Consider the following 115,343-nt stretch of genomic DNA (forward strand, 5'->3'; position numbering starts at 1 on the left):
TATAAATTCTTTATATACTATTGCTATAAAGAGGATTTATTGCATAAATAAAACCCATCACTGCTACGCATTTTCCCACTTTCTTAAAAGCAGACAAGAGAACATACTTTTGCCATAATGATTCAAATGCAACAGCCTTTTTATAATTGCCCACTTACTTTTATATAATCATCATTTTAGTAGTTGTATATCACAAACGTCATGCTACAATTCTTTTATTATTACTTTTTCTAATAAATTTTTTACATTTTTCCGTCTAACAAATCCACTTTCGGATTCCATTGCATTAGCCGCACCACAAGCACATGCCAATCTCATTACAGTTTTTATGTCATGTTTTCTGGCCAATCCCACAGCCAATCCAGCCATAAATGCATCACCGGAACCTACAGCATTAGATAGCACAATTTTAGGAGGAATAACATAATATATTCTTTCATTGTACCTTATTACTGCTCCGTCTTTACCCAGCGAAATAATTGGCATCTCAACTTGATCTGACGACAATGATAGTGCTGAAACAGCATCTTTTACATTTTTAATTTCACAGTGTACAGCATTTTCCATTTCTGCCGCATTGGGTTTTATTATATATGGATTAGCCACAATACTGCTTTGCAGTGCCCTTCCACTGGTGTCCAATAGAAATTTTTTCCCCTTATCATTAGCTAAATATATCAATTTAGCATAAAATGTTTTATCTATATTCATAGGTAAACTGCCTGAAGCTACAATAATTTCTGCTTTTTCTAGAAGAGTACAATACCTTTCCAAAAAAATTTGTTGTTCATCAATGGTTATAAACGGACCTAGTTCCAGTATTTCGGTTTGTTTTCCATCCGGTGTGATTATATTAATACAGCTACGCGTTTCAGCTTTTATAGTGACAAATCTATGCATTATCTTCCGTTCGTCAAGCTTGTCTTTTATAAATTTACCTGTTTCACCACCAAGGAAACCTGTCAAAATACATTTTTCTCCTAATGTTGTGATTACATCAGCTACATGAATACCTTTACCTCCAGCCGTATTATTTACGGTATTAGCTCTTATCACTCCACCATATATCAATTTGTCAGCTGTATAAATTTTGTCCAGGGATGAATTCAAACTTATTACCAAGATCAATATTATTCACCCTTTTTAATATCTGTCATTACTGCCACAGACTTTTATTTTATGCATTACTATTTCCCGCATTGCTTCTTTCCCCGGCGTCATATACTTACGGGGATCATTAGCTGTAGGATTTTTCTTAAAAAAGTTTTTAACGGCATTCGAAAAAGGAATCTTTAAATCTGTTGCAATATTAACCTTACAAATACCCAGTTTTATTGCATTTTTAACCATTTCGTCAGGAACATCCGAAGCACCATGCAGTACTAAAGGTACATCCACTACCTGATGAATCTTTTTCAAACGATCAAAATCCAATTTAGGTTTACCTTTATATAATCCGTGAGCTGTTCCTATAGCCACTGCTAAAGAATCTATATGTGTAGCATCTACAAATCTTACTGCATCATCAGGTTCAGTGTAAACAGCCTCTCCAGAATCTACAATCACGTTATCCTCTATTCCGATAAGTTTGCCCAGTTCAGCTTCCACAACTGTATCATATCTATGGGCATACGCTACTACTTCTCTAGTTTTAGTTATATTTTCCTCAAATGGTAATTTGGATGCATCTATCATACAAGATTTAAACCCAGTATCAATTGCCTTTTTTATTTGTGTCACATCTTCAAAATGATCAAGATGTATTGCAATAGGAACATCCGTTTCTTTAGCCGCCGCTTCAGCCATTGCAACTATATATCGAGCTCCTGCATAACTGACTGTAGATGGAGTTGCTGCAATAATCAAAGGAGATCTCATCTGCGCTGCTGTTTGTGCAACAACTTGCAGTGTTTCCATATTGTGAATATTAAACGCCGGCACCGCATAATATTTTTTCTGCGCTTCAATGAGCATTTGCTTAGTTGATAAAATCATAATTTCCTCCTGTTTAGTCAATCATATGTCATTTTATTTATTATCATTTTATAAATTTATTTATTACTAAGCGCCTTATATTGTTTTTTTGACCATATAACTGTACAAATTACACATAAAAGATAAAATCCACCTATTACTGCAAAACCTGTAACATTCGTCATATTTAGTATTTGCGTTATTATATATGTGACAGGACTCCCCCCCTGGTCCAAAGATGCCACTTTATCAGCTGCATTAGTTAATTGCCCGGCATTCGCAGCCAAAACAGTTTGAAAATTAATCATTTGATTTGATATCCATATTGTCATAAACATAACTATTGAACCCGTAATCAACGTTCTGAATAAATTGCCTTTATGAACACCGACTGCCATTGCTATAAAAAATCCTATAGTCGGCAAATCACCAAATGGAAGTATTTGATTTCCTGGAACAATTGCAGCAATAAGTATTGTTATGGGAATAAATAATAGTGATGCCGTAACAACCACAGGATCACCTAATAATAATGCACAATCAAGCCCAATATAAAATTTCGAATCTTTAAACTTCTTTTGCAATTTTGTTCTCGCCACTTCCGAAACCGGTATCAAACCTCCCATAATGTACTTTACAACTACTGGCATCAGCACTATTACTGCAGCCATTTGTATTCCTAATGATAAAATTTTTTGTACATCATATCCTGCTAAAATACCAATAATGACACCCATTATCCCTCCCATGATTGCTGGATCAAATAACAGTCCAAATCTATTTTTCAAATGTTTGGGATTTATATCAATATCTCTTATAAAAGGTATCTTGTCCAATATTCCGTCAACAAAAACTGAGATAGGCGCAAACCAGCCAGTTGTCCCATGCGGCATAGCAATGCCTTCCAGCCCAAAATATTCTTCAGTGACGGGTGCAAACCAATCCCCAATTTTATATGCAAAGGCTGCATGTACGGCTACCGCTGCAATTCCCAATGTATAACTGCCAGTTGCAATATCAACAATAGCCCCGGTAAAAGCAAAATGCCAAATATTCCAGATATCAATATTTACAACGCGTGTCAACTTTAACAACAACATTATAATATTAACCACAATTGCTACGGGAATCGCCACTAATGCTATTCGACTGGCCCATGTCATCGGTGAAGAACCCGGCCAGCCTATATCTATTAAACTCATACTTATACCAAAATTTTGCGACATTGCTTTTGCTGCCGGAGCCAGATTGTTAAGCATCAACCCAATTACAAGTCCGATACCGACAAAACCTATACCAATAGAAATACCACTTTTTACTGACTTACCAAATGACTGTCCTAAACATAATGCCACGATAAAAATAACAATTGGTAACATAACTGCCGGTCCCAAATTAACAAAATATTGTACTATCTCTAAAACAAAATCCATACTATTTCCCCCTTTAATCTTTAATATATGATAATATTTTTTTCTCTGTTGCTTCTTTATTTATCCCTGTCAAGAACGGCATGCCATTAACGTATGGTACGTCAAAATCAGGTGTTATCTTCATTGTTGTAACAACTAAATCTACTCCATCAAGGCTATTTTCAATCTCAATGATTCGCGTCTGCACAACTTCAGCTGCTATACCCTCTCTTGCACACAATTCTCTAATTGCATCTGCGGCTACTGTAGAAGTAGCCACCGCACCACCACAGGCTACAATAATTTTTTTCATTTTACCCTCTCCTTATATTTCACCTTTAATGTTCAGATTTTTTGACAATAACTGTAAAAAATCATTTTTATCTTTACTATCTTGTAATAATTCCACCAATTCTCTATTTCGAAATATAGAAAAAAGTTTTTTCAATATCCCAAGATGTTTATTATTACCACATAATGACAACATAAAAATCATACTGACATCTATTTTTTTCTCCGGATCCTCCATACAATAAAATCCAACAGGTTTTTTTAACCTGGTAACTGCAATCCCATCTTTCAAGACATCATCTGATGGTGTAGCATGTGGTATAGCTATCCCCATCGTGTCCAAAATCAGTCCTGTAGGAAAAATTTTTTCCCGTAAAATAACATTATTTACATACGAAGGTTTTATATAGCTATTTTCTACAAGCATCTGTCCTAATTTCTTTATGGCATCTTCACTGCTTTCGGCTTCAATGTCAAGGCAAATGATATTCACACTCAGAAGATCATCTCTTTCCATACTCAGACCATTCCCTTTTAAGTTATTAATCAAATTTCTTTTGGATTTTCTTTATAAAACCAGTATAATCACGTTCGTTTATCATCTCTTTTACGCCATTTTCTTTAACAAGATATTCAAAAAGTTTTAAAAATATCGGTTCCCATAAATAAAATTCAGGCTTAGCAATACTTATTAAAAACACAACTTGCACATTTTGTTCCACCCAAACAATGGGTTTATCCAATATTAATACGGCAATTGATGACGTATCCGTGTCATTTACCATAGGATGCGGAATTGCTACTAAATTTCCGATTTCTGTTGGTGATGCCTCTTCTCGCTCAAATACAGATTTACAGGTCTTACTATTAATTAACCCTTTTTCTTTTAATTGTGCAGTCAAATATTTTAACACTTCATCTTTTCCAACAAAATGACCGTTTGTATTATAACAATCTCTCCTGAAAAACTTATCAATATTATGAGCTTTTATAATATCTGCTGTACCAAAAAATTTTTGTTGTATATTCCCTATTTCTTTATCACTTAGTAAATTTTTCACGGATATAATTTTCGTTTTTTGTGAAATAGTCAAATTTTTTAAATAAGTCAATGAAATTGTACTAAAGACCATGTCTACAGTATCAAAATCATCTAACCGCAATTTATAACCTGGTACGGTCTTAACAACATCAATGAGGCCTTTAAAATAATCTTCTAATCTTGCTTTAAGCAGTACTGCTGTTCCTATTCCTCCACCACAAACGATAAGTGCCGATTTTTTAACTCGATTATTTCTTAGATCCATTCTTGTCAATGCCGCTCCAAAATGTATTGCAATATAGCCTATTTCATTTTCACTGACTGTTATTTTTTCATTTTCTTCAATAACTTTACTGGCGATAATAGCTATTTGAAAAGCCAAGGGATATTCGTTTTTAATAACATCCAATATTTCATTTCTGATATTCATATTAAATCTCATGCGCGGAATAACTGATTCCAAATGTATTTTAAGCCATTTCATTAGGTTATCATCCTGCAAAAAATTAATTCCCGCCACAGTGTTTACTCTGTTCAACATTGCATATACCAATTTTTCAATAAACTTTCCCGACTGTCCTTCAGTATCGTTATACTTCTGACTTGCTATAAGATGCTGAGTCAAATAATATAATTCATTAGCTGTAATATCTATTTTTAGTTTCCTGTATATTTCTTTAAAAATAGATTTTGCTATGATGAATTCCTTGCATTTCTCTATTTTTGAGCTTTCTTGCAATGTAAAAAAAACATTATGTTGAAATAATGAACGTTTCATCGTAATTAATACATGAATAAGTAAATTTTCCAATGAATTATCAGTTAGTGTCATCTCATAGGAAGTCGTTACTTTTATGAGTATGTTTTTAACAGTTTTTACATCTATACCAACAAATAAATTTTGATAAAAATTACCTTTTTTACCCGATTCATTTTCCAAATTTAAATTTCTAAAGATATATTCCGATATGCAATAACGCAGCTGGTTTTCCTTACCGGCTACTTGTATTCCTTTATTCTTATAAGTTATTATTTCCAGATTGTATTTTTTAAATTTTTTTATTGCATCTTTTAAATTTATTTTTAAGGTAGATATTCCTACATAAAGTTCATCTGCCAATTCCTGCTGAGTTATTATTCTATTGTTCAGTGCATTTTCCAACAATCTGCGCATAATATACTCAACTCGACTCCCTGTGTCTAATATGTTTTTTCTCTCTGCTGCAAACAACTCCCAAAACAAAACCTTATTGACTATTTCTAAGTTATATCCCACACGATTAGATATTGTTATTTTTGCCACATCTTTTTTTAAAAAAGGTTCTATTTTTTTTATATCCATACGAATCGTTTTAGATGAAACACCTATCAATTTAGCTAACTCATCACTGGTCACACTAGATTCATATTTTGCTAACAATTGTAAAATTTTTTGTTGTCTTTGTGTAAACATCATAAATCCTCCGACTTCCAGTTGATGATTATATAACATTTAGCCGCATAATATATGCTGATCAATTATACAATTAGTTTTAAAATTAAATATTATTTATTTATAAGATACATTACTTTAAGTGTTTTTTGATTTTTGTCCAACATTGTTTCAAAAGCTTTGTGACCTGCTTTAAGGGAAAACTTATGAGTAATTATATCATCAACAACTATTTTCCCTGACTCTAAATATTCAATAGCAGCCAACCATTCTTTCCCTGGAAATGGTGAAGAATAGCTCATCCATGACCCTGTTATCTTTAACTCACCTCGCAGTATTAATTCAAAAACCTTTGCCGGAATCAGTACATCTTTCTGTGCTGTTCCAACATAAACTACACTGCCATTTTTTTTAACTAAACTTAATATCTGCGCTTGTAATATATTGACACCCGCTGTTTCAAAAACATAGTCGGCCTTTCCCTGTTCGCAAAAATATTTTACTACATCCACTTGTGAAGAATTAATGACTTTATAAGCACCCATTTTTTGAGCTAAATTTAATTTATTTTCATCAATATCAATTACATATACTTTCTCAATCCCTTTAATTTTCAAACATTGCAAAACAAACATTCCTATTGTTCCACATCCATATACGACTGCAGTGCTTCCACTATGCAACAATCCAGCTCTTTCAATCCCATGAATAGCAACAGTTAAAGGTTCAATACAAGCTGCCTTAGCAAAATCCATGTTTTCTGGAATCTTAAGAATGTTTTCTGCCGGTACAGATACATATTCTGCCATAGCACCATTTTCTCTTGAGCCAATAAAGGAATAGTCATTACACATTGCCGGATGTCCGTTTAAACAATTTTCACATTTATTACAAGGTATTAACGGCGCAGCTGTGACATGATCTCCCAATGAAATATTTTTGACAAGACTTCCTGTTCCAACTACTATGCCAGAAAATTCATGTCCTATTATTATCGGTAAAAAATGTACCCCGCCATTTTCAACCCGATCTATATCTGAACCACAAATCCCACAAGCTTTTACTTTTACTAAAACTTCATTATCTCCTATCTTAGGAATAATCACATCTTTATAAACAAGCTTTTTAGATTCTGTCAAAACCAATGCTTTCATTTTTTTAGGAATTGCTTCTTGTCCCAAAATATATTTCTCTCCTTTACTAAAACTTTTGTAATTACAGTTTTACTATACCAAAAATATCCACATCAACATAGTTCGTATATTTCTTTGCAGTTAGGAAAATTTTTACTTAACAGTTCTAAAATTACCGTAAGATTATTCCATTATAATTTCTAACAATTCGTATTCACTTTTTAATATTATTAAATATATTTCTATTTTTAAATTAAACATATTCATAAAAAATGGCTGCCGCATATAAACATTTTCATTCATAAATATGCAATATTTCCTTATCCATACTTAAAATAATAAGGAACCACATAGCAATAGCGGTTTGCATGTTTATGAGGCCAATGCCATTCATGTGACAGCCTCTTTTATGATCTTTATGCTTTTTATCAAATTACTAACAAGATATATATTATATATTATTTAAATAACTTAAAATAATTTGTTTATTATTGCAATTAATTATTTTCTCTCGAAATTTTAAATCCATAAGTTTCGCTGATAATTTCGCTAGTATTTTTAAATGTAAATTATCAGCATTATTAGGTACAGCTATCATAAAAATAATCTTACTTAACGAACCATCTACACTCTCAAAATCAAACCCCGTACGGCAAATCCCCACAGCAACATGTGCTGTATTTACAGCATCTGTTTTTGCATGAGGAATTGCAATCCCAAATCCAATTCCTGTGGTCGCACTTTCTTCACGTTCTAAAATAGCCTTTTTATACTTATATTTATCGTTTAATATACTATTTTCAAATAAAATATCTATCATTTCATCAATGGCAGACATTTTATTTTTAGCCACCATATTAAGTTTAATTGTTTCACTACTAAATAAACTCATTTCATGCTCCTATTCAGTTTTTTTTGTTATTCCATATATTAATGCCCCTATTACGGAACCGATAAGGATACATGCTACCCATGTGAAAGGTTTATTTACTAATGCTAATATTAAAAAACCTCCATGCGGTGCAGGAACTTGAACTTTCATTATATATGTTAAAACTGCCGATATAGAAGAAGCAATCATCAAAATAGGAATAACCGTAAAGGGGGATCTTGCTGCGAATGGAATCGCACCTTCTGTAATATGTGTGCAGCCAAGTATATAATTTACCAAACCAGCAGCCTTTTCATTTTTAGTGAATTTTTTTGGGAAAATACTAACAGCAATGGCTATTACTAATGGAGGAGTAATACATGCAGCAGAAACTCCTGCCATAAAATAAAAATTCCCTTGTCCTAATAATAAAGTACCCGTGACATATGCTGCCTTATTAACCGGTCCCCCCATATCAAACGCACTCATGCATCCAATTACAATGCCAAGAAGTATTGGATTGGAGTTTTGTAGGTTTGAAAGGAAATCCATCATGTACTTATTCACCAATGAAACCGGACCACCAAGCAAAGTCATTATTATTCCAATAACAGCAACTGTAACCAAAGGAATAAGAAAAATAGATTTAAATCCCTCAAGTTCCCGTGGCAGGCCAGAGAGCATTTTCACCATCCACTTTGCAAAATACCCTGCGGGGCTATGAATAAAAGTCTGTAAATAAGGTCTTCACCGTGTACATGAGCCGTGTCACAAAGCTCTTTAATTGGTTGGATGGTGCCAATTTCATTATTGGCAAACATTATTGATACAAGTCTTGTTTGATTAGTTACTATCTGTGAAAATAAAACAATTTTAGTTGTCGGCAGTGGTAATGCCGCTTNTATAAATTCTTTATATACTATTATCAAAAACAAATGGACTGTCACACAGAAAAAGTGCACACAGTCCATTTGTTTATATTCCGCTATTTAATAACAATATACTTGCAATGATTATGATTAACTCATTAGACTTCCACCAGTAAGATTTATTGCTTGTCCCGTGATATATGATGATTTTTCTCCCGCCAGATAAAATGCCAAATCAGCGACTTCTTGATATTCACAAACCCGTCCCATAGGAATAGTCCCACAAAAATAAGGCATAACCTCTTCTGGTTTCAACTTCCGTTTTTGGGCATAATCACCTATTTGTCTATCCCACATAGGTGTCTTAACAACACCTGGGCAAATAGCATTTACTCTAATGTTTTGCTTGGCAAACTCCACCGCCACTGATTGTGTTAAACCAATAACACCTGCCTTACTTGCACAATATGCCTGATATCTTGCACCACCTTTTTTGCCCGATTGCGACGAAAAATTAATAATACTACCTCCCCCATTTTTAAGCATTTTGGACACAGCACATTGACATCCTAAATACATTCCCTTTAAATTTACCGCCAGTGTCTTATCCCATATCTCTTCGGTACACTCCAAAAAAGGAATAATAATTGAAATTCCCGCGCAATTTATCCAAACATCGATTTTACCAAATTTATTAATAATTGTATTTCCTGCACCAAATACATCATTTTTAGATGTTATATCTATTTTTTGTTTTAAACATATCCTTCCCATTTTATTTATTTCATCATAACTGTTATTGAGCCCTTCTTCGTTTATGTCTAGTAATGATACATTAGCCCCTTTTTGTGAAAATGCTTTTGCTATAAAAGCTCCTATACCACTACCAGCACCTGTTATTACCACTGATTTATTTTTTATTGGCATATATATTCCATCATCCTTTAGGAAATAAATTTTATTTCAATTCACGAAAAATTTACTACTACTCTGAATTTATCCGCTTTAGCTGCTGATTCAAATGCTTTCTCTATCTTTTCTATCGGATATATTTCACTTATGAATGGTTTTAAATCAATTACATGTTCTGATACCATTTGCGCTGCCCGCATAAAATCGCGATCATTGGAATTAGCTGTTCCCAATATTTGTATTGATTTTCCATGCACCCAATTAGGATCGAACAAAACCGGTTCTGCTGGATGAATAGAACTGTACAAGACAATCTTTCCCGCATTGCTGACACATCCAAAAGTATCCTGCACCACTGTAGGAATAGGTGTTGTGTCAAAAACCACCTGTGCTTTTATTCCTCCCGTGATATCTTTTACCGCTTCACTCAAATCGATTTTTGCCGGATTAACTGTACATATTGCACCCAATTTCTTAGCCAATTCTAATCTTGCTTCATTCACATCTGAAACTATTACCGCGGCTCCTCGTTTTTGACACAATATCGTGTGAATCAATCCCATAATTCCGCAACCAATGATCAATACAAAATCACCCATTTGCACATTTGCTGTTTCTACACTATGAATTACGCATGACAGCGGTTCTATGATACAAGCCTCATTTGGAGTTACATTTTTATATTTAAATATACAATCAGGTGATACCAATAAATACTCACTTAATCCGCCCATTCCTTTATATGGTAATCCTTCCAAATGAGCACTATGGTCAAAATGCTCACAACTTTGCGAATTCCCCGTTTTACAATAATAACAATTACGACACTGCAATGTAGCACCTACAACTACTTTATCACCAACACCCCACTCAATTTTATTGACATTTTCACCAAGTGCCGCAATTTCACCAGCGATTTCATGCCCCCCAATAAAAGGAAATTCAACCTTATTTACCCCTGTATAAACTCTTTGCTCCCATGTACATATTGCACAGGAATTGACCTTAACTAAAACTTTATTACCACTTACATGCGGAGTTTCGCATTCTTGTAACTCCACTTTTCTAATTCCCGTAAATACCGCTGTTTTCATTACCATCTTACTCCTTTAACCAACAATTCCCGTTACACCCAATATAATTCCTATTATAACTAATATTCCCATAACTGTAGTTGATTTTAACTGTTTATCCTTTAACAGATATAATGTCAGCAAAGTAATTCCCAAAGGAATCATGCCTTTAAATAATTTATCCAATATATCTGTTTGCAAAGACAATTGAGCTTGCCCCAAAGGTATATTCATCGTTGACTGTGCTTTTACATAACTAGCGGTCAATGATCCCAACACAGTCGCCCCCATTATAGAAGCTGCTGCTATAAGTTGTTTCATTTTCCCTCCGCTTAAAATTGCCTGTACACCTTCTTTACCAGTTTTATAACCACGCATGTACATAATATAGGCAATCGTAAGCATTATTATAGCTTCTGTCACTCCAAATACTGCTGCACCAAGCATATTTCCTGCTGAAGCAATACCTATACCAACTGCAAGTAATATTGGTTGTAATGTTCCCTGCCACAAAGTATCACCAATTCCAGCAAATGGTCCCATCAGTCCTGTCTTCACACTATTGATAGCGTCATCTGGAATATCAGCTCCGTTAGCTCTAGCTTCTTCCATAGATAAAACCATGCCGTTTATTATACCGCCAAAATGTGGTTCTGTATTATAAAATTGCATATGACGTTGCATAAAAGCTTTCTGGGCTTTTTCATCACCAGGATACAATTTCTTAGGCAAATGTGACATAGAAAACAAAACACCACTTGCCTGCAAACGTTCATAGTTATAATTGGCATGAGAAAAAAACGTCCATTTCCAAAAAGCACTGAGAACATCCTTTTTACTAAGACTGACTTTATTTTCCATATTAATATTTTCTCCCTTATTATTAAAAGTCATCATCAGCTGCAGATACTGTGGCAGCATTTGCTGTTAATCCTGTGTATAAATAAGCAACTATCCCAGCAATAATGGCAACAGGCATAGTTGTAAGTCCTAAATATACTGTAACCACAAATCCTAAAATAAACCATAAAAGAATACCTGGTTTACTTATAGCCCGTAAATTCATCGCAATACCAATAGCAGGAAGAATTCCACCTATTACTTCAAGTACTTTGAGAGGTGTTCCATCTAGTGTTGCAATAATATTCGACACTACACCAGCACCATAATAACAACCAAGTGCAACAGGAATTACCCCTATTATAAAAGCTATTATCTGTGGAGGTACGACGTGCAAAAAACAAGCTTTTTTCATATCTCCATTCAGTGCGCATTTATCAATCATATGAACAAAAAATACATCTACAGTCATATGCACCACCCAAATTATCGTGCCCAATAAACCTAATGGAACAGCTATAGTTATTGCAACAGCAGGACTTACTCCTGCTGCCAATGCCAATGCAGTTCCTAAAGTTCCGGCCAACCCAGGATCAGTTGGTGGAGCACCACCTGCTGAAATATAAGCAATAAATGGTAAATTTATTGCTGCACCAATTATTGCTCCTGCCAATGGATCACCTAAAATTATTCCAACAATAAGCCCTGAAACAAGTGGTTTTTGTATAATAGTGCTTCCCATGCACGTCAACCAAGGTGTCCCATTAATACCCAAATAATAAACTATACCAATCAAAAATGCCTGTAATACAGAAATTTCCATATTAACTTCTCTCCTTTTAATAAAAATTTGAAATTTACAAATATTTTGCGACATTAATTTTTTTATCTTCAGCAATAATCTGTATTTCTAATTTGCAGCCACTATCCAGTATTTTTTTAAATATCTCACGCTCCTCATCTGATGCTGATATATTTTTATAAAATTGATGCCTATTTATATTAGCTCCCATACCACCTATATTTATACAATCAAATTTAATTCCTTTTTCAATCAACTTCGATACTGTCTTTGGAAATTTAACCAGAATAATAACGTTATCCCCATCCTTGAATCCTTTTATTAATCGTTCAGCCGCCCTATCAACTGAAAAAACACCCAATCCAATATTCCCTGGCACTGCATTTTTTAAAATATTTTTCATAAATGGATCTGCTGCCACTTCATCATCAATTACCATTATTTTGGTTGCTTGGGTAAAATTGAGCCACGATGTCATAACTTGTCCATGAATAAGTCGATCATCTATTCTGATCAATACCACATTTTTCACTATAAACTCCCCCTAAAAATCATTTTTAATATCTTCCTGCATATCAGAAAATACATTATTTAATGAAATCAATGCATCTTTCCCAACTAAAAGACAATCTTTAAAAAGTTCCTCCAGCCTTATATCTGATTTTCTCGATAATACAGCATGACATACCATAGGCATATTAACACCGGCAATAGCTTTAAAATTATTATCTTTCAACAGTTTCAAAATTACATTAGATGGTGAACCTCCTAAGATATCCACAAACACTAAAACACCCTTATCACAATTAAGATTATTTATCGTTTCCAAAATCTTATCAGTAAATTTCTCCATGCTGTCTCCGTAATAAAGCCCTACCGTTTGAAATTGTTCTTGCTTGCCGGCAATCAATTCAACAGCACTTTTTAATCCGTCGGCAAAACCACCATGCGTTACCAATAAAATACCAATCAATTATATGACCTCCCTTTCAAATTATTTACAATTTTATCACATTTATATTATTTATATATTTTTCCACATTAGAAAAATCTCCTAAAGCATTACTTTCAGCAACATTAGCACCTGTCGCCGCAGATTTCTTCAATGCCAGTTCGACTTCACCCCCCTGCAAAAATTCACTCAAGAATGCTGCCAAAGCCGAATCACCCGCACAGGCAGAACTGAGTAATTTTATTTTTTGTGCTGTTGAATAATATATTTGGCTTCCATCTGTAAAATAGGCTCCTTTGTCTCCCATCGTAAGCAAAATATTCTGCGCCCCTTGGGCAATAAGATTCTGCAATGCGACAATGATTTTTTTATTCGTGTCAAGTTCATAACCAAAGATTTCCTTGACTTCATCATCATTCGGTTTTATTAGAAAAGGTCTGTATTTCAGCAAATCTTTCATCTTAGGAGAGCTTATATCTAATATCAGTCTTATTTCTTTTTCTCGACATATTTGAGCTATTTGTTCATAATATACATCTTTTATCCCAGGTGGCAGGCTGCCGCTTATCAACAGGTATTCACAATCACAAAGATTTTTTATCTCATTTAACATCTCCATCTGCTTCGTCGGTTTAATAAACGGCCCTTTATTGACAAATTTATACTCATCAGTTCCGTCATTTAAAAAAACATTTATTCTTGTAATATCATCAATCCATACCGGATTTACTGCAATACCGATATTTTCTAATGCATCCACAATATATCTGCCGCTGAATCCACCGAAAAATCCCATGACAATTGATTTATAATTAAAATGTTTTAATACAATCGATACATTCACCCCTTTGCCATTTGGAGTATATACTGGGTTCCATGTTCTATTTACATAATTCTTCTTAATATTTTCTCCTGTCATGTTGAAGTCAATAGCAGGGTTCATCGTCAAGGTATAAATCATTCATCATTCTCCTTAAATCAATATCTACCTGCACTTTTACAAACATTAATTTTATGTTCTACCACTTTTTCCATTGCCTTTTTCCCCGGAGTCATGTATTTGCGTGGATCATTTGCTTCCGGATTATTGATAAAATATTCTTTTACCGCCTGTGAAAAAGGTATTTTCAAATCAGTTGCTATATTTACTTTGCATATTCCCAGCCCAATAGCTTTTTCCACTAATTCATCAGGTACATCTGATGCTCCATGTAATACCAAGGGAATGGCAATCTTACTCTTAATAGCTTTAAGCCGGATAAAATCAAGTTTAGGTTTTCCCTTATATAATCCATGAGCCGTACCTATCGCTACAGCCAGTGAATCTACTTTAGTGGCTTTTACAAATTCAACTGCGTTATCCGGATCGGTATAAACAGCATTTTTTTCATCTACCACCACATCATCTTCGATTCCTACAAGTTTACCTAATTCTGCTTCAACAGTAGTATCATAACGATGTGCATATTTTACTACTTCTTTAGTTTTAATTATATTTTCCTCAAATGGTAATTTTGAAGCATCTATCATACAAGATCTAACCCCCGCATCAATTGATTGCTTTATTTTTCCTATATCTTCAAAATGATCCAAATGAACAGCAACAGGTATGGTTGTTTCCGCAGCAGCTACTTGAGCCATTGCTACCAAATACGCAGCACCTGCATATTCTACAGTTGATGGTGTAGCAGCAATAATCAACGGTGACTTCATTCTAGCCGCCACGTTTACAACAACCTGCAATGTTTCCATATTATGAATGTTAAAGGCAGGAACAGCATAATTTTTTTCCTGTGCATCAATGAGCATCTGTTTTGTTGATAATATCACTATTACCACTCCTCTTCATTTCATCTTATGGTGTCATTATAAAATAATTAATTATGAAAATCTTTTCGCAATTTGAAAAACGAAAAAAACGTTATATTAATTACAGCATAAGTAATTAATATAACGCCTATAACACTTTTCTTTTTTTATACTTTATCATTATTTTTTTCTACTAAATAATCAATTATTATACGTGAAATCATCGACAATGGAATACGCGAGGTAACATCAAATTCTTTAATGGCAATTTTCTTATGATAATATCCCAGCAGGTAATGTGATGCATATTTTAGCAGTGGACTACTGGAGGCACAAGTTATAACCACCAGATTTACCTTGTTCAAATAACAATTTTCTGCCACTTTTATAAGTTCCCGGGTTTCTCCCTTTAACGAAAATAATATAACCAGCTGATTATTGGAACGTTGGCTTAATTTAACCATAATCGTAGGATCCTCTGTAGCCAAAACATTATATCCCAGCAATTGCAGCCGCAAAGCAAATTCACGCACTACCTGTTCTGTAGGTCCTCTGCCAAAAACATAAATTTGTTTATCAACAGCTCCTGTTATTTCATTTACCACATCCAATACGTCTTTTAATGATATCCTTTGTAAAACTTCATTTGCCTCTACTAATGTTTTTTTCATTATTTCATTTATACTTATTAAATCTTTGTTGTCTTTTGGCAAATTCAGTTTATATCGCAATTCGTTGAATCCATTTATACCACATTTTCTGATAGCCCTGGAAACAGTTGCCGGTGAAGTAAAAGTCTCAAATGCAATGTCCACAATCGACATATTGGACAATTCTTTTTCATTGTCATTTATGTATTGAATAATAGAGACTTCAGTTTTTGACAGTGTTTCCATTATATGCCTGTCAATATTTATCAACATATAAAGCTCTCCCATATTTATTTAATTAATTTTACTATATTATAAATGGTTAACTTATTCAATGCATATTTTCCTTTGATATAAACCTCGCTGCTATTTTCTGATTTTTCTATCCTAAAATTTATCAACTGTATATCCTCATTATGTTGTTTTTTGATTTTTTATTGCTTATTATGTTATAATATACAATATATTCACAATATTTAGAGGAGGAAGGAAATGAAAAATTTGAGAAAACTGTGTTCTTTTATCATTGCACTTACAATGACAATTGGTATCACAGTTTACACACAAGCAGCATCCAGAGAAGAACTGTCTAGTATTCATGTCTCCCAAGCAGGTGATTTCAAATATTGGACGGATAATTCCCCTGCCAAGCAGATACTAGTCAATTATATCAAAGACATTACCAACAAGAAAAGTCCTGATTTCGTCCCTGTGCAAGATCGTATCGCAGTTTTTGACCTGGACGGTACATTAATTTGTGAAACGACCCCATCTTATTTTGAATGGATGATGTATCTGCATCGTGTTCTGGATGATCCCACATATACACCACCAGCAGATGTTCGTACTGAAGCTCTCGCAGTTAAAAACGCTATCAAAGACGGTCATATGCCGCCGGAAATGGAACGGGATGAAGCTATTTCTCAAGCGAAAGCGTTTTCCAATATGACTTTCCCTGAATATACCAAATACGTCCGTGATTTTATGCAGACTCCTGCAGAAGGAATGATTAATCTTAAACGCGGTGAATCATTCTATATGCCAATGGTTGAAGTAGTCTCCTACTTACAATCAAACGACTTTACTGTCTATATCGTATCTGGTACTGACAGACCTGCTTTGCGTGTACTTGTTGACGGAGTTTTAAAAATTACTCCCAACAACATCATCGGTACCGATACCGCTATCCTAGCTTCTCATCAAAATGGCAAAGACGGTCTCGATTATGTCTATTCTAAGGATGATCAATTAGTTCGCGGTGATTTCATACTTAAAAATGTTAAAATGAACAAGGTTTCTAATATTGCCAGAGAAATAGGCAAACAGCCAATATTAGCCTTCGGCAACAGCAGCGGTGATTTTAGTATGTACCAGTACACTATCACAAATAACAAATACAAGAGCGCTGCTTTTACTTTACTTTGTGATGATACCAGCCGCGAATTTGGCAATCAACAGAAAGCTGATGCTATGGCTAAAAGTGCTAAGGATAATGGCTGGACAGTAATTTCAATGAAGAATGATTTTAAAACTATTTATGGCCCGGGTGTAAAAAAGGCTGTCATAACAAATAAATAATTTCTTACTGACTGCGATTTAACGAAAACTATTAATAAAAATCGACCTTCTATAATTATTTAGAAAGTCGATTTTTATTTTAGTCATTATTTATACTTTTCTTCTGCCTTGCGTACATTTTTAACTTGTTTTCCACTTGTGATAATTGTCCATTCATCTTGACAATTTTTTCAAGAATTTTTTGTTTATGTTCCCGCAGTAAACATTCCCGTTTATCAATTGTTGTTTCCCCAGCCATACTCCATTCAATAAAATGCCGAATATCTTTTATCGGCATCCCTGTATCCTTTAGACAGCAAATCATCCCCAGATAAAGTAATCCATCTTCATCGAAAATTCTTTGTCCATTTTTATCACGTTTTAAAAAACTAAGTAATTTTTCTTTATCATAATAGCGGATTGTATATATTGATAATCCCGTACGTCTTGCTGCTTCGCCTATTTTAAAATACATACTTTTTCACTTGACCTCCAGTCAACTCCAGGTAGTAGTATTGAATCAGGAAGTTTATAATATTTCCAAAATAATTATTACACCAACAGGAGATGATGTAAATGGCTAAGTTTCTCTCATTCAAAAACAAAGTCGTTGTAATAACAGGTGGTATCAAAAATTTAGGCGGGCTTTCGGCCCAGGCATTTATCAAACAAGGTGCCAAAGTTGTAATCCATTATCATAGTATTACTGATCAGCCCCTGGCTGATCAGCTTTTGGCTAAAACACAGTCACTGAACGGAAAAGCAGTCCTTTACCAAGCAGATTTAAAAAGTGCTGACGATCTTAAAAATTTATTTGATTTTGCTGAAAAAACTTATGGGAAAATTGATATTGCCATAAATACCATTGGCAAAGTACTGCGAAAACCAATTGCTGATACAACAGAAAAAGAATTTGACCAAATGGATAATGTAAATAACAAAATAGCTTATTTTTTCATCAAAGAAGCCGAAAAACATATGAATGATAATGGGAAAATCATCAGTATAACCACCTCGTTATTAGCTGCTTATACAGATGGATACTCCACTTACGCCGGCAATAAAGCTCCACTCGAACATTATACCCGAGCCGCTTCGAAAGAATTTCTGGCACGTGGAATATCCGTAAACACCATAGCCCCTGGGCCAATGGATACGCCATTCTTCTATGGTCAGGAAACTCCTGAACGAGTTGCTTTTCATAAATCGCAGGCACTAGGAAACAATCTGACTAAAGTCGAAGACATTGTTCCAATTATATTATTTTTAACTGGTGATGGCTGGTGGATAAATGGCCAGACTATATTTGCCAATGGTGGTTATACTACCCGCTGATTGACTCAGATTATGCAAAAGGGGTATCGCATGGACTTGTCTGTCATAAAGATGCAGTTCACTGCCGTGATGCGGTTTTCTGTCCTTTTTAAGGGCAGACAAGGGAAGTGAGTTATTGCATATTTATGAATGGGCTCAGTTACATACGACGCCCCTTTTGGTTTAAGCATCTGCAAAATCACTAGCAGAAAAAGAAAATGGCAGCAGTTCCTCCAAAGTTACTATCTTAATATTCCCTTTTAAATTTGCCATGATTATCTGCCCAATATTAAACTCAGCTATCACCTGACGACATGCACCGCATGGTGCTACCGGCCCATCTGCATCAGCAATCACCGCCAACGCTGTGAATTCTCTTTCGCCTGCCGAAACAGCCTTAAATATTGCCGTCCGTTCCGCACAATTAGTAATGCCATATGATGCATTTTCAATATTACAGCCACTATAAATCTTTCCGCTTTTAGCCAGCACCGCTGCGCCGACTTTAAATTTAGAATACGGACTATAAGAAAATTCCCGCGCCTTTTTTGCAGCCTCAATTAAATCATCCGTCTGCATATATATCCCTTCCTATTTACAATTTTTCAACCTTATCCTTTTCAATACGTGCAAATATCAATGGTATTGCCGGTGGTTTTTCATTACCTATTTGTATTGCTTCCTCATACATATTTTCTGCTTGTTCCAATGTATTTTTTTGAGATGTGTAAAGTGTCGCCAGACTTTCTTCTTTCCGCACGTATTGTCCATATTTCTTTTTGATTATTATACCTGCTGAAAAGTCAATAGGAGCATCCTTAATTTCACGTCCAGCTCCCAGTACAACTGAAGCTACGCCACATTTTTCAGCATCCATTTTGGTAATATATCCTGTTTTATCAGCCAACACTTCTTTACTATACGGCGCCTTGGCAAACTTATCCGTATTTTTCAGCACACTGGTATCACCGCCTTGGGCCGCGACCATTTCAATAAATTTTTCCAATGCGCTGCCATCAGCAATAGATTTTTCTGCCATTATCCGGCATTCAGCCAAACTGCCTTTATCCACAAGATAAAGCATATTGGCTGCCAACTGTAAACATATTTCAGTCAAATCTTCCGGACCATTACCACGCAGTGTATCAATCACTTCTATTATTTCTAATGAATTACCAACTGCATGTCCTAATGGAACATCCATATCAGTGATAACAGCCGCCATCTTCCGTCCGGCATGTTCACCAATTGCAACCATCTTTTGTGCCAGTTCAATAGAATCGTCCAAAGTTTTCATGAAAGCACCGCTGCCTGTTTTTACATCAAGCAATATACAATCACTGCCTGCAGCCAATTTTTTGCTCATAATCGATGATGCAATCAACGGAATGCTATCCACAGTTGCTGTCACGTCACGTAGTGCATATATTTTCTTATCAGCCGGAGCCAGATTACCCGTTTGTCCAATTACTGCTGCACCGATTTTGTTGACAACAGCAAAAAATTCCTTTTGAGTAAGTGCCGTCCTCATACCGGGAATTGCTTCCATTTTATCTATTGTCCCACCAGTATGTCCCAAGCCGCGGCCGGACATTTTAGCGACTTTACCTCCACAGGCAGCAACAATCGGTACAATTACCAAAGTAGTTTTATCACCTACACCACCTGTACTGTGTTTATCTACCTTCTTTCCTTGTATCGCTGATAGATCTATCGTATCTCCTGATTTTGCCATCACTTGTGTCAAAACCGATAACTCATGATCATTCATGCCCTCGAACCAGATAGCCATCAACATTGCTGCCATCTGATAATCAGCAATTTCTCCGCCAACAAATTTATTGATCATATATTCAATTTCCGCATCAGTTAAAACATTGCCATGCTTTTTCTTGGTAATAATATCAAATATTCGCATAATTACTCACCTCATAAAGATAAATTATCTATCCCATATTTTATCAGTCAGACTTTTACCCTGTGTCATAAGTTCAACGTCAAAAAAATCTGTCACTGTCGCTGCAATATCAGCAAATGTTGGCCGTGTCCCCAAATTAATTCCTGCTTTTATCGGTCTGCCATAAATGAGCAGCGGTACATATTCTCTCGTGTGATCAGTTCCAGGAGCCTTAGGATCACAGCCATGATCAGCTGTTATCATCAAAACATCGTCACTATGCATCTTATCTATAAAACTGCCCAATTGTCTATCAAACACTGTTGCCGCCCTGGCATAGCCGTCAACATCGCGCCGATGTCCATATTTCATATCAAAATCCACTAAATTAACAAAACAAAGTCCCTGAAAATCATCATCCAGCAATGCTATCGTCTTATTCATGCCATCCTCATTACCCTCAATGGGGATATGACGACCTACACCCCGGGCGGCGAATATGTCAGATATCTTCCCCACACAGACAGTCGCCAGATTATTTTTCTGCAGGACATCCAGCATAGTATCAGCCGGCGGAAGCAAAGAAAAATCATGACGGTGCGGTGTTCGTTCATAATTGGGGAACCTGCCGACAAAAGGTCTGGCTATAATGCGTCCGACACAATGATCTCCCTGCATTATCTTCCTTGCGATTCGGCAATATTCATACAATTTTTCCAAGGGCACTATCGATTCATGAGCCGCAATCTGCAATACACTATCAGCTGATGTATAGACGATTAAAGAACCAGTCTGCTCATGTTCTTTCCCATAATCATGAATTACCTGCGTTCCTGAATAAGGCTTATTACACAGAATTTTCCTGCCAAAAGCATTTTCTAATTCATCTATAACTTCATTTGGAAATCCATTGGGATACGTTGGCAATGGCTCCGATGAAACTATTCCGGCGATTTCCCAATGTCCAATAGTTGTATCCTTGCCCATTGATCTTTCTCTCAATCGGGCAAATGAACCACTCGGACTTTCTTCTTTATCCATATAATCGATACCATCGATATTAAATAAACCTATTTTTTTCATATTTGGTGTTGCGTAATATGAAGATGTCGTAATAGAGTGCAGCGTATTACAATCATCACTGTCACCAAACTGTGCGGCATCAGGTTCTGCTCCTATACCGCAGCTGTCCAAAACAATCAAAAATACACGTTTTACCTTCATCATTTACTGCCTCCTACACAAAATACTGCCATCATTGATTATTGAAAATCAGAAAATAAATCAACAAGAAATAAGAAACCTAATGCGTATACCAAAGGATGAACCTGCCTTGCCTTACCTGCAAAAGCCTTCATCAGCGGATACATAATAAAGCCGAAGGCCATACCTGTAGAAATACTGCCGGAAAAAGTAATCATCATCACTAACAAAAGCACCGGAAACCATTCAGTAAAATCATTAAACTTCACATACTGCAGCTGACACATCATCATCGTGCCGGTTATTATAATAACCGGTGCTATAGCACTTGGTGGTATGTAACCTAAAAACGGTGTAAAAAACAATGCTGCAATAAATAGCATCCCTGCTGTAACCGCCATCTTGCCGTTACGTCCTCCACTGGCAATTCCTGCTGCACTTTCAGCTGCCACCACCGTAGGACAGCTGCCCAACATGCTTGAAAATACAACTGCTATCGACGATACTGAAAAAGCCCTGCCAAAATTTTTTTTATCTGGCAATATCCCTTCTAATATTCCAATTGTGTCGAAAATCAATATCATTGTCATTGAAAAAACAGCCAACCAAAAACGAAGACTAAAAATATTTGTAAAATCCATCTGCCATACAATATCCTTATATGACCATAAATCGTTTAAACTGACTGATATTGGTGCAGCAGCTCCAATTCCCATAACAGTACCAACAATGCTGACTACTGCAATGGCAATGAAAAAATTACCTCTTACCTTACGCAAATATAATATTATGCTCAATACCAATCCTAAAAGCGTCAGTATTGCTGCCGGATTTTGCAGTGATGCCAATTGAATAATCGAATTTTTTCCGGTTTCTATTAATTCACCTTTTTCCAGTCCTATCTCAACTAAAAACATCCCTATACCAGCGGTAATAGCGTGTTTTAATGACTGTGGTACAGCTTCAGCAATAATTTCAGCCAAAGGTGTGCAGGCTATAATGGTAAAAATCACTCCGGAAGTCAATGATATTCCCAAAGCCGCCCGCCAGCTGAATCCCATATTCAATACTACTGTATAAGAAAAAAACGCATTGACTCCCATACCTGGTGCTAATACAATCGGTGCATTCGCCCATGTTCCTGCCATTAAACAACCTATGATGGAAACAAAGATAGTGGCAAATACACCAAGCTGTATCGGGACACCTGCATCAGCCATAATGAGCGGATTCACCATAATAATATACGATATAGCAAAAAACGCTGTAGTTCCCGCTATAATTTCTGTCTTTAAATCTGTTCTATTTTTATTTCCAATAGTTGTCAACACATATCTTCCTTTTATTTTTGCACCGTTTCCAAAGCAATTTTTATCATATCATTGAAGGATCTTTCTCGTTCTTCAGCAGTGGTTTCTTCCCCCGTAATCAAATGATTACTGACTGTCAGAACAGCTAATGCCTGCACATGATATTTTGCTGCCAGCATATACAAGGCTGCTGCTTCCATCTCCACAGCCAATATCCCATAAGATGTCAATTTGGGAATATCTATCTCGTCATTATAAAATCTATCTTCAGAAAGAACATTACCGACTTTTACTGACATTTTATTATTTTCAGCCACTTCGTAGGCTTTATATAAAAGTGAAAAATCGGCTAATGGCGCGTAATTTATTCCTGCGCCAAATGTATTTAACACTATTCCTGAATCAGTGGTAGTTCCTTGGGCAATTACTACATCACGTACCCGTATAGAATTGTTTACCGCACCGCAAGTACCCACACGAATAAGTTTTTTTACACCATAATCATTAATAAGCTCATTTGTATATATTGAAATTGAGGGCATTCCCATGCCTGTCCCCTGTACTGAAACCGGCGTCCCTTTATACAGCCCCGTATAACCAAATGCATTGCGTATTTTATTGTAGCACTTTACATCATCTAAAAATGTTTCGGCAATATACTTAGCCCGCAATGGATCTCCTGGTAATAAAACTCTTTCGGCAATTTCATTACTTTTAGCTTCAATATGTGTACTCATGATAAGTCCCCTTTTTCTAAATAAATTGTTTTATTAATTTATATTTGTTAAAATATAGTTATCTTTTAAGTGAAGTGATTTCATGCAACAGTTGTATAAGCTTATAGATGCTATCCCCGAATCTATACAACGTAAGCTGATTAAAAAAAATATCTCCGCTGGTGAAACAATCCTCTATAAAGGTGAGGATGTCCAACATGTTTACATCCTTATCAAAGGAATGGTCAGTGTCAGCAACGAATTCAAAAATGGCCAACGATATACTTTTGCCCAATTTGGAGCTCCCAGTTTTATTGGTGAAGTAGAAAGCCTGGCTGGGCAGCCCATTTATGCTGCAACAGTGCAGGCTGTTACCCCTTGCACCACTTTATCCATGTCCACTTCCACTTTTTGGCATTGGCTGGAAAGTGATACTTCTTTTTCACTGTTGATGGCACAGCTGGTTGCCACGAAAATGTATCCCACCTCTAATAATAATGGTACTATTAAATTCATGTCAGGTAAACAAAAACTTTTGCATTATCTTATTGACCAATACTTACCATATGATAAAAACTATTTTACACTGACTAAAAACCACCAGCAAATTGCAGATGAAATAGGCGTAAGCATAAAAACAGTCAGCCGTTGTATCCAATTATTGAAATCAAAAGGTTATATACAGATAATTCATGGCAAAATATCTATTACACCTGCTCAGATTATAATTTTACATAAGTTAGTGCGATTATAACTATTACCAAATATATTACATAAAAATCACATAAAAAAGGTCATGTGTCTCTTTTAAAAATAATTATAATAAAAATAGACTTTTGTCTTGATGGCAAAAGTCTATTTTTATTATATTTATTATATTTTATTTATAAACCGACTGACCGGTTTATAAATAATCCAGACCAATATGGAATTAATCCCGGCCTTAAGCAAGTTAAATGGGATTATTATCGGCAACAGCATTTCAATTACTTGTTTTATTGATGCCCCAAGAAAAAAGGGTGTAATAAGCAAATTGAACGCTACCATCACAATGGTCATTGTTATTGTACCGCAGATCAAAGCAACTTTAGCAGCACGTTTAGTCCTGGTATGATTATACAAAAGTCCTGCCATCACGACAAAACTTCCTGTTGCTGCAAAATGCATTAAAATGCCAATAGGTCCGCCATCCGTACTAATCAATATTCCCTGCAGCAATGCAGTAAAAGCTGTTAATATAATTCCTGCCGACGTTCCAAACAAAAAAGTACCTATCAAAATAGGAATATCTGCCGGATCGTACTTCAAATAAGGGGCAGCCGGTATGAGTGGAAAATTAACAGCAGCTACTAATACTAAAGATATGGCAATCAGCATTGACATACTCGTCAAGACTTTTATTCTTATTTTATTTTCCATAGATTATCCCCAGTTCATCATCTTCTATTATTGTATCATCCTGTCATATCATTCATTACACACATAATCAAACTGCATTGCGATATGCCAACATAGCAGCAAACGGCCCTTTAACCGTTGCGAGCTGCATCGGTGGGCCAGTTTGCACGATGCGCCCATTTGCCAATACTAATACTTTATCAAATCTTTCAATGGCTGCCAAATCATGTGTTATTGCTAAAATTGTACGTTGTCTGCCAATATTCACTATTGTATCAATTATTTCCTGAGCTGTTATAGCATCGAGCCCGGCTGTCGGTTCGTCAAGAATAATCATATCGCTTTTACCGGCAAGTGCTATAGCAATTATCAACCGTTTACGCTGTCCTCCCGACAAGAACATGCCAAAGTGTCCTGTCTTAGTTGCCAATTTTTGTGGCGTATTTGTTACAAAATCATTTAAACCCGCTGCTGTCAATGCCTTATATATCTCTTCATCAGTTATTGACGGATAAAGTATCCGAAAATTTTCACGGATGCTGGCAGCAAAAATATACTGTTCCTGTAAGGCTACTTTTATATTTTCTCTGATTTTTTCTACAGGAATATCATTATAAGGATCGTTACGCCAGTAAACAATCCCATCATTATACGGTAAAAGCCGTACTAAAAGATTTACCAGTGTACTCTTCCCAGTTCCACTGCCACCCACAAGCGCTACTTTTTCTCCAATCTGCAGATGAAAATTTAATCCGTCAAACAAATTTTTTTCATCATATCCAAACAATATATTTTCAACTGTCAGCAAATTTTTATCCGGAATTCGTTTTGTCTGTTGGACGGGTAACATTGTATTACGAACCTGCAGTAATGAATCAAGTCGTTCAATGGCTGATGCAGCCTTATTCCATTGTTTTCCCATTCCGGACAATGGTACCAATATTTCCAAAGCGGCCAGTACCGCCAGCAGCAATACTGCTGCCTTTACCGCAGTGATATACGGTAATATCGTTATAAAAATTGCCAAAATACTAACCACTGCCGCTGCTGCTATGACCTGAGCTATAGTACCTGCTAAAATTTCTAAATGAAAACTTTTTTCTTCCTGTCCGATCAAGAAGTCAATTTTAGCATTGGTAATTTCTTTTCGTACCTTTCCGTAATTAAATGCGGCCATATCTCTTGCACCATTAATGTATTCACAAATTTCTCCTTCCAGAGAAATTTGTTTTTCCCTATGCGGGCAAAAAATATAAGGCAGTAACAACCCTATTGATAAAAATGCCGCAACCAAAACAACCGCCGCCCCCAGACTATAAGGCAGTATGAATAAAAATAATGCAACAGTCAACAGCAGTCCGCCAACCGGCGGTAAAACTAATCTTAAAACAGCATCACGCAATTCATCAAGGGATTCTATCACTATAGTAAATACATCACCATTATTCAAAACTTCTTTGCTGAACGGCAAAGCATTTGCCACGTTTATATATATTACCTGTCTGAGCCGCTGCCAGACTAAAAAAGCTGCATTATGGGAAATATAGCGTTCAGCATAACGAAATACAGCACGAAAAATACCACAGGTTCTGACACCGGTTATCGCCAAAGAAAGCATGTAAAGAGGAGTATGCAATGCTGCATTAGTCACCAAATATGCCGATGCCGCCATCAAACCTACTATACTCATATCACATAAAAATCCCAGCAATACTGACAACAATATAATGGGCAAAAGCGGCCTTGTCATCTGCCATAATTTTTCTTTCAAATCAGGCTCCCCCCATTGTACTGTTAACCATTTTATAATACAATGCCTTATTACGTTTCAACTCACTGTCAGATCCATGTTCAACTATTTTTCCACGGTCCATCACATATATGGCATCAGCCTGCTTTATTGATGCCAAACGATGCGCAATAATTACTACCGTCTTATCTTCTGACAGTTGCCGAATTCCCTCTTTTACCACTTTTTCTGTTATTGAATCAAGACTTTCAAGTGGTTCATCAAGTAGTAAAAGTGGAGCATCAGATAAAAAAGCCCGTGCCAAAGACAATCGTCTCATCTGCCCACTGCTCAATTTTCTACTATCATCACCGATAATGGTATCAAGCTGCTGTGGCATCGCCGCAATAACTTTTGTTAATCCTGCTGCGCTAATCGCTTTTTGCAATCTCTCAGCATTAACTTTTCTGCCAAGACAGATATTTTCCCTTATACTTGCGTTAAATATATATGCCCGCTGCGCTACATATGCTATATTTTCCCGCAATGAATCAGTTGCAATAGTTCCTATATCCTCTCCATTTATCAATATTTTGCCTTTATCAGGCTTAGCAAATTTCATCAGTAATGAGAAAACAGTTGATTTTCCAGCGCCACTCCTACCGATCAACGCCGTAACTTTTCCGGCAGCAAACTCCATGTTGATATCACGAAGAACATTTTCCCGATTTGCATTATAATTAAACCCCACTCCGGTAAAAACAATACAAGGTGCAGAGTCTAAATGTATTTTTTTCTTACAAAACTGTTCTTTGGTAATCTTATCATCAAGTAAATTATATATTTTAGGTGAATTTGTCAAAGCATCCATCGCCTGATGAAACATACTACCAGTTTGACGCAGTGGTTTATAAAATTCCGGAGCCAATAATAAAATAAAAAATGCCGCTAAAAAAATTGTTTGCCCTGATAATAACCTAAAGCCGATGTTTACCGCTATTATTGCAATACTCAGCGTCGCAATCAACTCCAAAAAAAATGCTGACAAAAAAGCTATACGCAAAACTCTTAAAACTGCTTGGGAAAATAGTTCTCCGGTATCTACAGCTTTTTTTAACTGATTTTTTGTCTGATTATAAACTTTAATAACTGACATTCCTGACAAAAGATTCATAAACAACTCACTAAGCCGCGATAAAGCTGTCCATTGACGATTATTTTCAACTTGAGCCTTTTTACCTATAAGTATCATAAAAAATGGAATAAGTGGCATTGTCAATAGAAATATAAATCCAGATATCCAATCACAATAAAAAGCTGCGGGAAGTATAACAAGCGGTATCACGACAGTGACTATCATTTGCGGTAAAAACTGGGCAAAATATGCATCTAATGAATCAATTCCTCTGGTTAGCAATGGTAATAAATCCGTATTATCGTATATAGAGGAAAGTGGACTGCTTTCACTCAATTTGTACACCAACGCCCGACGTATGCGTCTGCGAATGCCGACAGAAATTGAATGTGTTACAGCATGTATCCCATATCCTAATCCCGTTTCCGCCAAAAAAAGCACAAACAGCAGTACTAACTGTGGTACTGCTGTTTGTAAACTTAATTGAAAGAATAACATCCCATTGATTATATCTGCCAGATAATAACACCGTGCGATAATTACACCTGCTAAAACAATATCCGCTAAAATAATAGCATATATTTTGCATCTATACGGCTGTAACTCACTTAGCAAATTCTTATCAAACATAAATGAAATTCCTTATCACTTTATAATTTTACTATTAATATTCCAAATCTTTAGCCGTTACACGTTTCCTGAATATCCAATACGACCATGCCTGATAAATTAATACAAGCGGCACAAAAATCACCGCAGCAACCGTCATAATAGATAATGTGTAAGGAGAAGATGATGCATTAGTTATTGTGAGGCTCCAGTCCGGATTCATCGTAGAAATCAATATCCGCGGAAAAAGACCAACAAAAACACTTATAGTAGTGAACACAACTGCTAAAGCACTGCCAATAAATGCTGCACCGCATCTGCCCTGGCGCCGAGCAATAATGGCCAGTACAAAAACAATTGCCGCCAGTATCATTAAACCAAGACATAACGAAGATTTGAACATATCCGTATTAGCATAAGTCAATGCCATGCATAATACATAAAAAATTGCTGCTGTACCACCCAGACATGTGCCGACTAAACGCAGCCGCGGCATAAGATGCGACTTTGCATCAAGTTTCAAAGATAAATAAGTCACACCATGAAAAGCAAATACAAGAACAAATGTTATTCCACCGACAATAGTATATATTGACAATAAATCCCAAAATGTTCCCATATAAATCTTATCACTATTTATCATAAAACCTTTCATGAGATTAGTCACTGCTACTCCCCATAAAAAGGCTGGTAAAAAGCTACCGATAAAAATCATCCAATCCCACAGGCTGCGCCAACAGGATGTATCATGCTTACTCCGAAATTCAAAAGCCACCCCGCGTACAATTAAACCTATGAGCATCAGAAACAATGCCATATAAAATGCACTGAACATCGTGGCATACACATGCGGAAAAGCTGCAAACATTGCTCCTCCAGCTGTAATCATCCACACTTCATTACCATCCCATACAGGTCCGATGCTGTTTATAAACATACGACGCTCAATATCATCCTTAGCGGCAAAAGGCAATAATATGCCAACGCCATAATCAAATCCTTCTAAAAAGAAGAAGCCGGTAAATAAGACAACAACAAGAATAAACCACAACACCTGCAAATCCATTATAAACCGCTCCCTTCTTCAGTTACATCCTTTCTGACAATCTTCACAGCTACAAATATCGCAGCTATTGCCAGTAAAGCATATACTGCAGTAAAACCAATCAACGATATCCAAACTTCCAATGAAGTTATATTTTGTGAAACAGCATCTCCGACCTTTTGCAATCCGGTAACCATCCATGGCTGACGTCCACATTCAGCAATAATCCAACCAACCGTATTAGCTATAAACGGTAAAAATATAGCGAGCGACAATAGGCGAAGCCAGCCTGTATTATATTCAGAAAGACGATTCGTATAACTCATATACAAAGTTACAAGCATCAACAACAGCATGATGCCACCGCAAGCCAGCATAATACGAAAACTCCAAAACAAAAGTTCTACATTTGGTATGTAATTATCATATCCGTACTGTTGCTGTTCTTCGGACTGCAATGCTTTTATTCCCTTAACTTCTCCTGTTGGTGAATTATTGAGCATAAATGACAATGCATATGGTATATCTATGACATTGGTATTTTTTTCCTTATTCATATCTATATTAGCATATATCGTAAATGGTGCGGGATCTGCATTGTTCCAAAGAGCTTCCATTGAAGCCAGCTTCATCGGTTGATTATGTCCCACATACTGTGTGTGCAAGTGCCCGCTGCCCATAACTGAAAAAATTCCAATAATTGCATATACAGCCCCTATTTTAATACCAGTCTTAAAAATAGCAACATTTTCACGACGCAGCAGTTTATAGGCACTCACTGATACAACCAATATCCCTGCTGTCACTATCCCTGAAGTCAATACATGAGCAAATTGTCCAAATACGTACGGATTAGTAAGTAATGCTCCAAAGTCAGTCATTTCAGCTCGGCCATTATTAATTACATAACCGACCGGATGCTGCATAAAAGAATTCGCCACCAAAATCCAAAATGCCGACAAGTTACTGCCAAATGCTACCAACCATATGGATAAACAATGTACTTTAGCTGGTAAACGATTTTCACCAAAAATCCATACTCCAAGAAAAACTGACTCCAGAAAAAATGCTGACAATGCTTCCAGTGCCAACGGTGCACCAAAGATGTCTCCCATAAATCTTGAGTACTCCGACCAATTCATCCCAAAATGAAATTCTTGTACAATGCCTGTGACTACACCCATAGCAAATGAAATTACAAATAATTTGCCAAATAACTTCGCCAACTGTTTATAAACAATTTTCCCATTTTTTAAATATATTGTCGATAATACAGCGACTAAGAACGACAATCCAAGTGATAATGGAACAAATAAAAAATGGTATATTGTCGTTACAGCAAATTGCAGGCGCGACAATGTGATAACGTCCATATCTGCACCCTTCCTCTCCAAAATTAAATTATAAATTCTTCTTATAGTATAATTTTTTACAGCATAAAATGCAATCTATTATTAATTAATAATTAAAATCCTCTTTATAATAAGACTATTCTATATATAGTATACGCCGTTATTCAGCTATATTCCTTCCCATTTTCTTATGCCATAAATCACATAATTTTAAACCCAAATATCATAAAATAAAAAAATCCAGGTTTTTACAACCTGGATTTACAATATACATTATATAAAATAAATTATACCACTAATAATATATAAGCCCCAATACGTGTCAATAATATATATAACAAAATCAATAGCTGTGCAATTGATATCTATTACTACCGATTTTATTTTTTTGCTTTTTTTATTTTTTCTTCAAGAAAGGCAGCAAATTTTTTATGCTGACCAATAGCGAAACCGATGCGTTTTTTTACATCTTCATCATCAATATCATTCAACGCTTCTTCCATTTTATGACAGCGCTGCTGTACTGCAAAAAGCTCATCAGTCAATGGCTGCTTTGCTCCCAGTCCTATACCATAAATAGAATCTATACACTCACGCACATTTGCGGCATAGCCCTTCTCACCCGACACTTTTTCTAAATAATCAACAATATAATAAATTATTTCATAAGGATTTTTTCCCTCATTAATCATCCTCATGATATCCATTTTTATATTTTGATCTTTACCATATGCCGGTTCAATAAATTTATTATTCATTATTCACACGCTGCATCAAAGATTATTTCTCTTACTAAATTTCCCCTGCAGATATTCCTTAATATCCGCAGCATGTTCCATGGACATTACCTTATTCATGGCTTCTTTGGCTTCAACCATACTAACACTGCGAATCAATTCTTTGACACGCGGTATGGAAGGTGCACTCATTGAAAGTTCAGTGATTCCCATAGCCATTAAAATAACTGCTGCATACGGATCACTGGCCATTTCGCCACACATTCCTGCCCATATTTTATGTTCATTGGCAGAATCAATAGTCCGCTTAATAAGCGCAAGCACACCAGGGTTAAACGGATCATACAAATAACTTACATTACTATTGACGCGGTCAACTGCCAAGGTATACTGAATAAGATCATTTGTCCCGATACTAAAGAAATCCACATGTTTGGCAAATATTGGTGTCATAACCGCCGCTGCTGGTGTTTCCACCATTATGCCAAGCTGTACATTATCAGAAAAGACTTTATCTTCCTGCTTTAGCATAGTCTTAGCCTCTCCAATGATCTGCTTAACCTTATCAATTTCACTGAGCCTTATGACCATCGGAAGCATCATTGCAGCTTTGCCATACACTCCAGCACGCAATATCGCCTTCACTTGCGGCATGAATATATCACGGCGTGCCAGACAAATACGCAATGCCCGCCAGCCTAAAAACGGATTTTCTTCCTTAGGTATATTAAGATAAGGCAGAGGTTTATCACCGCCAATATCCATTGTACGGATTACACACAACTTACCATTACACTTTTCAACAGCATCCCTATAAGCCCCAAATTGAGTTTCTTCATCAGGGGGTTCATCTTTTCCCATAAATAAAAATTCTGAGCGGAAAAGCCCAACACCCTCAGCACCAAAGTCAGTGACGGCAGCTTCTACATCAAGATGCGTGCTAATATTAGCCACAAGCATTACCCTATGCCCATCAGTGGTTTCTGCCGGCAACGAAGTAAGCTCCGCATAATGCTGCTTCAGCTTATTTTGTTCATCAATAAGCTTTTCAAACGATTCCATCAATTCTTCAGTAGGATTGACAAATATTTCCCCAGTTTCCCCATTTACAATTACTTCATCGCCATTTTTAATCTCATCAATGCTCTTTTCCAAACCAACAACAGTCGGAATAGCGCGTGCTTTGGCAATAATAACGGCATGACATGTCGTGCTTCCCTGCCCTAAAATTACACCAGCGATCTGTTCTGTAGGAATGTTAGCAATGACGGATGGTTCAATTTCATGTCCGCATAGAATAATCGGATCATTACCTATATCCGGACCTTTTAACCCTAAAATACGACTTACGACACGTTTACCAACATCACGAATATCAACAGCACGTTCACGAAAATATTCATCAGCCATATTTTCGAAAATAGCAGCCGTTTCTTCCGATGCCAATAAAACAGCCCTTGGGGCAGACTTAACTTCTCCTACTTTGGCAATGGCATTATTTTTAAACATTGGATCCTGCACCATCGTACGATGTGCTTCCATAATGCCCGCCTGTTCGGTCATTCCCTTACTTTTCAAGGTTTTAACATTTTCTGCGAGGTCATCAGCAACAGCAGCAAATGCTTTTTCTATCTTGCTGATTTCTGATTCAACATTTTCCGGTGTATATAAATCCATGTATTTTTCAAAATCCTGCCCAATGAGCAGAACCTTGGCTATAGCAATACCGGTAATGACACCCTTGCCACGCAATTTAACTGACATAGATAGTCCCCCCTTGGAGCCATTTTCATACTAAAAGATCATTTTATTATTCTTCACCAAATTTAGATTTTATAAGATCTGACAATGCAGTAATAGCTGCCTGGTCATCTTCACCTTCAGCACTGATTGTAACATCTGTACCTTGCTGCAAACCAAGGCTCATGATCATAAGAATACTTTTAGCATCAATGGTCTTGCCCTTAGCTGTTAATTTGATTTTTGATTTAAATTTGTTTGCTGTCTGAACAAACATCGAGGCCGGACGAGCATGCAGACCTGTTTTGTTTTCAATAGTTAATGTTTTTTCCATGAGTTATATCCCCTTTTATAAAAAATTAATTCTCTAGCAGTTACACTGCACTTCTTAAATTATACCGAATACACAGTAAAATTACCAGCAAAAATTTACATAACCATATTATCATTTAACATAAATATTACTATTTTTATCTTGCCGATTTTTTTGCTTCTCACCGATATTTTAAATAATTGTTATTTTTCCAAAAAATATTATATAATTGTAAATAAACTTATTTGATTAAAGTTATCAAAACAGCATTGATATTATCAATAAAAACAAATTATATAGTCATATATAATTACTATTTTATTTAACTCTTATATTCATAATCGAATGTAAGGTTATTGCAAAATTAACATATCATTTATATCCTCTAAAAGGAAGGTAATTAACATGTATAATTTTTCTGTAAACCCCGATCGAGCCGATTCGGGATCGGTTAAATGGTCAGCCATGAAAAAAATGAACCCACAAGTCCCATCAAAAATAGTCCCTCTTTCAATAGCTGATATGGAACTCATGACACCGCCGGAAATCATTTCCGGCCTGCAGGCTTTTCTCTCGCACACAGTTCTCGGTTATACCATTCCGACAAAAGGATATCTGCATGCCATATCCAACTGGATGCAGCAGCGTCACAACTGGACAATTGACCATAGCTGGATAGTTCCATCTCCAGGTGTGGTTCCGGCATTGTTTAATGCTGTCCGGGCTTTTACTGAAGAAGGCGACGGTGTTATAATCATGCCTCCTGTTTATCATCCATTTTCCCGTGCCATCACCAAAAACAATCGCCGTATAATAGAAAATTCTCTATTAAAGAAGGGTACTGATTACTATATTGATTTTGACGATCTTGAAAAAAAAGCTCATAATCCAAAAAACAAATTATTAATTCTCTGTAGTCCGCATAATCCGGTGGGACGTGTATGGACAAAAAAAGAACTGCAAAAGATTGCCGATATATGTTTGTCCAATAACGTCAACGTCGTCTCTGATGAAATACACTCCGATATAGTTTTGCCTGGTTATCGGCACACCGTACTGGCTTCATTGAATGATACCATAGCTGAAAATTGTATAATATGTACTGCCCCTTCCAAAACTTTCAACCTGGCTGGTCTGCAGGTATCAAATATCATCATCAAAAATGATCTGTTGCGCCGTCAGTTTATCAGCACAGCTGTAAAAGCAGGCTATGGTGCTCTCAATATTATTGGTTATAAAGCATGTGAAATAGCTTATACTGAATGTTCTACGTGGCTGGATGAATTTATATTGCTTATTGCTAAAAACAAAACCCTTTGTGAAGACTTTATAAGAGAAAACATTCCACAAATAAAGATAACAAACATGGAAGGTACTTATCTGCAATGGTGGGACTGTCGTGCTCTTGGTATGACAAAAAATGAATTGGAAACTTTTATGACACAGCAGGCTTTAATATTTGGTGATGAAGGTTATATTTTCGGGCACTCAGGTGACGGATTCGAACGAATAAATCTGGCTTGCCCGACATCAATCCTGGAAAGTACTTTAAATCGCTTAAAAACTGCATTAAACAAAACATTAGATTAAAAATTAACAGCAGTTATCAATCATTAAATGTAGTTAACTTTATTGTTAATACCAGTTGACAATATATGCATTAATTAATATACTTAAGGAAAACTACTCTGCCGGCATCTATTCAGATTACAGCTGGGCAGAATGATAAAGAGGCTATAATAATGCATATTGGTACAACCCTTGCCGAACTTACCGAAAAAATTATCCAGGGAGATCGTATTATGCGTGGCGACGATCTTTCGATTTTTCTAAATGCTCCGCTTGATGAACTGCAAAAAAATGCCTACATTTTACAAAAACATTTTTGTGGTAATCATGTAGATCTTTGTACCATAATAAATGGCCGCAGCGGTCGCTGCGGTGAAGATTGCAAGTATTGCGCCCAAGCATCTTGTCATCACACCGGTATCGAGGAATACGATCTGCTGCCACAAAATGAGATCATCAATAATGCCCGTGCCAATGAAAAAGCCGGTGTGAATCGTTTTGCCATCGTCACTTCCGGACGGGCATTAACCGGAAAAGATTTTTCACGTGCCTTAGAAACATATCGAAAAATGAAACAAACTCTAAATATAGAACTTTGCGCATCACATGGTTTTTTGACCGCTGAACAATTTCATCAGCTGCATGAAGCCGGTGTAACAAGCTACCACCATAATATTGAAACTTCCCGTCGTTTTTTCCCCAGTATCTGCACCACGCACACTTACGATGACAAAATCCACACAATAAAATTAGCTCAGGATGAGGGATTATGCGTCTGCTCGGGTGGAATTATCGGAATGGGAGAAAATTGGAATGACCGGCTTGATATGGCGGTCAGTTTAGCTGAACTTGGTATTCAATCAATACCAATAAATGCATTAATGCCAATAAAAGGCACTAAGCTGGCAAATCTGCCCAGGCTCGCCGATAAGGACATTCTTCGGACAATTGCTTTCTTCCGATTTATCAACCCAGAAGCTAATATTCGGCTTGCTGCAGGAAGGAAACTACTGCCCGATAATGGTGAAACAGCCTTTATCAGCGGTGCATCAGCCTCTATTACAGGCAATATGCTGACCACCTCCGGTACAACGATACATGATGATTTGGAAATACTCGAACGACTCGGCTTATCGAATAAATAAAACGCCATTATAAATTAATCCCCCCTTAATAGAATTTTCTACTAAAGGGGGATTAATTTTACACAGGCATATTAATCATGAAACTGTTCTATATATCTTCCAGCAACTTGAACTGCAATTGCACCATCATTAACGGCTGTTACTATTTGGCGCAAAAACTTCTTACAAACATCACCGGCACCATATATGCCCTTAACTTTTGTTTGCATATTTTCATCTACTATAATATAACCGTCTTTATCGGTGATTCCTAATTTTTTAGCAAACCCAGTTACCGGATCACTGCCAATATAGGGAAAAATTCCACTGGCATGAATCTGCATGAGTGCATCGCTTTTCGCATCCTTCACAGTCAAACCGGATACTCTATCATTTTCAATAAGCACTTGTTGCGGTAATTTATTTCTAATAATCTCGATTTTATTATTAGTCAAAACTTTTTTCTGAACAACTTCATCCGCTCTGAACACATCACGCCGGATAACAATTGTTACCTTATTTACCACTCTTGTTAAATAAATAGCTTCCTCTAAGGCAGAATTGCCGCCGCCAACGATTATAACATCTCTATCTTTATAAAAACCGGCATCGCAAACAGCACAGAAACTTATTCCCTTGCCAATCATTTCCTGCTCACCCGGAATATGCATCAAACGTTCGACTGTCCCTGATGCAATTACCACGCTGTAAGCTTGAAATCTCTTGCCATCTTTACATATAACTGTTTTCACTTTTCCCTCATCAACAATATCTGCTGCTTCAGCAAAAACAAATTCCGGTCCGAATGAAGTTGTCTGTTCATACATGGACCAGGCCAAATCAGCACCATTTACTGATTTTGTTCCCGGCCAATTTTCAATTGCGAATGTCTTGACTAACTTGCCCCCTGGTGCATCAGCTTCCAAAATAAGCGCTTTTAATCCCGCACGGCAGGCATATACGGCTGCTGTCATCCCGGCAGGTCCTGCGCCAATTATAGCTACATCATAAACAACATTGTTTTCCATAATGTCAGCCAACCTTTTTAGCTGCCAATTCTTTAAGTTTAGGAAGTAAGACATTTTCAGGAATAAAACCACTCATACTATTTTCAGCTTCACCATTAACGATAAAATAAAGTGTAGGTACAACTGTTACATTATATTTTTGTGCTAATTCTGGTTCCTGATCTATATCCACCTTAACAATATCTATATCTACTTCATTCTTGCCTTCTATTGTTTCAAAAACACGCCCAAGCATCTTACACGGGCCACACCACGTAGCAAAAAAATCAACCATAAATGTTTTCTTTTCCGCTATCATTTTATTAAATAGCTCCTTGTCTGCATGTATTATAGCCATTGCAGATCCTCCTCTCATTTATATATATCCGATTAACTATATAATATTTTATCCCCTGGAAATTGTCAAGTATTTATAGTATTTTATCGCAATAATATTTATTAAATAATATTGATTTTAATCTATCTTTAGTTCTGTAATTTTTTTATTGCTGCTATATTGTCCTGTTTTCTTACCATCAACCATTACATGCATCTTATAATCATCAAGTTTACCGGCCTCATCAGCAATTTGTGCAAATGATTTGTGCTGTTTATAGCTTTCTTCCATTACACTATTCACACTTCTATCAGTCAAATCCGCAACAATTTTTGCTGTTCCAGCTTCACTGGCTGTTGCCGAAAACGCTGTAATCGATGCCAATCCTATAGCAAATATTGTTGCAGTAATAATATTCATTTTTTTATTTGACATTATAACGTCTCCTTCGTATAAATAATTTCACTTATCAACCAATAACATATTTATCATTTATATTATATTATCATTAAAATATGGCAAATTTATGTCACTTCATATTTATATTATCGTATGAAAAATATATCACAGATATTTTTCTCAATTTATTTTTTTCCATAAAAAAAACAAATTTATTTGTTATTATAACAATAAATTTATATACTGAAATATATTAAATACTTTAAATAAATTCAAAACTGTTATAAAAAGAGGGATATACTATGAAAAATATGCTTATTGCCGAAGACAATAAACAAATTGCCACAGTTTTAGGAGAATACGCCAAACAGGAAAATTTTAATGTTTTTTTTGCTTCAGATGGTACAGTAGCCATTGATATTTTTAATAAAGAAAGCCTCGATATTATTCTCCTTGATATAATGATGCCACAAAAAGATGGTTTTGCCGTTTGTCGTGAAATTCGTCAAACCTCTAATGTTCCGGTCATAATGATAACCGCACGTGGTGAAGATTTTGAACGAATAATGGGCCTTGATATCGGTGCCGATGATTATATTGTAAAACCGTTTTCCCCAGGAGAAGTAATGGCCAGAGTCAGAGCTGTCTTACGCCGCATGGAAATCACTTCCAGCGATCAAAAACGGCTTTTAAAATATAATGATATGTCCATCGATCTTAACAGCTATACTGTCTCTATTAACGGAAGAGATGTTTCTTTAACAAAAAAAGAAATCGAACTGCTATGGTTATTAGCCTCTAACTATGGCAAAGTTTTTTCCCGTGATAATCTTTTGGACAGTATCTGGGGATATGACTATTTTGGTGACACCAGAACAGTAGATTCACATATAAAAAGACTGCGTGCCAAATTGAATACCAAAAGTGACTATGGTAAAATGATAAAAACGGTATGGGGAGTGGGATATAAATTTGAAGCCGCCGAAAATGAAGATTAAAATTGTTTATAAATTATTTGCTTTTTTTACGGCAGTATTGTTTATCTTCATGCTTATTTTAAACGGTTTTTTCTACTTTTTTTTCAACAAACAGACCGTTGAGTTACGCCGCAACGATCTTCGGGAAAAAGTTGGAACAATCGCCAACACAATAAGTATGTTTTTGCAAAATGACGCCCCGACAGATGACCAACAGCCATCTCCATCGGTACAAACAGTTCCGCCGCATGAAAATATGCACATGCATATGGGTATGTCCGGCACAGCTATGCCTTATTACCGGGCATTAGTTTACTATATAAAACTATTGAATCGTATGGATATGTCAGATATTTGGCTGATAAACGATAATCACCAGTTTTTAATCAGTAATAACCGACATCATCATCCCGTACAATACAATGAACTGCCTACAGGTGGTGTTGATGTAATAAATGAAGCTTTACAAGGAAATATTGTCGTTGCTGACAGTTTCAGCGGAGTTTTGGGTACACCGGCTACTACAGCGGCAGCTCCCATACGTGGTGCCGATGGCAGTTACGTTGGTGCCGTATTAATGCATGTCCCCTTAAATGAAGTCAATAATTCCATTTTTTATGCTATAAGGCTTCTCATTATAAGTTCACTTTTTGCCATGGTTATTTCCCTGCCGGCCTCATTACTGGTATCTTATTATTGCACAGAACCCTTGCGGAAAATGAAAACAATGGCTCTTTCCATTGCCGAGGGAAATTATGCTACAAGAGCACACGTCCATCAATCTGATGAAATTGGCGATCTCGCCTCATCACTTGATCAAATGGCTGTGCGGCTTGATGCTGCCGCAAAAGAAAGTGGACGGCTTGATAAAGCCCGCCGTATTTTCATTGCCAATGTATCGCATGAATTGAGGACACCTGTTACTGTTTTGCGTGCCTCACTCGAGGCATTGACCAATGGTCTTATAAAAGATGATGTCCAGCAAAAAGAATATCATCAACAAATGCTTAATGAAACTATTTATCTCGAGCGGCTGGTCAACGATATGCTGGAACTTTCAAAATTACAAAATCCTGATTTTAAAATAGAAATGACAAAATTTATTCTCAATGATTTGGTAAATGATGCCTCAAGATCAATGCGGCCTTTTGCCGCAGCCAAGCAAATACACATAAACACCAACATCGAATTACCACCTGCCCAATTAATCGGTGATTATGGACGACTACGGCAAATGTTGATGATCGTAATCGATAATGCTATAAAATTTTCGCAAAAAAATGATTTTATTACCATCCATCTTTATAATAAACCAGAAAAAAAATCTACCGCCTTTCTTTCCATAAGTGACAATGGCTGTGGTATAGACCCGACTGTCCTGCCGCATATTTTCGATCGTTTTCACAAAACCAATGACGAGCGCAATAAAAAAGGTACCGGCCTGGGTTTGGCCATTGCCAAACAAATAGCCTTACACCATGATATTGAAATAAAAATAGATAGTATCTTAAATAAAGGCGCAACTTTTACTTTTTCTTTTAAAGATATTCATCTTTTATAGTACCGATATTATATATCGCAATTAAGCGCATTTATCGGTTCGCCGATTGAGGTTTAAATTACAATGGTGTATAATATTAAATTATTTCTGTAAGCATATCAATATACTTAATTCACCCACTTTTCACAGTATTTTATTTCAAAATCGAAGGAGCACTCATCTACATGTCAAAATTTAATTTTCATTTAAATGAATCCTTAGAAAGCGCTATTCGTTCTTTCTATGATGATAACCCTTTTACTAAGGATTTAGGCGTAGTAATCGACAAAATTGACTATGGCCGCATTGATATAAGCCTCAAGGTAGAACATCGCCATACCAATATTTATCAAATAACTCACGGCGGTGTCTTGATGTCATTATCAGATGCTGCGATAGGCGCTGCATGTTTAAGCCTCAACAAACGTGTCGTTACACTCGACTTCAGTATAAACCTATTAAGGGCTGTACCAGAGGGGCACACAATAAAAACCAAAACAGAAATTATCCATAATGGTAAGCAGACAATCGTTGCAGAATGTTCCATTTTCGATGAAACCAATAAGTTATGCTGCAAAAGCCGTGCTACAATGTTTGTTGTCGGACAATTGCAGAAATAAAAGCAAAGGAGCATTCATGTGCAATTTTTACGCTATTTTATTTTTACAATAATATTTTCTCTATCGACAATTTCTTTCGTTTCTGCAGACGGCCTGCCGACAGAATTCAATACAGCAGCCGCACCGGAATATGGTCTTACTGCTAAATCTGCCATATTAATTGAAGCTTCTACCGGACGCGTAATATTTGAAAAAAACGCTGATGCCCATGAATATCCAGCCAGTATGACTAAAATACTGACAGCTATTTTGTCACTGGAAATGTCCAGCCCCGATGATATAGTTCACATAGCAGATGAAGCCGCTGATGTAGATGGCTCCTCCTTATATCTGGAAAAAGGCGACATCATGCGAATGGATGAACTTCGTCAAGGAATGATGCTGGTATCAGGTAACGATGCTGCAGTAGCTATTGCTGATGCAATAAGCGGTAACACTACGGCTTTCGCTGCAGTCATGAATCAAAAGGCCCAACAGATTGGTGCTATTAACAGTCATTTTGCTAATCCCAATGGATTACCCGATCCCAATCATTATTCTACAGCCCGCGACATGGCTAAAATTGCCCAATATGCTTATCGCAATAAAGAATTTCGTAAGATAGTCACAGTCCAGGAACAAGAGATTCACTGGCTGACCCCCAACAAAAAAATGGTTTTTGATAACACTAATCATCTTTTATGGGACTACCCAGGTGCCAATGGTATAAAAACCGGTTATACAGATGAAGCCGGTGGTTGCCTGACCGCTTCTGCCACCCGCAATGGCGTCACTTTAATCGCTGTTGTCATGCACACCGATGATGGAGAAGAAAGGTTTACCGAAGCCCGTCAGCTTCTCGACTATGGTTTCAAAAAAGTTCGATCCCATTCAGCTTATAAAAAAGCCGATTTAAAACGTTCAATCCATGTACATGACGGACAAGTTGCCCAAATTAATATAACACCTGCAAACGACATATATTATCCATTGATCAATGATGAAGACAGCTCAGCTTATTCTGTTAAGTTTGATATTCCTAAATATGTAAATGCTCCGATTAAGACCGGTGATAAAGTTGGCACCGTCGATATTTTATACAACAATCAAAAAGTAGGGGAAGTTCCTATGCTCGCTGACAGATCCAGCAATAGGGGCTTTAGTTTCAAATCATTATATTATGTTTTATATGACAGCATAACAGATTTATTTACTGTTTGACGTGCCGGTCAATTTAATGACCGGTATTTTTATTCTGATTAATTTTTAAATTTACTATAGGGGGCGTTTATATTGTCTGTTTTTCTTCACGCTATAGAAGGTGTTATAACACTTTTATTAATGGGACTTGCCGGTTGGTATATGGCTTATAAAGGCTGGATAGATAAAAATAATAAATCTCTTCTACCCAAATTGGTAAATTATATTTCGCTGCCGCTTTTTTTTATCTATAATCTCACCACCACTTTCAGCAAAGATCAATTAGAACATTTAATTTCCGGAGCTGCTGTCCCGTTCATTTCAATGATTATTTGTTATTTTCTCAGCTTATTATTCGTCCGCCTTCTTCATATACGACACGGACATCGTGGAACTTTCAGTGCTTCTTTCACTAATTCCAATTCCATTTTTGTTGGTGTTCCCGTCACCTTGGCTCTTTTCGGTGAAAAAGCTCTGCCTTACGCTTTATTATTTTTTTTCGCCAATACCACTTTTTTTTGGACAATAGGCAATGCTTCAATTCAATCCGACGCCAACAAATCGGCATCATGGCGGGATTACATGACACTGGCTACTTTAAAAAAAGTTTTTTCGGCACCAATATGCGGCTTTTTAATCTCTGTTTTATTAATTTTATTTGATATAACGCTGCCGCCTTTTTTAATGGATACTGCCAAATATCTCGGTTATATGACGACTCCTGTCGCTTTAATCTTTATTGGATCAACTCTATACTCCATGAATTTCAAACAACTTAAATTTGACCGTGATCTTAACGGTGTACTTACAGGGCGCTTTATAATAGCACCAATTATAACTTACATAGTAGGTTCATTTTTTCCTATCCCAGAACTTATGTTTAAAGATTTTATCATCATGGCATCATTGCCGGCAATGATCCAAACGGTAGTCTTATCCAGTTTATATAAGACTGATATTGAATATGCTACTGTCATTGTCTCTATAACCACTATATTTTCAATAATTACTATTCCTATCTACATGGTAATTCTCAGTTATTTATAATTACATACCTACCTAAAAAATATGCTGCCCACCTGATATACAATTGTTGCTGCAACCCATGCAACAAATAATTGAAAAAATACAGAAAACAATGCCCATCTCGCCCTACCTGTTTCTTTTCTTATCGTTACTAAAGTTGCCACACAAGGAGTATATAGCAAACAAAATACCATTAAAGCATATGCATTCAGCTGTGAAAAACCAATTTGCGACAGCTTACTGACAACATTGGTCATACCCATCTGTGAACTTATATCACTCACACCATAAAGGATACTCATGCTTGAAACCACAACCTCTTTTGCAGCCACACCAGATAATAAAGCCACTGCGATCTGCCATACATCAAGCCCCGCCGGTGCTAAAATTGGTGCTATAACTCTGCCGATAAAACCGCCAAAACTTTGTCCTATATCACTTACCATACCGGACATATTAAAATGTAAAATAAACCATATCAGTAATGATGCCACAAAAATAGTAGTTCCCGCCTTCGAAAGGTATGATTTCACTTTTTCCCAGGCGTAGATGAATATTGATGCTGCATTAGGTGATTTATATTCCGGCAATTCAATTAAAAGTGTATTGGTATTTTTATTTTTATCAATGCGAGAAAAAATTAACGCCAAAGCTATTGCGACTACAATTCCCAAAACATACATAGAAAATGCTGCATACATCGCATTATCCCCAAAAAACATTCCTGCTATCAGTATATAAATAGGTAATCGCGCGCTGCATGACATAAATGGTGTAATCAATATTGTTTTCAATCTATCCCGTGGATTTTCCAGTGCCCTTGAAGCCATTATTGCCGGTACACTGCAGCCAAATCCAAGCAGCAATGGAATAAAAGCCCTGCCGGACAACCCTACTTTACCCATTATTCCATCCATCACATAAGCTACTCGTGACATATAACCACTGTCTTCAAGAACGGCCAATGCCAAAAATAATATAAAAATATTGGGCAGAAATGATAATATACTGCCAACACCGGTAATTGCCCCATCAACCAAAAGTGATGTTAAGACAGGACTGACATTAATATAGGTCAGAAAATTTTTTATTATATCAGATACTTTATCAATTCCCAAAACGATCCAATCCTGGAAAAAATCACCAATTGTAAATGTTAAAAAGAAAATGAATGCCATTGTCAATAAAAATATCGGTATTCCAAAATAACGATGTGTTAATATACTATCTATGCGATCAGTATTCTTCGACTCCCTGTCTTTATGAACAAGAACTTCCTCAATTACCTCTTCAATAAAATCATATTTTTGCTTAATTATTTCTTTTTCATAGCTTTTCTCCGCCACAGTTGTTATATCAAGCGGATATTTATTCATTATTTCTTCGTCATGTGCCAATAATTTCAATGCATACCAGCGCAAATTATTTATTGCCCCATATTTTTCTCTTAAGGCATTTTCTACTATATCAATCTTATCTTCCAGCCAATCATCATAAACTACTACAGTATTTTTATGATGTCTATGCTGATGGCTGCTTTTTTTTTCGCGCTCATTTTTATGCTGATGCTCAATTTTATCCATGCCATGCCGTCTGTTATGATGTGCTACAGCATGAAGCAAAATTTCCAGCCCCCTTTTCTTACGAGCTGAAACAGGTATAACAGGAACCCCCAGCATTTCCGGTAATCGATGTAGATCTATGTCCATTCCGCGTTCTTCAACAACATCCATCATATTAAGTGCTATTATCAATGGTTTTCCTAACTCAATAAGCTGCAAAGCCAAATATAAATTGCGTTCCAATGACGATGCGTCAACTACGTCAACTATAATATCGACTTCATCTTCCAATATATATTGACGGGACAATTTTTCTTCCATGGTATAAGAAGTGAGACTGTAAATTCCCGGCAAATCGACCAATTTATAATGGTTATTATGATATTTCAATGCTCCTTCCTTTTTTTCTACAGTAACGCCCGGCCAATTAGCAACCTTCAGATGTGCTCCGGTATATGCATTAAATAAAGTCGTCTTCCCGCAATTAGGATTACCGATAAAAGCTACATGGATATCCTCACTCATTTTCATATTCTCCAATCTCTATCCCGTCAGTAATTTCCCTTCCCAAAGCGAATCGCGTACCACGCACCTTTAAAATAATCGCTCCATTATGCTTTTTATTTAAAATTACAACTTTTACACCGGTGGTCATTCCCAGCATTTCTAAACGTCGCTCAATATTATTAGCCAAATTTATATTTTCAACAACATAACTCGCATTAATATTTCCATTAGATAAAACCATTAATTACCTCTCCATGTGCAAGAATGAAATACCTTGCCGACAACTCCCTGTCGACAAGGTATTATTATGTAATTTAGTATAATAGAATACATTAATAAAATCAACGTTTTACCATCTCCTAATCTTTATCGGATTTCAAAGAAAATCATATCAGTCCACAACTTGATAATAAATCTGTATTATATAAGCCAGCTAAAAATAAATCTTTTATTGCCGCAGTCTGAGGAAATTTAATAACTGGAATTATCAGAATAATGTTTATATAATACATTCAGATGGAGGATAAAAAAATGGTTATTCAAAATAAAAGAATTTTACAGATATTAAATTTGCTTAATAAGAATGACAAAATCATTACTGGTAAATATCTGGCAGATTCAATAGGAGTGAGTACCAGAACTATAAGAAATGATATAAAAGAAGTCGAATATTTTTTAAAAAATAATGGTGCCCATATCATTGCCGAACCTGGTAGTGGTTACAAATTGTCGATTGATGATAACGATAAATATGACATTTTCACCAACACTCATGCCATTAACACATCAAGAGAGTATAGGGGAACAAATATTGTTCCGGCAGATTATAATGATCGTATTTCTTTTATTATAGCTCGAATCTTATTAAACTCTTTACACAATAAAATTGTAAAACAAGAAGATTTAGCAGAAGAGTTATTTATAAGTCTATCCACATTAAAAAAATATCTAGGTGATATAAAAAAAAGTATAGCTCGTTTTAATCTCAATTTAACTACCGACAGAAAAAATGGCATAAAAATAATGGGCGATGAAACAAAAATAAGATATTGCATATCCGAGTATGTTTTCAACCGGGATGATCTGTTAAATCTATCCAACAATCAATTTTTCAATGACATATTCCCACATCAAGAAATAGAAACAATAAAGCACATATTATTGAAAATTATTTTAAAATATAATATTCATCTAACAGACATCGCCTTTAAAAACTTATTAGTCCATATTGTTATTACTTTGCGCCGTTCTGGCAAGGGAAATACTGTAGAATACACTAAAAATGAACGCAGCAAACTTCAAGCATCTCAATACTATAAACCTGCATCTGAAATACTCAATACAGTTGAAAAACAATTGGGAATAGATATCCGTAATGAAATTTTTTATCTTACACAACATTTCATTGCCAGTCAAAAATTTATAGTATCAGCAAAAAAAAGATCTGATTTTAAAAAATTATTAACAGATATTTTAAATAAAATCTATAAGCATACTGGTATAGATTTATCCGATGACAGCGAATTAGTATCCGGAATAACCATCCATCTGATAGCGGCAATAAGCAGACTTCGTTTTAATATGAATATTCGAAATGATATCTTAAAATCTATTAAAACCAATTATCCGCTTGCTTTCGATATGGCAGTCATAGCAAGTGAAATAATAGCTCAAGAAGAAAAAGTACAAACCAACGAAAATGAAATAGGTTTTCTTGCCATTCATTTTGGAGCTGCCTTAGAAAGAAATAAACTAAATGATGAAATGGGAAAAACTGCTGTTATCGTCTGTGGTGCAGGACTTTCCACTGCACTTTTACTTAAAAGCAAATTACAAAGAAGATTTGGCAATATTTTACAAATAAAAAAAGTAATGAGTTGTTATGAACTTGATGAAAAAATAATAAAAGAAACAGATTTTATATTCACTACCGTACCTATAACCCATATAATTTCAAAAAAAATCATCCGCGTAGAACCTATAATGACAGAATATGATCTTACTAGAGTTGAACAAAAAATAAACGAAATTTGCACTGGTGATGAAATACCACTGAATAATTTTTTTAAAAAAGATTTATTTATCCCATTATTAAAAGCAAATTCATCTAAAGAAGTGATAGAAAAAATTACTAACAAAATGCTAAAACTTGGTTTTATTGATAAAAATGTCAAAAAATCTATCTTTGATAGGGAAAAACTTGCTTCTACCGAATTTTCCAATTTTATAGCTATCCCCCATCCTTTAACAAATCAAATGAAAAATCCGGCAATAGCAGTTGCAGTATTAAAAAACCCAATAATATGGAATAAAGAAAAAGTGCAAATTATATTTTTACTTAGTATTCCCCAAAATCTTTATAGTGTGTGGGAAAGTATATTTAAAAAAATCTATAATAATTTCATTGAAGGCAGCAGTGGTGAAATTTTATTAAAGACACGATCATTCACCACATTAATCAATGAATTAAAATACTAAAATCAGGATGTGTTTTAATGGAAAATACTATAACGTCAATTTTTGACATGAATATAAAACCTGAATATTTATTTATACATTTAGATGCCGTTGACAACATGGATGCTATAAAGCAAATGGCTGTGAATTTAGCTAAGCAAGGTGTTGTAAAAAATAGTTTTATCCCGGCAGTTTTAGAAAGAGAGCGCATTTTTTCTACCGGGTTACAATTTGATGAAACTGGTATAGCTATCCCTCACACCGATACTCAACATATCAACTCATCAGCCATTAGTATTGCCATTTTAAAAAAACCTGTCACTTTTCAGGCGATGGGCATGCCCGATAGCAAGGTAAATGTCGAAATAATTTTTATGCTTGCAATAAAAACTGCCCATGGGCATATCAAATTTTTGCAAACATTGATGAATCAATTACAAAACAAAGTAATTTTGCATAATTTAATAAATAGCACTTCTAAAAAATTATTAATAAATAATTTTAAATCATTATTTAATAAGGAGAACTAATATCATGAAAAAAATTCTTGTAGCATGTGGAGCAGGTGTCTGTACTTCAACCGCAGTTTTAAATAAATTAAAGAGTATATTGGATGATCGTGGTTTTAAGGGAAAATATGAATTATCCCAATGTAAAGTAGCAGAAGTTCCGGCCAAATCATCTGGCTATGACCTATGTATAGCCACTACAACCGTTTCAGAAGTTAAATGTCCATTTATAATGGGAATTCCATTTTTAACGGGGCGAGGATTAGATGATGTCATAAAAAAAATATTAAAAGAATTGGAAAAATAATTAATTTTGTGAGGTGAACTTTATGGATACAGTATTATCTGCTTTTAAATTCATACAAGGACTGGGACCTTCTGTAATGATGCCCATAATTATATTCATTTTAGGAGTAATACTTAAAGCCGGTATTGGGAAATCAATAAGAGCCGGTTTAACTGTCGGTATTGGATTTATTGGACTTAATTTAGTTATCGGCCTGATGAGTTCCAGTCTCGGACCAGCTGTTCAGCAAATGGTAGAACGATACGGATTAAGCCTTTCAGTTATAGATGTCGGCTGGCCGGCAGCCGCTGCAATAGCCTTTGCTTCAACACTAGGCACAATAATTATACCCTTATGTTTATTGATAAATATAATCATGCTTTTTACCAACACTACACAAACTGTTGATGTAGATATATGGGACTATTGGCATTTTGCATTTACCGGAGCCTTGGTTGCTATTATTACAGACAGCCAAATATTTGGTATTATTGCGGCTATATTAAATATGATAATAATAATGGTTATTGCCGATTATACGGCACCAGCATTGGAAAAAACAAACGGTCTAACCGGAATATCGCTTCCCCATGGATTTACCGGTGCTTATGTTCCTATTGCCTGGGTAATAAATAAAGTATTTGATTGTATTCCCGGTGTAAGAAATATAAATATTGATTTAAATAAAATACAGAACCGCTTTGGCGTTTTCGGCGAACCAATTCTGGTAGGAACCGTACTTGGAATAATGATTGGTATTGTAGCCGGTTATCAAATCGGTGGTGTTCTAACTTTAGGCATAACCCTGGGAGGCGTACTTGTATTAATTCCTAAGATGGCCGCTATGCTTATGGAAGGACTACTGCCAATATCAGATGCCGCATCTGAATTTATTGAAAAAAGGTTCAAAAATAGAGGGAAAATATATATTGGTCTTGATTCTGCAATAGGGATAGGCCATCCTGTCACATTAGCCGTTTCCTTAATCCTAGTGCCATTAACTGTATTCATGGCCGTTATATTGCCAGGAAACAAAGTTCTTCCTTTTGCTGATTTAGCTGTAATTCCATTCATGTTTGTTTTGATTATTCCTATGGTAAACGGAAATGGATTTAGGGCTTTAATAACCGGTATAATCACGATTGCTACAGGACTTTTAATAGCTACCAACCTTTCTCCGTTGATAACAACTGCAGCAGTTAATGCCAAATTTAAAATGCCTGAAGGTGCAATGGCCATTTCTAGTATATGTGACGGAGCTAACCCTCTCACATGGCTTATTGTACATCTAAATGATTTAGGTGTAATTGGAGTAAGCTTATTGACTGTAATAGCCATTATCTTATTAATATTAAATAGGACACGCATAATAAAAGAAGCTAAAGAAATACATTCTCTAAAAGATGACACTGGTATATAAAACTATGAAAACATATATTTGTTCTTCACAGGAACGTATCTTTCAAATCATAATTCCATCAGTAATATCTGCCTGCGGTCTATTTACTTGTATTGCAGTATTTTTCACTCACATTGAATACAGTCTCCCGGCCATATTAATAGGTATAATTTGTCTATACACTATTTATAACACCTTTTTAACTGGAAGTTATCCTGATAAAGTTATTGTAACTAATAATTACATTGCATTTTCATGCATGGGAAAAATCCAATATTATAAATATAATGAAATAAAATACTTTAAAGTAAGAGACTCACAATACTCAAAAAATATGTTTCTTAGAATAAATCGACCCTTATTCGGCAAAGGTCGATTTTGGATAAACACCCGCAGTTTCCACAATGGAAATGACTTATATGAATATATAATAAATTTAGAATATAAAATACACCCAAATTCATTAAAAAACATTGCTCGCAATAAAATTATATAAAAGAGGTAAAAACATTGTTTGAAAATGAAAAACAAAAAATTATCAATACTGGTTTAAAAATTGACAAATATGGTCTAATTGCACTTTCCGGCGGTAATGTAAGTCAACGTATGCCCTCTGGAGAAATTCTAGTCACACCTTCAGGTATGATCTACGAAGAACTAAATAGAAACGATATTATTATTATGGATATAAATGGTCATATTTTAGAAGGCACACGACGCCCATCTGTGGACACTACCGCATTATTATACATCTACAGTCATATGCCGGAAGTTAATGCTGTTATCCACACACATCAACCATATGCAACGGCTGTCAGTTTGATAGCTGATGAGCTTCCATGTGTTCTTACCACTTTAGCCAATGCTACCAGAGGAAGCGTAAAAGTTTGTCCATTCAGCTCAGCTGCCAGTGAGCAAATGGGTATTGAAACAGTTGAAAATATAGATAATAGATTAGCTGTAATTTTAAAAAATCATGGTGTTATAACAATAGGCAACAGCTTAAAACAAGCCCTTTATTCATGTGTATATTTAGAGGAAGCTGCCAAAACATATATGATAGCCAAATCAGCTAGTGACAGTATATCTCAACTTACCAGAAAACAAATATATGAAGCTATCGAAGTTTTTAATCATTATGGACAAGATAAAAGATAAAAGGTGGAATAAAAAATGCTAGTCTCAACAAAAAAAATGTTATCAAATGCAAAGAATAAAGGGTTTGCCATCCCTTCAGCAAATTTTATTGATCAAATATCAGTTATATCACACATAAAAACGGCCGAGAAAATGAATTTACCATTAATTTTATCATATGCACAAGCGCATTCAGTATATCAAAGCATTGAAGAAGCTGCTATGCTGGGACATTTTTATATAAAAAATTCTAATGTTCCAATTGCATTACATTTGGATCATGGCATGGATTTTCAATTTATAAAAAAAGCTATCCAACTTGGTTTTACATCCGTTATGATAGATGCTTCACAAAAAAATCTCTCTGACAACATAGCGATAACCAAAGAAATAGTTGATTTTGCCCATAAGAGAAATGTCGCAGTAGAAGCGGAAATTGGTCATGTGGGAACCGGCGTGAATATTGGTCAAGGCGAAACAGATGTTGATGATAATAGTATTTACACAACAGTAACAGAAGCAAAACAATTGGTTGAAGGAAGCGGAATTGACAGCTTGGCTGTATCGATAGGAACAGCGCATGGCCTTTATAAAGGAATACCTAAAATCAATTTCGATCGTTTAAAAGAACTATCCCAAAATATATCTATTCCATTAGTTTTGCATGGTGGTTCATCTTCAGGTGACAACAATCTTGAAAAGTGTGCCCTTAATGGTATAACCAAAATAAATATATATACCGATTTTATAGCAAATGCATACACCTATTTGAAAAAAACTGACACTAATAACTATTTCGATGTAAAAAGCTCTCTATCGCAGAGTATGAGCGATACTTTAGCTCATTATTACAAGATTTTTCACACACAGTCTTTATCATGATATCAGTAATTTTGTTTGGAGGATTTACGAATGAAAAAAATTAGACACCCTTTCCTAGTGGTCAATCCCAAATCATATCTTTACGGTTTAAGATCATTAAAATTTGCCGAATCAATAGACAATATTGCTGCTAAAAGCAATATACAAATCTTTTTTACGTGTTCTTTCACCGACATCCGTTATATAAAAGAACATACTCACCATCTTATCATAACCGCACAACACATGGATGATCTGAAACCTGGTCGTGGAATGGGACATGTACTTCCTGAATCACTGCAAGACGCCGGTGCAGAGGCCGTATTCCTCAATCATGCCGAAAATTCCCTGACAATTTCACATCTTTCAAATTCAATTATTCGCGCAAGAGAACTTGGCATAATATCAATAGCATGTGCAGACTCACTGATTGAAGCCACCTCTATAGCTAAATTAAATCCAGATATACTGTTATGTGAACCTACTGATTTAATTGGGACTGGGCACATAGCTGATAATAACTATGTATTGAAAACCACTTCGCAAATCAAATCTATCAATTCTAATATTTCCGTCATGATTGCTTCTGGTATAACTACTGCACAAGATGTCTACAACGTAATCAAACTAGGAGCCGATGGTACAGGTGGAACAAGTGGTATTTTAAAAGCTCCTAATCCTGTACTCAGAGTACAGGAAATGGTTGATGCCATTTTAAAAACAGAAAATGAATAGGAGATTAAAATGACTGTTTACAAGGAAACCATTGCTTTACAATCACATGGCGAACGACCTACATTTATAAATATTACATCGTCCGTAAAAGAAAGCATTAAAAAAAGCCAAATCCAAAATGGAATTTGTACCATAATATCACCACATACAACATGTGCTGTTTTTTTTGAAGAGTTTGTGCACGATTATGATAAAAATGGTGATGAATTTTTACAGATAGATTTAAATAACACCTTAAAAAAGATAATTCCTGATAATACATCTCAAGGCCAATATAACTATCCCGGTAAAAAGCACTATCAAGCAGTAGAAGCATGGCCCGATGCAGACTCTTATTTACCCGGAGGGGACCGTAATGCGTTATTAAATTGTGATGCCCATTTAAAAGCTACATTAATTGGTTCAAGTCAAATATTTGATGTAGATAGTGGTACATTAGGTGTAGGCGTTACAGGATATATTTATTTTGTCGATTTTGACAGGACCAGGCCTCGCACACGAAAGTGTAAAATTATCATAATTGGAGATTGTTAAAATTAGAAGGGACAAATTACAAAACATTTGTCCCTTCTAATTTTATATTAATAATATAAAATTACCTGCTTCTTCTGCGCAGAACTCTTTTAAAATGTTCATTTTTCCCTCTGCCCAGATAACTCCTGGCAAACATATGCGGAATAGCTACCCCTACAGCTATTGCTAATATAGTAAGATTAGCTGTAATACCACTTTGAAACACCTTTATAAAAGAATTTACATCTATGATATTTATATTAATAATACCGAACATCAATCGATACATAAAAACTCCAGGAATCATCGGAATTACTGAGGGAAGCGTTATTACATGAATAGGCGTATGGACATAATGAACTGCTTTTATAGCTATAAAGCTGACTATCATTGCTCCGGCAAATGATCCTGTAGGCAATCCCATTCCCAATCCAATATTTATAAAATTCCTTGTACAAACCGAAATCATTCCCCCCAAAGCAACCACCCATAATAAGCGTTTTGGTACGTTGAAAATCGTTGAAAAACCTACTGAGGCAATTGCCGCCGCAATACCATAAACTAAATATGGACCACTCGGTTGTGTATTTATCATCGTAAAATCTTCTACCTGACATAACCTAATGGCAAATACTATGCCAAAACTCATACTGAACACCATCAATATTGTATTTACCGCTCTGGTCATACCGGAGACAATATAATTGTCCAGCATATCCTCTACTGAATTTATCAATGGTATCCCCGGAACAATAAACAAGGCACATGCTAAAAGCGGGTGCCATGGTGTCGCAGACCCTGGCAGGAAATGAACAAAGTACGCTAATATTGTAGACGCAAATGAAGCAATTGCTATTGAAGCATAGGGATTTATCGAAAACTTGCGACAATATCGGCGAACTTCAAACCCCAATGAGGCACAAACGGCCGTGTACAAAAATGCTGCCCAATCCCCACCAAATAATTTACAAAAACCACCACATGCTAATCCTGCCCCCAAAGCAATAAATACCCGCGAATATTGCTTTTTTGCATACATTATTGCTTTTAAATCTCGTTCATAATCTTCCAATGTATAATTTTTCTTTATAGCACGCCATGATAATTTGCTGACTGCGGATATTTTTGTCATGTCTACACCATGTTTTATACATTTTTGAAACTTAGTAACCGATTGGTTATCACCATTTATATTCACCATTATAGTTGTATATGTGATATGAATATGGAACGCATCGAGATTAATTCTCATAAAAGCTGCCACCCGCTTCATAGTGCGTGTAATACGATTCGTATCAGCAGCATTCTCCATCAATATTTGCCCTGTTTTCAAAATAAGTGTCAATTTCTTATCTATTGCAAAATATGGATCATTTACATCCAATCTATTTACCATACTATCATTCCTCTAATAATGTATTTTGTATAATATATACATAATGAAACAAAACCTTTATATGAAATCATGAACACATTTTATTTTATATATATTGTGTATTAATCGCCATTATATATTTATCAACCGAATTTTATTATATGGAGGTATATATTTTTTTTCAACTAAATTTATATGATTTATAATTATCGTAATAATACCCATAATACATAATACAATAATTAAAACTTCCACTGTACCCTGTTCTATGGTATCTCATATATATTATCTTACGCATATTTAACAGTAATTTCAATTTACCATAATAATTTATATTATATTTACTAAAACAATCATTTAGGAATATTATAATATTCCTAAATGTAATAAAAATATTTACTATTAATATAATATATATAATCTGCTAATTTATGTTATAATTTATATTGATTTAATTTTTCATCACAGATGCATACAGTAATTATTATGATGATTAAATATCATAACCTGAGGGGATATAAATGGAATTTCAACAGTTAGAATATTTTTTGGCCATTGCTCATATCGGTAACTTTACCAAAGCCGCTAAATCGGTATCAATAACGCAATCGGCTTTAAGTCGTTCTATTATACGATTAGAAAAAGAACTTGGTGTCCAACTGTTGAACCGCAACGCCAAAGAAGTAACTTTGACCAACTACGGTGAAATGCTGCTGACTCATGCAGAGCGGATAGTCAAAGAAGAAACAGCCGCAAAAATGGAAATTGACAATTCAGATCGTCAAACAATAAATCTATCATTTCTTCATTCATTGGGAAGCTACATCGTTCCACGGCTTATAAGCCAATTCAGAAAAACCTATCCTCAATGCCGATTCAGACTTAATCAGGACAATTCAACCATACTGACCGAACAACTGATAAAGGGAAAAACCGATTTATGTATATGTTCTAATATACTAATGAGCGAAACAGTTGGCTGGCTGCCTTTATGCTCTGAAGAACTATTTGTCATTGTTCCTTTGAATCATCCTTTAGCCAAACGAACTACCGTTACTTTAAAAGAAATTGCCGAGGAATCTTTTATAACTTTAAAACCATTTTATGGGCTTCGCCTTTTGGCAAATCAACTTTTTGACATGGCCGGTGTCATACCGCACATCGAATTCGAAGGTGATGAGATAGTGACAGTAGCTAATTTAGTTGCAGCCGATCTTGGTGTCTCACTTATTCCGATGATTCCCGGATTGGACAGACTAAATCTCAAATTTCTAAAGCTATCATCACCACATTGCCGCAGAACTATCGGCATAGCTTGGGATACCAGCAGAATATTACCACCATTGGTTTATAAATTTCAAAAATTTGCTCTCGACAGTTTTTCCAGCGACCAATAAACATATACTAAGCCGCGTAATTTGCGGCTTTTATTATTTATTTAAAAATCAACGAGGTGACGACTATCATGCCTGAAATGCCTGAAGTAGAAAGTATACGACGCACATTAAATAAAAATATTCGAGACAAAAATATTAAAAGTATCAATATTTTATTACCACGATTGATAAAATTTCCCGATCCTGATATTTATAAGCATCGGGTGACTGGCAATAAAATAAATAATCTGACACGGCGCGGTAAATATCTAATCATGCATCTGGATAATGGAGTAATGGCTATTTTCCATCTGCGGATGACCGGACGTCTATGCTATGTAAAAAAAGGCACTTCAGAAGACAAATACAAACGGATAATTTTTAATCTGGATAATAATGATAAATTGATTTATGCCGATACACGTACCTTAGGAACACTATATGCTATAAAACCAGAAGAAATAAATAAAATCAGCGGTTTATATACATTGGGCTGCGAACCTTTATCCAAAGAGTTTACACTAAAGTATCTGCGTGAAAAATTAAAAAACTCTCACGGAAAAATTAAACCTTTTTTGTTAAACCAAAAAAATATTGCCGGACTTGGCAATATTTATGTTGATGAATCTTTGTTTCTGTCTGGTATAAATCCCAAACAAAATTGTAATACAGTCTCTCTCAATCAAATAAAGCTGCTGCATACAGCTATAAATAAAGTAATCGGCGATGGTATTCGCGACGGCGGCACTACCTTTCGTGACTATGTGAACGGTGACGGCAACAAGGGTACCCATCAAAATAATTTATTTGTTTATGGTCGTGACAAAATGGCCTGTCAAAAATGTGGTACAATAATAGAAAAAATTAAGGTTGGCGGGCGTGGTACCTGTTACTGCCCAAAATGCCAAAAATTACGATAATAAACGTAGGTGCATCATATGTATAAAATTGGTCTGACAGGCGGCATTGCCTGCGGAAAAACAACTATATGCTCATTCTTACAAGAATTTGGTGCCAGCATAATTGATACTGATAAAATAGCCCATGAATTGGCTTGTCCTGAAAATTCACTATGGCAGGCGTACTATGCTCATTTTGGCGAGAAAATATTACTTAATGATAAAACCTTGAATCGCCGCCTCATCGGTAATATCGTTTTTTCAAATTCTACGGAAAAAAATTGGTTAAACAAAACCAGCCATCCGCTTATTTTAGCTGAAGTAAAAAAAAGAATCACCAGACTAACCGATTTGGGCATAAAAATTGTCATTTTAGATGTGCCTTTATTATATGAAATTGGCTGGGATAGATTTGTCGACGAAACATGGGTTGTCTATGTTGACAAAAAAACTCAGCTTAACCGTCTACGGCAACGCAACAGTTACACCTTTGCTGAAGCCAGGCATCGTATACAGTCTCAAATGCCTTTATCACGCAAAATAAAATATGCTGACAAGGTAATCAATACGGGCAATCCGTTACTTATAAATAAAAAAAATACTTATAAATTATGGACAGCTCTACAGCAAAAGCTGGAGAAGATAAATGAACAGCAATAATCACAAATCGACACTCGATTATATACTAAAAACAGCACAAGGCTTTCTTATAATTATGATATTTTTATCAGTGGTTTTTGCTGGTATTTACGAAGGACTGCAAACACATGTAATCGAAAAAGTAGAAAAAAAATATCTTTATCCTTATCCTTATGAAATTACTATTGAAAAATATGCCAGACAATACAATATTGATGATTCCCTAGTTGCAGGAATAGTATTGGCAGAAAGCCGTTTTATCCCCGATGCAAAATCGCATCGCGGCGCTATTGGTTTAATGCAGATAATGCCGGAAACGGGCCGATGGATAGCCAGCAATATTGATGATAAAACTTATAACGACAACAAACTCTATGATCCTGAAACTAACATTCACTATGGCGTATGGTACCTATCTTTTTTAATGAAAGAATTTAACCGCAATGAAATTTTAACGATTGCTGCCTATAATGCCGGACACGGACAAATAGAGAAATGGCGCAATACATACAGCTGGAACAGCAGCTTTGACGACTATAATAAAATTCCGTTTAAAGAAACACGTGATTATGTCCAGAAAGTGTTAAATAACAAGAAATCCTATCAAAAATTATATCGCGATAAAGAATTTTAATATTTGACAACCTAATATCTATGTGCTATGATTTGAAAAATGCAATATGGCCCTTTAATATAATCCAGCGAGGTTGAAAGGGAAATCAAAAGTATATCATCATCAAGATAGCTGTGCTTTCTTATGCCTTGCGCATAAGAAAGCTTTTTTTATATATAAATTTAAAAGGAGCAACTATGGTGGAAAACAAAACGGCTTCATTATGTGGAAAGAATATTCTGGGTCTGGAATATTTTTCCCAGGAAGAAATCGAATCAGTCCTTCAAACGGCAGTGGAAATGAAAAACATTATTCATCGCGATATCAAAAAAGTTCCTACCCTGCGCGGCAAAGCAATCGTAAATTTATTTTACGAACCAAGTACACGAACACGCACATCATTTGAACTAGCCGGAAAATATTTAGGGGCAGACGTAATAAACATAACTGCCGGTTCCAGTAGCATCGTCAAAGGAGAAAGCTTACGGGATACATTGCTCACCATAGAAGATATGGGCATTGATGCCATCGTTATGAGGCATAAAGCAGAAGGTGCTGCCGAATACGCAGCAAAAATTGTAAAACCCGTAATAATCAATGCCGGCGACGGAGCACATGCCCATCCTTCGCAAGGGCTCTTAAATTTATTTACTATCCGCCAGTATAAAGGTGATTTTAAAGGATTAAAATACGCTATACTCGGTGACATTTCTCATAGCCGTGTAGCTAGAAGTGATATATGGGGAATGCGAAAAATGGGTATAGAAGTACATCTGGCAGGACCACGTACTTTGATACCACGCTTCTTGTACAAAGAAAAAGGCATCTTTATTCATGATCATATTGAAGATGCTATTAAAAATGCTGACGTCATAAATGTATTGCGCATACAGACAGAACGGCAAAAATCCGGTCTTTTCCCATCGACCCGTGAATATGCCCGCATTTTCGGCCTCAACGAACAAAGATTATCATTAGCCAAAAAAGATGTCCTAGTAATGCACCCCGGTCCTATGAATAAAGGCTGGGAAATTTCTCCCCAGATCGCCTACAGTACTCATTCGGCCATCCAAGAACAGGTAAAAAACGGTGTAGCTGTGCGCATGGCACTTTTAGCCCTTGTTTTAACAGGAGGAAAACATGATGAAATTATTGCTTAAAGGCGGCAAAGTTATCGACCCAGCCAACAACATAAATAAAATTGCCGACGTTCTTATAGAAAATGGTAAAATCACTGATATAAGAGAAAATTTATCTATAGATGACGGTAAAACAATTGATGTAACCGACAAAATCGTCGTTCCCGGTTTAATTGACATGCATACCCATATGCGTGAACCTGGTCAGGAAGCCAAGGAAGATTTTGTCTCAGGATCACGTGCTGCAGCAGCCGGAGGCTATACTACTATAGCCTCTATGCCCAACACCAAACCGGTTGTGGACAGTTCCATTATAATAAAAGGACTTAAACAACGTGCCGCAACAGATGCCATTGTTAATATTGAAATCATCGGTGCACTGACCAAAGGGCAAAAAGGTATGGAATTAGCTGAAATCGGTGACATGAGCCAGGCTGGAGCTGTTGCTTTTTCCGATGACGGTCACTATGTACAAAACTCTAAAGTCCTATTAAATGGTCTCGACTATCTGCGTCCTTTCGATAAAATAATCATCTCACATGCCGAAGAAACATCCCTCGTAGAAGACGGTGTAATGAATGAAGGCAAAAAAAGCGCTATGCTCGGTTTAAATGGTCGTCCAACAGTAGCTGAAGACATTGCCGTAATGCGTGATATTCTGCTGGCTGAATATGCTGATGCCCCAATCCATATCGCCCATATCAGTACCCGACACGCCATTGAACTCGTCCGTCAGGCTAAACAGCGCGGCATAAAGGTGTCTGCAGAAGTCACACCGCATCATCTCACTATGACTGAAGATATGGTCGATATCACCGATTCATGCACAAAAGTAAATCCGCCGTTGCGCACAACAGAAGACACTGATGCTGCTGTAACCGGGCTACTTGATGGTACAATTGATGCTATCGTAACAGATCATTCACCTCATGCTGAGGAAGAAAAAGATAAAGAATATCAATACGCCCCAAGCGGTTTTCCCGGACTTGAAACCGCTTTAGGGGTTCTTCTGACCGATCTTTACCACACCGGTAAAATTACTCTACCATTGCTTATTGAAAAAATGACGGCAGGACCCGCCAAACTTTTCAAGTTAAATAAAGGCACGTTAAGTAAAAATTCAACGGCGGATATCACCGTAATCGATACCCAAAAAGAATGGACAGTTGATAATACTAAGTTTTATACAAGAGGCACCCACTCCCCATTTGTCGGCAGAAAACTTAAGGGTAAAGCCATCATGACCATAGTTTCTGGAAGAATAATTATGCAAAATGGTATAATTATAGATTAAAATATATTATAATATAAATAAGCTAATTCATGCATCGCCTTTCGATAATATTTATTTCGTCAAAAGGCTGTGATATGAGAATATGCATACTGATAATCTTCGGAGGTGCTTTTATTTGAAGGGTAAATTAATACTGGAAGACGGTAGTGTATTTACTGGTGACCTGCTTAGTGAAAAAACGGCTACCGGTGAAGTTGTATTTAATACAGGAATGACTGGTTACCAGGAAATACTGACAGATCCATCCTATTGTTCACAAATAATAACATTGACCTATCCACTTATTGGCAATTACGGCACAGCCAATAAATTTAACCAAAGCCGTAAATGTTTTGCCCGTGGTTTCATAATCGGAGAACTTTGCGAAAGTGGCAGTAATTGGCAAAAAGAAAATGAACTAAGTGATTTTCTTAATGATAACGGTATTTCTTGTTTATATAATGTAGACACACGGGCACTGACCCGACGTTTGCGCTCCGCTGGAACAATGAAAGGTATAATAGTTGCTGAAAATGCTTCAGCAGAAGAATGCAAAAAACTTATGGCTGTTCCTTTTGATAGACAAACAGTGACCAAAGTAACTACGCCGGAAAAATATGTGTTGGAAGGTAATGGTCTGCACATTACAGCAATGGATTTCGGTGTTAAAAGGAACATGTTGGAGTCACTGCATGCCCGGGGCTGCAAAGTAACTGTTGTTCCTGCGCACACCAGTGCCAAAACTATCCTTGATCTTAACCCTGATGGAATATTTCTTTCAAATGGTCCCGGCGACCCTAAAGATGTGCCGGAAATAATTGCCGTAATAAAGCAGCTTATCGGTAAAAAACCCATTTTTGGCATATGTCTGGGACATCAGCTTATAGCTTTAGCCTGCGGTGCCGACACTTATAAATTAAAATTTGGCCACCGCGGTTCCAATCAACCGGTAAAAGATTTGCGCACCGGCCGCGTATATATTTCTTCACAAAACCACGGTTATGCCGTAGATGAAGCTTCACTGCAAAATCTGCCCTTCAGTATCACTCATATATCAATGAATGACGGTACAGTAGAGGGAATGCAGCACAACACTCTACCGCTGTTTTCTGTGCAGTACCACCCTGAAGCTTCTCCCGGACCCGATGATAATACCTACCTATTCGATGAATTTTGCACAATGATGAAGAAGGGGGCAATATAATCGTGCCGAAAAAAAAATATCTAAAAAAAGTAATGGTAATCGGCTCCGGCCCAATAATAATAGGACAGGCTGCAGAATTTGATTATGCCGGTTCACAAGCCTGTCGTGCACTTAAAGAAGAAGGCCTTGAAGTAGTTTTAGTCAACAGCAACCCGGCAACTATAATGACCGATACACATATTGCTGACCGTGTCTATATAGAACCACTTACCGTAGATTTTTTAGAAGAAATAATCAGTAAGGAACGTCCTGATGGGCTTTTAGCCACATTAGGCGGTCAAGCAGGCCTTAATCTTGCCGTTCAATTATCTGAACACGGTATTTTAGAAAAATATAAAGTAGAATTGCTCGGTACACCGCTGAACGCCATAAAAAAAGCAGAAGATCGCGAACTATTTAAAGAAACTATGCAAAAACTCGGCGAGCCAATACCAGAAAGTACTATAGTCGACAATGTAGATGATGCGATAAAATTTGCTAATAAAATTGGTTATCCTATAATTGTCCGTCCAGCATATACAATGGGCGGTACCGGAGGCGGCATTGCCGATAAAGAAACCGATCTTAAGGAAATCGTTATCCGCGGTCTCAAATACAGCATGATTGGTCAAGTACTGATTGAACGTTCTGTTGCCGGTTGGAAAGAAATAGAATATGAAGTAATACGTGATGGTAATGATAACTGTATTACTGTATGCAATATGGAAAATTTTGACCCGGTCGGCGTGCATACGGGCGACAGTATTGTCGTAGCCCCCTCACAAACCCTGACCGATCACGAATATCAAATGCTCCGGTCAGCTTCACTACGCATAATCCGTGAACTTGGTATTGAAGGCGGCTGCAACGCACAATACGCACTCGACAGCAAAACAAACAATTATTATGTAATAGAAGTAAATCCCCGTGTCAGCAGATCTTCTGCGCTAGCCTCAAAAGCCACCGGATACCCAATAGCAAAAGTCTCGGCAAAAATAGCAATCGGCTACAATCTCGATGAAATCACCAATGCCGTAACCCAAAAAACCAAAGCCTGCTTTGAACCGGCTCTTGATTATTGCGTAGTCAAATTTCCCCGCTGGCCATTTGACAAATTTGTCTTAGCAGATCATACTCTCGGCACCCAGATGAAAGCAACGGGCGAAGTGATGTCCATCGACCGCAATTTTGAAGGTGCTATATTAAAAGCCGTTCGTTCACTGGAAATAGGCGTTCATCGTCTCTCTATGGAACATATAGCACATTGGGATGACAACACCGTCCTCAAAAGTCTGTCACTCATTAATGACGAACGTATTTTTGTCATTGCTGAAGCACTGCGACGCGATATCGCCGATGTAAACCAGATAAACGCCATAACCAAAATAGATAAATGGTTTATCGAAAAGATAAAAAACATCACTACTATCGAAAATCGTATCCTGCATGAAGAACTAACCAAGGAACTATTAGCAGCTGCCAAAAATGTTGGTCTTGCCGATCGCTCAATAGCCGAACTGACCGGTAAAACAATGCCACAGATAAGATTCATGCGCAAAAATGCTAATATCTTCCCATGTTATAAAATGGTTGATACCTGTGCAGCTGAATTTGAAGCAGCCACACCTTACTACTATTCAACTTTCCATGCCCAGGAAGATGAAGTGACTATTTCCAACAAAAGGAAGGTAATAGTACTAGGATCAGGTCCGATCAGAATTGGTCAGGGAGTAGAATTTGATTATTGCTCAGTTCACTCTGTGTGGGCTTTACGAAAAATGGGCATTGAAGCAATAATAATAAACAACAATCCGGAAACAGTAAGTACTGACTTTGATATATCCGACCGACTCTATTTTGAACCATTGACCCCGGAAGATGTACTCAACATTATCGATAAGGAAAAACCGGAGGGAGTAATTGTTCAGTTTGGCGGTCAAACCGCCATAAATTTGGCTGGTGCACTGCAAAAAGCCGGTGTAAAAATACTCGGTACATCAGTAGATAATATTGATCGCGCTGAAGACAGGGAGAGGTTCGATGAATTGCTGGAAACAACACATATATTACGGCCTCGCGGTGAAAGTGTCACCACTGTGGAAGGTGCCGTAAAAGCTGCCGAAGATATCAGTTATCCCTGCGTTATCCGGCCTTCATATGTATTGGGCGGACGCGCTATGGAAATAGTTTATAATGAAGAAGAATTACGCGATTACATGGCTCGTGCCGTAAAAGTATCACCACAGCACCCAGTACTGATCGATCATTATATGGAAGGCCGTGAAGTCGAAGTTGACGCTATTTGCGATGGTACCGATGTAGTCATTCCCGGCATAATGGAACATATCGAACGCGCTGGGATTCATTCCGGTGACAGTATCGCTGTATATCCGCCGCAAACATTATCTGCCAGAGTTATTTACACTATTGTGGATTACACCAGACGATTGGCTTTGGGACTCAATGTCAAAGGATTAATGAACGTACAATATGTAATTTTAAACGAACATGTTTATGTAATTGAAGTAAACCCGCGTTCCAGCCGTACCATTCCATTTCTCAGTAAAGTTACCAATGTCAATATGGTCTATGTAGCCACACGGGCAGCCTTAGGTCACACCCTGGCCGAAATGGGTTATCATTCTGGTCTTATCGCACCAAAGCCTTATGTAGCATTAAAAGCTCCTGTATTCTCTTTCGCTAAGATGCAGGATGTCGATATTTCTCTGGGGCCTGAAATGAAATCCACCGGAGAAGTAATGGGCATCGATTATCACTATTCACGGGCATTATATAAAGCCATAACCGGAGCTGGCATGAACATTCCCACTCACGGAACAATATTATTTACCGTTGCCGATAAAGATAAAGAAGAAGGACAGCAGCTTGCCAAAGCTTTCAGTGAACTTGGTTTTAAATTGGTAGCAACAAAGGGTACCGCACAATCTATAAAAAATGTTGGCATTGACGTCGATGTAGTTGGCAAGGTCCATGAAAGCAAAGGTGATATTTTAGAAATGATAAAAGACGGAAAAATAAATATGGTAATAAATACACTGACACCAGGTAAAACCTTTGCCAAAGACGGATTTAAAATACGTCGTTCCACTGTCGAACACGGTATTGCCTGTTTAACTGCACTTGATACTGCATGGCAGGTCTTGCGCGTACTTTCTTTTATGCGGGAACGTCGTCTTGTCTACACTCTGGCATTACAGGATTATGTTGGTGGTGGTGATGATCTTGCATAGGTTATCCCTAAAAATCATATAATTAACTTATGCAGATCATAAACTTCATTTAAATAAACTACAAAAGTTCAAACCTGATATAAAATATCCCGGTCATTACATTAATAAATAATGTAATGACCGGGATATTTTATATACCTGTTTATACTATATAAACATCATTAATTTTTATTATCTATATTAAGCTTTTCAAATATTCCAAAGCACATACTTAAAACAATGGCAGTGACTGTTGCCAATCCCATGCCTTTAAGTTGCACAGGTCCGATAATAAGCGTTGCTCCGCTCAATCCGCTTATCAGGGTAACTGCCGTCAATATCATATTTTTTGATTTAGTATAATCCACCTTTTTTTCAATCAATATACGAATTCCCGAGCAGGCAATTATACCAAATAATAATATGCTCACTCCCCCCATCACCGGAACAGGAATGGCATGAATAATCGCGGCAATTTTCCCAATAAAAGAAAACACAATAGCAAATATTGCCGCTCCACCGATCACCCATACACTATAGACACGAGTTATCGCCATCACTCCCATATTTTCTCCATATGTAGTATTTGGTGTAGATCCAACAAACCCAGAAATTATATTAGAAAGTCCGTCAGCAAATAAAGATCGATGCAGACCGGGATCTTTTATTAAATCACGATGCACAATGCTGCCGGTCACAAATAAATGTCCGATATGTTCTGCAAAAACGACGAATAATGCCGGTAATATCATCATTATTGCGCTGAGATTAAAATGTGGTTCATAAAATGTAGGAACACAAAACCATGGCGCACTTTGTACTCCTGACCAATCGACAATTCCAAGGAAAAATGAAATTATATAACCGGCTACAACACCAATGAGAACCGGAATTATTCCAATAAAACCACGCCCCAAAACTGAAGCCAAAATAGTAATTATCAAGGTGAGTCCTGATGCAATCATTGCCAAATGATTAGGAATATTAGATGCAGATGATGAATTTCCCATAAATCCTGCCATAGTGAGTGCAAGCGGTGCAAGCTCCAAGCCTATTACACTTACCACAGATCCCATCGCTGCCGGCGGTAAAACAAAATCAATCCATTTTGTGCCAACCTTGCCGATAATTAATGATAAAATGATAAATGATATCCCAAAAGCAATAAATCCACCCTGCGCATCACCATAACTCATGCCGGCTGTTCCGATTACTGCTAAAACCGGTGAAATAAATGCGAAACTTGATCCCAAATAAGCCGGCAGCCGACCTTTACAAATTACCAAATATAAAATAGTCCCTACGCCGTTCATAAATAATGCCGTAGCCGGATTTACCTTAAGCAAAAATGGAACCAGTACAGTCGAACCAAACATAGCAAATAAATGCTGCAGGCTGAGCGGTATCCCTTCCAATAAAGGCACCCGCTCTTCGACATCATAATACTTTTTCATCTTCCTACATCCTTTATAAAGTTTTATTGGTGAATTACAGATAAATTACCTTATTACAATACAATTGCCCTGGAGTGAGCGGTAAATCACTTATCCCAAGGCATTCTTATTATAAAATTAACATATTCACCTTATTCATTCTGCCACAACAACAGTAAAATTACAAGGTACATCAAAATTCCATAAAACTTATTCTATGCTAATTCCCGCATTTTGGCTGCCCATTTTATAACCATTAATGTCAAAGGTTACAAATGTAAACCCTAGTTCACTTAATTCCTTATATATTTCAGAACGCAGTTTTTTTGACATTAACTTAGGCATTTCGTCCGGCATGACTTCAATACGTGCTAAATCGCCATGATGGCGCACCCGTAATTGTCCTTCCACATACTTATGAAGAAATTTTTCTGCCTGTTCCACTTGATCAAGACGCTCAGGTGTCAATTTCAACCCATATGATAAACGGGAAGCAAGACATGCCTGGCTTGGTTTATTCCAAACAGGCAGGGCAAACTTCTTAGCTAATGCACGGATCTCTCTTTTCCCCATACCAACTTCTAAATACGGTGATTTCACCATATCTGACAATTCCTCAACAGCTTTCATACCAGGGCGATAATCGCCCTTATCATCTAGATTTGACCCTTCAATTACATACCTAAACCCATTTGCCCTGGCCCAGCTACACATATTAGTAAACCTGAATTTCTTGCAGTAGTAACAACGATATTTGTCATTAGCTGCAATCTCCGGTACACCAACATCATCACTATTCATCAAAATGTGTTTTATTCCTATCATGCCCGCCACCTTAACAGCATCCTGCTTCTCACTATCCTGCAGCAGTGGTGAATCAGCCGTAATGGCCACAGCATTATTCTCCAATGCCAGATAGGCAGCCTGGGTAAGCAATGAACTATCTACCCCACCGGAAAAAGCAATGACTAATTTTCCATAACCACGTAATATATTGATCAATTCATCGAACTTATCCATACAGCACCCCATAACTTACCTTTTATTTTAACCATCCAGATACTTTTATAAAATTCATGCCAGACAATGACTATTATAATTATAAATAATAGTATTTCCACATTTTTAACAACACCTTATGTACTATTATAGCAAAACTCACCTATATTTTATAGAGATTAAAAGTAACCCATTATTTATAGATAATAGCAAAATCAAAAAAGTTTACACGGATTTTACTTTTTCTTAAAAAAAATCAGCTGCATTTATGTTAGCGTAATAAGGGAATTTAAATCCAGCCCTTAAATAGCAGGTGAATATATTGAAAATAAAGCTCCGTTTGACAATAACTTTTGCCATCATTATCTTATTTACCGCTTTTGTCGGTATCTATGCTGGTTTTTGCCTAAAAACAGTTAATAATTATTTACAGACTATGGCCAATTCCAATCTGCCGCGTATGACTGCAATGCAAGAAACTGTGCGTTTAATTGAAGCCTATCACGCAACCACATATAAACTGCTTTGGTATCGAAAAAGCAGCCATTTCTCACAGCAAAATGAAAACTATATCATTAAAGATCTAAATGAATATTCTCAAGAAATAGATGACAAAATAACTAAAATGAAAAATTTCCCCAATGAAAGTCAGTTGGCAAACATCAGTGACATGGCAGCTACCTGGCAAAATTATAAAACAACTACTGCCACGGCAATAATCAACAATAAAATCGATGATTCTGCCGAAAAAGAACTATCCAATACAGGTAGTATTGGCAAATATTACAGTAGTTTATTGACACAGGCAGAAGAATTCAAACAACTTAATGAGGGCTATGTAAACATAGCCGTAAATGACAGCAATATCAAATATAAAGAAGCAATTACTGCCGTAATTGTTTCAGTGCTGCTATCTATACTCGTAACAATAGTCATCGCAGCTTCATTCGGTCGTTATTTTAATAAATTTGTCAATAGTTTTCTTTATGTCAGCAATCAAAATGCTTCCGGTAACCTTCGTGAACATTTAGACATCACCGGTAAAGATGAATTTTCAATGATAGCTGCATCATATAATATCATGTTAAACAAAATATGTATATTAATAAAAAACATACAGCAAATAACGTTAAAAGTATCAGATATTTCCAGCCAGATAACAGTTATTGCCTCCCAATCAGCACAAATGATAAATCAGTTTGTAAACTCTTCCGTAACAACTGCTGGCTCCATCAAAGAACAGACAATCAATGTCACCAACACCGTACAAGTTGTCAATAAGATGGTTAAAAATATGGCTCAAATATCAAATCAAACTGAACAATCGGTGGCTAAAGCAGAAGAATCTGCCCAAATCGCCAATATCGGTGACAATTCCATCAGGCAGACGGTACAGCAAATGTCTTCCATTTCCACCACCAATGAAAAATTAGTCTGTCGAATAAATACTCTCAATGAGAATTTGTCACAAATAGTCAAAATAATCGACACAATAGCCAATATTGCAAAGCAAACCGATCTTTTGGCACTTAATGCAGCGATTGAAGCCACCCATGCCGGTGAATATGGTACCGGCTTTACCGTAGTAGCCAGTGAAATCAGGGATTTAGCCGAACAATCAAAGACAGCTGCCCAGCGAATTGAAAAAATAATACTCTCTATATGTGAAATGACCGATAAAACCACTGAATTAATGATGTTGAACAGCAAAGAAATCAACATTGGCAGTGCTGATGTCAATAATTCAGGAAAATCTTTTCAAAAATTGCTGTCCATAAGCAGCGAAATGTCTTCACAAATAAAACTGATTGCCCAGAACATAACTGAGTTAACCGATTCCTCCCACCATGTGATCAAAAAAGTAAACCATATGCATGAAGAAATAAATGATGTCAATTTACAGGTACAATCCGCTTCAAATTCAATTCAGCAGCAATCATCATCACTGGAAGCAATAAGTTCAGCAAGTAATTCTCTTGCTGCCATAACCGAAGAGCTTACCGACAAAGTAAAACAATTTCAAATCTAATATTTTCTCTACTATTGAATCCCTTCAGCAAACTTTGCAGTATGCAGGTGAATTGCCAATTTATTTGTGCTATACTACCCCTAAGCAATAAAATAATCCAATTAGTGAGAGTGGGGAAACAGTATATGAATAAAAAATTCCTGGCCGCTGTATTTATTTTTGTTTTTTCATTAACAGCTTTTGCTTCAGCAGAACCGCGCTGGCAAAAAATAATAACCACAGATCAATATAGATATTATTTTGATACATTGACTATTTCATATGGTAAAACCGTTCCTAAAAACGAACGAGATGATATAAAAACAGACCGAAACATAATAGATTTTAATGCTCAAAAAATTTATTGGAATCCACAGGATATGGTTAAAACATTACAGCAGATCGATAATCATACAGACTGGTCCACACTTTCCTATTCTGTTGGACACTACCAATATGATAAGAAAAATAAAAAATTATTCCAAGGCAATATTTCATTTTTCGATGCTAACGGTATGTTGATTGGTGCCATCAACCGCAGCATATGGCAGGATATAATTTTAGGCAGTGATGAGGAAAAAATATACAATTATTTAGTAGAATATGCCAAAAAACACAATCAGGAATTAACAACCCGTTCATGAAATTTTTAATAAAAAATGGAGCTGTCGCACAAACGACATCGATCTCATAAAAATGCAATTTATCACCACTTTAACGGTCTTCCGTCCGCATATAAGGGGATATGATATTACAATATTTATGAATGAAAATGTTTGCATACGACAGCCCCATTTTCTTACATATTGACTTTAAATACATTAGTAGCCGATTGTAATTCCTGAGCCATTTGAGCCAGACTCTGACTTGCTGAAGTTATCTCATCCATAGATGCCAGCTGCTGCTGCGCCGCTGCTGAAACCATTTGTGATTCATCAGAATTTGTCTTGCTTATATTGTCAATTGATTTTATTGACATATTAAGTTTTTCACTGTTATCGGCAATCTGTTGCAATGAAGTATGAATATTTTTTATTCCCTTGCTGCTGGTATGGATTAAATCGGCTATCGATTTCAAACTATTGCCCACAATCCCAACACTTGCCACACCATCTTTTACCTTTTCGTTCCCGGTCATCATGGCCTGTACAGCCGATTCAGTGTCTTTTTGAACCATATTGATTTCTTCAGCAATTTTCTGTGCTGCCTGCTGCACTTCTTCTGCCAGCTTACGTACTTCTTCAGCAACTACAGCAAATCCCCGCCCCTGTTCTCCAGCGCGAGCTGCTTCAATAGCGGCATTTAACGCCAATAAATTAGTTTGTGATGCTATACCTGAAATAGTATCGGTTATCTGACCAATATGTTTTGATTGTTCACCAAGTTTTACTATTACACTGGTTGAATTTTGTACAGCTTTTTCTATTTCTTCCATATTCCTAACCATAGAATCAACATCACGGCTGCCTTTATCAGCATGTTCTGCTACTTGAGTAGATTCATTCGCAACCTCAACACTATTGTTTACAATTTCCTCAATTGTTTTATTTACATGAGCAACTGTAGCAGCCACTTCATTGGTAGACTCGGTCTGCCTATTGGTTCCATCAGCGACTTTTGTTATCGATACTGCCACCTGGTTAGCCGCCTGCGTAGTTTGGGCCGCACTTGCTGTAAGCTCTTCGCTTGACGCTGCTATAGTATCGGATTTTTCTTGAACCTTTTTAATCAAAGAATACAGTTCATTACGCATCTTATTAAAATCTTTTCCCAAAATAGCTATTTCATCATGTCCGGTTATCTCTATTTTTTGAGTAAAATCACCTGCAGCTATTTTTTCTACATGTCCGGATAATACCTGTAATGGCAAGGTTATACGCTTAGCGACCATCCGTGTTACTACCAATACTATCAACAAAGCCAATACTGTGCCAATAATAAATATCCATCTGAGTGCAATAAGTGGTGCATAAATTACAGCTGTAGGTATATTTACTCCTAACAGCCATTTTGTCGCAGGTATCTTTTCATATACCAACAAATTTTCTTGTCCATTCATAGAGTATGTAACAATACCACTATTTTGGTTATCGATATTCGCATTACCAAGAGCTGTATTAAGCGGTGCTAATTCGTCAACTTGTTTGATGTCTTTATCTACAAAATCTTTGTTCGGATAAGCCATTATTGTACCCTTATCATTGAGCAAAAAAGCATTGCTGTCCTCAAACGGATGTATTTCGCTGACGTTTTTCAGTAACGTATCAATTAACACGTCTTCCGACAAAACACCATTTACTTGTCCTGCATTATTTTTTATCGGCATGCTTATCGATATGGCAATTTTTTTAGTAATTGCATCTGAGTAGGGTTCACTAAATGTCAGATTTCCCGCTGTCATCGCATCTTTATACCATGAACGAGTACGCGCATCAAAACCAGCCGGCGGTGTCCATCCCGAGCCATCAATTATTGCCCCATCCGCCGCCGTACCAAAATAAAAATCGCTAATATCCTCATCTGCTTCCTTAATTCCGCTTACCATTGGAAATGTCACCGACTCGTTACCAGTCAATTGATGTATTGTTGCTGCTTTTGTCCTTAATATCGCAGCTTTGTTAGTCAGCCAACCATTAAGCTTGTTACTATAAGAATCCATCGTTGCTGCTGCTTTTCCTTCTATCTGATTTTTTAAAGCCCGTTCGGCATAAAAATATGCCACACAAGAAATTACTACTATAATTGCAGTCATCAACACAGAAAATATAACCGTTAATTTTTTTTCTAGATTCATCATTCGTCTCCACCAATCCATTGTAATAAAAAGACTCGGACATATTCGTCCAAGTCTTCATTGACAGAACATAAATTTCATTTCTATAAATTAGGATAATACATAAAATATAACTTGTCCATAAAAACATCTAATTTTATGACAAATTTTATTGTTTTTAGATAAAAATAATAATAAAAGTATCTATATTACATCTATTTACCTTACAATAACAATCAATATTATTTCTTATTAATCATCTCTTGTGCTAATCGCTGACCAAAAGCCCTGCATAATTGTTTATCATCTTTATTCGGAGTGCCATGTACGATAATTCCTTTTCCCTCAAACAGAACCGCCTTATCATCATTTATCCGATGCTGCCATGTACGCATCCATTCACCATCTCCCCAATCGTATGACCCGAATAAGGCTATTATTTTCCCTGTGAGATGCATTTCCAGCTCAGTAAAAACCGGTTCAAACTCATCTTGTTCCAATTCTTCTACACCCATGGCAGGACAGCCAAAAGCTATTTTTTCAAATTCTACCACACGTTCTGTCGGAAAATCAGCCGCCGAAAAAATTTCAACTACTTCCCCGGTTCGATTAATCCCATCAGCTATAGCATCAGCCATTTGTTTTGTATTTCCGGATGCGCTCCAATAAACAATTGCAATTTTTCCCATTTATACCATTCCCTTCTTAAACAGCCTTCTCCATAATATCTGTAAGGCTTTGTCCCGCAGCAATACAAGAACAAAACCGTTTACAACACTTAGCATATTGAAAAAATAATTTTTCAGCTTCATCAATATTGGAATAAACTTTCCACTGTCCGCTATATTTAAAATTCTGCCCATTGTTTTTAATAAATCCCTGTACATCTTGTAACGGATAGTTCAAAAAAAGACCTATCTCATGCGGAAATCCTTTTTGTAAATGCATACGTATTTTTAAATAATGCAGACATCGCGCTACATTACCAAAACCTTGATAGCCGTAATTAATTAAAAATTTTTGATTTTCCTTTTCCATCAATATTTTATGTAGTATCTCTTTATTGTAAATAAAAACCAAATAATAATTCAATGACTCAGATAATGTAAACATATATATATTATTGCATTTAAGGCAATTCCTATATTTTTTTTGAACCTGTGTAAAATTATGTACTTTATTTTTATTGATCGAAATCAAACTTCCCGACTTAATACCAGCCAGTGTCGGTGCACAATGAAATGATAACAGCATTTCAAAATCCTTTAATGGTTCCACTTAACCGCCTCCATATTGAAAATCATTATCAACTATACTTGAATTATATTATAATTGATAATAGTTTTCAATATATTTTTCTGTAACAATAAATATTTCTTCATGATATATGTTCAAAATAATATTACCCGTACTGTTGCCTTCTCATTATCTGTTAATAACTGAATAAATATGTGTATAAACTTGCTATAATATTATTAGTATTTGTATAAATCATTCAAAAATTATACTCAAAATTTTTCCTTATTTCTATTTAATTATAATTTAATGTCAATTTAGTTATCCACATTTTTAGTCACAGCCTGTGACTAAAATATATTAACTTCATTTCTTTTTGCTAAAATACCGCAAAATTACTAATTTATTTGCTAAGACACTTTATCAACAATCATCTTTTTTTTAACATAATACTGTGTATAAATTACGATAAAAATAATCATATTCAAAATCAATCTTATTTTATAATCATCACATAAATAAACTGTAACCTAATAACATTACTTAATTTATAATAGCTATAGCTTTTGTCATATTAAAACATTATTAATAATATATTATAATAATAAAGACTAATATACTGAAAATATAACTGTTAATAACTTTTTTTAGTTGTTGATAATCTAAAATCATATTTTCTTGATACAAATAATATTAGTTATTTATTACTATAAGTAATTATAAAAAAACAAATATTTGCGTTTAAAATTGAAAATCGTTGAATTTTTAATTATAAGTGATAAAAATCTATTATTTTGGCAAAATATAAGCATTTATTTTTTTTATATTATTGTTATAATAAATAGTGTTAAAAGAAAGGCAGTACATATCTGCTGGATAATATTACATATAATTGGAGGAATATTTATTATGAAAAAATGGGTTTGCAGCGTTTGCGGTTACGTTTATGAAGGAGAAAAACCCCCTGAACAATGTCCTATCTGCAAAGCACCTGCTTCTAAATTTATTGAACAAGCCGGGGAATTAGTCTTTGCTGACGAACATCGTGTTGGTATTGCCAAAGGCGTTGACGAACGTATACTGGAAGGATTACGTCAAAACTTTAACGGTGAATGCTCTGAAGTTGGCATGTACTTGGCAATGAGCCGTGTAGCTGAACGTGAAGGCTATCCGGAAATCGCTGAAACTTATAAACGTTATGGTCTTGAAGAAGCCGAACATGCTTCCAAATTTGCAGAACTTCTGGGTGAAGTCGTTACTGACAGCACTAAGAAAAATCTTGAAATGCGTGTCGCAGCTGAACATGGAGCTTGTCAAGGTAAGCTTGATCTTGCCAAATTAGCCAAGGAATTAAACCTTGATGCTATTCATGACACTGTTCATGAAATGGCTAAAGACGAAGCCCGTCATGGCTGTGGTTTCAATGGTTTACTTAAACGTTATTTTAACAAATAATTTTCTCCCCTTGAAATAAATTTTCCCCTTTATCTTCATCTAAATAAAAGCTATAAAAAACCACATGCATTTTACCTGCATGTGGTTTTTTATGGCTTTTTATAAATCCTTTTCAATTATCATTACATAAACCGGCTTATTAATATTCCCCCGCCAACTAACCAGCAATATACAGCAAACGGAAACATTGCTGTATATTCATTTTTATGAAACCATTTTGTCATCAACCAAACTGATAAAAAAGCCATTACAGCCGATATTACACCACCAGCAATAGATATTGACAGCGTATTTGTAATGTTGCTTTCCACAAGATGAGGAATTTCCACTACAGCAGCCCCTAAAATTATTGGTGCGGCCAAAAGCATTGAAAATCGCAATGATTCACTATGCTTCAACCCGGCAATAAATCCACCTGTTATTGTTGCACCGGAACGGGAAAAACCAGGTATAAAAGCTATGCATTGACATATTCCAATAAAAAATGCTTCCTTAAACGTCATTTCATTAAGAGTTTTTGTACCTCTTTTACGGAATTTCTCTCCGGCATATAATAAAAAACCATTCATAATGAGAAAAAATGAAGCATTTGTCACGTTGCTAAACATGAACCGCAATATTTTTTCAAACGAAAAACCAATGATTACCGCCGGAATGCTTCCTACTATTATTAAATACAGTAATCTATTATCATGATATTTATGATGATAAAGCTTATTTAGAATATCCTTCCATTCATTATTAAAAAACAAGAACAACGAAAGTGCCGTCCCTAAATGCAGCATCACCATAAACGGCAAAAAGTTCTGTTTCAAAAATTCTTCATTTAAATTCCACCCAAACACATAAGGTGTTAATACGCTATGTGCCAAACTGCTTATAGGAAATAATTCCGTGATTCCCTGGACTATCGCTAAAATAAAGGTTTGTAAAAGGTTCAATTTAAGACTCCTTTTGAAAATTTATTTATTATATTTTACCTTCTTTATATGAAAATTATATGAAAATAGACTAATTAATTTTGTTGAACAAATTGACTATAATATAATTGTGAATATTTTCCATTCATATTTAATAATTCATCATGTGTCCCGCACTCAACTATATGACCTTTATCCATAACTATAATTTCATCGGCCTCACGAATTGTCGATAAACGATGAGCAATAACAAAACTCGTCCGGCCTCGCATCATTTTTACAAAAGCTTTTTGTATACGCAATTCTGTACGTGTATCAATATTACTCGTCGCTTCATCTAAAATCAACATTGGCGGATCAATAAGCATAATCCGCGCTATCGTTAAAAGCTGCTTTTGCCCCTGTGACAAATTAGCACCGGCATCCGTAATAAAAGTACTATATCCATTAGGTAAGCGACGAATAAAACTATGTGCATCAGATGCCTTAGCAGCCTCTATTATCCGTTTATTATCAGCGTCAGGCATACCATAAGCTATATTTTCCCGTATTGTGCCAGTAAACAGCCATGTATCCTGCAAAACCATACCGAAATTATGACGCAGTTCATCTCTGGGCATAGTTGTTATATCCACATTATCGATTAATATTCTACCTTTATTTAGTTCATAAAATCGCATCAACAAGTTTACTAAAGTAGTCTTACCGGCTCCGGTATGTCCAACAATTGCTATTCGTTTGCCTGGGGATACATTCAAATTAAAATCATTTATTAATGGCTGTTTAACATTATAAGAAAAACTTACATGATCAAAAGTCACCTGTCCATTAAAAATTCGCATTGACTTACTATATGCCCTGTCTTCTTCTTCATGTAAATCTAAAATATAAAATATTCGTTTGGCCGATGCGGCAGCACTTTGTAATTGAGTGAATACTGCCGTAATATCATTGAATGGTTTAGCAAATAAACTAGAGTAAATCAAAAAACTGGCGATATCCCCCACAGTTATTTGTCCAATGATAGCCAAAACACTGCCAATAACACCTATAATCGTATACGTTATATTATTAACCAATCGGGTCGACGGATTGGTTAATGAACCAAAAAATTGTGCCCGTACACCCTTTTCATATAAATGTTGGTTTAATTTGGCAAATTTATCCAAAGATTTCTTTTCATAAACAAAGGCCTTTATTATATACTGTCCGGCAATAGCTTCTTCAGCATAACCATTCAGCAGTCCTAAATAACGGGCCTGTTCTTTGAATAAACTTTGCGTTTTCTTCGTTATGAACCTTGCCATGAAATACGTGCCCATAGCCGAAAAAACTACGACAATCGTCATTTTAGGACTAATATATACCATAAATCCCACTGCACCAAATATAGTGACAATACCTGTCAGCATATTTGCCATTCCCTGTACCATCCCATCAGAAACAGCATCAACATCATTTACAAAACGACTTACTATATCACCATGTGAATTTTTATCATAAAAACTTATCGGCAGCCTATTTATCTTGGAAAAAATCTGATGACGCAGTCTATTAGCTGTTCGATAAGATATTGCATTAGTAAAATAAGTAAGTGTCCAAGTAAAAAAACTATTTAAAAAGTATATTATCAATAACAGTTTCAATATCGAAAAAACAATTGAAAATTCAACAGTCCCCGTACCAACCATTGCATCAATGGCACGGCCTATGTATAATGGCCCCAGCAGGCTGGCAATAACGCTTATTACAGCCGACAACAAAGAAAATAGAAAATATTTTTTATAATAGCCAACATAAGCTACACAACGCTTTATTGCAACAGAATTTAATCTATTCATGCATATGCCTCCTCAGAAGAAAGCTGGGATAGGCAAATTTCACGATAAACAGGACATTGCTGCATGAGTTCGGCATGTTTTCCACATCCGGTTAAAGTTCCATCATCAAACACTAATATTTTATCAGCATATTTTATTGAACTGGCTCGCTGCGACACTATAAATACTGTTGTGTTCTGATAATTCTTTCTTATTTCCGATCGTACAGCAGCATCTGTAGCAAAATCAAGTGCACTCGTTGAATCATCAAGAATAAGTATTTCCGGATTACCTGCCAAAGCCCGGGCAATGGTCAGTCTTTGTTTCTGTCCACCAGAAAAATTCATTCCGCCTCGTTCTACCATAGTTTTCAACCCCAACGGCAATTCATCAATAAATTCTGCGGCTTGAGCTGTGCGAATGATTTCAGACAATTTCTCATCCGTTATATTTTCATTGCCCCAGCGCAGGTTATCTTCAATAGTTCCTGTAAAAAGCACTGCTTTTTGCGGTACAATACCAAATTTTTTACGCAATTTATATAATGGCCATTTACGTACATCACGGCCTTCAATAAAAATCTGCCCTTCAGAAACATCATAAAAACGCGGCAATAAATTAACAAATGTGGATTTACCTGAACCGGTGCTGCCTATAATACCGACTGTTTCACCACATTTTATCGTCACATTTATATTGGATAAAGCCATATCACCTGTACTGCTATATTTAAAAAACATATTCTTTATTTCAATAAAATCACAATTTTTGATTATTGAATCTTTTTCTGGTAACCCGTTATCCGTCTTTGGTAAAGATGATACTGCATCAAGAACCTGGCATACCCGTTTTGACGAAGCAAAAGCCTTAGTAAAAATCACCACTAAATTAGAAATAACAATCAACGCCAATAAAATCTGCGTAACATAATTGGCAAACGCGATAATTTCACCCTTAGCCAGATTACCGGTATCAATATGATAACTTCCTATCCATAATATCAGTATTATTACCATATTCATAACAAATGTTGTCAAAGGATTTAAAAGAGCTGAAACCTTACCGATGGAAAGAGCATTATCCATCAAGTCATCATTTGTTTTGTAAAACCTTTTTTTCTCTCGTTTGACATTGGAAAAAGCTCTTATTACCCGCACACCTGCTAAATTTTCTCTTATTACCGATGCTGTACGATCCAATTTTTTCTGATAAGAACTATAAAGAACAGATGATTTTTTTACCACATAATAAAGAATTGCCGCAAATATGGGTGCTGCACCCCAAAGTAATAGAGATAATCGCAGATCCAGCAGCATCGACATTACTATTGCACCAATGCAGATAAAAGGCGTTCTTACCACCAGCCTGATCATCATCGCCACTGCCAGCTGCAGTTGATTAATGTCATTGGTAATTCTATTTATCAACGATGCCGTACCAAATCCATCAATCTCGGCATTAGACAGTGATTGAATGTGATTGAACACCGTATTTCGCAGGGTAGTCCCAAACCCCTGCGAAGCACGTGCAGCAAAATATTGACATACCATAGAACAGCAAAAACCCAAAACGGCCATTCCCAGCATCCATTCTCCCATATGAAGTACATATATAAGATCATGTTTGGCCACGCCATTATTTATAACAAACACCATCATTGTCGGCAGCATAAGTTCTAATATGGCTTCAAACAACTTGAAAATAGGACCCACAATACATTCCTTTTTATACGCTTTAAGAAAAACTGCCAATTTAAACACATCATCAGATCCTTAATCATTAATATATTGCCAATATCATCTTTTATTAGTATGATTATATCATTAGTTAATCCATATTAAAAATATTTGTTTTATCTGTATTTTATACTTTAAAAGTATGGGAGAAAAAATGGATATACGACAATTGAACTATTTTCTTACAATAGTCGAAGAAGGACAAATTACAGCTGCCGCAAAAAAACTCTGCATGTCCCAGCCACCTTTAAGCCATCAAATAAAACTTCTAGAAAATGAATTAGGCGTCAAACTTTTTAAAAGAGGACCTCGGCAAATTACTTTAACTGATGCCGGTAAAATCCTGGCAGCCCGTTCCAGACAAATACTTGATCTCACTGATTCCACGATAAAAGAAATTGATGATTTCAAACATGGCTTCCGTGGAACACTCACCATTGGAACAGTATCTTCATCTGGTAATATTCTTCTTAATAAAGGTATGACACGATTTCATCAGGAATATAACGATGTAAAATTCGAAATACATGAAGGAAATACTTACACTCTCATTGATCTTCTAATGAAAGGAATAATAGAAGTAGGCATCGTTCGCACGCCATTCAAAAATTCTCTGTTCAACTGCAAATATTCCACCGCAGAACCCATGGCTGCTGTCATGAATAAAAACTATGATTGGAATAATAATTCAGCAAACATTACTATTGATGAATTAAAAAATCGACCATTAATAATTTACCGTCGTTTCGAAAAACTCATCAATGATACTTGTGAAAAATATGGTTTTAAACCATTGATTTTTTGCAAAAACGACGATGCACGGACGAGCATACTCTGGGCTAACGCCGGACATGGCATAGCTATTGTACCTCATTCTGCTGTTACCCTGGCTGCACATGAAAACCTACGGATAAAAATTATCAAAGAAAAAAGTTTAACTACACAAATAACCGCTATTTGGATGAAAGATAGATATTTATCTCTTTTAGCCGAAAAATTCATTGAATATTTTACCGCATCATAATACAATCTCTCCGTTGCTACTCGTCAATCATCCTTAATTTATGTTATTATATTATTATATTAAATAAAAATTTCTTATGGATGAGAGAGATTATCATGGTTGATAAAATAAAAGCTGTCTTGGACAAAGTCTTAAGCGTTGAATTAAGCCGTAATAATGAGAGTATATTTTATAAGGCAAATATCAAACTCATTATGAATAGTGAGATTGACTTTAGTCTGTCAGAAGAATATGACAAAACCAGCCTTCATTTCCAAAAAGATGACGACATCACTGTAAAATTGAAAACTGAAGAATGCTGCTATGTATTTCAGGAAAAGTGCACTTATATAAAAAACGGACACTTAATTACGCTGAGTGTCCGTTCACCTCGCAGACTGCTGCGAGAACAAAACAGAAAATTTGTCAGGGCATCATTGGAACGCCCAATAACTATTTTTACAGTTGAAAAAAATGAAAAAAAGACAATCGCCGAACTTACTGCCAATAATTTTTCCATCCAGATAAATACCTTTAAAACTATTGATATAAGCGGCGGTGGCCTGGCTTTTTACAGCAATTCCTATATAAAACCGGGAGCTTATATCATTATCAATCTTGATTTCATTTCTTTGGATAACGACAAATGCAGACAAAAAGCCAAAGTCATGCGTTGTTCAAAAGTAAAAAATTCCAAGGATCTATACTCTATTGGAACAGAATTCATCGATATTGCTTTTCCAGTCAGGGAAAAGATCAATCGTTTCGTTTTCGCTCAAATAAGAAAAAATGCTAAGAAAAAAGCAGAGCAAAAAACCTGATTATCCTAAAAGATTTTAAATCATCAATATATAAGTTTTATATCTTTCTTTTTTAAAAAATCTACCCATTTATCCGAAGGTTCCACATCGGTCACCAAATAATCTATTTGTTTAAAATCAAGTGTTTTAGCAAAACCGTTATTATCAAATTTTGAATGGTCGGCAAGCAGAATCGTTATTCTGGCTTGTTCGACCATTTTATTTTTTACCACACTTTCTGCTTCATTAGATTCAGTAATTCCCTGCTGCATTGATATTCCCTTGCAGCCAATAAGCGCAATGTCAACACAATACTTATTAAGTATATCTATTGCATCTGCACCGGTCAAAGAATAAGAATGATTACGCAAAGTACCCCCGCAGGCAATCACTTTGGCGCTGCTATGAATCAATGTATAAACTATTTTTATCGAATTAGTTATCCACGTTATATCTTTTTCATTTTTTAACAGCTCCACTACTTCCAAACAAGTAGTACTGGCATCTACCATTATAGAATCCTTTTCATTGATAAGAACACTGGCTTTTTGCGCGATCCTCTGTTTTTCACCAAGATTAAGATTTATCCGTTTTGAAAAAGAAATATCATCATAAGTATGCTCATTTAGTACCGCACCACCATAACTACGATGTAAGAATTTTTGTTTTTCCAATTTTTCCAAATCACGTCTTACAGTTTCTTCTGTTACGTTAAATATGCCTGCTAATTCATTAACATATACTTTCCGTTCTTGTTGTATTTTACTAAGTATCTTTTGACGGCGTTCTATCCCTAACATATTATACTCCTCATTTCATATGATAAATCAAACAAAAAACAACATCAAAAATACAATGAATATAGCTTTAAACAATTTATTTCATTATACATCATTATATAATGCGCCACAAATACTGAATCATTAGATAAAATACATTTTCAAATAAAAAAGAAGAAAAAACAACATAAATATATTGACAAATAGTTATTTTAATATTAATATTTAATCAATAAAGAAAATCAAACAAAATAACAGATAATATTACTATTAAATTATTTCAAATTATGTGAAAATATTAATTTTATTAAATAAACAAACGGAATGAGGTATTATTAGTGAAATCATACTATTTGGCTATTGATATTGGTGCTTCCAGCGGCCGCCATATTCTGGGCTGGATGGATAATGACAAATTACGCATAGAAGAAATTTATCGTTTTGAAAACCATCTAAAAAATAAAAACGGTCATCTTTGCTGGGATTTAGAAAAATTATTCAATGAAGTTTTGACCGGCATAAAAAAATGCGGCGAACTCAATCGAATACCTAAAAGCATCGGCATTGACACCTGGGGTGTAGATTTTATTCTTTTGGACAAAAATAAATCCATGCTGGGTGATGCCGTTGCTTATCGCGACAGCAGAACTGACGGCATGGACAATCAAGTATATAAAATAATAAGTGAACAAGAATTATATAAACGCAGCGGTATACAAAAAATGATGATAAATACAATCTATCATTTATATTATATTAAATTAAACCAATCATCAATTTTAAAAAAGGCCGAACATTTTTTAATGATCCCGGAATATTTGAATTATCTTTTAACAGGACAAATAAAAAATGAATATACCAATGCAACAACAACCCAACTTGTTAATGCCAATAAACGAGACTGGGATTGGAAAATGATTGATATGCTGGGATTCCCTAAAAAAATTTTTGGCAAGCTCCATTTACCAAAAGAATCTGTTGGCATGTTCAAAGACAATATTGCTAAACTTATTGGATTTAACAGCGAAGTTGTCCTGCCGGCCACTCATGATACCGGTTCAGCCGTTATATCTGTTCCCACTAATAACGATCAATCAATTTATATAAGTTCTGGTACATGGTCATTAATGGGAATTGAACGTCTTATTCCTGATTGCACAGAAAAAAGCCGCCTGCTGAATTTCACTAATGAAGGTGGTTATCATTACCGCTATCGCTATCTTAAAAATATCATGGGATTATGGATGATGCAGTCAATAAGGAAAGAATTTCAACATAAATATACCTATGAAGAACTTTTTACATTAGCATATATCGGTCGTTATTTTAAATCTATAATAGATGTCAATGACACTTCTTTTCTGGCACCTGAAAGTATGATCAAAGCAGTCAGCAATTATTGCCACAGAACCAATCAACCAGAGCCACAAACACAGTGTGAATTATTATTTTGTATTTACAACAGTCTGGCTAAATACTATGGCACTGTAGTTAAGCAAATCGAAGATATTACCAATAATTCCTATAAATCTATATATGTTGTCGGTGGAGGCTGCCAGGATAGATTTTTAAATCGTCTTACAGCTCATTATACGAAAAAAAACATTTATGCAGGTCCTATAGAAGCTACAGCAATTGGTAATATTACCGTTCAAATGCTCAAAACAAAAGAATTTTCTGATTTACCTCAGGCTCGCATGATAATAGCGCGTTCCTTTGAAGTAAAGAAAGTAAATAATGATGAATTTTCTTTTGAAAATTAATAACCAGGAGAGTGTATAAAATGACAAATTTTGATGCAGCAAAAGAAACTTATGGACAAATTGGTGTTGATGCAGACAAGGCTATAGATACTTTAAAAAAAGTACGCATATCCATGCACTGCTGGCAGGGAGATGATGTTCTCGGTTTTGATTCTACGCAACTTACCGGAGGAATATCAGCTACCGGTAATTATCCCGGCAGAGCCCGCAATCCTGAAGAATTAATGAGTGATATCAAAGAAGCTTTATCACTTATTCCCGGCAACCACAAACTAAATCTCCATGCTTCTTATGCCATAACTGACGAAAAAATTGATCGTGACAAATTAGAACCGAAGCATTTTGCAGCCTGGGTAGATTTTGCCAAAGAAAACCATCTTGGGCTGGATTTTAACCCCACATTATTTTCCCATCCTAAAGCATCTGACAATCTTACATTGTCAAATCCTGACAAATCTATTCGTGATTTTTGGATAGAACATTGTAAAGCCAGCCGTAAAATTGCTGCATATTTTGGCAAAGAATTATCAATGCCGTCATTAAACAATATCTGGATTCCTGATGGTTATAAAGACATACCGGCCGACAGAATGGGGCCACGCAGTCGTTTGAAAAATTCTTTAGATGAAATATTTAAACTTTATTATGATGAAAAATATATGGTCGATAGTATTGAAGGTAAGGTATTTGGTATTGGTGTAGAATCCTATACTGTAGGTTCACATGAATTCTACATGAACTATGCTGCACAAAATAATAAAATTTGCCTGCTCGATACCGGTCATTTCCATCCTACTGAAACCGTATCCGATAAAATTTCCACAATGCTTCTCTTCAATAAATACTTGGCTTTACATGTCAGCCGACCGGTACGCTGGGACAGTGACCACGTTATTTTATTTGATGACGAATTAAAAGAAATAGCTAAGGAATTAGTCCGCTGCGATGCTCTCGGCAGAACATTTATTGGCCTTGATTTCTTTGATGCCAGCATTAATCGTATCGCTGCCTGGGTCATAGGAATGCGCAACATAGAAAAAGCACTTTTATTTGCTCTTTTAATGCCGCATAAAACTTTGAAAAAAATGCAGGATGAAAGTAATTTTACAGAACTTATGGCCTCAATGGAAGAAATCAAAACCTATCCATTTGGTGATGTTTGGGATCATTATTGTAAAATACAAAATGTTCCCCAGAAAAAATCCTGGTTTAAAGAAATAAAACGTTACGAAAATGATATTCTTTCCCATCGCTGATCACTATACCACATATTAAAGAGGGAGCAACCTATGCCTATTACAGATGCAAAATTTATACAAGATTTTATCCGCCTGACAGATGACGCTTTCAAAAAAGGCTGGCACGAAAGGAATGGCGGTAATCTCAGTTATCGAATAAAAAATGATGAAATAAATAAAATATTGCCTGAATTAAAATCAGCAACCAATTGGCAGCCTATTGGCACCGAAGTTCCTAATATAGCAGGAGAATACTTTCTCGTTACCGGCAGTGGAAAATACATGAGAAATGTGATTTTATGCCCGGCTGATAATATAGCAATCATAAAAATAGATGATAAAGGAAAAAATTACAGTATTATTTGGGGATTGGAACATGGCGGCGTACCTACCAGTGAATTACCTACACACCTTATGAACCATGGAATAAAAAAAACTGTAACTAATGATAAAAACAGAGTTATTTATCATGCACATCCGGTAAATGCCATCGCTTTGACTTTTATTTTACCTTTGGATAGTAAAACATTTACCCATGAATTATGGGAAATGATGACAGAAGTACCTGTTATATTTCCCGAAGGTATAGGCGTGATTCCCTGGATGGTTCCCGGTGGAAAAGCCATAGCCGATATTACAGGCAAATTAATGAAAAAATATAATGCCGTAATTTGGGCACATCATGGTACATTTTGCGCCGGTAATAATTTTGATGAAGCTTTCGGCTTTATGGATACAATAGAAAAAGCTTCTGAAATATCAGTTAAAGTACACTCTATGGGTGGAAAAAAACAAACTATCAGCAACCAAAATTTTTGCGATTTAGCTGAAGCCTTTAAGATTCATCTCAATGAAAATTTTTTAAGTTAAACATTTAATAATATTTATATGACTGTATCAAATAATTTTTGCATACAGCCATATAAATAAATACAGCATTTATTAACTATTCTATTTTCATAATTTTAGTAAATATTAATAATTTCATAAAAGAAATGGGGATTAATAATGGACAATAAAGAACCCTCTGCCTGGAAAAAAACAATATTAGCTGCCATGACCAGCTATATTGATGCCGGTTCCATTGTTGCCGGAGCTGCCGGGTTAAGCTTATGGCAGGCCTATCTTGGTATGGATGGCTACCAGATGGGGCTTTTAGCAGCACTTTCTTCAAACGCTGGTTCTGCAGCAGTCGGTGCCTTAATCGGCGGAAGAATTTGTGATAAATACGGCAGAAAATTCGTCTATACCTACGATTTATTAATTTATATCATTGGTATGCTTCTCATAGTTTTCGGTATTAATTATCCTATGTTGCTAATCGGATATGTTATCGTAGGACTTGGTGTAGGTGCCGATATAGTCGCTTCCTGGACCTTAATTGCGGAAGAAGCCCCAGCCAAAAATCGGGCTAAGCACTGCGGTTCCGCTCAATTTGCCTGGGCCCTCGGTCCGGCAGTAGTCTTACTTATTTCAGCCTGGATAAATCAATATGGCATGATAGGCAGCCGAATCGTATTTGGTCATTTGATTATTGTCGCAGCCTGGGTATGGTATCAACGTCTAAAAATGCCGGAATCAAAAGACTGGCGTGCTGCCAAATTAGCCGAAGAAAAACTTCTTGCCGAAGGTAAAGTAGAAAAAATATCTTACTCCACGCTATTATCCGGTATAAATTTAAAAACTGTTTTATTTCTGTGCGGAGTGTATTCAGTATGGAATCTATGTGCCAGTACCTGGGGATTTTTCATGCCCTATATATATGAACATGTAGGTAATTTATCTAACAGTATGTCCCAACTAATGTCAGTCGGATCGTTTGTAATTTCATTTGTAGGTACTTATTTCATTTTTATGCAGTTAGGTGATAAAGTAAGCCGCCGTCTTTTATACACAATAATCGGCGGTATCTATGTCATTGGCTGGGGAGTATGGGTATTACCGCCAGATATGCTCAGCATGTGGATGCTCATTATGTTTACAATATTTGCCGGTATAAACAACGGTTCAGGACAGCAGGCTTTTTATCAATTGTGGTGTTCCGAACTTTTTCCTACCAAATATCGTGCCACAGCCCAGGGTTTAACTTTCTTCATCACCCGTATTGCAGCTGCCGTCTGGGGTTTTTGTGTACCTGTAATAATGAATTCTCTCGGCTTTAGATATGCAGCTATGCTTATGGTCGCTTTTGCTTTTATCAGCTGGCTGGTAGGTACTATATGGGCACCTGATACAAATGGTAAAACACTTAAACAGATTGAAATTGAACGCTATGGACATGAAGTACAATAACCTGTCATTAAAAAGGAAGTATATAAAAATGGAACGATTTGCTTGGAAAGCCACAATAAAAAACGGTAAACTGGCAGAATACAAAAAACGCCACGCCAATATCTGGCCAGAAATGAAACAAGTTTTAAAAGACGCAGGAATAAATAATTATACCATCTGGAATACCGGTAATGAAGTCTTTGGTTATTTTGAATGCGAAAAAGGTATCGCTTATGCTGAAAAATATCAAGCTGACAGTCCAATTGTAGATAAATGGAATGAATATATGAAAGATGTAATGCTTATGGAAATGGACCCACAAACTGGAGCCCAGCCTAAGATGCAGCAAATATTTTTCCTTGCCTGAAATCTAACTAAACACATATTTGTCAATTTTAAATACCTACAAAAACAACCTATCATTGCATCACCTTGATAGGCTGTTTTTTATTTCATGCGATTTTCCCCTTATAATATAAAAGTCTGCCCAAATAACAGCTTTTATATTAAGTAAACCAGTTAATGTAAAACGGTTGACTATAATGTTTTTCACTCGTATAATAAATTTTTAAGGGAGGAATACGTATGTTAATGGACTTAGCCAAACAACTTACTATATTGCAAGGAGAACAATATAGTAATTCTTCTATAGCAAAACTGCATTGGCAATATGGAAAAAATAAATATAATGAAACTGGTCTTTCAATACTAAAAAAAAGACATCATTTCATAAAAACCGCATGTACCATAACAAAAGAAAACATGCAGGCACGTTTAGAAACATCACTTATTTTACATCACATACCTCGAACAACTATATCGGATAATACTGACATTCCTGTTACGGCTATATTCTGGCGAATTTTTTCACTAACAGATATAGCTGATTTTATCCAAAATGTCGGCGACAAAAATCCTATACATAAAGGATCCAATGCTATTATCCCTGGTATATTATTATTATCAGAAGTATTAAATACAGTAATGGATTCTAAAGAAATTATCATGCGGTTTAATAATGCAGCTTTAGCCGGTCAGCCGCTTTATTGGAACCAATTAAATAAAAATCAGGCGGAAGTATACTCAAAAAAAGGGAAAGTTTTTAATTTAATAATAGGTAAACCAGTAAAAAACAGGAGAGACATTAATGGATAAAATGACATTATTTTCTATAAGAAACTTAACAAAAATGGCAGTATGTATTGCACTATGCTGTGTATCAGCATATATCTCTTTTCCATTGCCTTTTACACCTGGTATGGTTACGGCACTTACATTGGTCATGAATTTAACGGCTTTCCTGTTGTCGCCAAAACAAACATTTATTGTCATTTTAGGATATATTTTACTTGGAATTGTAGGACTGCCCGTCTTCGTTGGTGGTACGGCTGGTCTAGGAAAAATTTTAGGACCAACAGGCGGTTTTATTATAGCATTTGCTGTTGCATATCCAATAGTCAGTTTATTAAAAGGCAATCTAATTTCATTGCGGCGTTATTTTTTTATTGCGGTATGTGTTGGAATTCCTATCACTTATATCGGTGGAGTTGTAGGGATGATTCTTTCTTTGCATATCAATATCTGGCAGGCACTTATCATGGCGGTATTTCCATTTATTCCTGGTGATATCATAAAATCTTTTGCTGCTGCATGGATTGGTGTAAAACTCAACAGAATATTCAATCAGGACCGTTAAAATGGAACCTGTATACATATTAGGCGGCCTTCGTACCCCTATAGTAGTTAAAAATGGAAAATTCCGCAATATACGACCGGAATATTTTGGTGCAAAAGTATTGCAAAAATTAATTGAAAAATATCGACTTAAAAATATTGATGGTATATTTGCTGGTAATGCAGTAGGTACTGGCGGCAATATAGCACGTCTCATGTCTTTGGAAGCTGGAATTTCTGATACTGTGCCGGCCTGTACAATTGATATGCAATGTGCTTCTGCTGCTGCTGCAATAGATATAGCCCGAACAAAAATTGCCTGTAAGAGCGGAGACTTATTTTTAGCCGGTGGCATGGAAAGTTCATCATTACAGCCATTGCGAATTTATGATACAAAAGATGACCGTTATATGCAAATACCAGGCGGTTGTTATAAAACTGCCCAATTTTCACCAGACGAACTTTCGCCCACAGCCATGCTGCAAGGAGCAGAAAGAATAATAAAAGTTGAACAAATAAAAAAAACTGAGCTTGACTATTGGGTGCTTAAAAGCCATCAACGTGCCTGTCTGGCACGCGACAAAAAATTACTGGAATCCTATATCGTGCCCATTAATGGTTGGTCAATAGACAATGGTCTGCATGACAAAATGGATCAGCGGTTACTAAATCGACTGCCGCCTGTTTTAGGACCTGGTACATCAATAACAGCGGCAAATACCTGTCGCACTAATGATGGAGCGGCTTTTATCGTTCTATGTTCTGAAAATTATTGTAAAAAAAATAATATCAAACCAAAATTTCGTCTTTTAGATGCTCTGGAGAAAGCCGGACCTCCAAAAGAAAGCCCTCGTGGAGCTATGCGGGCTGCTGACGCACTCTTAGACTGTAACAATTTATCTTACTATGACATGGATTCCATCGAATTCAATGAAGCCTTTGCCGTCATTGACGTATTATTTGCCCGACGTTTTCCAAAACTTACCGAACACTATAATCAATTAGGCGGGGCTTTAGCTTATGGACATCCCTATGGGGCATCAGGTGCAATACTGGCATTACACTTAATGCGCAGCCTGTGTATATCACAAGGAAAATATGGACTTGCCGCTATAGCGGGTGCAGGCGGTATGGGGGCAGCTTTTTTAATAGAACAATGCAGGAGATAAGAATGGATTATTACCAACTTCTAGTACAAAAAAACATAAATCATCCAACGGATATTTTTATCCAGATCGACAACAAAAGTTACACTTATGGACAAATAAAACAACAATCAGATACTTTATTTCAACAAATAAAATCCACAGGACTAAAATCTGGCAGCCGTCTGCTCATTTCTTCGCAAAATTTCTATCAGCAGGTAATTTCTTTCTTTGCAGTGCAGGCAGCAGGATATATACCTATATTACTGCACAAAGGCTTATCATCATCAGAAATACAAGGAATTATAAATAAAAATCATCTACAGGGGATTTTACAATTTGGCTCAAAAGGATTAGAAAAAAATTTCCAAATATTTGATAATATCATTCCAAAAATTGATTGTTGCCTCGGTGTATTAAGCTCTGGTTCTAGCGGATTACCTAAGGTAATGTATAGGACATATGCAAGCTGGGCTGATTTTTTCCCAATTCAAAATATCATTTTTAAAGTAAAAAAAAACAGCCGTGTTTTTCTGCAAGGCAGCCTTAGTTTTACAGGAAACCTGAATACTTTCTTATCAGTTTTATATGAAGGCGGGCAAATAATTACCAGCAATTTTATTCATTGTCGCAGTTGGCTTCAACTTATTTCAGACAGTAAAGTGAGTATATTATACCTTGTTCCCAGCAAATTACGCTTATTGTTACAGGTTTGTAAAAAGGAAATTGTAACCGTAAATTTAATATTTACCGGTTCTCAATTATTAGATAAAAAAGATTTATACAATTTACATCAGTATTTTACTAATGCCCAAATTATTCTTTATTATGGAGCAAGTGAGCTCAATTATATCACCTATACAGAATGCCGCAGTTTAGATAGAGATTCCCGCAATCTTGGCCGACCATTTCCAGGTGTGGAAATTTACACTAAAAACAATATTATCTATGTCAATACGAAATATCACGTAACTGGTTTAAAAATGCCATATACTGTAAATGATCTTGGTTATCTTAATAAAAACGGAGAACTGATATTTCAAGGACGCCGACAAAATTGGATTAATAAGGGTGGTTTCAAAATCAGCTGTATCAAGATTCAGTTGAATCTGCGCAAAATCTCCGGAATAAAAGACGCAGTTGTCCTGCCATATAAAGACTCATTACGTGGTGCCGAACTGGCGGCATTCATTATCCCCCGGAAAAACATAAATAAAAATCACATACGCCAATATATACAGAAAAATTTTAATCCTGTAGAGGTTCCGGGAAAAATATATTTTTTAGAAAAAATTCCTCTAAATGATCGCGGAAAGCTTGATAAATCAGCTTTACAATCGATGCTTTCATGAAAATTCAAGAAAGAAAAAAACTGTCACCTAAACAGCGTTAGCCTCATAAAGCTGTAATCCGCCACTGTCGCATGATTTTCTGCCATCCCAAGGCTGGACAAAGAAAATAGCATATTATACAGCCTCTTTTTTTTATTCTAACTACTATTATGCTATAATTATAATAAATTTATATTATAATTATATTTTTCATGATAGGAGGCCATTTATTAATGCTATATGAATTACAAAATAAATATATAAAAATTAAAGTAAATACTTTAGGTGCTGAACTAAAATCTCTTTATTCACTGCACAACAACAAAGAATATTTATGGTCTGGTAATCCTGATTACTGGAAAAGAAGCGCTCCCATACTCTTCCCTTTTGTTGGCCGTTTAAATAAACAGCAATATCGTTATAATGGTAAAACTTATAAAATGGGCCAACACGGTTTTGCTAGGGACAAAGAATTTCAGTTAATCGAAAAAAAGGACAATAAACTTTCTTTTTTGCTTACCGAAGACAAACAATCTTATGCAATATATCCATTTAAATTTAATTTAACCCAGGAATATGAACTACAAGAAAATAAATTAATTGTTTCCTGGAAAGTTACCAATACTGATAAAAAATTATTATATTTTTCAATTGGCGCCCATCCTGCATTTATCTGTCCTTTTTCAGATAATGAAAAAACTTGCCGTTTAAAATTCAATACTGACAAATCTTTATCATATCGTTTAGTCAATAAGGATTCTTTATTAGCTGATGAATTTCATCCATTAATTTTACAAGACAGTATCTGGCAATTTACTAAAGATGTATTTAATAAAGATGCTTACATTTTAGAAAATTATCAAATAAATTCCATAGCACTTCTCAATAAAGATAATGATCCATATTTGACAATTCATTTTCAATCTCCTGTAGTAGGTATATGGTCACCTGCCCATAAAAATGCCCCATTTATTTGTCTGGAACCGTGGTATGGACGCTGTGATGCGGAAAATTTTGCCGGGAAACTAAAAGATCGTGATTTTAGTAATGCTTTACCCGGTGGCAGTACTTTTTCGACACAATATGAAATAGAAATAAATCTTTAAAAATAAAGAACAAAGCTGCAGAAAAACTCTTCACAGCTTTGTTCTTTATTTTTCAAATACCATTATTATACAAAAACTATACCTCTTGTTTATCCGGTGGAACATTATGCAGCAGCAAATCCGGATTATTATCAATAATCCAGCCCAATGCCCATTCATTACTGACCAATAAAACCGGCTGTTTCTTCATATCATAAACAAACATGCCCCTATCGGCCCCACGCAGCGACTCTGGAGTAACTTCCATACCATTTTTTAATTCTAACCATCTGGCAACTTCAAACGGCTGCATCGTAATATTTATATCAACATTATATTCATTTTTCAAACGATATTCCAAAACATCAAACTGCAACTGACCGACAGTTCCAACTATATAACTTTCCATACCAGCACCAGGCTGCTCAAATAATTGTACAGCCCCTTCTTGCGTAAGCTGCGCAATTCCTTTGATAAACTGTTTTCTTTTCATCGTATCTTTAGCTTCGACGCGGGCAAATCTTTCTGGCGGAAATACCGGAAAATCAGCAAACCTAAACTTCTTTTTTACATCACAAATAGTATCACCTATTCTAAAAATTCCAGGATCAAATAGTCCGACTATATCCCCAGGATAAGCGTTATCAATTATTTGCCTGTCTTGAGCCAAAAACTGCTGTGGCTGAGAAAGTTTAATAACCTTATCATTTCTTACCTGCAAAACTTGCATATTGCGTTCAAATTTTCCTGAACAAATACGAATAAAGGCTAATCTGTCATGATGTGCCGGATTCATATTAGCCTGAATTTTAAATACAAATGCTGAAAATTTATCATCATCAGGCATTATAAGGCCATCAGTTGATTCATGAGGCTGAGGTGACGGTGCTAACCGCAAATATTCTTCCAAAAAATTTTTTACCCCAAAATTAGTCATGGCACTGCCAAAAAACATTGGTGTGAGTTCACCCTTAGCCACCTTTTCGTCATTCCATTTCTCACCGGCAGCATTTAACAAATCTATATCATCAATAAGTGATTCATATATATCTGTATCAATATTTTCGATTAATTTTTCATCATCAAGCGAATATACAACCGAATCACGTTCTTTTTGTCCATGACTATCATCTGATGCAAATAATTCCACATTATTTTTTATACGATTATATACACCACAATACCTGCCGTCAATCCCAATTGGCCAATTCATAGGGTAAGCTCTTATCCCCAGTACATTTTCGATCTCATCCATCAAATCAAGCGGTGCCTTACCAAATCTATCCAACTTATTAACAAAAGTAAATATTGGTATATTGCGCTGCTTACATACTTTAAATAATTTCTTAGTTTGAGTTTCAATCCCTTTAGCTGCATCCATCACCATTACAGCACTATCTACCGCCATCAAAGTACGATAGGTATCCTCACTGAAATCCTGATGACCAGGCGTATCTAATATATTTATGCGACATCCGCCATAATCAAACTGTAACACACTGGATGTTACTGAAATACCACGCTGCTTTTCTATTTCCATCCAGTCTGACACCGCGTGACGCTGTGCTTTCCTTGACTTTATTGAACCTGCCAGATGAATAGCACCCCCATACAGCAATAATTTTTCTGTAAGTGTTGTCTTACCAGCATCCGGATGCGATATTATTGCAAATGTACGGCGCTTCTTTATCTCATCTTGCAACTCTTCCATTACTATCTCCCTTTGTACTCATATAACATTTTTAGTTCACATTATAATAAAGAATAACATTTTTATATTCCCTATTAAAATTTTACTTTACTATTTTATCATAAATAAATAACAAAAGCACTGAATTGCACTTAATCATATAAAAAGACACAATAAAATTAAACTAAATCTATAAAGTTGGTATTAAATACAGTTTTATAGATTTATAGTAAAATTATTGTGCCTTAATTATTATCTATACTAACTTATAATAAACTGTCAGCAATTGTGACATTCATCATAAATGCCGGCTTTTTTTAAAGTCTTAACCATAGTTTCGCCCATATGAGCCACTGTATCAGCAACTTCTATACCAGCGGCATTCAGCGCTTTTATTTTATCGGCAGCAGATCCCTTGCCGCCAGAAATAATAGCACCGGCATGTCCCATGCGTTTTCCCGGAGGAGCCTGACGGCCACTGATAAAAGCAGCCACAGGTTTTTTCATATTAGCATGTATCCAGGCAGCCGCGTCTTCTTCAGCATTACCGCCAATTTCCCCGATCATTAATACAGCTTCAGTTTCATTATCTTTATTAAAAGCCTCCAATGCATCGATAAAGTCCGTTCCTTTTACCGGGTCACCGCCTATACCGATTATTGTAGTCTGTCCTATTCCAGCATTAGTCATCTGATACATTGCTTCATAAGTCAAAGTACCAGAGCGCGAAATAATTCCTACATGTCCTTTTTTATGGATAGATCCAGGTATTATGCCGATATTACATTCATCAGTGGTCATTATACCAGGACAGTTAGGTCCTATCATGCGAGTTTTCTTACCTTTTAAATAATGACGTACTTTAATCATATCCTGAACAGGAATATGTTCTGTTATACATACAACTGTATCCAATTCAGCATTTATAGCTTCAAGTATACTATCAGCCGCAAATTTAGCCGGCACAAAAATTACCGAAGCATTAGCGCCAGTTTTTTTCTTAGCTTCAGCTACCGTATTAAAAACCGGAACACCTTCTACTACCTGACCGCCTTTACCTGGTGTTACGCCAGCAACTATCTTAGTTCCATATTTAAGCATATTATCAGTATGAAATAAGGCCTGCTTACCTGTTATTCCCTGTACTATAACTTTAGTATTTTTATCAATAAAAATTCCCATTAAAAATTCCACCTCCGTCAATTATGCATCTTTTACTAATTCTACTACTTTTTTTGCGCCTTCAGTCATTGATTCTACCATTATAACATTAGGAATATTAGCTTTTCTGAGAATTTCCCGTCCTTCTTTTACATTCGTTCCATCAAGACGAACAACTATAGGAATCTTTAAATCAAGCATTTTATTTGCTTCTATTATCCCTTCAGCAATTATGTCACATTTATTAATACCACCAAATATATTAACAAAAATTCCCTTTGCCTGACCGTCTTCGGTCATTATCTTAAAAGCTTTAGCATCATCTTCAGCTGAACCCTGCCCGCCGACATCCAAAAAGTTAGCTGGTTCTCCACCATAATGTTTAATTATATCTACGGTTGCCATAGCCAATCCGGCACCGTTTACCATACAAGCCACATTGCCGCCTAAATTTACATAATTAAGGCCTAAAGCAGCAGCTTCTCTTTCTTTGGAGTCTTCTTCGCTTTCATCTCTTAATTCTGTTATATCCTTATGCCGATACAAAGCGCTATCATCAAAATTAAGCTTAATATCAAGTGCCATAACATTACCGTCCTCAGTCAAAACAAACGGATTTGTTTCTGCCAGGGAACAATCTTTATCAACGAAAACTCTATATAATCCCATCATTAAAGCAGCCGCTTTATTAACAAGAGCAGGTTCTATATTAAGTCTGAACGCCATACGGCGTGCCTGAAAAGGTGCTAAACCAATAAATGGATCAATATATTCTTTTAATATCTTTTCTGGAGTATATGAAGCTACTTCTTCTATTTCCATTCCGCCTGCTTCAGAACCTATCATAACAGTCTGAGCTGTGGTGCGATCAACTGTAAAACTCAAATATAATTCTTTTTTTATTTTACAGCCAGTTTCGACCAATAGACGATTTACTTTTTTTCCTTCAGGTCCTGTTTGCTTTGTTACAAGAACTTTTCCCAATAATTCCTTGGCATAATTTTTTACTTCATCAATTGACTTGGCAATTTTTACACCACCAGCCTTACCGCGTCCTCCAGCATGAATTTGTGCCTTAACAACAATTACCTTTGAATCAAGTTCTTTGGCTACATTTGCTGCCTCTTCAACCGAAAAAGCCGGCTTTCCTACAGGAACAGAAACATCGTAGGAGCGAAGAATTTCTTTCCCCTGATATTCATGAATATTCATTTAAACACCCCAATCTATAAAATTTAATTAATCAAATAACAAAAAAAATTATCTGACTATTATCAAAATAGTAAATACTCAAAGAGTCTATAATAAAACACTATATTTTAAAAACTTTTAATAAAAGAATCTTTCCAATTCAATTAATCGGCAGCATTCTTACCAAATATATATTGTTATAATTTATTTCTTATCATTATAACACAATTAAATAGATGTATAAAATAAATGTAACTCTATATTACTATTATTCATATTTATATTTCAAGTGCTCTATCATCAATTTTTTTGCTGTATTTCCATAATAATATGCCGCTCTTTCAAAATCTCTTTTCTCTTCATAGTTTCTTCCAGCCAAAAGCATCATTTCTAAAGTTTCCGGTTCAATAAATTTAATATCAGACCAAAGTGATTTTGCTACATAATATTTGTATAATCTTTCCATTTCAGGTGTATTTCCCTTTATCCAAGGTTTACTGTCATTTACAAAATGCAACAAAATATCACCTTTTTCCCGTAAATCCAGAGTTGGATCATTTGCTGCAATCATACGATTAAATTTATATGAAATAGTATTAATTTTATTTTGTAAAACAACATTTATAGCATCTTGGTCAGGCAAAAGAAAAAATTCATAAAACTTTTTATAACAATCACTGATTATTTCTGTTATATTATATTTTTTCCAAGCCAGTAAATTTATCATCATCATTCCAGAATTAAAATATTTATCAGTCTGCAATCCTAATCTTTTTATTTGTTTCTGTCCATTTTTTTCTTTATATGGGCATGCTGCTATTATATACTCATATGGTATATTAAGTTTCCACAAAAAATTAATATTATCAATACACAGCATATCAGCATCGAGATAAATTACTCTTTTTATAGTATCAGGTAATATTTTCGGGATGAATATCCGCAATAATATTGATTTATTAAATCTTTTATCTGTATATGCGGACAAATTTGGCAAGTCTTTTATCTGCTGTGATAAATCATATATTTTTATTTGTGCTTTTTTATAAATATTATTAAATTTATTTTTCCTGTTAATATTTTCATCAGACAGCGTACCATTGACTGCAACATGAAAAATTATTTCATTATCAAATGAATTCAATAAAATAGAAGTCATTAAAATACCAGCATAAGCAAAATATTTATCATCGACCCCCAGTGCTATATGTATTATTTCATTATTAACCATCTAAGAAAAATCTCCGTTTTCCTTTGAAAATTCATTAATAAAAGAACGATTATAAAGCGTTATTGAAGAAATTGATGACAAATATATATTTTTTTCTGTCACAATACATGATTTAGGAGAACTTTGTGATACGTCCACCACTTTATGTTTATCTCTCATCGCAGCGATGAATTCATTGTTTTCATTATTCTTTATATCATATATGACAATTATATTTTTTAAAGGTATGGATATATTACAACCAATATGCAAAAACATCACCTAATTCTCCTCTTTTTTGTTATTTTTCTCATTTCATCATATTTTAAATCATATTTCAATTTATTTATATTTTCCTTCACCAATTTATTATTAATTTGTTCCGGTGGTAAAGCCCGATAAAGCATTACCAAAGTTTTTACCTGTATATCATCATATGATGATATATTTAAATCCGCTGCCAATTTTTGTACTAAGCTCGTTCTGGCATCATTTACCATTTCTCTGGAGCAATTTACATACCTATTTATTTCCGCATATCGGGCCCACGGTTTTGTCATCAATATTTTACGTATCTGCACAGCCTCTTGCGATTTTCTTATTCTCTTACAGTTATCACAATATTCTTCCTGTGCAGGACATAAAGACCGGCATTTCTTGCATTCATGCCAGTCATGCATAAGTTTTATTTTATCAATTTTTTTATGAGTAGACATAATTTTTTTTATTCTTTTTGCCAGCTCTTCGTCCCTGATATTTCGACAACATTTATCTATACTATCTTGTTCGGCTAGTGTTAAATTAATTTCCGAAAGCAATTTTTTCATATCATTTTTTTGCAGTATTTTAACTGGTATCTCTTTATTACTTCCTGCTTTACCATAAGTAAATTTTATATCTTTTATTATTTTATATTTTAATATAGTATTTATTTTATTTAAAATATCATATTTCATATATAAAAGATTATTAGCCCATACACTGCTGGATGTCCCAATATACAATACACCAAAAGCAAAATTTTTTGGTATTGCATGTGCTGCTATTTCTTTGCCAACAATATTTTCCCAATAAAATTTAATAAGATAAAATTTATACTCCGGTGCTTTGGAAAGATGTTTTATAGCCCTGGGAATTATTTGACCTACGGATTTAAAATCAAATGATTTACTATTTCTTCTTATCATTTATGACACCTCTACTTGTCCCGCCGATACATTATAAAATTTTACAGCCGCTGTTTTATTAAACATCACTGCATCAGTGGCTGTAATAAATGTCTGAATATTTTTATTTTGGAAAAATTTGATCATTTTTTCACGACGTTTTTCATCAAGTTCACTCATTACATCATCTAACAGTAATATAGGATACTGCCCTGATATATTTTTCATATATTCTAATTCAGCTAACTTTAATGCAAGAACAGCTGTCCTTTGCTGACCTTGCGAACCGAAATTTTTTAAATCGATGCTGTTTATTTCTAATTCTAAATCATCATGATGTGGTCCAATACTTGTGGTTCCTCTTTTTATATCAATACCTCTATTTTTTATTAAATTATTTTTAAAAATAGTTTTTAAATCGTCTGATACATTATATTTATTTATATTATAATTAATCTTAAGTTCCTCTTTATTATCAGATATAACCTGCTGCATTTCAGCAGCATATACAGCTATTTTTTTTATGGCAGTAAATCGACTTTTCCATATAAAAACGGCGCTGTCTATTAACTGATTGTCCCACATATCGAGCTGGTTCAACAGCCGTCGATCTTCCCTTATCTTTTTTAATAAATTATTTCGTTGGGTGACTATTCTATTATATTTTACTAAGTTAGTATAATAAAATATATTTGTCTGTGATAATTCTATATCCAAAAATCTACGGCGTAAAGCTGGTGATCCTTTTATTAACATCAAATCTTCCGGTGAAAATAAAACTATCATTATCGTCCCAGGTAAATCTTTTTGACGAATAACTCCGCCATTTAATATGATTTGTTTCCTTTTTCCCCTTGTCAATAAAAATTTTATATTGTTCTTTATGTCTATCCTGGAAAAACATATATTTATTGCGGCTTTTTCTTCCTGCCAATGTATTAAATCGTTATCATTTTTTAATCTATACGATGTTCCCAGGGCAGCATAATAAATTGATTCGATTATGTTTGTCTTTCCCTGAGCATTATCACCAGTAAATATATTTAATGATGGTGATAAATCTAATTTAAGATCTTTATAATTACGAAAATTTTTCAATAATAAAGTATTTATAAGCATTGTTATTTCCTAATAAAATTATAAAAAATTGCTTTTTGTGTAAAGATGTTTAATAACAAAGATTACACAAAAAGCAATTTTTTTATTTATTCTGTCGTACAGGTGTAACTACATAAATGAACATATCATCATTTATTGATTTTATTGATGCCGGAGTAGTTGGTTGATTAAAAGAAAAATTCAATTCATCTGTATCTATATATTTTAACACATCAAGTATATATTTAGCATTAAAAGATATATTTATTGGCTGTCCATTTAATTTGATTGATATATTTTCTTCAGCTTTGCCGATTTCTGGGTTATTTGATGATAATAGAAGATTTTCTGCTGTAAAATCAAGGTTTATTATATTATATTGATTGGATCGGGATATTAATGATACTCGATCAATAGCTTCTTGCAAATCATGTGTTCGAATTGTAGCTACAGTATCAAAATTTGGAGGGATTACATTGGTATAATCAGGAAATTGTCCTTCTATTAAGCGGGAGACAATATAAATATTTTCGTAAGTAAAACTGATTTGATTATGTGAATAAGTAATATCAATATTTATTGGAATGTCAGCATTTAATAATGATGATAAATCATTTAATATTTTTGCTGGAATGATTAATTTTGAAGAAACTGTAATATCATTATTGTCCATTATTTCTTTTTTGACCGCTAAACGATGGGTATTAGTTGCTGCCATTGTTAATTCAATATTGTTTAATTCCAATAGACAACCGGTAAATATTGGGCGTACCATTTCTGAAGAACAGGCAAAAGATGTTTTTCTTATCAAATCTGTAAGAATATTACTTCTGATGGTTATATTGTTGTCACTTTCAAGTTTTTGTATCTTGGGAAAATCAGTGGCAGACATACTTAATAAGTTAAATTTAGCAGTGTTAGACTTTATTGTTATAGTATTTTGTTCATTGTTTGATGATAATTCAATTGTATCACCTGGAAGTGTTTTTATTACATCAGAAAAGTATCGGCCAGGAACGACAATGGCTCCTTCTTCTTGTACATTTGCTGTTATTTTACAAATGATGCCTATATCATAATCAGTTGTTTCTATGCTTAGGATATTGTTTTCTGCGTGAATATATATGCCTGATAATATTGGCATTTGTGGTTTGTTTGATATGGCTTTTGTGTTGATTTGTATAGCTTTGGTGATTTCATTTTTAGGGCAGGTAAATTTCATTTTGTTCTCCTTATTTATTATTATTATATACATATATAAGGTTAGTAGTAATAGTCATAGGGGCTGTGATAATGTTGATAAGTATAGTTTGTTGTTGAGTAGTAAGATTTTTTGTTGTTCATAATATGTGGATAAGTTGATATAGGTAATCCACATATTAACAAATTATGGGGATTATTATTTTTATCCACATTTATTTTACATCTTATACATGAATTATTCACATTTTGTGGATAATTGAGCTTATATATTTTGTATACGGCTTATTAATTCTTTGATGGTATTATCTAATTTGTGATTAGTTTTTCTTTCCTGGCTTATTTTATCATTGGCATGTATAACTGTGGTATGATCTCTGCCACCGAATATTTCACCAATGCGCGGCAGGGATGCATCGGTTAATTCACGGCATAAATACATAGCTATTTGACGTGGAAAAGCTAGATTTCTGGTTCTTTTTTTAGCTACTAATTCAGATATGTCGATTTTGAAATATGATGACACGATTTCTTGTACTAATTCTAAAGTTACAGTACGGTTTTCATTATTGGTGAAAACATTTTTTAGGGCTTCTGCTGCGAGTTCTTTGGTTATTACTTGTTTATTTAGTGAAGCAAAAGCCATTACACGAGTAAGTGCGCCTTCAAGTTCTCTAATATTATTGTCAATGCGGCTGGCTATGTATACCATTACGTCGTTTGGTACGGTTAAGTTTTCCAATAAGGCTTTTTTCTTTAATATTGCGATTCGAGTTTCAAGATCCGGTGCTTGAATATCGGTGATAAGTCCCCATTCAAAACGTGAGCGTAGACGATCTTCAAGTGTTTGGATTTCACGTGGATGACGATCGCTTGATATTATTATTTGCTTATTAGCATCATGCAGTGTATTGAAAGTATGAAAAAACTCTTCTTGTGTATGTTCTTTTTTTGATAAAAATTGTATATCATCAACGAGCAGAACATCGATATTTCTATATTTTTGTCGGAAAGCTTCTGGTTTTCCGTCGCGAATGGAATTTATCAGTTCGTTGGTAAATTTTTCGCTGGAAATATATAAAACGCGCATATCAGGATTATTTTTTAATATTTTATGTCCGATAGCATGCATTAAGTGCGTTTTTCCCAGACCAACACCGCCGTACATAAAAAATGGATTATAGACTTTAGCTGGTGATTCCGCGACTGCCAAGGCGGCTGCGTGTGCAAATCTATTTGAGTTGCCGGTGACAAATGTTTCAAAGGTATATTTGGGATTTAAAGAGGATGAATCACCAGGAGTTATTGGCAGAGGAGATATATTCGGTCGTGAATTTATTGTGGAAGTTTCTTCCTTATGGGCGGGAAAATTTGTGGGATATATAAGCGGTATTTGAGGTTCAGCTTCTTCAGGGGTTTCATCTTGAAAATGAAAACTGGTTATTATTATGTCTAATTTAGCTTTTGTTACTTCATAACTGGCATCTATTATGAGCTGCATATAATGTTTTTCTATCCAGTCTTTGGAAAAATCTGTTGGAGTTCCTAATTCTAATGAAGTAGTAGTGAGGTTTATTGGTTTTATAGGTCTTAGCCATGTATCGCATACCATTTGGGAGAGTGAGTTTTCTAATTTTTTTAGAATTTCTTCCCAAGTAGCATGTAATTGTGCGGTCTCCATCAAATAAGATCCTTTCTATAATAAAGATATATTTAAATAAATTGGCAAAATAAATAAGTTATCCACAAAATTATGCACAGGTGTTGATAACTTTAATTTTTAAAAAAAGCTGCTATAAAGAGAATAGAGCAATATGCTGAAAAAAATGTGTCGTTATTTACTGATTTTTAGATTTGTTGATAAATTTGTTGATAAATGAAAAATATGTGGATAAACATGTGGATATGTATATACAATATTATCAAAAGCTAATAAAGTTATCAATAATTTTTTTGTATTGTTGACACTATAAGCTGTGTAGTCTATAATTTCAGATAGCAAATTCTCTGTTTATTAAGCTAAGGAGGTGCATATAGTGAAAAGAACTTTTCAACCCAACAACCATTGGAAAAAACAAACGCATGGATTTCGTGAACGCATGAAAACAAAGGGCGGTCGTTTAGTAATTAAAAGGAGACGGGCGCGCGGCAGAAAAAAATTATCTGCATAAGCACGAAGTATAATATAGATTGCCTGAAGTTTTGTGTAGTCTTAAAAAATCGTGCATAAAGGGAAGGAGCCCCGGGCAGACGCTGCGGGGACTGCTGACCCTATAAAAAGCATGGAGTTATATGAATCAGAAATTAAATAAAAAAATAGTAATGCAGTATAATGAGGAGTTCCAGGCAATTTATAAAAAGAGCCGGGTATTTACTAATCGTTATATAGTAATGCATGTAGAATATAATAGCAGAAATCGTTTTAATCATAGGGTCGGTTTTGCGGCGGGCAAAAAGCTTGGAAATGCAGTTATGCGCAACCGAATAAAGCGAATTTTACGCGAAGTATATAGAAAAAATAAAATAAATGTCAAAGCTGATTGTTGTATTTTGCTAGTAGGACGCATTGGAGCAGTACAGGCTGATTACCAGATAGTAAATAAAGCTTTTGTTGGTTTGTGTAAAAAAGCCGGAGTGTGGAAAGCAGTGTTAAAAGATGATGAAAAAGGTAATTCTTAATATTATTTATTTTTATCGTAATTTTATTTCCCCCTTGACTCCGCCGTCCTGCCGATATATTCCAACCTGCTCGGAATATGCGGTGATAGCTATTGACAAATATGGTGTTAAAAAAGGCGGGATTATGGCAATAAAACGTATATTGCGCTGCCATCCTTTTCATAAGGGCGGTTATGATCCGGTCAAATAATTTATTATAGAATAATATTTAGGATGTGATGAGTTGAGTGAATTTTTTGCTTCGTTATTTCACCCAATAGTACAGATATTAGAGATTATTGTAGGGTTTTTTTATGATTTTACTCAGCTTTTGGGGATTGGCAATTATGGATTAGCCATTATTTTGATGACTATTGTTATTAAAGTTTTATTATATCCGCTTACAGCAAAACAAGTAAAATCGATGAAGGCAATGCAGGATTTGCAGCCCAAAATAAAACAACTGCAGGAAAAATATAAAGGTAAGCCGCAGGAATTGCAACAAAAAATGGGTCAGGTGTATAAGGAGGCAGGGGTGAATCCTTTAGCGGGGTGCCTGCCATTATTTGCACAGATGCCTATTTTGATGGCGATGTTTTATGCATTGCAAAGTGTTCATTTTACTAATGATCCTTCGTTTTTATGGGTGCCCAATTTGGCCATGCCAGATCCATTATTTATACTTCCTATATTATCAGCATTGACTACATTTGTCACTCAATGGCAGACATCTAAATCATCTGCACAAGCGCAAGCTGCCCAGATGAAGATAATGATGGTTGCCATGCCGATTTTTATTGGTTGGATCAGTATTAAATTTGCGGCAGGATTGGTATTATATTGGGTTGTAATGAATATTATGCAGGTATTGCAGCAATGGTGGATGTATCGTAATGAAGAACAGCCAACTAAGTAGAGGAGGCTTCTTTGAAAATGACAAAGACTATAGAGATGTCGGGAAAGGACATCAATGAGGCAAAACAAAATGCACTGCGTGAATTGGATTTATCTGAGGATAGGGTAATTTTTGAGGTGTTAGAAGAACCGTCAAAAGGTTTTTTTGGTATTATAGGCGGTAAGGGTGCTAAAATACGTGCCAGTGTAAAAGAACTTTCCCCGGAGGAAAAAGCCAGTGAATTTTTGAATGAATTATTTTCCACAATGGGAATGGATGTGGATATTAATGCTAAAACAACGGATTATGGTTATGTATTAAATTTAAGCAGTGATGATGATATGGGAATAATGATAGGTAAACATGGGCAAACATTAGATGCATTGCAATATCTTACCAATCTGGCTGCTAATAAGGGACTTATTGAAAATAGAATACACGTTGTTTTGGATGTTGAAGACTATCGGGAACGCCGTGAGGATACTCTTAAGCATTTGGCTTGGCGGATGGCTGACAAGGTCAGAAATCACAATAGAAAAATCACATTAGAACCGATGAATCGACATGAACGTAAGATAATCCATATGGCATTGCAAGATGAAAACGACATTACTACGTATAGCGATGGTGAGGAACCACATCGCCGTATTGTAATTGATGTAAAGAGAAAAAAATAAGAAAAAATAATTCTGCTAAATCATGTAATTAGCAGAATTATTTTTATACTTGCCGGAATTTTCCATAAAGCTGTCCAAATTTGCGGGGCAGCTTTTTAATTATCTGCTATAATATTAGTTAAATATTATTTATATTTGATGGAGGAAAAATTGTTAAATAAAGAAATAAATGATACCATAGCAGCTATTGCTACTCCACCAGGAGAAGGCGGGATAGGAATTATTCGCGTCAGTGGTAAAAATTCTATAAATATTGTTGATAAAATTTTTGTAGCAGGGGACAAAAGAGCTTTATCAGAACGGCATTCGCATCGGGCAATATATGGGAAAATTTATGATTTGCATGACAAAAAAGTAATAGATGAAGTCATTTGTTTGTTGATGCGTGAACCACATTCTTATACTAAAGAAAATATTGTAGAAGTGCAATGTCATGGCGGAATGGTCGTTTTACGAAATATTTTGGCGAATTTACTTGAAAATGGCGTACGTTTGGCAGAACCAGGTGAGTTTACAAAAAGGGCTTTTTTAAATGGGCGAATTGATTTGGCGCAGGCACAGGCTGTGATGGATATAATAAGGGCGAAGACAGAAGCATCATTAAAAATGGCTTCCGGACATTTGTCGGGGTATTTTTCATCTCAAATCAACCAAATGCGTGAGTTGTTATTGGATGTTATTGTACATTATGAAGCTGTCATTGATTTTCCTGAAGAGGGTGTTGATGAAATTGATAATATTCAAGTGATGGAAAAGATCGGTGAAGTACGCAGTAAAATAGGCAATATGCTCGCCAGTGCCAATACAGGACGGATATTGCGCGATGGAATTGTGACGGCAATAGTGGGTAAGCCTAATGTTGGTAAATCGAGCCTATTAAATTTATTATTACGCGATGAACGGGCGATAGTTACTGATGTTCCAGGTACAACACGTGATAGTATTGAAGAATACGCGGATATAGATGGAATACCGTTGAGAATAATTGATACGGCTGGTATACGACAAACTGAAGATAGAATAGAAAAAATTGGTGTTGATAAGTCCTTAACATATATAAAAAAAGCTGGTTTGATTTTAGCTTTATTTGATGCATCTAGAAAACTTGATACTGATGATCAGAAAATAATGGCTTTATTGAAGAATAAAAATGCAGTAATCGTTTTAAATAAAAGTGATTTACCGCAGGCGTTCGATGAAAATTGTATGAAAATAAACTGCCCGGATAGTAAAATTATCCATATGTCCACTGTTGAACAGGATGGTTTGACAGAACTTATTCAAATTATAAAAAAAATGGTTTACAATGATAACATAGTCAGTAATGAGGGTGAATTTGTAAACGATGTGAGGCAGGCAGATGCCTTGAAAAAAGCTGACAGTCATTTAAGTGATGCGCTTAAGGGACTTGATAATGATATACCTGAAGATTTAGTGGTAATTGATCTTCGTTCGGCATGGGAAAAGCTTGGTGATATAACAGGAGATACAGTAAATGAAGATATAATAAATGAAATTTTTAGCCGTTTTTGTATAGGAAAATAAAAATTGTTATAAATATGAAATATACTTTTTGTTAGTAATATAAAGATTTTGGGGGAACGAAAGTGTTTATTGCCGGAAGTTATGATATAGTCGTTATCGGAGCAGGTCATGCTGGCGTGGAAGCAGGTCTTGCTGCTGCACGTATTGGCTGTAAAACGTTACTTGCTACATTGAATCTTGATAATATAGCTTTGATGCCGTGTAATCCATCGGTAGGTGGACCCGCTAAGGGGCACTTGGTGCGTGAAGTTGATGCATTGGGTGGACAAATGGGAATAAATGCAGATAAAACTTGTATACAGTATAGAATGCTTAATACTAGTAAAGGACCGGCAGTACAGGCATTGCGCGCACAGGCTGATAAAAAGGTCTATCAGTTATTGATGAAGCAAACCTGTGAAAATCAGGAAAACCTAGATGTAAAGCAATTATTGATTGAAAAAATATTGACACAAGATAATGCAGTCACTGGCGTTCAGGTTGAAACAGGTGAAGTATATACATGTCATTGCATTGTTTTAGCTTCAGGCACTTATTTGCGCGGGCGGGTGATAATTGGGGAAAAAACTTATGAGGGTGGACCGGTCGGACAAAGGGCAGCTATGGAATTGTCGAAATCACTTAAAAAAAATGGTGTTAAGTTGATGCGCTTTAAAACAGGAACACCAGCTCGTGTTGATAAACGAACATTAGATTTTAGTAAAATGCAGATACAAAATGGTGATGATGAAACGCATAATTTTTCCTTTATGAGCGATATATCAACTCGTGAACAAGTGCCTTGCTGGCTCACATATACAAATGAAAAGACTCATAAAATATTGCGGGACAATATTGATAGAGCACCAATGGCAAATGGTATCATTGAAGGTGTTGGGCCGCGTTATTGTCCGTCAATAGAAACAAAAATAATTAGATTTCCTGATAAGGATAAGCATCAGTTATTTATTGAACCGGAAGGTGTGCATACTAATGAGATGTATGTGCAGGGAATGTCAACTAGTATGCCGATAGATGTTCAATTTGAGTTTTTAAAAACAATTTCTGGACTGGAGAATGTTGAGATAATGCGGCCAGGCTATGCTATTGAATATGATTGCCTTGATCCGCTGCAGCTGCAGCCGTCACTTGAGCATAAAAATATCAATGGATTTTTTTCGGCCGGTCAGTCCAATGGAACTTCCGGATATGAAGAAGCGGCAGCTCAAGGCCTTATAGCGGGAATTAATGCTGCTATGAAAATAAAAGGAAGGCCGCCGCTTATTTTAAAAAGATCGGAGGCATATATTGGAGTATTGATAGATGACTTAGTTACTAAAGGAACTGAGGAACCATATCGTATGATGACATCAAGAGCAGAATACAGACTGATTTTGCGGCAGGATAATGCTGATATGAGATTGACTGAAAAAGGACGACAGGTTGGTTTGGTCGATGATGAACGTTATGCTGTATATACAAAGAAACGTGATAAAATTAATGAAATTTCTAAATTGCTGAAGGCAAAGAAAATAAATCCAAGTGGAGAAATAAATAAAGTTCTTCAAGAAAATGGATTGGATGAAATACATACAAGTTTGACTTTATATGATTTACTAAAGAGAAAAAATGTTGATTATGGGCGGTTACAAAATATCTTTAATTTACCAGTGGTGAATATTGCAGTGAAGAAGCAGGTAGAAATTAATGCTGTTTATGAGGGATATATAAATAAGCAGCAGGAACAGATAGAACGTATGGAGAAATTAGAAAATAAAAAGATTCCGGCAGATATTGATTATAAGCAGATTGATAATTTGCGTGATGAAGCCAGAGAAAAACTGTTACAGATAAGGCCGGTGTCATTAGGACAGGCCGGCAGGATTTCAGGAGTTTCACCAGCTGATATATCTATTTTATTAATTTATCTGGAGCAACGCACCCGGAGGAGTGAATAAATGCAATTTATTGAGTATATGGAAAAGTATGCTGTTGAATTTGGATTAGAATTAAGTGATAAACAGTTAAAAATGTTTGATATATATTATCAGTTATTGGTTGAATGGAATGAAAAAATAAATTTGACAGCAATTACTGATCCGGGTGAAGTGGCTGTAAAACATATGGTTGATTCGCTGAGTGTTTGTGATGAAAAAATAATCAATAATTCATCTAAAACAATAGATGTAGGAACAGGGGCAGGGTTTCCCGGTATACCAATTAAGATAATGTATCCGGATATGCAGCTGACGTTACTTGATTCGTTGAATAAAAGGGTAAAATTTTTGCAGACAGTAGCTGATAAATTGGATTTTAGGAATATTGAGATTATTCATGGCCGTGCAGAAGAATTAGGAAAACAAAAAAATTATCGGGGAAAATATGATGTAGTGTTTTCTCGTGCTGTAGCAAGAATGCCGGTATTGTGTGAATATGCTTTACCATTTGTAAAAATACAAGGCTATTTTATTGCTCTTAAGGGCAGGCAGTATGAAGCTGAAATTGCTATGGCACAAAATGCTTTAAAAGTTTTGAAGGCATCGGTAGATAAAATAAAATCTGTAAAATTACCGGGCTTGGATGATGTCAGGGCAATAATTTATATAAAAAAAACTGGTAAATTACCACCAATGTATCCTCGTAAGGCAGGTAATCCGGAAAAAAAGCCGTTATAATTTTGAAGACATTATTAATGGGAGGAATGTGTATGTGGCGTTATGTAATAACTATATTATTGTTAGGAGGTGCTTTGAATAATATTTGTTTTGCCGCATTGCCCTCTGCAGCAATTGATTCGGAACCTGTGGTCGGCAGCAACACTACCACATCATCAGACACAGCAGTAAAATCGGCAGCTGAATCAGGCGGACAGCAGGGACAGACAGATGGAATGGTCGTGAGTAATGGATCTGATATGGATAAGAAGGATGCACAGATTTTCAAGAAAATTGAAAAAGCAAATGAAACTGATAAAAAAAGATTTTTTTTAATAGCTAAGGATGAAAGGTTTTTTTATTATCTTGATCGTAAATCGGCGCGATGGATACTGGAGCCAAATAGTAAACAAAAAATAATTGATGTATGGGCTAAACTTGTTGATGCAAATAAGGCTGATATTCCCTCCGGTACATATGCAAGTGATAATGATAACCAGACATATCTGCTGGATCATTATTATATACGGCCAAAACAGCGTCAGATACAGTTTTTATGTGAACTGGAAGTAATGGGACAACCATCTAATAATGTTAAACAAAATGTTTATTCTGTAAAAAATTGGGAGGATATTATACCGGGAAGTGTTGAGGAAACTATATTTAACGGTGTGATAAATACAAAGGATAATTTAGTTGGTATTGATGTGAAAAAAGATGGGATTGATAAAAAAGCAAGTGATTTTCTTGACCGGGTCTTAAATGTAAGTATATAATTTTGCATATCTGAAAAAAAATATTCAGTTATCCACAATATCCACAGAAATATGTGTGGATATTGTGGATAACTATTATTATTAATCAAATAGTTGTTGATAAAATGTTAATAACTGAGAAATAGAAAGTTTAATATTAACAAAAGAAGAATTATCAACAATGTTAATAACAGTTGTTGATAATTCTTCTTTTTAATTAAGCTAATTATATAATGTGAATCTGTAAATCAATGATGGAATAAACGAATGCCAGTCATTGCCATGGTGATATTATATTTATTGCAGGTTGCGATCACATTGTCATCACGGATGGATCCGCCACTTTGTGCTATATAATTTACACCACTTTTATGAGCACGCTCTATGTTATCACCAAAAGGGAAAAATGCATCAGATCCAAGTGATACGCCGGATATATGATGAAGCCATTCTGTTTTTTCATCTTTGGTCAAGATAGTTGGTTTTTTAGTGAAACTGTACTGCCAGTTATCGTTTCCCAATAAATCCATATATTCATCAGATATGTATACATCGATAGCGTTGTCCCTATCGGGGCGGCGGATATCTTTTTTAAAAGGCAGGTTAAGTACTTTAGGATGTTGGCGCAGATGCCATGTATCAGCCTTATTACCGGCTAATCTGGTGCAATGCACCCGTGATTGCTGTCCGGCGCCTATACCGATAGCCTGCCCATTTTCAGTATAGCAAACAGAATTGGATTGAGTATATTTGAGTGTTATTAAGGCAATGATCAAATCACGTTGAGCATCTTGTGGTAAAAATTTATTATCAGTAGGAATATTTTTTAGAAGTGTTGAATCAATCTGTAAATTGTTGCGCTTTTGTTCAAATGTTACACCAAATACTTCTTTTGTTTCGAATTCCGGGGCAATATATGATGAATCAATTTGTAAAATAAGATAATTGCCCTTGCGTTTCTTTTTTAATATGGCCAATGCTTCCTTTGAATAAGCAGGAGCAATAATGCCGTCAGAAACTTCTCGTGCTAAATATGAAGCCGTTGCTGCATCGCACTCATCCGATAATGCTGTAAAATCACCGTAAGATGACATTCTGTCGGCACCGCGTGCTCGTATGTAAGCAGCAGCTAATGGTGTGATATCCAACCCTTCAACGAAATACATTTTTTTTAGCAGGTCAGAAAGAGGCAGACCAATGGCAGCACCGGCAGGACTGACATGTTTGAAAGAAGCAGCAGCCGGCAGTCCGGTAGCTGCTTTTAATTCACGCACCAGCTGCCAGCTATTAAACGCATCCAGTAAATTGATATAACCAGGATGTCCGTTTAATACACTGAAAGGAAGCTCACCTTTTTGCATAAACACTTTAGCAGGTTTTTGATTTGGATTGCAGCCATATTTTAATTCTAAAGAATTCATATGTATTCTCCTTTGTATATTATGGAGCTTATTAAAAGTATGTTAATATAAGATATTTACGAGCTCACTGTATCATTTTGCCGGTTACTTTGTCAAGTTAAATAATATTAGTAAAGCATTATGAAATTTGGAGTATAAAATATAAAATAATAATATTAGACGTAGATATTTTTTGAAGGTATAATATTATTACAAAGCTGATTAATGGAGGGGAATAACCATAATGATAAAGAGTATTGCTGTTTTAACAAGTGGGACAGATAGTCCGGGAATGAATGCTGCAATAAGGGCAGTGACACGCACAGCCTTGTTTGAAGGGGCAATGGTTTGGGGTGTACATGATGGTTTTTATGGTCTTGTACATGATCAAATAAATCAGCTTAATTCAGTATCAGTGAGTGATACGATACAATGCGGTGGCACTTTCTTAGGAACAAGTTTTTGTCCGGAATTTGAAACTAAGGAAGGGCGGAAAAAAGCGTTTGATAATCTAAAATGCCATGACATAGATGGGCTTGTTGTAATTGGTGGGGATGGCAGTATGACAGGTGCCAAAGTATTTAATAATGAATTTGATTTCCCTGTTGTAGGAATACCGGCTACTATTGAAAATGATATATGGGGAACGGATTATACCATAGGCTGTGATACAGCGGCAAATACAATTGTTGACGCGCTTAATAAATTACGGGATACAGCATCATCACACCGTCGGGTAATTGTCGTAGAAGTTGCGGGAAAAAAATGTGGATGGTTATCGCTGGTATCGGGAATAGCTGGTGGGGCAGAGTATATTTTGGTACCGGAGTATAAAACTGACATGGATGAACTAGTAAAAAGTTTAATAAAAAGGCATTCAAGTGGGAAAACTTACAGTCTTATAGTAGTGGCTGACGGATACGGCAGTGTGGTAAAGATAGGGAAAACAGTGTCAGAAAAAACAAAATTAGATACACGTATATCAGTTTTAGATCTTATTTTACGCGGTGGTTCTCCTACGGTAGAAGACAGGGTAAAAGCCAGTCAACTGGGAGAAAAAGCAGCAATAGCGCTGTTGTCCGGACTTTATAATGTTGCATTTGGTTATAATAAAGGCGATATTGTTTCAATAAATTTGGATGATGTAGTTAAAAATAAGAAAGAACTTGATAGAGAATATATTCGTATTGCTAAAATATTAACTTGATATATTATGTTAATTTTGGGCTGCCGCATTAAGATGATTTAAACTTCACTGGCAGTCTCATTTTTAAGTTTTAAACATATTTTAAAATAAATAACATTTGGTTAAACTAAAAAAAGGACGCAAGAAATAGATGGTTCTAAAACCATCTATTTCTTGCGCTTTTTCTTTAGTTCAGCTGCCATATTTAATATGAAAATATATCTTCCTTGATGATCCGCCTGTATTTTATGTTGTAACTTATTAATGTTGTGCATCATAGCCAGCAATATGTTTTCGACTAATACGCTCCCACGGCTGAAAAATCGTTTAAAGGCAAGGCCAACGTTCACATCGGCAAAAACTCCTTCAGATTATATAGTCCTATTTAAACACAATTTTATTCCATTTTTGGAAGTACCCTGTTCCAAATCTTGTGTCCGTTTTTCCTGAAATATTTTTGAAACTTAAATTTTACACGTATGCCCAGATATTTTAAAGTCTGGGCGCACTTTTTATAAAAAAACACTGCCGCACTTTCTTAACCACGTGCGACAGCCCTATAAAATACTCAATGAATAACTGCCGAATTAAGACATAGGTGTTTTTGAAATTATTAGCTTTTTAGCTATTTTTACAGCAACTACACCATCTTGCGCGTAAGCATCAGCGCCAGCTGCATCTGCATATTCTTGTGTTAATACGGCACCGCCGACTATCACGTGAGCACGTGCACCGGCTTTTTTAAGGGCAGCGATCACTTTGTCTATTTGTAACATAGTAGTGGTCATTAATGAGCATAAACCAACAATATCAGCGTCGTTTTTTATAGCAGCCCTGACAATTTCTTCAGCATCTACATCTTTGCCCAAATCAATTAATTTAAAACCATTATTTTCTAATAATGCAGCAACAATATTTTTTCCCAAGTCATGAATATCACCTTTGACCGTAGCAATGACAACGGTACCTTTGTCAGTTAATTCAGCTGAAGGAAGAACTTCTTTTATTTTTATAAAAGCTTCGCGCATAGCCTCGGCTGATAGCATAACTTGTGGCAGAAAAATCTTTTTGGCTCCAAAATTTTTTCCTACATCATTCATTGCTTCAGTTAAAGCTTTTTCGGTTATTTCATTTGAAGTATAGCCATTTTTTAAAGCCTGTTCAACCATGGCAGCAACATTTTCCTTTTCACCGGTGATAATAGAATGTTTTATTGCCTGCAGTATATTCGTTGGGGTAGTGACCGATTTATTTGTAGTAGGGGTATCTTGTTGAGAAACAGACATACTGTAATGTCTGCCGTTGGGATCTTTTCCAATTAAAGCTGCTGCGGCAGTTAATGTATTTTTCATCGATTCATCATAAGGATTCATTATTGGGGCGTCAAGGCCATTAGCTAAACACATTGCAAAGAAGGTGCTGTTTATGAGTGCCCGATTAGGCAGACCAAATGAAATGTTTGATAGTCCCATCGTGGATGGATATCCCAGTTCGTGACGATATAAAGATAAAGCTTGTAATACCTCCGTTGCGGCATTCTTTTCGGCAGCGATGGTCATTACAAGACAATCAAGTATAAAATCATTATCATGCAGTCCCGTTTGTTTTGCTGCCGCAATAATTTTTTTTATTATGTGTATTCTTTCTCTGCCCGTTTTTGGTAACCCTTTATCTGATAAGGGAAGGCAGAGGATAGCTGCACCGTATTTTTTGGCAAGAGGTAAGAACTTTTTTAATCTGTCAGGTTCTGCTGATACAGAATTTATAAGAGCCCGGCCAGGATAGACTTTTAACCCGGCTTCTAGTGCAGCAGGGTCACTA

Annotated in this window: 111 protein-coding genes (1 of these 111 running past the window's edge); 51 read left to right on the forward strand and 60 right to left on the reverse strand. The window is 35.5% G+C overall.

Translation table 11 applies throughout. The features are described 5' to 3' along the window. Positions 1 to 204 precede the first annotated feature (204 nt). The 19 genes from I6751_RS11705 to I6751_RS11795 form a co-directional block, all read right to left on the reverse strand. Entirely contained in the window at positions 205 to 1,128 is a 924-nt protein-coding gene (locus tag I6751_RS11705) for a 1-phosphofructokinase family hexose kinase (protein WP_196590964.1), read from the reverse strand. 15 nt (positions 1,129 to 1,143) lie between these two features. Continuing rightward, positions 1,144 to 1,995: a tagatose bisphosphate family class II aldolase gene (locus tag I6751_RS11710; RefSeq protein ID WP_231037864.1), complete on the reverse strand. Its 852-nt coding sequence runs from the start codon at positions 1,993 to 1,995 to the stop codon at positions 1,144 to 1,146. A gap of 56 nt (positions 1,996 to 2,051) precedes the next feature. After that, complete coding sequence (locus tag I6751_RS11715; RefSeq protein ID WP_196590963.1) at positions 2,052 to 3,407, reverse strand: PTS galactitol transporter subunit IIC; 1,356 nt, start codon at positions 3,405 to 3,407, stop codon at positions 2,052 to 2,054. Between the two features lie 13 nt (positions 3,408 to 3,420). Then, positions 3,421 to 3,699: a PTS galactitol transporter subunit IIB gene (gene gatB, locus I6751_RS11720; protein ID WP_196590962.1), complete on the reverse strand. Its 279-nt coding sequence runs from the start codon at positions 3,697 to 3,699 to the stop codon at positions 3,421 to 3,423. Positions 3,700 to 3,711: 12 nt separating this feature from the next. Beyond that, positions 3,712 to 4,194, reverse strand: a complete 483-nt coding sequence (locus I6751_RS11725) for a PTS sugar transporter subunit IIA (RefSeq protein ID WP_196590961.1) — start codon at positions 4,192 to 4,194, stop codon at positions 3,712 to 3,714. 25 nt (positions 4,195 to 4,219) lie between these two features. Beyond that, positions 4,220 to 6,211 carry a BglG family transcription antiterminator gene (locus I6751_RS11730; protein ID WP_196599104.1) on the reverse strand — a complete coding sequence of 664 codons (1,992 nt, stop codon included), beginning with the start codon at positions 6,209 to 6,211 and terminating at the stop codon, positions 4,220 to 4,222. A 53-nt stretch (positions 6,212 to 6,264) separates the two neighbouring features. After that, positions 6,265 to 7,332 (reverse strand): galactitol-1-phosphate 5-dehydrogenase, encoded by a 1,068-nt coding sequence (locus I6751_RS11735; protein ID WP_231037863.1) that lies wholly within the window; start codon positions 7,330 to 7,332, stop codon positions 6,265 to 6,267. Positions 7,333 to 7,735: 403 nt separating this feature from the next. Then, the gene (locus tag I6751_RS11740) at positions 7,736 to 8,176 is read right to left on the reverse strand and encodes a PTS sugar transporter subunit IIA (RefSeq protein ID WP_196590959.1); all 441 of its coding nucleotides are present in this window, start codon (positions 8,174 to 8,176) and stop codon (positions 7,736 to 7,738) included. Positions 8,177 to 8,185: 9 nt separating this feature from the next. After that, positions 8,186 to 8,839 carry a PTS fructose transporter subunit IIC gene (locus I6751_RS11745; RefSeq protein WP_231037862.1) on the reverse strand — a complete coding sequence of 218 codons (654 nt, stop codon included), beginning with the start codon at positions 8,837 to 8,839 and terminating at the stop codon, positions 8,186 to 8,188. A 2-nt stretch (positions 8,840 to 8,841) separates the two neighbouring features. Continuing rightward, a complete protein-coding gene (locus tag I6751_RS11750) occupies positions 8,842 to 9,126 on the reverse strand; it encodes an aminotransferase class V-fold PLP-dependent enzyme (protein ID WP_462139356.1) in 285 nt (94 codons plus the stop codon). 48 nt (positions 9,127 to 9,174) lie between these two features. Beyond that, positions 9,175 to 9,951 (reverse strand): SDR family NAD(P)-dependent oxidoreductase, encoded by a 777-nt coding sequence (locus I6751_RS11755; protein WP_182187482.1) that lies wholly within the window; start codon positions 9,949 to 9,951, stop codon positions 9,175 to 9,177. 41 nt (positions 9,952 to 9,992) lie between these two features. After that, the gene (locus I6751_RS11760) at positions 9,993 to 11,030 is read right to left on the reverse strand and encodes a zinc-dependent alcohol dehydrogenase (RefSeq protein ID WP_231037861.1); all 1,038 of its coding nucleotides are present in this window, start codon (positions 11,028 to 11,030) and stop codon (positions 9,993 to 9,995) included. Between the two features lie 15 nt (positions 11,031 to 11,045). Continuing rightward, positions 11,046 to 11,930, reverse strand: a complete 885-nt coding sequence (locus I6751_RS11765; RefSeq protein WP_231038039.1) for a PTS system mannose/fructose/sorbose family transporter subunit IID — start codon at positions 11,928 to 11,930, stop codon at positions 11,046 to 11,048. After that, on the reverse strand, positions 11,893 to 12,672 hold the full coding sequence (locus tag I6751_RS11770; RefSeq protein ID WP_182187479.1) for a PTS mannose/fructose/sorbose/N-acetylgalactosamine transporter subunit IIC: 780 nt from the start codon (positions 12,670 to 12,672) through the stop codon (positions 11,893 to 11,895). The genes I6751_RS11765 and I6751_RS11770 overlap by 38 nt, the downstream gene beginning before the upstream one ends. A 34-nt stretch (positions 12,673 to 12,706) precedes the next feature. Further along, complete coding sequence (locus tag I6751_RS11775; RefSeq protein ID WP_182187478.1) at positions 12,707 to 13,183, reverse strand: PTS sugar transporter subunit IIB; 477 nt, start codon at positions 13,181 to 13,183, stop codon at positions 12,707 to 12,709. Between the two features lie 12 nt (positions 13,184 to 13,195). Continuing rightward, positions 13,196 to 13,624 carry a PTS sugar transporter subunit IIA gene (locus I6751_RS11780; protein ID WP_196590955.1) on the reverse strand — a complete coding sequence of 143 codons (429 nt, stop codon included), beginning with the start codon at positions 13,622 to 13,624 and terminating at the stop codon, positions 13,196 to 13,198. Between the two features lie 25 nt (positions 13,625 to 13,649). Continuing rightward, on the reverse strand, positions 13,650 to 14,564 hold the full coding sequence (pfkB, locus tag I6751_RS11785; RefSeq protein WP_182187476.1) for a 1-phosphofructokinase: 915 nt from the start codon (positions 14,562 to 14,564) through the stop codon (positions 13,650 to 13,652). A gap of 17 nt (positions 14,565 to 14,581) precedes the next feature. Beyond that, entirely contained in the window at positions 14,582 to 15,433 is an 852-nt protein-coding gene (locus I6751_RS11790) for a tagatose bisphosphate family class II aldolase (RefSeq protein WP_182187475.1), read from the reverse strand. 146 nt (positions 15,434 to 15,579) lie between these two features. Then, positions 15,580 to 16,335 (reverse strand): MurR/RpiR family transcriptional regulator, encoded by a 756-nt coding sequence (locus I6751_RS11795; protein WP_196590954.1) that lies wholly within the window; start codon positions 16,333 to 16,335, stop codon positions 15,580 to 15,582. Between the two features lie 219 nt (positions 16,336 to 16,554). Between I6751_RS11795 and I6751_RS11800 the strand changes: the two genes are divergently transcribed. Next, positions 16,555 to 17,640, forward strand: a complete 1,086-nt coding sequence (locus I6751_RS11800; RefSeq protein ID WP_196590953.1) for a haloacid dehalogenase-like hydrolase — start codon at positions 16,555 to 16,557, stop codon at positions 17,638 to 17,640. Between the two features lie 79 nt (positions 17,641 to 17,719). On the opposite strand, the gene I6751_RS11805 is transcribed toward I6751_RS11800, so the two are convergent. After that, positions 17,720 to 18,094, reverse strand: coding sequence for a MerR family transcriptional regulator (locus I6751_RS11805; protein WP_196590952.1), 375 nt, complete (start codon positions 18,092 to 18,094; stop codon positions 17,720 to 17,722). Between the two features lie 101 nt (positions 18,095 to 18,195). Between I6751_RS11805 and I6751_RS11810 the strand changes: the two genes are divergently transcribed. Continuing rightward, positions 18,196 to 18,954 (forward strand): SDR family oxidoreductase, encoded by a 759-nt coding sequence (locus I6751_RS11810; RefSeq protein WP_196590951.1) that lies wholly within the window; start codon positions 18,196 to 18,198, stop codon positions 18,952 to 18,954. A 162-nt stretch (positions 18,955 to 19,116) separates the two neighbouring features. Here I6751_RS11810 and I6751_RS11815 read toward each other — a convergent pair whose 3' ends face one another. Genes I6751_RS11815 through deoD form a run of 5 tightly spaced genes read right to left on the reverse strand, consistent with a single transcriptional unit; the run spans position 19,117 to position 24,080 of the window. Then, positions 19,117 to 19,512 carry a cytidine deaminase gene (locus I6751_RS11815; protein ID WP_196590950.1) on the reverse strand — a complete coding sequence of 132 codons (396 nt, stop codon included), beginning with the start codon at positions 19,510 to 19,512 and terminating at the stop codon, positions 19,117 to 19,119. A gap of 16 nt (positions 19,513 to 19,528) precedes the next feature. Further along, positions 19,529 to 20,851, reverse strand: a complete 1,323-nt coding sequence (locus tag I6751_RS11820) for a pyrimidine-nucleoside phosphorylase (protein ID WP_182187469.1) — start codon at positions 20,849 to 20,851, stop codon at positions 19,529 to 19,531. 24 nt (positions 20,852 to 20,875) lie between these two features. Further along, positions 20,876 to 22,057 carry a phosphopentomutase gene (locus I6751_RS11825; RefSeq protein WP_196590949.1) on the reverse strand — a complete coding sequence of 394 codons (1,182 nt, stop codon included), beginning with the start codon at positions 22,055 to 22,057 and terminating at the stop codon, positions 20,876 to 20,878. Between the two features lie 35 nt (positions 22,058 to 22,092). Beyond that, on the reverse strand, positions 22,093 to 23,361 hold the full coding sequence (locus I6751_RS11830) for an NCS2 family permease (RefSeq protein WP_231037860.1): 1,269 nt from the start codon (positions 23,359 to 23,361) through the stop codon (positions 22,093 to 22,095). Between the two features lie 14 nt (positions 23,362 to 23,375). Beyond that, a complete protein-coding gene (deoD, locus tag I6751_RS11835) occupies positions 23,376 to 24,080 on the reverse strand; it encodes a purine-nucleoside phosphorylase (RefSeq protein WP_196590948.1) in 705 nt (234 codons plus the stop codon). A gap of 82 nt (positions 24,081 to 24,162) precedes the next feature. Between deoD and I6751_RS11840 the strand changes: the two genes are divergently transcribed. After that, positions 24,163 to 24,813, forward strand: coding sequence for a Crp/Fnr family transcriptional regulator (locus I6751_RS11840; protein ID WP_196590947.1), 651 nt, complete (start codon positions 24,163 to 24,165; stop codon positions 24,811 to 24,813). A gap of 119 nt (positions 24,814 to 24,932) precedes the next feature. Here the strand turns inward: I6751_RS11840 and I6751_RS11845 are convergent, their stop codons facing one another. From I6751_RS11845 to I6751_RS11880, 8 genes are all read right to left on the reverse strand, one after another. Beyond that, on the reverse strand, positions 24,933 to 25,478 hold the full coding sequence (locus I6751_RS11845) for an ECF transporter S component (RefSeq protein WP_231037859.1): 546 nt from the start codon (positions 25,476 to 25,478) through the stop codon (positions 24,933 to 24,935). Between the two features lie 67 nt (positions 25,479 to 25,545). Then, on the reverse strand, positions 25,546 to 27,228 hold the full coding sequence (gene cydC / locus I6751_RS11850; protein WP_196590946.1) for a thiol reductant ABC exporter subunit CydC: 1,683 nt from the start codon (positions 27,226 to 27,228) through the stop codon (positions 25,546 to 25,548). Position 27,229: 1 nt separating this feature from the next. Further along, positions 27,230 to 28,951 (reverse strand): thiol reductant ABC exporter subunit CydD, encoded by a 1,722-nt coding sequence (gene cydD / locus I6751_RS11855; protein ID WP_196590945.1) that lies wholly within the window; start codon positions 28,949 to 28,951, stop codon positions 27,230 to 27,232. Positions 28,952 to 28,985: 34 nt separating this feature from the next. After that, complete coding sequence (cydB, locus tag I6751_RS11860; protein WP_196590944.1) at positions 28,986 to 29,996, reverse strand: cytochrome d ubiquinol oxidase subunit II; 1,011 nt, start codon at positions 29,994 to 29,996, stop codon at positions 28,986 to 28,988. After that, the gene (locus tag I6751_RS11865; protein WP_196590943.1) at positions 29,996 to 31,348 is read right to left on the reverse strand and encodes a cytochrome ubiquinol oxidase subunit I; all 1,353 of its coding nucleotides are present in this window, start codon (positions 31,346 to 31,348) and stop codon (positions 29,996 to 29,998) included. The genes cydB and I6751_RS11865 overlap by 1 nt, the downstream gene beginning before the upstream one ends. Positions 31,349 to 31,707: 359 nt before the next feature. Next, positions 31,708 to 32,085 (reverse strand): hypothetical protein, encoded by a 378-nt coding sequence (locus tag I6751_RS11870; protein ID WP_196590942.1) that lies wholly within the window; start codon positions 32,083 to 32,085, stop codon positions 31,708 to 31,710. Between the two features lie 15 nt (positions 32,086 to 32,100). Then, positions 32,101 to 33,828 (reverse strand): phosphoenolpyruvate--protein phosphotransferase, encoded by a 1,728-nt coding sequence (gene ptsP / locus I6751_RS11875; RefSeq protein WP_196590941.1) that lies wholly within the window; start codon positions 33,826 to 33,828, stop codon positions 32,101 to 32,103. A gap of 46 nt (positions 33,829 to 33,874) precedes the next feature. After that, the gene (locus I6751_RS11880; RefSeq protein ID WP_182187457.1) at positions 33,875 to 34,138 is read right to left on the reverse strand and encodes an HPr family phosphocarrier protein; all 264 of its coding nucleotides are present in this window, start codon (positions 34,136 to 34,138) and stop codon (positions 33,875 to 33,877) included. 384 nt (positions 34,139 to 34,522) lie between these two features. Here I6751_RS11880 and I6751_RS11885 point away from each other — a divergent pair, with 384 nt between their 5' ends. Then, entirely contained in the window at positions 34,523 to 35,707 is a 1,185-nt protein-coding gene (locus I6751_RS11885; RefSeq protein ID WP_196590940.1) for a MalY/PatB family protein, read from the forward strand. Positions 35,708 to 35,859: 152 nt separating this feature from the next. Then, positions 35,860 to 36,831: a biotin synthase BioB gene (bioB, locus tag I6751_RS11890; protein ID WP_196590939.1), complete on the forward strand. Its 972-nt coding sequence runs from the start codon at positions 35,860 to 35,862 to the stop codon at positions 36,829 to 36,831. 71 nt (positions 36,832 to 36,902) lie between these two features. Here the strand turns inward: bioB and I6751_RS11895 are convergent, their stop codons facing one another. The 3 genes from I6751_RS11895 to I6751_RS11905 form a co-directional block, all read right to left on the reverse strand. Next, the gene (locus I6751_RS11895; RefSeq protein ID WP_196590938.1) at positions 36,903 to 37,838 is read right to left on the reverse strand and encodes an NAD(P)/FAD-dependent oxidoreductase; all 936 of its coding nucleotides are present in this window, start codon (positions 37,836 to 37,838) and stop codon (positions 36,903 to 36,905) included. 4 nt (positions 37,839 to 37,842) lie between these two features. After that, a complete protein-coding gene (locus I6751_RS11900) occupies positions 37,843 to 38,175 on the reverse strand; it encodes a thioredoxin family protein (protein WP_182187453.1) in 333 nt (110 codons plus the stop codon). A 117-nt stretch (positions 38,176 to 38,292) separates the two neighbouring features. Further along, positions 38,293 to 38,589 carry a hypothetical protein gene (locus I6751_RS11905; RefSeq protein WP_182187452.1) on the reverse strand — a complete coding sequence of 99 codons (297 nt, stop codon included), beginning with the start codon at positions 38,587 to 38,589 and terminating at the stop codon, positions 38,293 to 38,295. Positions 38,590 to 38,855: 266 nt separating this feature from the next. On the opposite strand from I6751_RS11905, the gene I6751_RS11910 reads away from it, so the two are divergent. From I6751_RS11910 to I6751_RS11930, 5 genes are all read left to right on the forward strand, one after another. Continuing rightward, positions 38,856 to 39,551 carry a response regulator transcription factor gene (locus I6751_RS11910; RefSeq protein ID WP_231037858.1) on the forward strand — a complete coding sequence of 232 codons (696 nt, stop codon included), beginning with the start codon at positions 38,856 to 38,858 and terminating at the stop codon, positions 39,549 to 39,551. Beyond that, a complete protein-coding gene (locus I6751_RS11915) occupies positions 39,541 to 41,091 on the forward strand; it encodes a sensor histidine kinase (protein ID WP_196590937.1) in 1,551 nt (516 codons plus the stop codon). Before I6751_RS11910 ends, I6751_RS11915 begins: the two co-directional genes overlap by 11 nt. A gap of 164 nt (positions 41,092 to 41,255) precedes the next feature. Then, positions 41,256 to 41,690, forward strand: a complete 435-nt coding sequence (locus tag I6751_RS11920; RefSeq protein WP_196590936.1) for a PaaI family thioesterase — start codon at positions 41,256 to 41,258, stop codon at positions 41,688 to 41,690. A gap of 18 nt (positions 41,691 to 41,708) precedes the next feature. Then, positions 41,709 to 42,890: a D-alanyl-D-alanine carboxypeptidase family protein gene (locus I6751_RS11925; RefSeq protein ID WP_196590935.1), complete on the forward strand. Its 1,182-nt coding sequence runs from the start codon at positions 41,709 to 41,711 to the stop codon at positions 42,888 to 42,890. A gap of 72 nt (positions 42,891 to 42,962) precedes the next feature. Beyond that, positions 42,963 to 43,916 (forward strand): AEC family transporter, encoded by a 954-nt coding sequence (locus I6751_RS11930; protein ID WP_196590934.1) that lies wholly within the window; start codon positions 42,963 to 42,965, stop codon positions 43,914 to 43,916. Positions 43,917 to 43,924: 8 nt separating this feature from the next. On the opposite strand, the gene feoB is transcribed toward I6751_RS11930, so the two are convergent. Together feoB and I6751_RS11940 are read right to left on the reverse strand one after the other, a co-directional pair. After that, positions 43,925 to 45,982, reverse strand: coding sequence for a ferrous iron transport protein B (gene feoB, locus I6751_RS11935; protein WP_196590933.1), 2,058 nt, complete (start codon positions 45,980 to 45,982; stop codon positions 43,925 to 43,927). Next, complete coding sequence (locus I6751_RS11940; RefSeq protein WP_196590932.1) at positions 45,975 to 46,205, reverse strand: FeoA family protein; 231 nt, start codon at positions 46,203 to 46,205, stop codon at positions 45,975 to 45,977. Before I6751_RS11940 ends, feoB begins: the two co-directional genes overlap by 8 nt. A gap of 290 nt (positions 46,206 to 46,495) precedes the next feature. Between I6751_RS11940 and I6751_RS11945 the strand changes: the two genes are divergently transcribed. From I6751_RS11945 to I6751_RS11980, 8 genes are all read left to right on the forward strand, one after another. After that, positions 46,496 to 48,442, forward strand: coding sequence for a BglG family transcription antiterminator (locus tag I6751_RS11945; protein WP_196590931.1), 1,947 nt, complete (start codon positions 46,496 to 46,498; stop codon positions 48,440 to 48,442). 17 nt (positions 48,443 to 48,459) lie between these two features. Further along, on the forward strand, positions 48,460 to 48,951 hold the full coding sequence (locus I6751_RS11950) for a PTS sugar transporter subunit IIA (protein ID WP_196590930.1): 492 nt from the start codon (positions 48,460 to 48,462) through the stop codon (positions 48,949 to 48,951). 4 nt (positions 48,952 to 48,955) lie between these two features. Continuing rightward, positions 48,956 to 49,237, forward strand: coding sequence for a PTS sugar transporter subunit IIB (locus I6751_RS11955; protein WP_196590929.1), 282 nt, complete (start codon positions 48,956 to 48,958; stop codon positions 49,235 to 49,237). Positions 49,238 to 49,259: 22 nt separating this feature from the next. Further along, a complete protein-coding gene (locus I6751_RS11960; protein ID WP_182187441.1) occupies positions 49,260 to 50,636 on the forward strand; it encodes a PTS galactitol transporter subunit IIC in 1,377 nt (458 codons plus the stop codon). A 489-nt stretch (positions 50,637 to 51,125) separates the two neighbouring features. Then, entirely contained in the window at positions 51,126 to 51,773 is a 648-nt protein-coding gene (locus I6751_RS11965; RefSeq protein WP_196590928.1) for a class II aldolase/adducin family protein, read from the forward strand. A gap of 15 nt (positions 51,774 to 51,788) precedes the next feature. Next, positions 51,789 to 52,634: a class II fructose-bisphosphate aldolase gene (locus tag I6751_RS11970; RefSeq protein WP_196590927.1), complete on the forward strand. Its 846-nt coding sequence runs from the start codon at positions 51,789 to 51,791 to the stop codon at positions 52,632 to 52,634. Positions 52,635 to 52,664: 30 nt separating this feature from the next. Further along, positions 52,665 to 53,348, forward strand: a complete 684-nt coding sequence (locus I6751_RS11975) for a triose-phosphate isomerase (protein WP_182187438.1) — start codon at positions 52,665 to 52,667, stop codon at positions 53,346 to 53,348. A 9-nt stretch (positions 53,349 to 53,357) separates the two neighbouring features. Further along, positions 53,358 to 53,882 carry a YjbQ family protein gene (locus I6751_RS11980; RefSeq protein WP_182187437.1) on the forward strand — a complete coding sequence of 175 codons (525 nt, stop codon included), beginning with the start codon at positions 53,358 to 53,360 and terminating at the stop codon, positions 53,880 to 53,882. A gap of 61 nt (positions 53,883 to 53,943) precedes the next feature. On the opposite strand, the gene I6751_RS11985 is transcribed toward I6751_RS11980, so the two are convergent. Then, positions 53,944 to 55,257 (reverse strand): threonine/serine exporter family protein, encoded by a 1,314-nt coding sequence (locus tag I6751_RS11985; protein ID WP_196590926.1) that lies wholly within the window; start codon positions 55,255 to 55,257, stop codon positions 53,944 to 53,946. Positions 55,258 to 55,757: 500 nt separating this feature from the next. On the opposite strand from I6751_RS11985, the gene I6751_RS11990 reads away from it, so the two are divergent. The 8 genes from I6751_RS11990 (at position 55,758) to carB (ending at position 65,609) form a co-directional block, all read left to right on the forward strand. Then, positions 55,758 to 56,633 (forward strand): LysR family transcriptional regulator, encoded by an 876-nt coding sequence (locus tag I6751_RS11990; RefSeq protein WP_182187435.1) that lies wholly within the window; start codon positions 55,758 to 55,760, stop codon positions 56,631 to 56,633. A gap of 68 nt (positions 56,634 to 56,701) precedes the next feature. Then, positions 56,702 to 57,532: a DNA-formamidopyrimidine glycosylase gene (gene mutM / locus I6751_RS11995; RefSeq protein ID WP_182187434.1), complete on the forward strand. Its 831-nt coding sequence runs from the start codon at positions 56,702 to 56,704 to the stop codon at positions 57,530 to 57,532. Positions 57,533 to 57,550: 18 nt separating this feature from the next. Beyond that, the gene (coaE, locus tag I6751_RS12000) at positions 57,551 to 58,171 is read left to right on the forward strand and encodes a dephospho-CoA kinase (protein ID WP_182187433.1); all 621 of its coding nucleotides are present in this window, start codon (positions 57,551 to 57,553) and stop codon (positions 58,169 to 58,171) included. Beyond that, positions 58,158 to 58,784 (forward strand): lytic transglycosylase domain-containing protein, encoded by a 627-nt coding sequence (locus I6751_RS12005; RefSeq protein WP_231037857.1) that lies wholly within the window; start codon positions 58,158 to 58,160, stop codon positions 58,782 to 58,784. The genes coaE and I6751_RS12005 overlap by 14 nt, the downstream gene beginning before the upstream one ends. Positions 58,785 to 58,960: 176 nt before the next feature. Continuing rightward, positions 58,961 to 59,923 carry an aspartate carbamoyltransferase catalytic subunit gene (locus I6751_RS12010; RefSeq protein ID WP_196590925.1) on the forward strand — a complete coding sequence of 321 codons (963 nt, stop codon included), beginning with the start codon at positions 58,961 to 58,963 and terminating at the stop codon, positions 59,921 to 59,923. Further along, positions 59,907 to 61,196 carry a dihydroorotase gene (locus I6751_RS12015; RefSeq protein ID WP_182188559.1) on the forward strand — a complete coding sequence of 430 codons (1,290 nt, stop codon included), beginning with the start codon at positions 59,907 to 59,909 and terminating at the stop codon, positions 61,194 to 61,196. The genes I6751_RS12010 and I6751_RS12015 overlap by 17 nt, the downstream gene beginning before the upstream one ends. Before the next feature lie 115 nt (positions 61,197 to 61,311). Then, positions 61,312 to 62,379, forward strand: a complete 1,068-nt coding sequence (locus I6751_RS12020; RefSeq protein WP_196590924.1) for a carbamoyl phosphate synthase small subunit — start codon at positions 61,312 to 61,314, stop codon at positions 62,377 to 62,379. 2 nt (positions 62,380 to 62,381) lie between these two features. After that, on the forward strand, positions 62,382 to 65,609 hold the full coding sequence (carB, locus tag I6751_RS12025) for a carbamoyl-phosphate synthase large subunit (protein WP_196590923.1): 3,228 nt from the start codon (positions 62,382 to 62,384) through the stop codon (positions 65,607 to 65,609). A gap of 161 nt (positions 65,610 to 65,770) precedes the next feature. Here carB and uraA read toward each other — a convergent pair whose 3' ends face one another. Next, positions 65,771 to 67,042 carry a uracil permease gene (gene uraA, locus I6751_RS12030; RefSeq protein ID WP_182187429.1) on the reverse strand — a complete coding sequence of 424 codons (1,272 nt, stop codon included), beginning with the start codon at positions 67,040 to 67,042 and terminating at the stop codon, positions 65,771 to 65,773. A 189-nt stretch (positions 67,043 to 67,231) separates the two neighbouring features. Next, positions 67,232 to 68,041 carry an ATP-dependent sacrificial sulfur transferase LarE gene (larE, locus tag I6751_RS12035; protein ID WP_196590922.1) on the reverse strand — a complete coding sequence of 270 codons (810 nt, stop codon included), beginning with the start codon at positions 68,039 to 68,041 and terminating at the stop codon, positions 67,232 to 67,234. Between the two features lie 301 nt (positions 68,042 to 68,342). On the opposite strand from larE, the gene I6751_RS12040 reads away from it, so the two are divergent. Both I6751_RS12040 and I6751_RS12045 read left to right on the forward strand, forming a co-directional pair. Continuing rightward, the gene (locus I6751_RS12040; protein WP_196590921.1) at positions 68,343 to 70,049 is read left to right on the forward strand and encodes a methyl-accepting chemotaxis protein; all 1,707 of its coding nucleotides are present in this window, start codon (positions 68,343 to 68,345) and stop codon (positions 70,047 to 70,049) included. Positions 70,050 to 70,174: 125 nt separating this feature from the next. Next, positions 70,175 to 70,672, forward strand: a complete 498-nt coding sequence (locus tag I6751_RS12045) for a hypothetical protein (protein ID WP_196590920.1) — start codon at positions 70,175 to 70,177, stop codon at positions 70,670 to 70,672. A 155-nt stretch (positions 70,673 to 70,827) separates the two neighbouring features. On the opposite strand, the gene I6751_RS12050 is transcribed toward I6751_RS12045, so the two are convergent. From I6751_RS12050 to I6751_RS12060, 3 genes are all read right to left on the reverse strand, one after another. After that, positions 70,828 to 72,825 carry a methyl-accepting chemotaxis protein gene (locus tag I6751_RS12050; protein ID WP_231037856.1) on the reverse strand — a complete coding sequence of 666 codons (1,998 nt, stop codon included), beginning with the start codon at positions 72,823 to 72,825 and terminating at the stop codon, positions 70,828 to 70,830. Between the two features lie 218 nt (positions 72,826 to 73,043). Next, positions 73,044 to 73,490, reverse strand: a complete 447-nt coding sequence (locus I6751_RS12055; RefSeq protein WP_196590919.1) for a flavodoxin — start codon at positions 73,488 to 73,490, stop codon at positions 73,044 to 73,046. 16 nt (positions 73,491 to 73,506) lie between these two features. After that, a complete protein-coding gene (locus I6751_RS12060; RefSeq protein WP_330998131.1) occupies positions 73,507 to 74,079 on the reverse strand; it encodes a DUF3793 family protein in 573 nt (190 codons plus the stop codon). Positions 74,080 to 74,946: 867 nt separating this feature from the next. Between I6751_RS12060 and I6751_RS12065 the strand changes: the two genes are divergently transcribed. Further along, positions 74,947 to 75,492, forward strand: coding sequence for an NADH peroxidase (locus I6751_RS12065; RefSeq protein ID WP_196590918.1), 546 nt, complete (start codon positions 74,947 to 74,949; stop codon positions 75,490 to 75,492). A gap of 122 nt (positions 75,493 to 75,614) precedes the next feature. On the opposite strand, the gene I6751_RS12070 is transcribed toward I6751_RS12065, so the two are convergent. The 3 genes from I6751_RS12070 to I6751_RS12080 form a co-directional block, all read right to left on the reverse strand. Continuing rightward, positions 75,615 to 76,433 carry an undecaprenyl-diphosphate phosphatase gene (locus I6751_RS12070; RefSeq protein ID WP_182187423.1) on the reverse strand — a complete coding sequence of 273 codons (819 nt, stop codon included), beginning with the start codon at positions 76,431 to 76,433 and terminating at the stop codon, positions 75,615 to 75,617. Between the two features lie 74 nt (positions 76,434 to 76,507). After that, positions 76,508 to 78,253, reverse strand: a complete 1,746-nt coding sequence (locus tag I6751_RS12075) for an ABC transporter ATP-binding protein (protein WP_182187422.1) — start codon at positions 78,251 to 78,253, stop codon at positions 76,508 to 76,510. Next, positions 78,250 to 79,992: an ABC transporter ATP-binding protein gene (locus I6751_RS12080; RefSeq protein WP_196590917.1), complete on the reverse strand. Its 1,743-nt coding sequence runs from the start codon at positions 79,990 to 79,992 to the stop codon at positions 78,250 to 78,252. Before I6751_RS12080 ends, I6751_RS12075 begins: the two co-directional genes overlap by 4 nt. A gap of 130 nt (positions 79,993 to 80,122) precedes the next feature. Here I6751_RS12080 and I6751_RS12085 point away from each other — a divergent pair, with 130 nt between their 5' ends. Together I6751_RS12085 and I6751_RS12090 are read left to right on the forward strand one after the other, a co-directional pair. Continuing rightward, positions 80,123 to 80,992: a LysR family transcriptional regulator gene (locus tag I6751_RS12085; protein WP_196590916.1), complete on the forward strand. Its 870-nt coding sequence runs from the start codon at positions 80,123 to 80,125 to the stop codon at positions 80,990 to 80,992. A 95-nt stretch (positions 80,993 to 81,087) separates the two neighbouring features. Beyond that, positions 81,088 to 81,792 carry a flagellar brake protein gene (locus tag I6751_RS12090; protein ID WP_196590915.1) on the forward strand — a complete coding sequence of 235 codons (705 nt, stop codon included), beginning with the start codon at positions 81,088 to 81,090 and terminating at the stop codon, positions 81,790 to 81,792. A 23-nt stretch (positions 81,793 to 81,815) separates the two neighbouring features. Here I6751_RS12090 and I6751_RS12095 read toward each other — a convergent pair whose 3' ends face one another. Next, on the reverse strand, positions 81,816 to 82,571 hold the full coding sequence (locus tag I6751_RS12095) for a DeoR/GlpR family DNA-binding transcription regulator (protein WP_182187418.1): 756 nt from the start codon (positions 82,569 to 82,571) through the stop codon (positions 81,816 to 81,818). Positions 82,572 to 82,888: 317 nt separating this feature from the next. On the opposite strand from I6751_RS12095, the gene rhaB reads away from it, so the two are divergent. The 10 genes from rhaB to I6751_RS12145 all read left to right on the forward strand — a co-directional run bounded on the left by rhaB (position 82,889) and on the right by I6751_RS12145 (position 93,078). Next, positions 82,889 to 84,313, forward strand: a complete 1,425-nt coding sequence (gene rhaB, locus I6751_RS12100; protein WP_196590914.1) for a rhamnulokinase — start codon at positions 82,889 to 82,891, stop codon at positions 84,311 to 84,313. A 20-nt stretch (positions 84,314 to 84,333) separates the two neighbouring features. Then, the gene (locus tag I6751_RS12105; RefSeq protein ID WP_196590913.1) at positions 84,334 to 85,569 is read left to right on the forward strand and encodes an L-rhamnose isomerase; all 1,236 of its coding nucleotides are present in this window, start codon (positions 84,334 to 84,336) and stop codon (positions 85,567 to 85,569) included. A 33-nt stretch (positions 85,570 to 85,602) separates the two neighbouring features. Then, positions 85,603 to 86,421, forward strand: coding sequence for a rhamnulose-1-phosphate aldolase (gene rhaD / locus I6751_RS12110; RefSeq protein ID WP_182187415.1), 819 nt, complete (start codon positions 85,603 to 85,605; stop codon positions 86,419 to 86,421). A gap of 138 nt (positions 86,422 to 86,559) precedes the next feature. Beyond that, positions 86,560 to 87,843, forward strand: coding sequence for an MFS transporter (locus I6751_RS12115; protein ID WP_182187414.1), 1,284 nt, complete (start codon positions 86,560 to 86,562; stop codon positions 87,841 to 87,843). Positions 87,844 to 87,871: 28 nt separating this feature from the next. Beyond that, complete coding sequence (locus I6751_RS12120) at positions 87,872 to 88,189, forward strand: L-rhamnose mutarotase (protein ID WP_182187413.1); 318 nt, start codon at positions 87,872 to 87,874, stop codon at positions 88,187 to 88,189. Positions 88,190 to 88,407: 218 nt separating this feature from the next. Further along, on the forward strand, positions 88,408 to 88,977 hold the full coding sequence (locus I6751_RS12125) for a hypothetical protein (protein ID WP_196590912.1): 570 nt from the start codon (positions 88,408 to 88,410) through the stop codon (positions 88,975 to 88,977). Then, positions 88,970 to 89,518 carry a biotin transporter BioY gene (locus I6751_RS12130; protein WP_196590911.1) on the forward strand — a complete coding sequence of 183 codons (549 nt, stop codon included), beginning with the start codon at positions 88,970 to 88,972 and terminating at the stop codon, positions 89,516 to 89,518. Before I6751_RS12125 ends, I6751_RS12130 begins: the two co-directional genes overlap by 8 nt. Before the next feature lies 1 nt (position 89,519). After that, the gene (locus I6751_RS12135) at positions 89,520 to 90,665 is read left to right on the forward strand and encodes a thiolase family protein (protein ID WP_196590910.1); all 1,146 of its coding nucleotides are present in this window, start codon (positions 89,520 to 89,522) and stop codon (positions 90,663 to 90,665) included. 2 nt (positions 90,666 to 90,667) lie between these two features. Beyond that, complete coding sequence (locus I6751_RS12140; RefSeq protein ID WP_196599106.1) at positions 90,668 to 91,993, forward strand: AMP-binding protein; 1,326 nt, start codon at positions 90,668 to 90,670, stop codon at positions 91,991 to 91,993. A gap of 212 nt (positions 91,994 to 92,205) precedes the next feature. Further along, positions 92,206 to 93,078 carry an aldose 1-epimerase family protein gene (locus I6751_RS12145; RefSeq protein WP_196590908.1) on the forward strand — a complete coding sequence of 291 codons (873 nt, stop codon included), beginning with the start codon at positions 92,206 to 92,208 and terminating at the stop codon, positions 93,076 to 93,078. 76 nt (positions 93,079 to 93,154) lie between these two features. Here the strand turns inward: I6751_RS12145 and I6751_RS12150 are convergent, their stop codons facing one another. The 9 genes from I6751_RS12150 to dnaA form a co-directional block, all read right to left on the reverse strand. Next, positions 93,155 to 94,768 (reverse strand): peptide chain release factor 3, encoded by a 1,614-nt coding sequence (locus I6751_RS12150; protein ID WP_196590907.1) that lies wholly within the window; start codon positions 94,766 to 94,768, stop codon positions 93,155 to 93,157. A 258-nt stretch (positions 94,769 to 95,026) separates the two neighbouring features. Further along, positions 95,027 to 95,929, reverse strand: coding sequence for a succinate--CoA ligase subunit alpha (sucD, locus tag I6751_RS12155; RefSeq protein WP_182187407.1), 903 nt, complete (start codon positions 95,927 to 95,929; stop codon positions 95,027 to 95,029). A 21-nt stretch (positions 95,930 to 95,950) separates the two neighbouring features. Further along, positions 95,951 to 97,120: an ADP-forming succinate--CoA ligase subunit beta gene (sucC, locus tag I6751_RS12160; protein WP_196590906.1), complete on the reverse strand. Its 1,170-nt coding sequence runs from the start codon at positions 97,118 to 97,120 to the stop codon at positions 95,951 to 95,953. A 247-nt stretch (positions 97,121 to 97,367) separates the two neighbouring features. Next, positions 97,368 to 98,330, reverse strand: coding sequence for a glycosyltransferase family 8 protein (locus tag I6751_RS12165; protein WP_196590905.1), 963 nt, complete (start codon positions 98,328 to 98,330; stop codon positions 97,368 to 97,370). After that, positions 98,331 to 98,588, reverse strand: a complete 258-nt coding sequence (gene remB, locus I6751_RS12170; RefSeq protein ID WP_182188555.1) for an extracellular matrix regulator RemB — start codon at positions 98,586 to 98,588, stop codon at positions 98,331 to 98,333. Then, positions 98,588 to 99,496 (reverse strand): DciA family protein, encoded by a 909-nt coding sequence (locus tag I6751_RS12175; protein ID WP_196590904.1) that lies wholly within the window; start codon positions 99,494 to 99,496, stop codon positions 98,588 to 98,590. Before I6751_RS12175 ends, remB begins: the two co-directional genes overlap by 1 nt. Then, on the reverse strand, positions 99,497 to 100,594 hold the full coding sequence (gene recF, locus I6751_RS12180) for a DNA replication/repair protein RecF (protein ID WP_196590903.1): 1,098 nt from the start codon (positions 100,592 to 100,594) through the stop codon (positions 99,497 to 99,499). It lies immediately after the preceding gene. Positions 100,595 to 100,676: 82 nt separating this feature from the next. Further along, positions 100,677 to 101,795 carry a DNA polymerase III subunit beta gene (gene dnaN / locus I6751_RS12185; RefSeq protein WP_196590902.1) on the reverse strand — a complete coding sequence of 373 codons (1,119 nt, stop codon included), beginning with the start codon at positions 101,793 to 101,795 and terminating at the stop codon, positions 100,677 to 100,679. 243 nt (positions 101,796 to 102,038) lie between these two features. After that, positions 102,039 to 103,454 carry a chromosomal replication initiator protein DnaA gene (dnaA, locus tag I6751_RS12190; RefSeq protein ID WP_196590901.1) on the reverse strand — a complete coding sequence of 472 codons (1,416 nt, stop codon included), beginning with the start codon at positions 103,452 to 103,454 and terminating at the stop codon, positions 102,039 to 102,041. Between the two features lie 355 nt (positions 103,455 to 103,809). Here dnaA and rpmH point away from each other — a divergent pair, with 355 nt between their 5' ends. From rpmH to I6751_RS12235, 9 genes are all read left to right on the forward strand, one after another. Beyond that, the gene (gene rpmH / locus I6751_RS12195) at positions 103,810 to 103,944 is read left to right on the forward strand and encodes a 50S ribosomal protein L34 (RefSeq protein WP_182187400.1); all 135 of its coding nucleotides are present in this window, start codon (positions 103,810 to 103,812) and stop codon (positions 103,942 to 103,944) included. A 121-nt stretch (positions 103,945 to 104,065) separates the two neighbouring features. After that, positions 104,066 to 104,452, forward strand: coding sequence for a ribonuclease P protein component (gene rnpA, locus I6751_RS12200; RefSeq protein WP_182187399.1), 387 nt, complete (start codon positions 104,066 to 104,068; stop codon positions 104,450 to 104,452). Further along, positions 104,433 to 104,642 carry a membrane protein insertion efficiency factor YidD gene (yidD, locus tag I6751_RS12205; RefSeq protein WP_182188771.1) on the forward strand — a complete coding sequence of 70 codons (210 nt, stop codon included), beginning with the start codon at positions 104,433 to 104,435 and terminating at the stop codon, positions 104,640 to 104,642. The genes rnpA and yidD overlap by 20 nt, the downstream gene beginning before the upstream one ends. Positions 104,643 to 104,675: 33 nt before the next feature. Next, positions 104,676 to 105,347, forward strand: coding sequence for a YidC/Oxa1 family membrane protein insertase (locus I6751_RS12210; RefSeq protein WP_182187398.1), 672 nt, complete (start codon positions 104,676 to 104,678; stop codon positions 105,345 to 105,347). 17 nt (positions 105,348 to 105,364) lie between these two features. Beyond that, a complete protein-coding gene (jag, locus tag I6751_RS12215; RefSeq protein ID WP_182187397.1) occupies positions 105,365 to 106,003 on the forward strand; it encodes an RNA-binding cell elongation regulator Jag/EloR in 639 nt (212 codons plus the stop codon). Between the two features lie 150 nt (positions 106,004 to 106,153). After that, positions 106,154 to 107,548, forward strand: coding sequence for a tRNA uridine-5-carboxymethylaminomethyl(34) synthesis GTPase MnmE (gene mnmE, locus I6751_RS12220; RefSeq protein ID WP_231037855.1), 1,395 nt, complete (start codon positions 106,154 to 106,156; stop codon positions 107,546 to 107,548). A gap of 62 nt (positions 107,549 to 107,610) precedes the next feature. Beyond that, the gene (mnmG, locus tag I6751_RS12225) at positions 107,611 to 109,485 is read left to right on the forward strand and encodes a tRNA uridine-5-carboxymethylaminomethyl(34) synthesis enzyme MnmG (RefSeq protein WP_196590899.1); all 1,875 of its coding nucleotides are present in this window, start codon (positions 107,611 to 107,613) and stop codon (positions 109,483 to 109,485) included. Next, positions 109,486 to 110,202: a 16S rRNA (guanine(527)-N(7))-methyltransferase RsmG gene (gene rsmG / locus I6751_RS12230; protein WP_196590898.1), complete on the forward strand. Its 717-nt coding sequence runs from the start codon at positions 109,486 to 109,488 to the stop codon at positions 110,200 to 110,202. It abuts the gene before it with no gap. A 32-nt stretch (positions 110,203 to 110,234) separates the two neighbouring features. After that, positions 110,235 to 110,957 carry a hypothetical protein gene (locus I6751_RS12235; RefSeq protein ID WP_196590897.1) on the forward strand — a complete coding sequence of 241 codons (723 nt, stop codon included), beginning with the start codon at positions 110,235 to 110,237 and terminating at the stop codon, positions 110,955 to 110,957. A 227-nt stretch (positions 110,958 to 111,184) separates the two neighbouring features. On the opposite strand, the gene I6751_RS12240 is transcribed toward I6751_RS12235, so the two are convergent. Beyond that, positions 111,185 to 112,357, reverse strand: coding sequence for a phosphoribosylaminoimidazolecarboxamide formyltransferase (locus I6751_RS12240; protein ID WP_196590896.1), 1,173 nt, complete (start codon positions 112,355 to 112,357; stop codon positions 111,185 to 111,187). 220 nt (positions 112,358 to 112,577) lie between these two features. Here I6751_RS12240 and I6751_RS12245 point away from each other — a divergent pair, with 220 nt between their 5' ends. Next, a complete protein-coding gene (locus I6751_RS12245; protein ID WP_182188770.1) occupies positions 112,578 to 113,543 on the forward strand; it encodes an ATP-dependent 6-phosphofructokinase in 966 nt (321 codons plus the stop codon). Between the two features lie 146 nt (positions 113,544 to 113,689). Here I6751_RS12245 and I6751_RS12250 read toward each other — a convergent pair whose 3' ends face one another. Together I6751_RS12250 and I6751_RS12255 are read right to left on the reverse strand one after the other, a co-directional pair. Then, positions 113,690 to 113,872: a hypothetical protein gene (locus I6751_RS12250; RefSeq protein WP_196590895.1), complete on the reverse strand. Its 183-nt coding sequence runs from the start codon at positions 113,870 to 113,872 to the stop codon at positions 113,690 to 113,692. A 237-nt stretch (positions 113,873 to 114,109) separates the two neighbouring features. After that, positions 114,110 to 115,343: the 3' portion of a homocysteine S-methyltransferase family protein gene (locus I6751_RS12255; protein WP_196590894.1), read on the reverse strand. The gene runs 1,160 nt beyond the window's last position; 1,234 of the gene's 2,394 nt are visible here — the last part of the coding sequence; its start codon lies beyond the right edge, outside the window; it ends in the stop codon at positions 114,110 to 114,112.

The sequence above is a fragment of the Pectinatus frisingensis genome (assembly GCF_015732285.1).
Taxonomy (GTDB): Bacteria; Bacillota; Negativicutes; order Selenomonadales; family Selenomonadaceae; genus Pectinatus; species Pectinatus frisingensis.

What these genes read in the sequence shown, in the direction of transcription:
- I6751_RS11710 (WP_231037864.1), bottom strand. Translation starts at nt 1,995, where the DNA reads ATGATTTTATCAACTAAGCAAATGCTCATTGAAGCGCAGAAAAAATAT.
- I6751_RS11715 (WP_196590963.1), bottom strand. Translation starts at nt 3,407, where the DNA reads ATGGATTTTGTTTTAGAGATAGTACAATATTTTGTTAATTTGGGACCG.
- gatB (WP_196590962.1), bottom strand. Translation starts at nt 3,699, where the DNA reads ATGAAAAAAATTATTGTAGCCTGTGGTGGTGCGGTGGCTACTTCTACA.
- I6751_RS11725 (WP_196590961.1), bottom strand. Translation starts at nt 4,194, where the DNA reads ATGGAAAGAGATGATCTTCTGAGTGTGAATATCATTTGCCTTGACATT.
- I6751_RS11730 (WP_196599104.1), bottom strand. Translation starts at nt 6,211, where the DNA reads ATGTTATATAATCATCAACTGGAAGTCGGAGGATTTATGATGTTTACA.
- I6751_RS11740 (WP_196590959.1), bottom strand. Translation starts at nt 8,176, where the DNA reads ATGAGTTTATTTAGTAGTGAAACAATTAAACTTAATATGGTGGCTAAA.
- I6751_RS11745 (WP_231037862.1), bottom strand. Translation starts at nt 8,839, where the DNA reads ATGCTCTCTGGCCTGCCACGGGAACTTGAGGGATTTAAATCTATTTTT.
- I6751_RS11755 (WP_182187482.1), bottom strand. Translation starts at nt 9,951, where the DNA reads ATGCCAATAAAAAATAAATCAGTGGTAATAACAGGTGCTGGTAGTGGT.
- I6751_RS11760 (WP_231037861.1), bottom strand. Translation starts at nt 11,030, where the DNA reads ATGAAAACAGCGGTATTTACGGGAATTAGAAAAGTGGAGTTACAAGAA.
- I6751_RS11765 (WP_231038039.1), bottom strand. Translation starts at nt 11,930, where the DNA reads ATGCTGCCACAGTATCTGCAGCTGATGATGACTTTTAATAATAAGGGA.
- I6751_RS11770 (WP_182187479.1), bottom strand. Translation starts at nt 12,672, where the DNA reads ATGGAAATTTCTGTATTACAGGCATTTTTGATTGGTATAGTTTATTAT.
- pfkB (WP_182187476.1), bottom strand. Translation starts at nt 14,564, where the DNA reads ATGATTTATACCTTGACGATGAACCCTGCTATTGACTTCAACATGACA.
- I6751_RS11795 (WP_196590954.1), bottom strand. Translation starts at nt 16,335, where the DNA reads ATGTTGATAAATATTGACAGGCATATAATGGAAACACTGTCAAAAACT.
- I6751_RS11800 (WP_196590953.1), top strand. Translation starts at nt 16,555, where the DNA reads ATGAAAAATTTGAGAAAACTGTGTTCTTTTATCATTGCACTTACAATG.
- I6751_RS11805 (WP_196590952.1), bottom strand. Translation starts at nt 18,094, where the DNA reads ATGTATTTTAAAATAGGCGAAGCAGCAAGACGTACGGGATTATCAATA.
- I6751_RS11810 (WP_196590951.1), top strand. Translation starts at nt 18,196, where the DNA reads ATGGCTAAGTTTCTCTCATTCAAAAACAAAGTCGTTGTAATAACAGGT.
- I6751_RS11815 (WP_196590950.1), bottom strand. Translation starts at nt 19,512, where the DNA reads ATGCAGACGGATGATTTAATTGAGGCTGCAAAAAAGGCGCGGGAATTT.
- I6751_RS11820 (WP_182187469.1), bottom strand. Translation starts at nt 20,851, where the DNA reads ATGCGAATATTTGATATTATTACCAAGAAAAAGCATGGCAATGTTTTA.
- I6751_RS11825 (WP_196590949.1), bottom strand. Translation starts at nt 22,057, where the DNA reads ATGATGAAGGTAAAACGTGTATTTTTGATTGTTTTGGACAGCTGCGGT.
- deoD (WP_196590948.1), bottom strand. Translation starts at nt 24,080, where the DNA reads ATGAGTACACATATTGAAGCTAAAAGTAATGAAATTGCCGAAAGAGTT.
- I6751_RS11840 (WP_196590947.1), top strand. Translation starts at nt 24,163, where the DNA reads ATGCAACAGTTGTATAAGCTTATAGATGCTATCCCCGAATCTATACAA.
- I6751_RS11845 (WP_231037859.1), bottom strand. Translation starts at nt 25,478, where the DNA reads ATGGAAAATAAAATAAGAATAAAAGTCTTGACGAGTATGTCAATGCTG.
- cydD (WP_196590945.1), bottom strand. Translation starts at nt 28,951, where the DNA reads ATGTTTGATAAGAATTTGCTAAGTGAGTTACAGCCGTATAGATGCAAA.
- cydB (WP_196590944.1), bottom strand. Translation starts at nt 29,996, where the DNA reads ATGGATTTGCAGGTGTTGTGGTTTATTCTTGTTGTTGTCTTATTTACC.
- I6751_RS11865 (WP_196590943.1), bottom strand. Translation starts at nt 31,348, where the DNA reads ATGGACGTTATCACATTGTCGCGCCTGCAATTTGCTGTAACGACAATA.
- I6751_RS11870 (WP_196590942.1), bottom strand. Translation starts at nt 32,085, where the DNA reads ATGAATAATAAATTTATTGAACCGGCATATGGTAAAGATCAAAATATA.
- ptsP (WP_196590941.1), bottom strand. Translation starts at nt 33,828, where the DNA reads ATGTCAGTTAAATTGCGTGGCAAGGGTGTCATTACCGGTATTGCTATA.
- I6751_RS11880 (WP_182187457.1), bottom strand. Translation starts at nt 34,138, where the DNA reads ATGGAAAAAACATTAACTATTGAAAACAAAACAGGTCTGCATGCTCGT.
- I6751_RS11885 (WP_196590940.1), top strand. Translation starts at nt 34,523, where the DNA reads ATGTATAATTTTTCTGTAAACCCCGATCGAGCCGATTCGGGATCGGTT.
- bioB (WP_196590939.1), top strand. Translation starts at nt 35,860, where the DNA reads ATGCATATTGGTACAACCCTTGCCGAACTTACCGAAAAAATTATCCAG.
- I6751_RS11895 (WP_196590938.1), bottom strand. Translation starts at nt 37,838, where the DNA reads ATGGAAAACAATGTTGTTTATGATGTAGCTATAATTGGCGCAGGACCT.
- I6751_RS11900 (WP_182187453.1), bottom strand. Translation starts at nt 38,175, where the DNA reads ATGGCTATAATACATGCAGACAAGGAGCTATTTAATAAAATGATAGCG.
- I6751_RS11905 (WP_182187452.1), bottom strand. Translation starts at nt 38,589, where the DNA reads ATGTCAAATAAAAAAATGAATATTATTACTGCAACAATATTTGCTATA.
- I6751_RS11910 (WP_231037858.1), top strand. Translation starts at nt 38,856, where the DNA reads ATGAAAAATATGCTTATTGCCGAAGACAATAAACAAATTGCCACAGTT.
- I6751_RS11915 (WP_196590937.1), top strand. Translation starts at nt 39,541, where the DNA reads ATGAAGATTAAAATTGTTTATAAATTATTTGCTTTTTTTACGGCAGTA.
- I6751_RS11920 (WP_196590936.1), top strand. Translation starts at nt 41,256, where the DNA reads ATGTCAAAATTTAATTTTCATTTAAATGAATCCTTAGAAAGCGCTATT.
- feoB (WP_196590933.1), bottom strand. Translation starts at nt 45,982, where the DNA reads ATGAGTGAGGATATCCATGTAGCTTTTATCGGTAATCCTAATTGCGGG.
- I6751_RS11940 (WP_196590932.1), bottom strand. Translation starts at nt 46,205, where the DNA reads ATGGTTTTATCTAATGGAAATATTAATGCGAGTTATGTTGTTGAAAAT.
- I6751_RS11945 (WP_196590931.1), top strand. Translation starts at nt 46,496, where the DNA reads ATGGTTATTCAAAATAAAAGAATTTTACAGATATTAAATTTGCTTAAT.
- I6751_RS11950 (WP_196590930.1), top strand. Translation starts at nt 48,460, where the DNA reads ATGGAAAATACTATAACGTCAATTTTTGACATGAATATAAAACCTGAA.
- I6751_RS11955 (WP_196590929.1), top strand. Translation starts at nt 48,956, where the DNA reads ATGAAAAAAATTCTTGTAGCATGTGGAGCAGGTGTCTGTACTTCAACC.
- I6751_RS11960 (WP_182187441.1), top strand. Translation starts at nt 49,260, where the DNA reads ATGGATACAGTATTATCTGCTTTTAAATTCATACAAGGACTGGGACCT.
- I6751_RS11970 (WP_196590927.1), top strand. Translation starts at nt 51,789, where the DNA reads ATGCTAGTCTCAACAAAAAAAATGTTATCAAATGCAAAGAATAAAGGG.
- I6751_RS11975 (WP_182187438.1), top strand. Translation starts at nt 52,665, where the DNA reads ATGAAAAAAATTAGACACCCTTTCCTAGTGGTCAATCCCAAATCATAT.
- I6751_RS11980 (WP_182187437.1), top strand. Translation starts at nt 53,358, where the DNA reads ATGACTGTTTACAAGGAAACCATTGCTTTACAATCACATGGCGAACGA.
- I6751_RS11985 (WP_196590926.1), bottom strand. Translation starts at nt 55,257, where the DNA reads ATGGTAAATAGATTGGATGTAAATGATCCATATTTTGCAATAGATAAG.
- I6751_RS11990 (WP_182187435.1), top strand. Translation starts at nt 55,758, where the DNA reads ATGGAATTTCAACAGTTAGAATATTTTTTGGCCATTGCTCATATCGGT.
- mutM (WP_182187434.1), top strand. Translation starts at nt 56,702, where the DNA reads ATGCCTGAAATGCCTGAAGTAGAAAGTATACGACGCACATTAAATAAA.
- coaE (WP_182187433.1), top strand. Translation starts at nt 57,551, where the DNA reads ATGTATAAAATTGGTCTGACAGGCGGCATTGCCTGCGGAAAAACAACT.
- I6751_RS12005 (WP_231037857.1), top strand. Translation starts at nt 58,158, where the DNA reads ATGAACAGCAATAATCACAAATCGACACTCGATTATATACTAAAAACA.
- I6751_RS12010 (WP_196590925.1), top strand. Translation starts at nt 58,961, where the DNA reads ATGGTGGAAAACAAAACGGCTTCATTATGTGGAAAGAATATTCTGGGT.
- I6751_RS12015 (WP_182188559.1), top strand. Translation starts at nt 59,907, where the DNA reads ATGAAATTATTGCTTAAAGGCGGCAAAGTTATCGACCCAGCCAACAAC.
- uraA (WP_182187429.1), bottom strand. Translation starts at nt 67,042, where the DNA reads ATGAAAAAGTATTATGATGTCGAAGAGCGGGTGCCTTTATTGGAAGGG.
- larE (WP_196590922.1), bottom strand. Translation starts at nt 68,041, where the DNA reads ATGGATAAGTTCGATGAATTGATCAATATATTACGTGGTTATGGAAAA.
- I6751_RS12045 (WP_196590920.1), top strand. Translation starts at nt 70,175, where the DNA reads ATGAATAAAAAATTCCTGGCCGCTGTATTTATTTTTGTTTTTTCATTA.
- I6751_RS12050 (WP_231037856.1), bottom strand. Translation starts at nt 72,825, where the DNA reads ATGATGAATCTAGAAAAAAAATTAACGGTTATATTTTCTGTGTTGATG.
- I6751_RS12055 (WP_196590919.1), bottom strand. Translation starts at nt 73,490, where the DNA reads ATGGGAAAAATTGCAATTGTTTATTGGAGCGCATCCGGAAATACAAAA.
- I6751_RS12065 (WP_196590918.1), top strand. Translation starts at nt 74,947, where the DNA reads ATGAAAAAATGGGTTTGCAGCGTTTGCGGTTACGTTTATGAAGGAGAA.
- I6751_RS12075 (WP_182187422.1), bottom strand. Translation starts at nt 78,253, where the DNA reads ATGAATAGATTAAATTCTGTTGCAATAAAGCGTTGTGTAGCTTATGTT.
- I6751_RS12085 (WP_196590916.1), top strand. Translation starts at nt 80,123, where the DNA reads ATGGATATACGACAATTGAACTATTTTCTTACAATAGTCGAAGAAGGA.
- I6751_RS12090 (WP_196590915.1), top strand. Translation starts at nt 81,088, where the DNA reads ATGGTTGATAAAATAAAAGCTGTCTTGGACAAAGTCTTAAGCGTTGAA.
- I6751_RS12095 (WP_182187418.1), bottom strand. Translation starts at nt 82,571, where the DNA reads ATGTTAGGGATAGAACGCCGTCAAAAGATACTTAGTAAAATACAACAA.
- I6751_RS12105 (WP_196590913.1), top strand. Translation starts at nt 84,334, where the DNA reads ATGACAAATTTTGATGCAGCAAAAGAAACTTATGGACAAATTGGTGTT.
- rhaD (WP_182187415.1), top strand. Translation starts at nt 85,603, where the DNA reads ATGCCTATTACAGATGCAAAATTTATACAAGATTTTATCCGCCTGACA.
- I6751_RS12115 (WP_182187414.1), top strand. Translation starts at nt 86,560, where the DNA reads ATGGACAATAAAGAACCCTCTGCCTGGAAAAAAACAATATTAGCTGCC.
- I6751_RS12120 (WP_182187413.1), top strand. Translation starts at nt 87,872, where the DNA reads ATGGAACGATTTGCTTGGAAAGCCACAATAAAAAACGGTAAACTGGCA.
- I6751_RS12125 (WP_196590912.1), top strand. Translation starts at nt 88,408, where the DNA reads ATGTTAATGGACTTAGCCAAACAACTTACTATATTGCAAGGAGAACAA.
- I6751_RS12130 (WP_196590911.1), top strand. Translation starts at nt 88,970, where the DNA reads ATGGATAAAATGACATTATTTTCTATAAGAAACTTAACAAAAATGGCA.
- I6751_RS12135 (WP_196590910.1), top strand. Translation starts at nt 89,520, where the DNA reads ATGGAACCTGTATACATATTAGGCGGCCTTCGTACCCCTATAGTAGTT.
- I6751_RS12140 (WP_196599106.1), top strand. Translation starts at nt 90,668, where the DNA reads ATGGATTATTACCAACTTCTAGTACAAAAAAACATAAATCATCCAACG.
- I6751_RS12145 (WP_196590908.1), top strand. Translation starts at nt 92,206, where the DNA reads ATGCTATATGAATTACAAAATAAATATATAAAAATTAAAGTAAATACT.
- I6751_RS12150 (WP_196590907.1), bottom strand. Translation starts at nt 94,768, where the DNA reads ATGGAAGAGTTGCAAGATGAGATAAAGAAGCGCCGTACATTTGCAATA.
- sucD (WP_182187407.1), bottom strand. Translation starts at nt 95,929, where the DNA reads ATGGGAATTTTTATTGATAAAAATACTAAAGTTATAGTACAGGGAATA.
- sucC (WP_196590906.1), bottom strand. Translation starts at nt 97,120, where the DNA reads ATGAATATTCATGAATATCAGGGGAAAGAAATTCTTCGCTCCTACGAT.
- I6751_RS12165 (WP_196590905.1), bottom strand. Translation starts at nt 98,330, where the DNA reads ATGGTTAATAATGAAATAATACATATAGCACTGGGGGTCGATGATAAA.
- remB (WP_182188555.1), bottom strand. Translation starts at nt 98,588, where the DNA reads ATGTTTTTGCATATTGGTTGTAATATATCCATACCTTTAAAAAATATA.
- I6751_RS12175 (WP_196590904.1), bottom strand. Translation starts at nt 99,496, where the DNA reads ATGATAAGAAGAAATAGTAAATCATTTGATTTTAAATCCGTAGGTCAA.
- recF (WP_196590903.1), bottom strand. Translation starts at nt 100,594, where the DNA reads ATGCTTATAAATACTTTATTATTGAAAAATTTTCGTAATTATAAAGAT.
- dnaN (WP_196590902.1), bottom strand. Translation starts at nt 101,795, where the DNA reads ATGAAATTTACCTGCCCTAAAAATGAAATCACCAAAGCTATACAAATC.
- dnaA (WP_196590901.1), bottom strand. Translation starts at nt 103,454, where the DNA reads ATGGAGACCGCACAATTACATGCTACTTGGGAAGAAATTCTAAAAAAA.
- rnpA (WP_182187399.1), top strand. Translation starts at nt 104,066, where the DNA reads ATGAATCAGAAATTAAATAAAAAAATAGTAATGCAGTATAATGAGGAG.
- yidD (WP_182188771.1), top strand. Translation starts at nt 104,433, where the DNA reads ATGAAAAAGGTAATTCTTAATATTATTTATTTTTATCGTAATTTTATT.
- jag (WP_182187397.1), top strand. Translation starts at nt 105,365, where the DNA reads ATGACAAAGACTATAGAGATGTCGGGAAAGGACATCAATGAGGCAAAA.
- rsmG (WP_196590898.1), top strand. Translation starts at nt 109,486, where the DNA reads ATGCAATTTATTGAGTATATGGAAAAGTATGCTGTTGAATTTGGATTA.
- I6751_RS12235 (WP_196590897.1), top strand. Translation starts at nt 110,235, where the DNA reads ATGTGGCGTTATGTAATAACTATATTATTGTTAGGAGGTGCTTTGAAT.
- I6751_RS12240 (WP_196590896.1), bottom strand. Translation starts at nt 112,357, where the DNA reads ATGAATTCTTTAGAATTAAAATATGGCTGCAATCCAAATCAAAAACCT.